We start from the raw sequence: 115,343 nt of genomic DNA on the forward strand, positions 1-115,343 counted from the left end.
ATGGTCTTCGGGAATCCGAATGCCTTTGCGCCGAGCGAGGATACGTGGATCGGGTTGCGGTCTCCGGAGATCGCCGCGTACCGGCTGATGATCCGCTGATCGACGCGCAGGGTGCGGGTCGGGGGCGGCGGAACCTCGTCGGCAGGCGGTGTTTCACGAGGTCCACCCGATAGCGAGGTCTTCTGCAGGCTCAGGAAGCTGGAGGTCTGCTTCCAGACCAGCTCGCGTCCTACCTTGACCTCGCTGATCAGATCTACCAGCAACCCCTTGCGGTGCTCGCGCAGGTTCTCCGCGTGCACTCGGATGTCCAGTGGCTCCGACGCCGAGATGCCGCGGAACTGCTCGATGACGTTCTCGGCGTGTACCGATCCGATGGCTGCGAACGGAAAGCCCTTGGAGACCATCAGTTTCATCACCGTCGGGAAGACGAGCGTGAACGGGTAGGTCACCGGCAGCTGATCGCCGAAGCGCAGCCCGGTCGCGCGGCAGTACCCGGCGAGGTTGTCGGGGTCCACTCGCAGACCCTTGAGTTCGTACACCGTGCTGGGCACCGAAGATGATCTGGATCCGAAGAACGGCAGTGCTCCGAGCGCAGCCGAGGTGTAGATGTCGGATGTCTTCGGCTGCGCGGTGAGCGTGACGGTGCTCATGCGCCGAGCAGGCTCTGGCCGCACACGCGTACGACCTGGCCGGTGACGGCGTTGGATGCGGGAGATGCGAAGTACGAGACCAACTCTGCGACGTCGACGGTCTCGCCGCCCTGCAGCAGCGAGCTCATGCGTCGTCCGGCCTCGCGGGTGGCGAACGGGATCGCCGCGGTCATCGCGGTCTCGATGAAGCCGGGCGCAACGGCGTTGATCGTGATGTTCTTCTTCGCCAGCACCGGTGCCGAGGCGTGCACCAGGCCGATGACGCCGGCCTTGGAGGTGCCGTAGTTGGTCTGGCCACGGTTGCCCGCAATGCCGGCGATCGAGGAGACGTCGACGACGCGGCCGCCGTCCTTGAGTGCGCCGGATGCGACAAGCTCGTCGGTGATGCGCTGCGGCGCAGCAAGGTTGACGCCGATGACCGAGTTCCAGCGGGCGTCGTCCATGTTGGCGAGAGTCTTGTCGCGGGTGATGCCGGCGTTGTGCACGATGATGTCGGCACCGCCGTGACGCTCGAGCAGGTGCTTCGAGAGGACCTCGCCGGCGTCGGGGGAGGTGACGTCGAGTGCGAGCGAGGTACCGCCGACCTTGTTGGCCGTCTGCGAGAGTGCTTCTCCGGCAGCGGGAATGTCGGCTGCGATGACGGTGGCTCCGTCGCGGGCGAGGACCTCGGCGATGGTGGCACCGATGCCGCGGGCAGCGCCGGTGACGACGGCTACCTTGCCGGCGAGCGGCTTGTCCCACGAGGCCGGTGCCTGCGAGTCGGCGTCACCGACGGCGATCACCTGGCCGTCGACGAATGCGGACTTGGCCGAGAGCAGGAAGCGGAGGGTCGACTCCAGGCCGGAGAGGCCCGTCGACGCGTTGGGGGAGATGTAGACGAGCTGCGCCGTGGCGCCGCGCTTGACCTCTTTGCCGACGCTGCGCGTGAAGCCTTCGAGGGCGCGCTGAGCGATGTGCTCGTCGACGCTCGAGGTCTCCTCGGGGGTGGTGCCGATGACGACGACGCGAGCCGACGGTGCCAGGTTGCGGATGACCGGCTGGAAGAATTTGAAGAGCTGCTCGAGCTCGGCAACGTTGCCGATGCCGGTGGCGTCGAACACGAGTCCGCCGTGCTTGTCGTCGTGCGGCTGCGACTGCGGGTAGTCCGAGAGCAGCTCACGCAGGGGTTCGACGAGGCGGCCGCTGCCACCGATCAGGACCGGGCCGGCCAGTGCGGGCTCGCCTGCCTTGTAGCGACGCAGCTTCTCGGGCTGCGGCAGGCCTGCCTGCTTGGCGATGAAGGCTCCCGGCGCGGACGCGAGGAACGTTGAGTAGAGATCTGGGGCTCCCTTGGAGGCTGCCACTGTCGTACCTTTCATTCAGCGCTGCTCGCTCGAGGAGCGAGGCGCACGACCGGGTGTCGACAACCAACTTACTCGCCAGTAAGATGAAACTCCACCAGGGCCATTTCCCACAATGTTGGGGACCACGATGTTTGGAGACGTCAGTGACAAGCAAGCAGCTACGACCGGTCGCAATCGTCGGTGGCAACCGCATTCCGTTCGCGCGTTCGGACAAGAAGTACGCGCTGGCGTCCAACCAGGACATGCTCACTGCCACCATCGACGGTCTCGTATCGCGATTCGGTCTGCAGGGCGAGCGCCTCGGTCTCGTCGCCGCCGGTGCCGTGCTCAAGCATTCGCGCGATTTCAACCTCACCCGCGAGGTCGTTCTCGGTAGCGCGCTGAGCCCGTACACCCCGGCCTTCGACATCCAGCAGGCCTGTGGCACCGGCCTGCAGTCGATCATCGCCGTGGGCGACGCCATCGCGTCGGGCCGTATCGATGCCGGAATCGGTGGCGGCGTCGACACCACCTCCGACGCCCCGATCGGCGTCAACGACGAACTGCGTGAGTTTCTGCTCTCCCTGAACCGGGCCAAGAGCACCGGCGATCGCATCAAGCTCCTCGGCAACGTCCGTCCCGGCATGCTCGGCATCGAGATCCCGCGCAACGGCGAGCCACGCACCGGCTTGTCGATGGGCGACCACGCTGCCATCACCGCCAAGGAATTCGGCGTCCGCCGCGAGGACCAGGACGAACTGGCCGCAGCGAGCCACAAGAACATGGCAGCCGCCTACGACCGCGGTTTCTTCGACGATCTGGTGACGCCGTTCCTCGGCCTCACGCGCGACGACAACCTGCGTCCGGGATCGACCGTCGAGAAGCTGGCCACGCTCAAGCCGGTCTTCGGAACCAAGCTGGGCGACGCCACCATGACGGCCGGTAACTCGACGCCTCTCACCGACGGCGCGTCGGCTGCACTGCTGTCGAGCGACGAGTGGGCTGCCGAGCGCAACCTCCCGGTGCTCGCGCACCTGGTCGATTCCGAGACTGCAGCGGTCGATTACGTCCACGGCAACAGCTCGTTCAAGGACGGCCTGCTGATGGCTCCGACGTACGCGATTCCGCGTCTGCTCGCCCGTAACGGCCTCACGCTGCAGGACTTCGACTACTACGAGATCCACGAGGCGTTCGCCTCGGTGGTGCTCGCAACGCTGCAGGCGTTCGAGAGCGATGCGTACTGCAAGGAGCGTCTGGGACTGGACGGCGCGCTCGGTTCCATCGATCGCAGCAAGCTCAATGTCAACGGATCCTCGCTCGCCGCGGGCCACCCGTTCGCCGCGACCGGCGGCCGCATTGTCGCGTCGTTGGCGAAGATGCTGGCCGAGAAGGGCTCGGGCCGTGGCCTGATCTCGATCTGCGCGGCCGGTGGCCAGGGCGTCACGGCCATCATCGAACGCTGATCACTGCAGCTTCGGCTGCTCACGATTCGGGGGACACAGGGTCGGCGGATCCGGCAATCGAGGGGTTTTCGGATCTGCCGACCACAACGGAAAAAAGGGGCACGCCACCGCGTGCCCCTTTTTCGTGTCCGATCAGCCGGGGATGCCACTCTCCGGCGGGGTCGATTCCTCACCGGTGTATTCCTCGACGGCCGAATCGCCGATGTCCGTCTGCAGCACCGGAGTCAGGTACTCGGGAACTCCGCCGCGGATCTGGAAGACACTGGCACCGGAGATTCCGAGGTGACTTTCTTCCGAGTACCGGAACGGGGCGAGTTGCGGGCCCTCGAAGTCCTGTCCGCCGTCCTGAATGGCGGCGACGATGCCCTCGCGAGTGGGATTCTCGCCGGCTGCCTCCAGCGCCTGCACGAATGCGTATGCCTGGCTCAGACCGTAGATGCGGTAGTTGGTCAGTGGATCGCCGGTTACGTTCTCGGCCCAGACCTTCTGCCAGAGTTGGGTCCACGGATTCTCCGGGGAGTCGATGCCGGGGATGTACTCCAGCGAGATCATGCCTTCGAGCGACTGCGCACCGTCGGTGACGGCACCCTGGGAGAAGCGTCCGAGCAGGGAGCCGACGAGGTCCACGTCGGAACCGATCGAGCTGTAGAACCACTCGGGGTCGTAGTTGAGGCGCATGGCGGTCAGCTGACTGAGCGCGGTGTACGAGGGCACGTTGAAGCCGAGAATCAGATCGGCTCCGGCACCCTGCAGCGCTGCGATCTGAGGTGCGACGTCGGTATTGCCCGAGGTGTAGCGCACGACCTCGACGATTTGATCGTCGAGATACTGGCGCACCGCCTCCTCGCTGTCTCTGCCGAGGTCGTCGTCCTGGAGGAACAGGCCGACCTTGGCGTCGGGCCGGTTCTTCGTCACCCAGTCACCGATGATCTTGCCCTCGACCTGGTAATCGGGCTGCCAGCCGAAGGTATTCGGGTACTTCTCCGGATCGTTGCCCCACATGATCGCGCCGGAGGAGACGAACAGATCCGGCACACCCTCCTCGTTCAGAAAGTCGATCACTGCGCTGTGGGTTGCCGTGCCGAGTCCGCCCACGACGGCGAACACCTCGTCCTGCAAGACGAGTTCGTTGACGACCTGCGTGGTGGTGGTCGGATCGTACGAGTCGTCTCGAACCACGTACTCGATCTGCCTACCGTTGATGCCGCCCGCGGCGTTGACGTAGTCGAAGTACGCCTGCGCGCCCGTGGGGATTTCGCTGTAGCCGGGTGCTGCGACCCCGGTCAACGGAAAGTGGGCACCGATCTTCACCGAGGTGTCGGTGATACCTACCGTCGAGCCTTCCGAGGATTCCGTCGCCTCGTCTCTACCGCCTGCGCCGCACGCTGCGGCCAACGAGACGACGGCGACGAGTGCGGTCGTTCTGACCGCCACCGATCCGAACTTCTTCATTTCATCTCTTTTCTGGTTGAACGCAACCTTCGATACGTGCCCACCAGACCCAGTGGGGCGAACAGGATGACCAGGACGGTGAAGATTCCGGTCACCAGTGGTGCGAGTTCGGCGGATTGCAGACTGCTCAGCCCCAGATCGAGACCGAGGTTGGTGACCACCGGCGGGATGTAGGTCAGCAGTATTGCTCCGATCAGGGCCCCGGACAGAGTTCCGAGCCCACCGATGACGACGGCCGAGAGCAGCGTCAGTGAGAGGGTCAGCGTGAATCCGCTCGGTGCCGCGATGCGTGCCGACATCGCCAGAACAGCGCCACCCGCGCCCGCGCAGGCCGCGCTGACGACGAACGCCAGAATGCGTGCGCGACCGAGGTCGATGCCGGCCAGTTCCGCGGCGACCTCGTCGTCCCGGACGGCCCGCCAGCGGCGGCCGATCCGACTCGCGGAGACGTTCGCCAACAGGAAGAACACGATGACGAGCAGTATCCAACTGACATAGGCGACGAATTTCGTTCCGCTGAGCTCGTTTCCGGTGACGAAGAACATCGCGTCATCGATCAGGTCCGGCACTTTCGGAGCCGGGACGACCAGGCCCTGTTCGCCGCCGAGGTAGTCCGAGAAGTACAGGGCCAGACCCGGGACGGCGACGGCGAGTGCCAGCGTGGCACCGGCCAGGTACGGCCCGTGCAACCGGGCGGCGGCCACTCCCACCACTACACCGACCACGGCCGAGATCACGGTGGCGGCGAGCAGTACCAGGGGTACCGACCATCCTGAATCGTTGGCGCGCAGCATCAGTGCCGCGGTGTAGGCGCCGACGGCCATGAACGCGCCGTGTCCGAGGGAAAGCTGGCCGCTCAATCCGGTCAGCACGGTCAGGCCACCGGCCGCGATCGCCAGGTAGGCGACCGAGGTGAGCTGGCTCTGGCGGAAGGTGCTCAGTGATTCGAGTGCGAGCACGATGACGACGAGTCCGATGACAGCACAGAGGAAGTGGCGTCGAACAGGCGTTGCCGTGAGGCGGGTGATAGTCGCGTTCATGTCAGACCCTCCTGGCGGCTGCGCTGGCGAACAATCCGCTCGGGCGGACCAGAAGTACGACGATCAGGATCACCAATGCCGCGCTGGACACGAGATCCTGGCCGAGGTAGCCGCTGACGAAGCTGAGTCCGATGCCCATCAGCAAGCCGCCGACCACCGCTCCCGCCGGGCTGTCCAGGCCACCGAGAACTGCTGCGACGAAACCGAATACGACGATCGAGTCCATGTAGCCCGGATGCACCAGCGAGCCTCCTGCGATGAGCAGACCCGCCAGTGATCCGACGACTGCCGCCAGCGCCCAACCGAGGGTGAGCATGCGGCTCACGCGTACTCCCAGGAGCTTGGCAACCTCCTGCTCGAAGGCGCTCGCCCGCATCTTCAGCCCCAGATCGGTGAAGCGGAACAGCAGGATGAGCAGCGCCAGTACCACCAGGACGGCGATGATCTTGAAGATGTCGTAGCCGGTCAGCGCCACGTTGATCTCCCCGATCCGCTGGCCTGTGAGGCCGAACGGAGCTGGGAAGGAACGGAATTGGTTGCCGAAGATGATGGCTGCCACCGCGTGGATGATGATGAACAGTCCCAGCGTCAGGATCACCGGGTTGATGTGCGATGAGCTGTCGACGAACCGGATGACGAGTCGTTCGATCAACGCCCCCAGCAGTAGCCCGCTGAGGAGTGCGACTCCGAATCCGATCCAGTACGAGTACCCGGCGTCGATAACGACGAGTGCGACGTAGGTGGTGATCATGGCCATCGGAGCCTGGGCGAAGTTGACGATGCGTGTCGATCGCCAGATGAGTACCAGAGCGAGCGCGAAGGCGGCATAGATCATGCCGGTCGTCACGCCGTTGATGAGGATGGTGAGCAGTTGTTGCACTGTGGCAGGAGTCCTTTCGGCTCTAGAACCCGAGATAGGCGTGTCGGAGGGCGTCGTCCCCGGCCAGGGTGTCGGCGGGGCCTTCCATCGCGACCTTGCCCAGATCCAGGACTACGGCGTGTTCGGCAATCGACAGTGCGCTGCGTGCGTTCTGTTCGACGAGCACGACGGTCATCGATTCGGAATCGACGAGTGCCCGGAGCGTCTCGAAGATCTGGGCGACGACTTTCGGTGCGAGCCCCAGAGACGGTTCGTCGAGCAGCAGGACCGACGGTGTCGCCATCAGCGCTCGGCCGATCACCAGCATCTGCCGTTCTCCGCCGGAGAGGGTGTGCGCGGACGAGGTTCGTCGGCCGGTCAGGGGAGGAAACATCTCGTAGATTCGGTCGAGGGTGACGGCGTCGTGACTTCTGTTGCGTCCCAACGCTCCGAGTCGGAGATTTTCGTCGACGGTGAGTTCCGCGATCACTCCACGACCCTCGGGGACGTGCGCGAGCCCTTTGCGGGACATGCGATCCGGTGCCACGCCGACAACATCGACACCGGCGAGCTCGATGCGTCCCGATACCGGCCGGATGAGGCCGGACACAGTGCGAAGCAACGTCGTCTTTCCTGCTCCGTTGGCACCGAGCACGGCGGTGATCGCCCCGGCTGCGACGGTCATCGACACCGAATCGAGGGCGGTGACCGGCCCGTAACGCACAGTGAGGTCGGTGATCTTCAGGTGTGCCGCGTCAGTCGTCATGTGCCACTTCGTTTCCGAGGTATGCAGCGAGCACGGCGGGGTCCTCGCGGATCTGATCGGGCGTCCCCTGAGCGATGACCTTGCCGAAATCGAGTACGTAGATCCGGTCGCACACACTCATAACGAGGTCCATGTGATGCTCGACGAGCATGACCGACGTTGCCGGTCTTTCCGGTTCGGAATCTTTGGGTACTGCTGCAAGAGAACGGATCTCCTTACCGAGCTCGCTCATTTCGTCGCTGGACAGGCCCGAGGCGGGTTCGTCGAGCAGCAGCAGTGTCGGTTCGCTGACGAGAGCACGCGCGAGTGCGACTCTCTTGCGCACCGCGTAAGGCAGGCTCGGCGGCAATCGGTGAGCGTGGTCGTCGATTCGCAATCGCTGCAGCATGGCCATTGCGACCGAGCGGACCGCGGCGTCGTCGGAGGAGCTCGACGGCAGCCCGAGGAGTCCCGCCAGGACTCCGGTTCGAGCCGTTCGGTCGGCACCGATCATGACGTTGTCCAGTACGGTCATTCGATCGAACAATCCGAGTCCCTGCAGGGTTCTGCTCATGCCGAGTCGGGGAAGGTCGTGCGGTCGGAGTCTGGGCAACGTCTTGCCGTGTCGGCCGAGTGTTCCCGATTGCGGGCGTACGAGTCCGCACGCAACGTTGAACAAGGTCGTCTTGCCGGCCCCGTTGGGTCCGATGACGCCGAGGACTTCGCCGGGGCGGACGTCGAGGCTGACTCCGGAGAGCGCGACGATTCCGCCGAACGACACTTCGACGTCCTTCAGGGTGAGAACCGGGTCCATCGTGTCGAGAGAGTTCAAGTGACGCACCTCACAATCTGTTGCGTTCACTATGGGGCGTCGCGCACAACGGGCGATATGGACGCTGCGCACAGAATTTTTGGGTCGCTGGGCACCAGTACCGGTCAAATCGCCCTGTGATGTGGGCTCAGTGCGCAAAACTGTCAGGGTGGTTGCTCCTGGTGCTCGACGCGTATCGACGCGATCCGCTGCCCGCGGGGCGGTGACGGCCTCCGATCAGGAGAAGATTCGCAGCGCGTGGGCGGCGTTGACGCCGCGAGCCGACACGATCGCGGATTCCATCACGTTGGCACTCATCGAGCAGGAACCCGCCTACCTGGCGAGCTCCGCTCCGGACATCGCGGGCGAGATCAGGCGCAGTACCCGTGAGCACATCGGCCAGGGTCTTCGCACGCTGTCCGGCCTGCCTGCCGCGAACGACAACACCCGCGAGGTGTGGCGTCGCACGGGGAGGGAGCGCGCTCGCCAAGGTATTCCCATGGAGTTGGTACTGAAGGCGTACACGCTCGGGAGCCGAACGCTCTGGGAAGAGTTGATGCTCGAGCGAGAACAATGCCGATCCAGCATCGACGAGCATCTGCTGCTGGTGGCGGGTCAGCAGTTGTGGCGTGCGCTGGACAGTCAGTACGAAACTCTCGTCGAGGCGTACCGGCAGGAGAGTGCCCGAATGCAGCAGCGGGACATCGCCAACGTCCTGGAGATTCTCGACGGACTTCGATCGGGCCGTGGCGGCGATCCTGCATTCGTCATCGAAACTCGTGCCACACTGGGTCTTTCGGCTTCACAGCAAATTGCGTGCGTCGTCGGCCCACTCGACGATCAGGGATCTCCGCCGTTGCCCGCACCCGAGGACGCGTTAGATCAGATCGGCGCGGTATCGCATTGGAACACCAGGGACGGCCATCAATTCGCGCTCGTCGCGCTCGCCACCGGGTCGTGGAATTCTGTCGTCGATTCCCTCGCAGCGCAGGCTGTGGGGCCGGTCGGGGTCGCGCATTCACCCGAGGGTGTGTCGTCGTTCGCGGCGGCGTACCGGTTGGCGGCGCTGACGGCCGAGACCATCACCGAGGGCAGCGGCGTGGCGCTGGCGACCGAGCGTCTGCCTCGGGTGATCATGGCTGCCGATCATCAATCGTCGGAGTTGCTCGTGCGGCACGCTCTCGGCAGCTTGTGGACGCATCCGGAGCCACACCGCGGAACGCTGCTCGACACCTTGGCGCACATGCTTGCCTCCGACGGTTCGCCGACCAATGCCGCGAAGGCGCTCTACTGCCACCGAAACACGGTGATCTATCGGGTTCGACGGATCGAGGAGTTGACCGGGCACGATCTGACCGATCCCCGAGATCGGCTTCTGCTTACTCTCGCCCTGGTCAGGACGGGGCACTGGACCCGTGCCGTCGGTCAAGGGGACAGTTCGACGCCCCGCGGATCATTCAATCGAATGAATTGACGAGACATTTTTTTACTCGGTGTAACGAGCAGTCGAAGAGTGCATATATTCCAGGTGGCTCCGTGCTGCTGCCTGACCCCCGACCCGGCAGCAGTGCGGAGCCTTTTCCGTCCGGATACCGAATATCGCCGAGTGAGCGTCGCCGTTCGGTTTGCGTAAGCTCGTGCGCGGGGTACTCGGTGCCCACAAGTAGAACTTTCATCGAACGGTGGTCCTGGAAGGGTCGAACGTGAGCGAGGGCAAGAGTAGGTCGGGCGACGCGCCGAAGGGCGACGAGCTCCCCGATGTACCGCCGTACGACGCTCCCACCGAGACATTCGGAGTGGTTGGGAACGGGGCCGAACCATCGAAGCCCAGCTCCGAAGCCGATCGGGGCGAGCAGACTGCTTCCGAGCCCGGTTCCGATGTCGAAGTTACCGACACCTCTTCTGGCGACGACGCCTCGACCGCTGAATCCGCCACCACGGAGGCAGTCGAATCTGCCGGTCCGACGGACGCAGTCGAGTCCGATTCGTCGGCCTCGACCACGCAACAGACGCCGGTCGCGGACGAATCTCCTACCGTGGCACAGCCCGTCGTTACCGATCGGCCGGTGGCCGCCGAGCAGTCCGATGCTCCTGCAGAACCGCCCTCGGGTCCTGTCAGCGACGTTGGTACGCAGGCAGATAGTGATGCGCCGACCGATGTGCCCGGCGCTACGCCGCCGTGGCGGAAGATTGCCATCGGCACCGGTGCGGTATTCGCTGTTCTCACACTGCTGTATGCAGCGGATTGGTTCAGTTCGAGTGACCGTGTGCCTCGCGGTGTCACCGTTGCCGGCATCGACGTCGGCGGCAAGGCTCATTCCGACGCCGAAGCGACACTGCGCGCCGAACTCGGACCCCGCGCCGAGCAACCCGTTCAGGTCGACGTCGGTGATCGGCAGGTCGACGTCATTCCCGTCGCTGCCGGTCTCGGGGTGGATTGGAACGCGACGCTGGACCGCGCGGGATCCCAGCCCATCAATCCGATCACTCGGTTGACGTCGTTCTTCGGTAGCCGCGAGATCGGCGTCGTGTCGACCACGGACGAGCAGGCATTGGCCGTCGCCATCGACGGACTCCGAGCCGAGACCGATCGCGCTCCCGTCGAGGGCGATGTCGTGTTCGAGGGTGTCACTCCTGTTGCTGTTGCACCACTGGAGGGTCGGGTGTTGGATGCCGACGGGACACGTCGAAACTTGCAGACCGAATGGGCTTCGGGGACAACGGAAGTGGCCTACGAATCCACCCCCGTCTCGGTTACGCAGGACGCGGTCGACCGAGCCCTCGCCGACGTTGCCGTTCCCGCGACGTCGGCTCCGGTGATCGTCGCGGGCAGGCAGAACGTCGACGCGACGCTGCCGACCGACCGCGTCGGCGAGGTTCTGCGCTTCGATCCGGACGGGCAGGGCGGGCTGACTCCGATCTACGACACCGATGCCGCCGCCGGCATTCTCGCTCCGCAACTCGTACGCACCGAGGTACCGCCGAAGGACGCGTCGTTCACGTTCTCCGGAGGTGCGCCGACCGTCGTACCCGGCGTGATGGGTGAGCTGGTCGAGTGGCGAAAGACCCTCGAGCAACTGCCCGCACTGCTGTCTGCGGACGGTCCTCGCACCACCGAGGCGATCTACGAACCGGCACCGCCCGCACTCACCACCGAGGATGCGCAGAATCTCGGTGTGCGAGAGGTGATCGCGGAGTACACCACCGGCGGATTCGAGTACGCGTCGGGCGTCAACATCGGGCTCACTGCAGACATCGTCAACGGTGCGCTCGTGAAGCCGAAAGAGACGTTCTCGTTGAACGGATATACCGGTCCACGGGGAACTGCGCAAGGTTTCGTCGAGTCGGGGATCATCGACAACGGTCGACCGGATCGCGCAGTGGGCGGTGGCATCAGCCAGTTCGCGACGACGCTGTACAACGCGTCCTACTTCGCGGGCATGGAAGACACCGATCACACCGAGCACAGTTACTACATCAGCCGATACCCGGAGGCCCGCGAAGCAACGGTCTTCGAGGGTGCGATCGACCTGAAGTTCACCAATCCCAACGACACCGGCGTGGTCATCGAATCGTTCGCCGATTCGTCCAGCGTCACCGTCCGGCTGTGGGGAACGAAGACCGTCGACGTCGAATCGATCACCGGGCCGCGCACTCGGCCCACCTCGCCGGATACCGTGACCCTGCCTGCCGGTGCCGGCTGCGTCGCGTCCAGTGGAGGACCGGGCTTCACCGCGAGTGATACACGGATCATCAGCGACGCCGCATCCGGCCGGGAGATTTCGCGCAACACCAGAACGGTGAAGTACGACCCGATTCCGATCGTGAAGTGCGTCCAGCCCGATCGGCCGGATCCTTCGCCGGCACCTCGACCCGACCCCGCGCCGGAGCCGGATGAGTGACGCCCGAGCTGATTCGAATCACCTCGAGTCGGACTGTGGCGTCGACGCCCGATCGGGTGTTTGCTGGTAGCAGGGACCTGCTGGAAATGATTGTGTCCGTGCGGGGGTTGCACTGCACAGGTGCTTCGCTGCACTCGACCACCGAAAGGGAGCATCGCTCATGACGCTCACACGTACCGTCCTCGATCAGCAAACTCTGCGTGAGGCGTACGCGCAATTCCCCAGTGGCGTAGTGGCAATCGCCGCGAAGATCGACGGCGTGCTGGTGGGGTTGGCGGCGAGTAGCTTCGTCTCGGTATCCATCGATCCGCCCCTGGTGGCCGTGTGCATGCAGAACACGTCGACGACGTGGCCCAAACTCGAAGCGGCGCCCAACATCGGCGTCAGCGTTCTCGGTGAGGCGCACAACGATGCTGTTCGTACGCTTGCGGCCAAAACCGGCGACCGATTCGCCGGCCTCGATCTCACCGTCACCGACGGGGGTGCCGCCTTCATCGTGGGTGCAACGGCGTGGCTCGACACCACCATCGACCAGCAGATCCCCGCGGGCGACCACACAATCGTATTGCTGCGCATTCATTCCCTGGACGTGCAGAGTGAAGTGAACCCAATCGTGTTCCATGGCAGCAAGTTCCGCAAACTTCAGCAGTAGTTGCTGCCGCTCCACCTGCCTCCCGCGGTGCGCTAAGTGTCCACAATTCGCTTCGCGAGGCGGGATCCCGTCGTCGACGGCAAATAGTGGACAGTCACCGCACTTCGCCCGAACCACCACCCAGCGCACACACGACAACGGCCGCACCCGTGAACAGGTGCGGCCGTTGCAATGTCAGTGGATCAGAACGCTGCTTCGTCCAGTTCCATGATGTCGTTGTCGATGTTGGTCAGGATTGCACGCGTCGAGGTGAGCTGCGGCAGGATGTTCTTGGCGAAGAACGAGGCCACTGCGATCTTGCCCTCGTAGAACGCCTTGTCCTTGCCCTCTGCACCGTTGTCGAGTGCGGTGATGGCAATTTCGGACTGACGCAGCAGCAGCCAGCCGATGAGCAGGTCGCCGAAGCCCATCAGGAAACGCACCGATGCCAGGCCGACCTTGTACAGCTCGGTGGGCTGGTCCTGTGCGCCCATGAGGTGCTGGGTCATCGAGGTGACGATGGCCTGCACGTCTTCGAGCGCGGTGGCGAGCAGTGCGCGCTCGGCCTTGAGTCGGCCGTTACCGGCTTCGCTGTCGATGAACGACTTGATCTGTCCGGCAACGTGAGCCAGCGCAACGCCGCGGTCGCGGGCGATCTTGCGGAAGAAGAAGTCCTGCGCCTGGATGGCGGTGGTTCCCTCGTACAGCGAGTCGATCTTGGCGTCGCGGATGTACTGCTCGAGCGGGTAGTCCTGGAGGAAGCCGGAGCCTCCGAGGGTCTGCAGCGATTCGGCCAGCACCTGGTAGGCGATTTCCGAGCCGACGCCCTTGACGATGGGCAGCAGGAGGTCGTTGACGCGGTACGCGATGTCGGCGTCGGCGTCCGAGACCTGCTTGGCGGTGATCGGATCCTGGTGTGCGGCGGTGTACAGGTACACCGCGCGCAGGCCCTCGGAGTACGCCTTCTGCATCATGAGGCTGCGACGCACGTCGGGGTGGTGCGTGATGGTGACGCGCGGTGCGGTCTTGTCGGTCATCTGCGTCAGGTCGGCTCCCTGGACGCGTTCCTTGGCGTACTCGAGTGCATTGAGGTAGCCGGTGGAGAGGGTGCCGATTGCCTTGGTGCCGACCATCATTCGTGCGTGCTCGATGACGTCGAACATCTGCGCGATGCCCTTGTGGACCTCGCCGACGAGCCAGCCCTTGGCGGGAACGCCGTGGCCACCGAAGGTGAGCTCACAGGTGGCGGAGGCCTTGAGGCCCATCTTGTGCTCGACGCCGGTGACGAATGCGCCGTTGCGCTCGCCCAATTCGCCCTTCTCGAAGTCGAAGAGGACGGACGGTACGAAGAACAGGCTCAGACCCTTGGTGCCCGGTCCGGCACCTTCGGGGCGGGCGAGCACGAGGTGGAAGATGTTCTCGAACAGGTCGTCGGAGACGGCCGAGGTGATGAAGCGCTTGACGCCCTCGATGTGCCAGGAACCGTCGTCCTGCTTGATCGCCTTGGTGCGTCCGGCACCGACGTCGGATCCGGCGTCGGGCTCGGTGAGGACCATCGTGGCACCCCACTGGCGCTCGACGGCGACCTTGGCCCATTCCTTCTGCTCGTCGGTTCCGTTGTGGAACAGGATGTTCGCGAAGCCGGGGCCTGCGGAGTACATGAAGGCTGCGGGCTGCGAGCCGAGGAGCATCTCGTTGATGCCCCACAGGAGGTTGCGCGGGGCAGGCATGCCGCCGATCTCCTCGTCGAGGCCGACGCGCCACCACTCACCGTCGGCGAGGGCCTTGTAGGACTTCTTGAAGGATTCGGGAAGCTTGAGGCTGTGGGTGTCCGGGTCGAAGACCGGGGGGTTGCGGTCGGCGTCCGCGAAGGACTCGGCCAGCGGGCCCTCGGCCAGGCGTACTACCTCGCGCAGCATGTCACGGGCTACTTCACCGTCCATGTCGCCGAAGTTGTCGCCTTCGAGTGTCTCGTCGAGTCCGAACATCTCGAAGAGATTGAATTCGAGGTCCCGGAGGTTGCTCTTGTAATGGCCCATTGCTCGTTCGCTCTCCAGTCGGTGGTGCGGTCTCGTGAGTACCGCCCAAGTTAGCTACTCGTCGGTAACTTAAGGGATGCTACCCCCGATCCGCGTCGCTGCCAAGGGCAGACCTACTCGCCAGTAGTAGTGCATCGATCGCAGTGCCGTCGCTCACGTCTCGATACCGATTCTCGGCCGTCACGATGGTCAGGCGGGAGTCGATGTCGGACACCAAATCCTCTGGTGTGTAGAGGATTTCGGGTTCCTGTGGGCCCCCGACGCCGTGCTCGATGTTCGCAGAGTGGTGTCCCAGAATCATGAGGATTCCATCAGGTTTCAGCGCTGAAACTGCGGTCGACACGGCTCGGCGTCGCTCCTCCGGCGGCAGATGAAGGTAAAACATGAGAACCAGGTCATAGTTCGGCGAGGGTGACAAATGCGTCACATCGGCACGTACCCAGGTCAGGCGTTTGCGCACCGACTTGGGTGCAGAGGCTGCCACATCATTGGCCCGTGTCAAGGCCACAGAAGAGAAGTCGACGGCATCGACGGTCCAGCCGCGGGTTGCCAACCAGATGGCGTTTCGACCCTGGCCCGACGCGAGATCCAGTGCGCGACCACGTTTCAGCGTGGTCGCGAGCTCGACCAACGTTGCATTCGGTGCCTCGCCGTACACGAGTTCTCGGCGGTCGTACTTGCGATCCCACTCTGCGGCGTCCACCTGCGGCAGCCTAGTGGGGGTAACTACAACGTGGCGCGCAGCAGCAGAACGTTGTAGTTCTGGTAGACGGTCGCCAGGAAGTACAGGTCTCGTCCCGTCGAGAACGGGTGGATGTACGGCGCGTAGATCGAGCTGACCTCGCGAGTGTCGACCAGAACCTCCGGTGGGCTCCACGGACCGACCGGCGACGGTGAGCGACGCAGCACGATCGAGTTGGCATTGTCGGTCGTCATCATCAGGTACTGCCCGAGAGTGGCGTTGTACGCGACGGAGAGTTCTCCCACCCCGCCGACGATGGGTGCCGCCGCGGCCGGGTCGCCCTTCTTCCAGTCCTGGCCGGTCCAGTACTCGTATTCGCCCAGCTTCGCGATGTCCTGCTCTTTGACCCGGGCAACGTGACCGAGGTTGAACCGGCCGGGCGGGGTGCCGTATTGGTAGAGGTAACCGCCGTCCTTCAGGTACGCGCTCTGCTGGAAGTTGCGGTCGCCGCCGACGCTGGGACGCTGGGTCTCCGGCAGCGGTGCCCAGTTCTCCCCGTTGTCGTTCGAGACTGCCAGTCCGGAGAAGTTGGTCTCCCAGGTTCCGGCCGGACCCCAGTTCTTCACCGACATCAGGTTCAGATACTGAGTGTCGCCGACGGCCACGCCTGCCGTCGGGATTCGACTGATCTCGACGAACGGGATCTTGGGGCTGGGTACGACCTCTTTCGTCTGACCCAGAGGATCGCGCACGATGCTGTCGAAGTTCATGCCGTCGGCGAGGTTGCGGTCGGCGCTACGAATGATGGCATTGCTACGCCACGACCACAGGCTGCCCTGCAACAGGTTGGGTATGCCGAGTCCGGCGGTGTCGCCGAATGCCGTCAGCACCTCACCGCGGCCGTTGTCCCACATGATGCCGAGATCGGTGCCGATCATGTTGACGTTCTGGGTGTTGTTGGGGCTCGACATGCCGGTCACCTGGGCGACGGCCTGGGCTCGGCCGTGCAGCTGCGGCAGCCCGAATGTGCCGTTGAGCCCCGCTATGGGATTGACCGCATTGGGATTCGCAAGGGCATTGGGGCCGGTGACCAGCAGCGAAGCCGCCATGGTCAGTGTAGCGACGGTCAATGCTCTGGAACCTACGCGACTCAAGACGTTCCCCCGATTTCGATTCCACACCCCGATAACGTCAGGAACCATATCAGCGGTTTGTTCGTGGGGGTAATACATCGACTGATCCGCTGTTTCGGGGTATTCGGGCGATTAGACCTCGATGTCGTAATCTGGACATCGTGAGTGATCTACCCGATTCCGGGCTGGCCAGGGATTTGTCCGTCAGTGCGATGCGGCTGAATCGGAGGCTGCGTCTACGCCATTCCAGCGACAGATTGCCCGTCGCTCAGCTGTCGATTCTGACGACTCTGCTGCGCGAGGGGCCGATGACGACGGGTGAATTGGCGGCGCGGGAGCGAATCAAGCCACCGTCGGTGTCGAGGTCCTCGCATACCTTGGTGGAGTCGGGTCTGATTTCTCGGGCACCGCACCCGACGGACGGTAGGCAAGTTGTTCTGCAGCTGACCGAGACCGGGACCGCTGCCGCGCGCGAAGAGGTTGCGTCTCGGGAAATCGCACTGGCCGAGCAGTTGGAGAACCTGACGGCTCAGGAGCGGGAGACGTTGGCCGCCGCGGCCGGCATTCTCACCGAGATCGTCGAACAGGTCGACTGAAATCTGTCAGTTGTCGTTGCGGACTTGGTGATCGAGGGTGTCGATGTCCCATTCGAGAGTTGAGCCCAATTCTTCGGAATCGCCCCGGCGTGCGACGCGACCGAGGACGGTGGCGACAACTACCGCGCACACCATCCATACGGTGACGACTATCCACAACCCGGTCATGACACACTTTCTAGCACCCGTGTCTGTGAAATCGCGGAGAAACGGTGATTCGGCTTTGTTGCGATTCGATATTGGTCGTCGCCGGTTCGACAATCAGGACATATCGAACGCGCTGCTCCACAACAGATGTGGAGATTCCCGAGTGTCATTCGATTCGAGCGAAACAAACCCAACGTAACGTACTAGATATCCCGTTTCGATCGAATTCGGTCGACGGCAATGCGGAATCGACTAACCGGTCCGCACCTGCGCGATACCGGGTCCAGATCGGACTCGAAATCGACGTCCCGTAATTCCTCGAGCATTGTCAGCGATGCCCCCGCGGCCGACAATGCCGCGTGTGTATCGACGCCCGTCGACGGTGCCGACATGGGCACGTCGAGCAGGGCTCGTGCCATGGCGGGGTCACGCAGGCCCAGCACCCACCAGCCGCCGTCCTCGGCGGTGCCGAGCACGTCGCCATCGACGAGCCGCGCGGCTGCGTCGGACAGTATCTGTGCGGTCACCTGGGGTGTGTCCATACCGATCTGCAGTACGGCTCCGTCGGTGGCCGCGTCGGCGTGTGCATTCGCCAGCCGTTCCCCCAGTAAATCGCCGCGTTGCGTGATGACCGTGAACGACGCCAGAGCACGAATCAGTTCGTCCGCGCGAGCCGCGTCGGCAAGGGTGCCGGTGAGAGCTACGACGCGGTGGTCGACGTCGGACGCGGCGACGGCATCGAGGGTGTCCAGTAGCGAGGCTGCGGCCAGCTCGGCCGCAGCAGCATCCCCGATCGTGGCGGCAAGGCGCGTCTTGGCCAGGCCGGGTACGGGAGCTTTGGCAACAACGAGAGCGGTGACGATCACGAAAGGACCTTCCAGAAATCTCGTACGGCGACGATCGTTCCCTTGACGGAGCCCGAAACCTTGGATGTACCGGCGGTTCTCGGGCGGTAGTCCACGTCGTGTTCGGCAACGGTCCACCCGGCCTGGGCCGCCAACACGAGCAGTTGCAGCGGGTAGCCGGAGCGGCGGTCGGTGACGTCGAGGTCGAGCAGGGCCTGGCGGCGGACCGCGCGGATGGCACCGAGATCGTGGACCGGAAGCTTGTACTTGGTCCGGAGTCGAAGGGACAGAACGGCATTGCCGATTCTGGCGTGCAGCGGTGAGCTTCCCTTGGCCGGTCGTCGACGGCCGACGGCGAGATCGGCGTGATCCAATGCGGCCACGAGGGTCGGCAGATCACCCGGGTCCATCGAACCGTCTCCGTCGAGGACGCAGACGATCTCGGTGTCGGCGGCGAGGACGCCGGCGTGCACGGCTGCACCGTATCCGGGCACGGACTCCGACACCACGGTGGCTCCGTGGGCCGCAGCGACGGCGGCGGTGTTGTCGGTGGAGTTGTTGTCCACCACTATCGTCCGATACCCCGCCGGCATCGAATCCAGCACTGCAGGAAGCGATTCGGCCTCGTTCATGCAGGGAACGACGACGGTGACCGAGCCCGGGTCAGACACGAGGTGGCCCCGTACCCTCGGCGTCGCGCAACGGTGCGTCGGCGAATGCGGTGAGGCCCTCGCGGGGCATGACCTTCGCGCGGAATCCCAGAGTCCGTTCGGCGAGTTCGGAACTGGCGACGATGTGCCGAACGTCGCCGGCTCGGTACTGTCCGGTGATTTCGGGTGTCGGACCGCCACGTGCGTCGGCGAGAATACCGGCGACCTCACCGATGGTGATCGGTTGTCCCGAACACACGTTGAGCGCGGTGAAGCCGTCCAGCGCGGCGGAGATCGACGCGATGTTGGCCGCCGCTACGTCGTGCACGTGGACGAAATCACGGGCCTGCTTGCCGTCCTCGTAGACCGTCGGAGCCTGCCCTCGTTCGAGCGACGATCGAAACATCGCTGCCACACCGGAATACGGCGTGTTACGCGGCATGTGCGGGCCGTACACGTTGTGGTAGCGCAGCGCTACCACCGATCCGCCGGTGGCGATTGCCCAGGCGGAGGCGTAGTTCTCCTGAGCAAGCTTGCTGGCGGCGTAGGTGCTCCTGGGTTCGAGCCTCGAATCCTCCTCGACCAGAAGCCAATCGAGTGGCTCACCGGACTGTGGATCGCGGTTGTCGAACAGGCCTGCGTCGAGGTCGGCTCGGGTGCGGGGAGGCGGAACGACGGTTTCGCCCGACGAATTGAGGTAGCGTCCCTCGCCGTAGACGACCATCGACGAGGCGAGAACCAGTCGGGTGCACCCCGCCTCGTACATGGCCGCGAGCAGGACGGCCGTCCCGTAGTCGTTGTGGCTCGCGTAGGCCGGGGCATCTGCGGCGTCGACGCCCGCTCCGACGACGGCTGCCTGATGGCACACCACGTCCACCCCGCGGAGGGTCTCGACGAGTGCGTCCTTGTCTCGTACGTCGAGGTCGGCGATCCCGTCGGCACGCGCGCCGGGGCCGTGAGCCGATGCGAGCATCGCGTCGACGGCCACCACGTCCAGGTCAGCGACACGGGCGGCGTCGAGGATGTGGCCGCCGATGAAACCGGCTGCGCCGGTAAGGAGTACGCGTGTCATGGCAGCTCGATCGGCAGGGTTACTCCGGCGTGGACTCGGCAATCGGAGCACTCGCCCGTGGGTGCGTCCCGTACCGCGGAGCGGACCAGCGTCTTGAGCGGCTCGATGTTCTTCTGGAATTCTGCGAACACGTCCACCGCCTTGACTCCCTGACCGGATTCGATGCCGGCATCGAGGTCGGTCACCAATGCTATCGGTGCATAACAGAGTTCGAGCTCACGCGCGAGAACGGCCTCGGGATGACCGGTCATGTTCACCAGTGTCCAACCCTGACGGGCGAACCACTGACTCTCCGCGCGAGTGGAGAAGCGCGGACCCTCGACCACCACCATGACTCCGCCGTCGATCGCGGTGTCCTGGACGGCCGCCCTGCGTAACTCCCCGCAATAGGGGTCCGCGAACTCGACGTGGATTCCGCCCTCGTCGAAATAGGTCTGCGTACGCCCGGACGTTCGATCGACGAGCTGATCGGGGATCACCACGGTGCCGGGACCGTACTCGGCCACCAACGATCCGACGGCGCACGGCGCGAACACTCGTCTCACCCCGAGCATCCGGAGCGCCCACATGTTCGCGCGGTACGGCAACGTGTGCGGGGAGTATTCGTGCTTCCTGCCGTGCCGGGGTAGGAATGCGACCTGCCGACCCTCCACCTCGCCCAACGTGATCGGAGCGCTCGGCGGTCCGTAGGGCGTATCGAGCACGATCTCCTCGGCGTCGTCGGCGAAGAACGAGTAGAAGCCGCTACCGCCGATGACGGCGATCTCGGCCCGTCCCTGCCCGTCCTTGTTCATCTGTTCATCCTCCATCACGATCGGTCGATATGCTGTTCGGAAGTCGTGTTCGTCTCGAGGTCCGCAGGGAGAAAACACTATCCGTTACTGGAGAGAAGCCGTCGCCGGTGTGCTCGCCGTCGCGCTCGTCGTGGTCGCGTTCATCGTGCCGTATCTGGGAAACGAACTCGTCACTCCGATCATCAACCGAACGCCGCAGCAGGTGCGCGATTTCGCGGACGCGGCACCGCTGTTCGGGTTCCGTGAGATTCACGTCGGCTGGGGAACCCCGTTCGCCGTACTCATCGCCGTGGCCACCGTGCTGTGGGGCCCTACGGTGGCCCGCCGGTTGTCCTGGACGCGCTTGTTGTTCGTCGTATGGAGCGCGTCGGCAGCGTGGACGATGTCGTTGGCAATGGTCGACGGGTGGAAGCGCGGCTTCGTCGACCGACTGGCGTCGACGGACGAGTACCTGCACGAGGTACCGGGGATCACCGACATTCCCGAGACTCTGCGCGGATTCTCCGAGAGAATCCTGGACTACCAGGCGGATTCGTGGACGACGCACGTCTCGGGGCACCCGCCGGGGGCGTTGTTGACGTTCGTGTGGCTCGATCGCCTCGGCCTCGGCGGTGGGGCGTGGGCGGCCACGCTGTGTGTGCTGGTCGGAACCAGCGCTGCGGTCGCGGTGGTAGTCACGATCAAAATGCTGGGCGACGAGAACATGGCAAGGCGCGCTGCACCGTTCGTGGCCATCGCCCCGGCGGCAATCTGGATCGCCGTGTCGGCGGACGCATTCTATGCCGGTGTCGCGGCGTGGGGTATTGCGCTGCTGGCGATCTCCACGAAGCGGTACCTGTGGCCCGCGTCGATCGGTGCGGGAGTGCTGCTCGGTTTCGGTATCTACCTGAACTACGGGCTGGTGCTGATGGGCTTGCCCGCGGTGGCCGTACTGATTGCCGGTCGAAAGATACTGCCGTTCGTGGGCGCGCTGGTCGGAGCGTTGATCGTCGCGGGCATCTTCACGGCGTACGGATTCTGGTGGTACGACGGTTACGAGCTGGTGCAGGAGCGTTACTACCAGGGCATCGCCAAGGATCGTCCGTTCGAGTACTGGGGTTGGGCGAACTTCGCGGCGCTGTTCTGCGCGCTGGGTGTGGCTGTGCCAGCAGCGTTTCCGCGGATACTCACGCGAGTGCAGCCGATCAACCTGCTGGTGATCGGTGGCGTGGCGGCGGTGGTGATGGCAGATCTGAGTCAGTTGAGCAAGGCCGAGACCGAGCGAATCTGGTTGCCGTTCGCAATGTGGATGCTCATTGCGCCGGCGGTGTTGCCGATCCGTTCGCATCGGTTCTGGTTGGCACTGCAGGTGATCGGCGCGTTGGCGATCAATCATCTGCTGTTCACCAATTGGTGAGCGGCGCAGGCGTCATCTGGGCGAACCAGCGCCCGTCGATCGGTGCCACGTCGATAACCTGAAGGCCTGCTGCACGCGCGAGATCGGCGGTGGCGTCGGCGCTGACACTGGACCACGCGAACCAGTCTCCCACCATCGTGTCGGTTTCCCAGCGCACGGTGCGGTGCCGAATTCCATAGTCGCTGGGTGCATCCACCTCGGCGATCACGGCTCCGTGCGGTGCCAGCAGATCGGCAGCGCGGCGCAGCAGTCGAACAGGGTCGCCGCCGATGCCGATGTTTCCGTCCGCGAGCAGTACACAGGACCACTGGCCGGTGTCGGGCAGTGGCTCGAAGATGTCTTTCAGAACGGCGTTGCCGCCACGACCGATGGTCAGGTCGACGGCTGCTCTGGAGGTGTCGACGCCGAGGGCCGACACTCCTCGACGGGCCAGTGCCTCGGTGAGGCGACCGGGTCCGCAGCCGAGGTCGAGGGTGGGTCCGGTACATCGGCTGATCATTGCGTGATCGGCGCGACGATCCTCCGCGGACGAGGCATCCCCGCCCATCCAGCGGGCAGTGGGCAGCCGCTCCCGGGAGCCGTCGGAATCGCCTATCCAACAGGGCAATCCGGCTGCTGCGCGGTGAAAGAGTGTATCTGCGGTGACGCTCATGCTCGGCTCCGTACGAGGATCAATCGAATGAAGTAAGCGGCTGCGCTCACGGTGAACAACGCGGTGGTGAGTACGAGCCAACGTCCGAGAAAGGGCTCCTGCGTCAAACCGGTTGCGGCGCGATACGACTCCGCACCCTGCGTGAGTATCCCGGGAAAGAACAAGAGAAACGTCAGCCCGGCTCCGAGTGCGGGAATGCGAACGTAATTGACGGGAGACAGCGTCCAGTGGCGGCGCGTCGATCCGGTCAGAAGTCGGTCGGCCAGCGAGTAGAGGGGATAGAGCACGGCGTCGTGCAGTAGTACCGAACCGAAGAACCACACGACGATCGACTTCCACCACACGTCGCTGTTCCACAGCGTCTGCGGACCTGCGATCGCAACGACGTAGCCGACGAGTACGAACGACAGCAACAGGCCGACTGCGTGCAGTGGATGTCCACCGTAGATTTTCGTGAACGCTCTCATCCGAGGCTCCTGACCGTGCGATACAAACACCCGTGCGCGGGAGCCACCGGTGTTGCTCGGTAGCTCCCGCGCACGGGGTCAGAAAACTGTTACGAGGCGGTGTTGATGGTGATGGTTGCAACGCCCACGAGCAGTCCGGCGGTGACAGCATCGGTGTTGAAGGTGCTGTTCAGCAGTCCGGCAGCGGTCTCCGAGATCTTCACCTGGGTGCCCTGCAGGATTGCGGTGTTGTTGGGTCCGGTTGCCAGCGGCTGCAGGGTGCGTCCGTCGAGGTCGAACAGGACCGCGTCTGCGGCAGCTTCTTCGCCGTTGACCATGACGTCACCGGTGAGAAGCGAGGTGCCGGGATCGATGTCGAAGTTGACGAGCTCGACAACGGTGTCACCGGCGGTCAGCGAGAGGCCGCTGCCGTCGTGATTGATCTCGCCCTGGACGTAGGGGTCGACCGTGCCGGGCTCCCAGTACTTGACGTCTCCGCCGGTGATCGGGAAGCGGATGGAACCGTCTGCGAGAGTGGCGGTTCCGACAACTCCGGGCGTGAGGCCCAGGGTGGTCAGTGCGCCGGTGAAGCCGGGATCGAGAGCGACTGCGGTGTCGACACCGGTGAGGTTGTCGACTGCGGCGGCAGGCTCGGGGGTGCTCTCGGTGGTCTCCATGGCGGACGCTGCGGACGACGTGGCTTCGTCGACGGCGCTGGAGGCGTCGTCACTGGAGCATGCGGCAAGCGGGACAATTGTCATTGCACCGATTGCGGTGGCGGCCAAAGCTTTACGAACAGTGAACATGTCGGTCAACCTTCCGTGCTCGTCTCTCGAGCGTTGTGGGTCATTCGGCGCTGCTTGCCGAGCGGATGGGTTCCATCTCGATCCCTGGTGGGAGCGTGACAACCTGTTACCCGACAAACCGGACTGCCAAACGGAAAGCATCCTGAGAGTCACCTGAGGGTCAACGAAGAATCAAATCCGCAGCCCGTTCTCCGATCACCACCGACGGTGCATGGGTGTGTCCGCGGATGATGCTCGGCATGATCGATGCATCGGCCACGCGAAGGCGGTCTACTCCCCGCACTCGGAGCTCGGAATCGACGACGCTGCCCGCGTCGTTGCCCATCCGGGCGGTGCCCACGGGGTGGTACAGAGTGTGCGCATTCTGCTCGAGCGCCTCGGTGAGCAGATCCGCCGGGGAGATGTTCGACGCCACCCTGGGGCGGATGATGTCACCGAGTTCGCCCTTCATCGAGGGGGTTTCGGCGATCGAGACGCAGGCCCGTAGCCCTTCGATCATGGCGCGGCGGTCGAGTCCGCCGGGGTCGCTGAGATAGCGCGGCTCCACGATGGGCTTGGCCAAGGGGTCGGCGGAGCGGAGGGTGATCTCGCCGTGGCTCTCGGGCTTGACGAGTACCGCGCCGATGACGGCGGCGTGTGAATCCTGGCCGACGAGTCCCTCGTCGAAGAACGGTGCCGGTCCGAAGATGAGTTCGACGTCGGGCAGGGCGAGGTCTTCTCGGCTCTTGATGAATCCGTACGCCTCGGCGACGTTGGAGGTGAGCATGCCGCGTCGCCGCGTGAGGTAGTTGACCAGCTCGGGAATCTTCTCGGCGTGGAAGAGGGAGTCTCGTTCGGTTTTCCATCCGATGAGTGCGGCCAGGTGGTCGAGGAGGTTTTGTCCGACGCCCGGTGAGTGGTGCTGAACGGTGATGCCGTGCGATTTCAGTTGTTCCTGGTCGCCGATGCCCGAGAGCATGAGCAGCTGTGGGGTGTTGATCGCTCCACCGGAGAGGATCACTTCCTTGTGTGCGCGCACGGTGTGTGTCTCGCCGCCGGAGATGTATTCGACGCCCACGGCCGCGGTGCCCTCGAAGAGGACGCGAGTGGCGTGTGCTTCGGTGAGGATGGTGAAGTTCTTGCGCTTCTTCGCCGGTCGCAGGTATCCATCCGCGGTGCTCCACCGTGCTCCGCGCTTCTGGTTGACCATCGTGCGGGTGAAGCCCTTGGGCTCGGGCAGGTTGGCGGTTTCCAGCGGATAGCCCGCTTCTTCGACGCCGTCGAGGAACGACGACGTCAGGTCGCGGGGGCTGCGCTGGTGCGAGACGATGAGTGGGCCGTCGGTGCCCGCGTCGAGTGCTGTTGTGCCCTCGATGTTCTCGATCTTGCGGAAGTATCCGACCAGGTTGCGAAACGACCACGAGTCGTCGGACACCGCCGCCCAATCGTCGTAGTCGGCGGCGAATCCGCGCACCCACATCATGGCGTTCATCGACGACGATCCGCCGAGCATCTTGCCGCGCGGCCAGTAGATGCTGCGATCTCGGAGCTCCGGCTGCGGTTCGGTCAGGTAATCCCAATCGACCTCGCTACGAAAGAGTTTGGAGAACGCAGCCGGGATGTGGGCGAACTTGTTCTTGTCCTCGGGGCCTGCTTCGAGCAGGATCACCTCGTTGCGTGGGTCAGCGCTGAGGCGATTGGCCACCACTGCGCCGGCGGAACCTGCGCCCACCACGATGTAGTCGGCAGTCTTGTGCTGTGAGCTCATCTTTGTCCTTGAAGTCGGTGCGGGCGCAGGGGTGTCAGCCGCGCAGGGCGGAGGCGAATATCGCAGGCAGTTTGGACCAGGACGGCGCACCTGCGAATGCGGTGAGCAACTTGCCGGTCGATGCTGCGGTCTTGTTGGTGACGAACCATGGTGGCTTCGGGGAGATGGAGAGTTCGCCGTTGATCAGCGAACGCGACAGGGGACGGAACGGGCCGCGCACCACTGTTCGCTCGGCACCGTCGATCAGCAATGCGTTGTGCACGATGCCGATTCCGCTCTGCACGTCGTCGACGGTGTGCCCGGGGTACGCACCCCAGGTGGCCGACGCAGTGAGGAATCCGAGCGCTGTCCAGGCGTTCACGGCGATGGTGCCGTAGCGCAGTTCGGCGAGCATGGTGTCGAACTTCTCGCCGAGTCCCTTGATCGTGGCGGGGGAGCCGATGATGTTGATGCCGAGAGTGCCGGTGAATTCCTCGTTCGCGGCCTGGACGGCTTTGGCGGCGAATGCGGCACCGCTGTAGGGCAATTCGATGACACCCATGACCGGAGCGAAGTACTCGGTTTGCAGCAGGGGTGCGTATTCGCCGGGGTTCAGGTCGGTGATGAGCACGCGGCCACCACCGTCGCCCAGTCGTTCGGCGGCCGGGTAGGTTGCGGTGGCGTCGGCCACCCTCCTGTCGCTGCCGGGGTAGTAGGGAGTTCGTGCCGGTGCACGGTCGAGTGCGGTGCGCAGTGCGGCGATGAATTCGTCGCGCTGCTTCCATTCGGAGGAGAGCACGACGACCTGTGATGCGACACAGTTGTAGCCACTGTTGTGCAGGCGTTGGGTGGCAACGTGTTCGGCCTGGAACAAGATGTCGGCGCGGCTCCACTCGCCCGGCAGCACGATGGTGGGCGAGACGCCGCCGAGTTCGCTGGAGATCTCCTTGGTGAGAATCGGGTCGTTCGCGGCTTTGCGGGCGGCTCCGTCGTTGCCCGTGCCGAACACGATCGCGTCGTGTGTGAGGGAACTTCCGGTCATGTGCACGTGGTCGACGGACAAGTGCCGGACCAGGTATGTGCCCACATCGGCTCCGCCGGTGAGCAGGCGCAGCGCGCCGATGTCGACGAGGGGTGCCAGCACCTTCTGGAACACCGGCAGCAGCGGATCCATGATGGGGTTCAGCTTGAGTGCGACCACCCGATTGAACGCCAGCAATTCGTAGAGAGCGTCGAGCGGCGCGATCGAGGTGATGTTGCCTGCGCCGAGTACCACTCCGATGCCCGCGGTGTGGGCGGGATCGAGTTGGGCGAGCCCCGCGGTGCGCTGTGCGGTGGCACGATCGATTCCGGGCTTGAGCCACACCTCGCCGGTGAACCCGTTGAGCAGCAGGCGGTCGAAGATGTTGAGCGGCAGCACCGACACCGTCGTCCGACCGCCGGGTGCCGTCCCGAACTTCACCTCGGCCAGCGGGCTGGTGCCGGCTTCCAGAGCGGTGAGTGTGTGGGTGAGCGCGCCGAGCGCACCGAGGAACGAGTAGGGGCCGGACAGCCATTCCTCGCCGACGAGGCTGGACGAGCTGTCGAGACCCTTGATCGACGAGGCTGCTGTCACCCATTCCTGGGCGTGTGTGGACGTCAGCGCATGCATGCGTTCGAGCAGTGCCCGCCGATCGGCGAGGGTGAGCTGTCCCCAGTTCTTCTCACCCTCGGACAGATCGGCGAGGGCGGCATCGACGGCCGGCTGGGAGTCGGAGCCGGTGGTCGGGACGGGATGCAGGTGCGGGGCGGCTTCGCTGGTCAACTTCTCGGCTCCAGTCGTTGTTCGGATACACGGCTTCGAGTGTGATTGTCGTCGCATTCCTGGCGTCGACGCTATGGGCCAGCGCTCTCAATCGAGTCCCTCTGTTTGTGCAGCTGCACAGTCGAGGTGTGGCGTGGCTTACAGCGGTGCGGCTAGAGTTCTGTCATGACCGCGACCGAGGCCGAGCTGCATCCGTCAGCAACCGTGCATCCGTCACCGACCGATCTGGCTGCGACGATGCTCGACGGCGTCGACGATCTGGCGAGCGAACTGGTGCGTCGGATCCTGGGGGCCGAGCACGCTTATCTCGAATCGACGCTGCTCACCCCCGAGCAGCTGCACGAGGCGGCGCGCAGCAATCTGGCGTCGATGCTGGGCAAGCTGTCCGGTCGTGCGCCCATGCGACTCGAGTCGGCACAGGCTGCAGGCCGGCTCAAGGCCGAGCAGGGCGTACCGCTGGCAGCATTGCTGCACGCTTTCCGGCTCGGTGGCAGGTTGGTCTGGGACGAATTGATGCGTCGATCGGACGGCCGAGCGAGTCACGCCCTTCTGGACATGGCCGCACAGGTGTGGGCTCTGGTCGACGTGTATTCCGACGAGGCTGCCGAGGCCTATCGGGAGAGCGCAGACATGCGTGCCCGCGAGAGTGCCGAGGCCCGTGGCCGACTCATTCGGGTGCTCTTCGCCGATCACACGGCGAACCCGTCCGCGGCTGCCGATGCGCTGCGAGCATTTCGCATTCCCGACCACGGTTACTTCGCGGTGGTCTCGCAGGAGCCGTTGACCACGGCGGTGGGAGTGGACGGGTTGATCGCGCGACTTCGGGCGGCGGGCACCGAGTCCGTGTGGGATGCGGAGGTGGACGGTAGCGTCGGGTTGATCTGCGCCGCAACCGAATCGGAGATCGATTCGGCACTGGTCACGCTCGGTGAACTGTGTGCGGGGCGGGTGGGGGTGAGTTCGGTCTTTCGGTCCCCTTCGGGTATCGGGGACGCCGTGGGCCAGGCGCGGTTGGCGAGGTCGTGCAGCGCTGCCGAGTCGACGCCGGTGCGATACGACTCGGTGCCGGTTCCGCTGTTGTTGGTCCGCGATCCGAAGTCGGGTCGCATCGCCTCGCGTCAGATCCTCGGCGATCTCCTGGCGTTACCACGCGCCGAGCGGCAGAGCCTGCTGGCCACACTCGACGCGTGGTTCTCGTGCGGCGGATCGACCAAGGATGCTGCCGAATCTCTGCACTACCACCGCAATACGGTGCTGTATCGGCTACGCCGTATCGCCGAGCTGACCGGGCGCGATTTTCGTGACCCCGCGCAGGCTGCCGAACTGTACGTCGGGCTCAGAGCGCATCAACTGCTCACCTGAGACATCAATTGCTGGCGAGAACGACGTCGAGGATTCCGGATCCCAGGGCTACCGGGACGCATGTCGGGGGTCGTGCGTTCGCCGGATCCAGGGCGTTGAGTGCCAAGCGCAGTGCGGTGGGATCGTAGGTGAAGGTGAAGTGCGCCACCTCGGTGTCGGGACATACGTCCTGCACCACGATGTTCCGGGCTCCTGGATCCCGAAGTAGCGCATTGGTATACGGCTGAATCACTTCGTCGACCCTGGTGGCGATGGAGGTGTACTCGACGCCGGGCACGGTGTCGCCGCCTGCGTTGAGGCGATCGAGAAAGTCGGATCCAGCCATCAGCTGAGTCAACCCGGGTCCGAATTCGCCTGCCACCAGAGTGGTTGCACCGGGCACGGCCTGCACGACGGGGGTCGCTCCGTACATGGTGCCGCCGTAGGTCGGCGATGCGATTCCCACCCAGCGACGGACCATGGCATCGCCGCCGAGTCGATTGACGAAGTATCGTGCGACCGCAGCACCCTGGGAGTAGCCGACCACATCGACCGCCGCGGCTCCGGTCGCGTCCAGGATGGATTGTGTCATCGATTTCAGTTGTGCCGCACTGTCTTCGATGGCACCGTAACCGTTGCTGGTGCCGTCGGGAGAGGCACCGTAGTTGATGGCGAACACGCAGAATCCGGCTGCTCGGAGTACGGGGGAGAAGCCGGCCCAATCGGAGTACGCAGTGGAGTCGGTGCCGTGCACCAGGACGACGGGGTCGGGGTGCTCTGCGGTGGGTGTGCAGGTCATGTCGTTGGATCCGGGCGGGGCAGCGTTGCGGTTGGTCGCCGCGTAGCGGATGGCCTCGGCATGATCGGGTTGTTCGGGCGCAGCCGCAATGGGCATGAGAGGGGCCGCCTGTGCGGTCGGTATGACGACGGCGACCGCGGCAGCGGCGATGACGAGGGCGATCAGGCTCCGGCGTGGTCCGCGCATGCACAGACGGTATTCCCGAAATTGTGAGATGTCCCTACGAGTGACCCATCCGGCGCGTAAAAGTCATAAGTATTGTTCTGCTACAAAAACTGAGCAAAAAGCGCAGAAACGATGGACACACGACGAGGGGCCCGGCCGATGCGGCCGGGCCCCTCGATCGATCGGGATTACCTGCAGGTCAGAGGCGACTCACGCGAAGCCAGTCGACGCTCATGGTCTGTGGGTACGGCGTGCTGGTGGGTGTCTTGCCGACCCAGTTGTTGCCCACTGCCACGTTCAACAGGATGTAATGCGGCCAGGCACCCGAGAATGCCTTCCAGTTGCCGCCTTTCGCCTCGTACTGCGTTTTGGTCAGGGAGTATCGCGAAATTCCGTCGACGAACCACGTGATGCTGGTCGGTAGCCAGTCGATGCGGTAGGTGTGAAACCCGTTTCCGACGGGACCCATGCCTCCGCCGGCTTTCACGTCCTGGCCCGAATTCCATTTCGACGGTCCGTGCAAATTGAAGGAAGGCCCGTTCAAACCGGGAATTTCGACTGCATCTATTTCGCCTTGACTGGGCCACGAATACTCACCGCCGGGCTGCAGGCCCAGCGTCCAGAATGCGGGCAACAAGCCCTGCGCGCTCGGCATCTTGATCGACGCCTCGATGCGTACCGGCGGGCTCGCCGACTTCTTGCCCATACTGACCACGCGAGCGCTGGTGAAGTTGTTCGGGGCCCCCTTGCCGTCCGGCGGGTTCTCGCGTCGCGCGGTGATGTTCAGGGTTCCGTTGAACTGGTTCGCGTTGTTCCAGGAGTTCGTATAGTACTGCTGCTCACCGGAACTCGCTCCCCATCGACCGGTCTGGAACCCCCATTTGGAGGGGTCGGGTCCGCCGTATCCGTTGAATTGATCTTCCCAGAGAAGGGTTCCTGCTCCGCCTTGAGTTCGCGGGGGCGCGGTGAGGGCCGGGGCTGCGGTGGCCGACGAGACGGCAACGGCCATCGTCGTCAAGGTGACCGCAGCAATGGTCAGGAGTGAACGCATGAGGGGATTCCTGTCAGGTCATATGTCGTTGAAAGAAAGTCGACATTCGATTTCTAGCACGCCGAAGAAGGCGGAAGAAGACTCTTTTGAAATGCAGGAATTCTTGCGAATACAATGAATGAATTCGCATATGCTATCGGTCTTTTGCAAGGGTACAGACCGATCGACCCGTTGGTCGGTTTGTTTCAGGAGTGAATGTAGTGACTCAGGATGGTCGCTCGGTTCGGAGGCGTTGTCGAGGTGAGGGCGAGGCCGGAGGATCGGTCCGTGGAGCCGGTGACGGGAATCGAACCCGCCTCTCAACCTTGGGAAGGTCGCGTTCTACCAATGAACTACACCGGCGTGGTGCTGCGGTGTTCAGGTTAGCAGGGCGCTCAGACGTCGATTCGCACACCGTGCAGCAGGATCAGAGCGTCTTCGGCGGCTACCGGTCTGGAGAACAGGTATCCCTGCGCGCGAGTGCAGCCCAGTTCTATGAGGGTGTTTCTGGCGCTCTGCGTTTCGACGCCTTCGGCGATGATGCTGAGCCCGAACGCGTCGGCGAGTCCGATGATGGACTGAACGATGGCGAGGTCGCCGGTGGTTCCGTTGCCGAGTTCGGAGACGAAGGCGCGATCGATCTTGAGCGCGTCGACGGGCAGTTCCTTCAGATGCGACAGTGAGCTGTAGCCGGTGCCGAAATCGTCGATCGCTACTTGCACGCCCAGTTCGCGAAGTTCGCGAAGCGTCACGCGAGTACGTGAAAGGTCCTGTACCACCGCTACTTCGGTGATTTCCAGGCAGAGTTTGGGGCCTGCTATCGAGAACGCTTCCAGCGCTCTGGCGACCGCACCCACAAAACCGTTGGTGACGAGTTGGACCGGCGATATGTTGACGCGCATCGAGATGTCGAGTTCGGGAATGTCCCGCTGCCACTCGCTCAGCGTGCGGCAGGCGTGCTCGAGAACCCAGCGACCGAGCTCGCCGGCGAGGTTCGTTTCCTCTGCGACCGGGATGAACGCGGACGGGGGTAGCAGTCCACGGGTTGGATGCTGCCATCGAACCAGAGCTTCGACTGCGGTGATCCGTCCCGAGACGAGGTCCACCTCGGGCTGAAAATGCAGGATCAGCGAGTCGCCTGCGATGGCGTTGCGCAGGTGGATCTCGACGTCGTTGCGCAGTTCGGAATCGGCATGCATTTCGTCGGTGAACAGAGCGATGTCGTGACCACCTGCACGTTTGGCGACCAATGCTGCTCTATCTGCCTGTCGCAGCAGTGATTCCGCGGTGTGCCGGCCGGGTTGGCCGAAGGCGATGCCCACGCTCGCGCTGCGGCTGATCCGTTCGACACCGAGGGTGACGGGTGCATTCACGGCGTCGGCGATGACTTCGGCGTGGTGTCTCGCCACGCGGGCCGAGCACGGTCCGGCGAGTACGACGACGAATTCGTCGCCCCCCAGACGCGCGACGATGCCGGCCGACTCACCGACGAAGCTCTGCAATCGGTCGGCGATGGTTTCGAGGAAGTGGTCTCCGGCGAGATGCCCGAGAAAGTCGTTCAGTGCTTTGAGTCGATCGAGGTCGATGTGCAGCACTGCCACGGGGCCAGGCATGGATGGGTCGAGTCGTTCGCGGAGGTGCTGCGCCAGGGCCGTGCGGTTCGGCAGTGAGGTCAACGGGTCGTGTAGTGCCGCGAATCGCAGTTGTTCCTCGGCGACCACTCGTGCTTGGAGTTGGGAGAGCAGCGCCGCAATTGCTGTGAGAGCGTTGAGCTCTATCTCGGACCAGGGTCGGTCGCCGATCTTGATCAAGCCCAGGATGCCGATGGTTCGTCCTGTGTGCAGCAGCGGCACCACGGCCATCGACGTCTCCGAAAAGCCTGATCCCTGCTCGACGCGTCGGCGATAGCTCTCCTGCTGCGGGTCCGGCCGAAACACTGCCGGTTCGGTCAGTGTTTCGGCCAGTGCGAACACCGAATCGGCGTCTTCGAATTTCACGACGGCCAGCGGATCCGGATCGGGCTTGCTCAGTCGCGGGGGCCATTCCGCGGTCAGCACGGTGGCTCTGGCCTCGACATCGTTGTGTCTGAGAAAGCTGAAGTCGATACCGAGGTGGTCCACCAGTTGACGCAGCACGGATTCGTACGCCTCGTGCACCGTCGCCGCATCGACTCCCATGAGTGCGGTTGCGACGCCGGTGACGAGAACCTCGAGCGTCCGTGTGTGCGCCAGTGCCCCGCTCCCGCCTCTTCTCAGACGCAGTGCAGGACTGTTCCCCCTGGTCTTTGCCGGACTCTACCCCGATCCGAGAGCCGAAACAGGCACTCTGCGACTGTATATCCCGGTTTTCGGGGCGCAACCGATCCGCAACACCAGCGCCACCGATTCGATATCGGTGATGTCGAGGAGCGCGCGGAACCTCGAGTTCAACTCCTGCAACGCTTCTCCGCGGTGCATCGACAGCTCTCGATGTTCTTCCGGAGTGCGTGCATACAGGAACGCGGGAGAAACCGGCTGTACGGCCAGGCCGCGCAAATGCGCAGTTACCCAGACGTTCTCCGTTGCAAATCCTCCTCGGATGTAATGGTGTGCAGTCGATCCGGGTACGACGATCACCGCCAATGCCGAACTCGACAGCACCCGATCACGCATATCGGACCCCAACGCCGCGCCGGCGTCCCAGGCATCGACGAGCGCCATGACGTCCGGCCGCTTGACTATCTCGAGCTTGGACAGATCCGCATCGTCGATCCCGAGGCTCGATACGTCGATGCCTCGATTCGGGTCCGAATCTCCCGGCCACCTCAGCTCGGAGAACATATCTTCGTGCAAATGCGTTGTGAGATAACGAATTCGGTCCGCATCGGCGAGGACGTCCGCAGCCGCAGAAATGGAATCGCGTGCCGTCAGCAACACGGCTCGCCCACCTTCCGCCGCGGCCGCAGCAACGAGGTCTGCTGCGACACCTGCGTCGAGAGGCTCGGCGGTGCCCAACTCCCGATTGGTGCAGCGCCCGACAACGCCGTCGAGGAGGCGTCGGTCGGTGATCGGTTCGGGGGCATGGTCACCCAACGAGATCTCGACTCCGTGGTCGGTGATGCGCTCGCCGAGAAATCTGCCCTGGGCGGCGGCGGCCACGCGAGCATTGAACGCCGCGGCACCCACTGCCACGTAGCTGCCGCGGAAAGCGATGTCGAGTGTCGAGGTGCGGGAACGGTCGACGGCTATGGCCACCGTGCGTCCGTCGGTCGACAGCGTCCACGGCTGACTGTTGCCGCCGGACGGTGCGCGTCGGGCAGCGTCGAGAACGGCCTCGTCGGGATCGGAGACAGTGGGATCGAAGACAGTGGGATCGGAGACAGTGGGATCGGAGACGGTGGTATCGAAGGAACTGGGCAGCGAACCGCCTGCATCATCGGCCGAGGAGATGTCGTCCGCCCGAGTCGGACGCGGAGACTCGAGCGCATCCAGATGGGTGTCGAGGTCGATTCGGATTCGCCCGGACGGCAGGTGGCCTCCGGTGCCGAAGCGTCGAACAGCGGCCGCGACGGTGGCGCCACCGAGCTGGACGTCGCCGCCCAGCTGCGGCCACGTCTCGATCGTCTCGCTCACCTCCACCATCGAGGCGGCCATGCGCGGCGAGAGCAAAGCGGCGTCCAACTGGTCGAGCACTATCGGAATCTTGTCGCGCGTGCCCAGGCCTCGGAGGCTCGTCGAGTCGATCTGTCCGAGTACGCCGTGGAACACCGGGCGCTCGGGTTCGAGGTCGAAGCGTTCGACGTCGAGCAACCCACGGTCGGACGTCTCCATCAACACCGGGATACCTCGTGATCTGGCTGCTTCGCGAGCGAGGACCTTGACATCGAGGGAGTCGCATTCCTCGACGAGCAGGTCCAGTCCGTCGAAGAACCCGTCGATCGTGTTCTCCGTGATTCCGTCCTCGACTATTTCGATGCGCAGATACGGATCGATTTCTGCAATGCGTCTCGCGGCGACGACCGCTTTGTTGACACCGAGATCGAGGATGGATGCCGGAATTCTGTTGAGATTGGAGAGCTCGATGTCGTCGAAATCTGCGAGGCGCAGGGTTCCGCAGATTCCTTCGAGCGCCAACGTGTGGGCAATCGCATGACCGACGCTGAGGCCGATGATTCCGATGGTGAGATCTCCCAATGAATCCTGTTCGGAACGGGTTATCTTGTTCCTGTTTCGGTCGAGTCTGAGGTGTCGAAATGCTGTGGGTCCGAGGACAGCGACCACCGTTTTCCTCCACGGGTAGTACACCCACCGATCGTTCTCGTCGAGAATGCTCTGCTCAGGCCTGGGAAGGAGGGTGCGCAAGCCGTTTCTCTGCGTCTCGCGCTCGTCGAGAAATGTCAGGCTCGTATTCCGTTCGAGTTCGGTCAGGGCGGCGCGCTGCGCGGCGTCCGTCTTGTCGAATATCACAGGCTGCCATACGTCGTTCATGATGCCACTGCTTCCGGGAGTTCGATGGACGGTCGACGGTGTGCGAGCAACGTGACGGTGTTGCGACGCATCCGTCGCCAGGTGGACAGTTCGGCGTCGTACGCGAGAGTTTGCCTGTCCCACCAGAACACCTCTGTTCGGTATCTCTCGTCGGGATAGGGGATCGGTTCGATCTGGGTGGCGATGATCGCGCCGGTGTCGAGCCATGCTTTGCGGACGTGGGAGGCCGCGGTGGCCAGTGCGTACCGCGCGCCGAGCAGCGCGGTGCTGTACGCGGGGGATTCCGCGATCATTGCCGTGACGGCGCGGCCGTGGGGTGCGTCCCGCGCGACCCATGCCGATTTGAGTTCGACCACCCCCTGTGTGAGGCGCTCGTCGAGCATGGCGTGAACGCGGCGGCGGCCGGTCGGATACCCGTCGAATTCGACGAGGGCGTGTGATTGATCCACGGAGGAATACGGACCTTGCACCCGCACTCCTCCGACCATCGTTTCGGTGGTATCGAGTGCCGCGAAGAACATCGTGGTGGTGTTGCCGTCTCGAATGGTCGACATTTCGAGCGCCGAAGCAACACCGTGTCTCGTATAGCTTTCCTCTGCGCCGTCGAGGAATTGTTCCCACAACGCCGGATTCTCTCCGGGTGTCGCGGCAACGATGCGGCACAGAGATCGATCGTCTTGATACGACGGAACGTCGAATGGAATTGTCATGTCTGTCTTTCCGATAGGAGTTGGCCGAATGCGAGTGGTGGTGCCGCTCGATTGTCCGGTCTTTCTTTTGCAGAGCTACGTGTCAGAATCGGGGCTCGGGTGTGTCGCGAGAGGCCGTCGTGGACCAGTAGCCTGCAGAGGTGCTGCTCTCCGACCGTGACATCCGTGCCGAAGTGACCCTGGGCAACCTGGCGATCGAACCGTTCGACCCGTCGATGGTTCAGCCGTCGAGCGTCGATGTACGGCTCGACAAGCTGTTTCGTGTGTTCAACAACACTCGGTACACGCACATCGATCCGGCGTTGCAGCAGGACGAATTGACGACTCTGGTCGAGCCCGCGGCCGGCGAACCCTTCGTTCTGCATCCGGGCGAATTCGTTCTCGGCTCCACTCTGGAACTGACGACGCTGCCGGACTATCTGGCCGGTCGACTCGAAGGCAAGAGCTCACTCGGACGGCTCGGTCTGCTCACCCACTCGACGGCGGGGTTCATCGATCCGGGCTTCAGCGGCCACATCACGTTGGAGTTGTCCAACGTCGCAAACCTCCCGATCACGCTGTGGCCGGGAATGAAGATCGGGCAGTTGTGCCTCTTCCGGTTGTCGTCGCCGGCCGAGAACCCCTATGGAAGCGACGCCGTCGGGTCGAAGTACCAGGGCCAGCGCGGCCCCACCCCGTCCAAGGCGTACCTCAACTTCAATCAGTCGCGCATCGACTAACCACCAGGTTTGTTTCGCGGCCACGAAACATGACGAATGGCCGGTTGTAGCGGTACTCTGGTGACCGAACGTGGGTTGGGGCCTACCAGAGCGAGGTTTCTTGTGTCCGCGGTTGACGGTGCGTCTGTACTCGGTGCATCACTTGGTTCGAGCGGTGTTCGTAGCGTGATCAGCAACAACGCTCGCCCTGGTTCCGTTCTGGAAGTACACGAGCCGGTGGCGTCACAGCCTGCACCCAACGGTCTTGCGCCCGATCCCTGGGACGCCGTCGTCGCCTCGGTGCACAATCTGGCCTCCGAGCATGCGTCCACAGACTTCTATCCGGTGCTCGCGCTTCGTGAGAGCGATCCCAGAACGGCCTTCGACCAGGATTTCTCCGACGGCGTGGTGCTCGTCTCGGAGCTCGGTGCCCAGCTGGGTGCACTCCGCGAGACGGGTGTGCTGGCCGGGGAACGCTGCGTCGCGTTGTTCGACGTCGGTGCGTCCGGCACGTCGGTGTCCGTGGTGGATGTCCACAGCGGCCGGGTACTCGCCGCATCTCGCACCGATGAACTCGGTGGTGATGCCTGCGACCGCGTCCTGTGCGATCACCTCATCGCCACCTTCGGAGCAGCCGAGGCGCTGACCGTCGAGGCCCGTCGACGGCTCGTCCACGACGTTCGAGTCGGCAAACACGAACTGTCGCTGTTGCGCAGCGTCTCGGTTCTCGGACCCTTCGTCGGCGGTCGCGCGACGCTGTGGCGTGGCACTCTCGACGAGCTCATCGGCGACTCGGTGCACCGAGCCGTGTCGATGGCAGTCGATGTACTCGACGCCGTCGGTGCGCGGGGCATCCGCGTCGACGCCGTTGTCGCCGTGGGTGGTGGTGCCAACATGCAGATCGTTCGGCAGGTCCTGTTCGACGCGGTGTCGATACCGGTATTCGTACCCGAAGAGCCCGAACTGTTGGCGGCCCGCGGTGCCGCCGGAATTGCTCGGACAGTGGGCCTGCGGCCCGCGCCGAGGACGGACGAGCCACGCACCGATCGGGAGATGACTGCCGTTGCCCCTGTGGGTGCGGTGGTCTCCAAACGCCCGCGTCACAGCGATACCTCCTCCAAGCGGATGACCAGAGCCAACAAGTCTCGGCATCTCGGACGCGCGGTCGCCGCGCTCGTAGCGGTGTGCGCGGCCGGTACCGTCGTTTCCGCTGCAGCGCGCACCGGCACCGAGGATCCGGCTCCGGCCGTCGGCAGCTCGCAGGATTCCTCGCAGACCGCCCGCTCCCGGTCGGTGGTGCCTGCATCGGCCGGTTCGCCTGCAGATCAGTCGTCTGTGCCGCTCGCGACCACGACGGCGGAGATCGCTCCGTCCACGGACGGCTCGTCCCCGGTGTCCACTGCCACGACGTCGGTTCCGGCCGCAACCACGACGCCCGATGCGGCCGCGACGCCCGATCCGGCTCGTGCAACCGCGCCGCGGCGGACATCGGCCCCGACCGATGCGTCCTCCGACAACGACGAGTCGACGGCTCCCAGGCCCACTTCGGAGCAGCCCACGCAGGCTCCGACTACGACGGTTGCACCGCCCACCACGACACGGCCCCCGGCCACCACCACGACGCCGCGCCCGACGACGACAACCCAACCGCCGACGACCACCCGCACGACCAGGACGTTCGGTCTTCCGTTCCCGACGCTGGATATGCCGCGAGGCTGATGGGTCTGCGACTTCCGCCGCCGTCGCCCCATGTGCTCGAGGCAGGATGGTCGTATGGAGTCGATTCAGATCGAGCGCGAAGACAAATTCGACGTCGATGCACACTTCGAAATGCCCAGTCTCGCTTCGCTGGTGCCCACCGGCGGGGTGTTGGCGTCGAGCGAGACCGATCTGATCAGCGAGTACTTCGATACCGTCGGGCACGATCTGTTGCGGCGGGGAATCACGTTGCGGCGGCGTACCGGCGATTCCGACAACGGCTGGCATGCGAAGGTGCCGGCCGAGAAGGCGCGAACGGAAATTCGCCTTCCTCTCGGCAGCGGTGCCGACGACGCGGTTCCGGACGAGCTGGCCGACGTTCTGCGCGGTGCCGTGATGGGTGGGAAGTTGTCCGCGGTCGCGACCCTGACGACGCGCCGAACCGTGCATTCGGTGTCCGACGCCGACGGGGCTGTGATTGCGGAGGTCGCCGACGACGAGGTGTCGGTGGTCTTGATCGGCGGTGCGACGGGGCCGCGGTGGCGGGAGGTCGAGGTCGAACTCGGCCCCGCCGGCTCCGAGTCGTTTCTGAAGAAGGCCGGAAAGCTGTTGCGCGGTGCCGGCGCTCGCCCGTCGGCGCACCCGTCGAAGTTGGATCGGGCGCTCTCCGTGGTGCGCGAGGTGCCGGCCGATGCCGGAGTTCGGTTGTTGACGGAGTACCTCGACGAGCAGGTGCAGGCAATTGTCGCGGGCGATGTGTATCTACGCCGGGGGTTGGATCCGATTCATTCCACCCGGGTGGCCATCAGGCGGTACCGCAGCACTCTTCGAGTGTTCGCGAGCGTGTTCGAGGATGAGCCCGCGGCTCGACTCGAGACCGAACTATCCTGGTACGCAAGCCTTTTGGGTGAGGTTCGAGACCGTCAGGTGCAGCGCGCGCGGTTCTCGGCTGCGCTGCGAGAACTGCCGTCCGAGTGGGTGCTGGGGCCGGTGGCCTCGCGTATCGAGAACGATCTGCTGGCCGAGCAGATTCGGCACCGCGACATCGCGATGACCGAGCTCGACGGCGACCGCTACCGCGCGCTGCTGACGCAGTTGTCGGCATGGTCGAGGGGGCTGCCGATCGACGGAGAGGTCAACGATCGCCTGCTGGTCAAGCTTGCACGCAAGGCTGGGAAGAAGGCGATCGATCGAACGCAGAGTGCGGTGCGCGGCACCGACGACGAGGCGTTGCATCGCGCTCGCAAGGCGTCGAAGCGTGCCCGGTACGCCGCCGAGCTGGTCGCACCGGTGGTGGACAAGAAGGTCTCGAAGGCAAACATCAAGCGCTTCAAAACGATTCAGGAAGTGCTCGGCGAGCATCAGGATGCGGTGATCGCGGCGGGCATTCTGCGGACGCTGGGTGCGCGAGCGGGAACGACGGCAGGGGAGAACGGTTTCACGTTCGGTCTGCTCTTCGAGCGCGAGCGCCACGCGGCAGAATCGGCCCGAGAGGAAGCCGGCAAGCTGGAGTTCTGATCGCCTGCCCTCGATCACCGAAAACAAGTTTTTTCCCCGTTTTCCGTTCCGAGGGGGTACTCTCTGTCGGAATTGAGTTCAGGGGAGTCTCCACTATGTCCATAGCGCTAGGCATACACGTCGGTGTCGAAGAAGTGTCGGCTGTGTTGGTCGAGGCCGATCTGCCCGAGCTCGGGCCGGTGTCCACCCGCGTCGTCTCGGTTGCATCGGCTCCCGGCGGTGTCGGTGACGCCGTCACCACCATGCTCGGAATCATGAGGGTGCAGGCGGCTCAGAACGATCTGCACATCGTGGGTTCGGCAGTGGTCTGCGACAGCATCGCCCTCTGCGGAATCGTTCGCGACGCCTTGGCTTCACACCGCGTTCGCGACGTCGTTGTGGTGGATGCCGGAGATCCTCGGTTGGACGCCGAGGCTCCGATGGGGATCGCCGCAGCACTGTTCGGTGCCGCGACTGTCCCCGCAGCCCGGAGTGGCGAGGCGTCGGCCGACGGGCATGTGAGTGACGACGACGGCTGGAATTTCTCGGGTGGCGATCGGTCGGACACCCCGCGCGGTGCTCGCCTGACGATGATCGGTCTGGGTGTCGCAGTTCTCGCGGCCCTCAGCGGTGCGACGGTCTGGGCTATGACCGCGAACGGACCGGAGCAGAGCCCGGCGGTGAGCACCGCCGACGCCGTCGTCGACCTGCCATCGTCGGTCACTGTGGTGGCCGATCCCACGGGTGCACCAACGAGTGCGCCGAGTGCTCCAACCGCTGATACGAAGACCCTCGAGGCCTCCCAGTTCGGGCCGCTGGCGGTCGGGGAATGGAGCGAGCAACCATCGGCGAGTTTCGTTCCGACTCCGGTAGCCGAGGAGGCGTCGAGCACCGGTGGTTCGGGCGGCGGGGGAAGGCCCGATCGAGTAGTCGTCGGTGGCGGCGACAACTCGGCCGATGTCCCCGACGGTGCACAGACGGGTGGCGGCCGAACTCCGACCGACAATCCGAAATCACAGCCCGAACCGCAGCCGCAGCCCGAACCGGAGCCGCAGCCGGAACCCGAGCCCGAACCCGAGTTGCCGGACACGGACTCGCCCACCGAGGAAGTCCCGACGCAGACCGAGCCCACGTCCATCCCGGAGGAGCCTGCCGCAGACTCGACGGTGGCGTCGATCGAGTGATCCGACGGCGCGGTTCCATTGCGAGCGAGCGGGTTTGATTCTCGGACAAGTCGGCTTCATGACGGGTGTGTGAATTCCTTTTGGACACCTGAACTTCTGCTCGAGCGTCGCTACCATCGGGTGATCGACCAGTAGACGGTGAGTATCCGATGACCGACAATCCCGCATCAGACGTGGTGACCCGCACGACGATCGACAGGGCAGTGGGTGTTCTCATCGCACTGCGTGGCTGTAGTCCCGACGATGCGTTCGCGGAGTTGGTGGCGCACAGCTTCCGTTTCGATGTGTCTCTGGTGCAGTCGGCCCGTTCCATCGTTGCCGCCGCTCGCGGGATGGACTCGGCCAACGGAGTCGCCGGCGCGGCCATGATGTCGGCTCGAGAAGACTGGGGACCTCTGCTGGCCGACCGGCGCGATCCCTTCGATCATGTCGCCTGACGCCTGTCGGCGAACCACCGGATCGCAGAAAACAAACTCGAAGTTCACATAGTTCGCCGTTTTACTGTCCAGACGGCGGTTCGAGGGCTACTATCAGCAGGTCGGAGTAGCTATTCGAGTCGAGGGAACATGAGAACAGTCCTTGGTGTCTCGGTGGGTTCTGCCACTGCCCGAGGGGTCGCAGTCGATGCGATCGACGAGTCGGTGCGGTCGGCCCACATCGTGCACTCGTTCGACCCCGGAGACCATCTACAGGTCGCCCTCGATCTGCTCGACTCGATGTCGCGCGATCAGATGGTCGAGCGAACAGACATCGTCCTGGCCGTTCCCGACGATCCCGGGGCCCGAGGCCGGACGTCGGCGTACTCCACGTACGAGGCAGATCGCCTGCTCGTCGCGTCGGAGCTCGGAGCTCAGTTGCGGTATCTACGCGGTACGGGTCAGCTCGAGGGCGCGCGTACCGTCGCGATCTGCGACATCGGGGCGTCCGGCACCACGATGTCGATCGCAGACCCGGCCACCGGCACGGTATTCAGCTCGGTGCGCACCACGCTCTTCGGCGGCATCGGTTGCGACGAGCAGATTTCGCGATACCTGCTCTCCACGTTCGGAGCCCACGAGTTGACGTCCGATCGCGCACGGGCGGATCTGCTGGTCGCCATTCGCACGGCTCGGGAACAACTGTCCAGGTTGCGGGTGGCCGAGGTTGCCGGACCGTTCGTCGGTGGACCAGTTCGGTTGTGGCGCAACACCTTCGACGATGTACTCGAGCGAAGCATCGGTTCGTTGGAGGATTGGGTGGCCAGCGTCATCGTCGATGCTCCCTGTGCCGTGAACGCGTTGGTGATGGTCGGCGGCTGCGCCAACCTCCCCTCACTTCGTCGGCTGTTTCGTCGCGACCTGATGTTGCCGGTCATCGCGCCCGCGAATCCGGAGTCACTCACCGCTCACGGCGCTGCGCTGATGGCCGTCGATGCTGTTGCGTCGCGCCGGCACCACCCGCGTGGGGTGATGAACCGAGCCGGTGGGCTGTCGGCGCTGGACGGGATGGTGGGCGTAGTGGGGTACAACGACGCCGCGCGACACCGTTCTGCTTGAACGCCCCAGCCTGGCCAACCAGCGCCGTTGTTGGGTAGGTTGCTCGGGTAATGATGAACAGCAGGGGACGAGACGGTGGGTCAACAGTGGCAGAGCAGGTAGCGGAGTCGGGCGCGGTAGCGAGCGACGAACAGGCATTCGACCCGGCGGAGCACGCGCGGAGCATGGTCGGTTATCACTACCGCACCGAGGACTACTACGAGGTGGGTCGCGAGAAGATTCGTGAGTACGCCCGCGCGGTCCAGGACTTCCACCCCGCACACTGGGACGGCGATGCTGCAGCTGCGCTGGGACACAGTGCTCTGGTTGCACCTTTGACATTCATGTCCTTGGTCGGCACCCTCGCACAGAAGAAGCTTCTCGAGTCCATTGCCGAAGGCTACGACCTGAGCCAGATTCTGCAGACCGACCAGGTATTGGTGTTCCAGAAGCCCATCTTGGCCGGCGATCAGCTGACGTGCGACGTCTCGCTCGACTCCTTCAAGACGGTCATGGGCAGAGACATGATGGTCACCAAGAACGTCGTGTCCAACCAGAAGAACGAACTGGTGCAGACCACCTACACCACCCTGCTCGTCGGACGGTCCGGTGAAATCGATCCGGCCATCGCCGACGCCGCCCGCAACCTGGTGATGTTCGGCGCGTCGATGGACGCAGCAGTCGCAGCCGCGAGCGAGCACGACACCCTCTCGACCCCGCAGCAGCACGAGCCGCTCATCGTCGAGGAGTACCGGGGACAGCCGACGCAGAAGTTCGACGAGGTGAACGTCGGCGACGAGTTGCCCCCGCGCACCGTTCGTCTGACTCGCGGCGATCTCGTCAACTACGCAGGCGTCGCCGGTGATGCGAACCCGATTCACTGGGACGAGAAGTTCGCCAAGATGATCGACCTCGAGAACGTGTTGGCGCACGGCATGCTCACGATGGGCGTCGGCGGCGGATACATCAGCGAGTGGCTCGGCGATCCGGGTGCCGTCAAGGACTACACCGTCCGCTTCACCACCCCGATCCCGGTGGACACGCACAAGCCGGCCGAGATCGTCTTCAGCGGCAAGATCAAGTCGAAGGACGACGCGACTCGCACCGCTGTGGTGTCCATCGGTGCGACATTCGAGGGCAAGCGAATCTTCGGTCACCGCGCGACGGCAACGGTGCAATTGGGCTGAGCCTGTTGCGGTGGATCAGCTCCTCGGTTCTGAATTTCTGACTCCGATCGGCGTCGGGTTTCCGAATGCGGGGAGCTGATCTGTTCGGGTGTCGGGATCTACGCCCCCTGTCGGAATCCGCACCGCGTTCAGGGGGTGCGGATTCCGATGAGGGGCGTGGATGTGTCGCGACGGGAGTGTTGTCGGCGGATTGGCTCCTCGGTTTTGGATTTCTGACTCCGATCGGCGTCGGGTTTCCCAGTGTGGGGAGCTGATGTGTTCGGGTGTCGGGGATCTACGCCCCGGTTGGGTATTCGCACCGCATGCAGGGGGTGTGAATTCCGATGAGGGGCGTGGATGTGTCGCGGCCGAGTCCCCGAATGTAGTCGGCCGCAATTACCCTCCGGCAAATATGCACAAAGGGTGACCGGCCGGGTCTGCGTAGATTCGTATCAGCTCTTCCGGTCGTCGTGTAGACCTCGCAGCAGTCGTGCGCCCAATTCCATTGCTCGCGAGTGCTCTTCGTCGAGTTCGGCCACGGTGGTCAAGCTACCCGGTGTCGTGCGGTGCAGCCGCACTCATTCCCAGCTGGAGACGACCTTGCGGGTCGGGCGCTCGTTGCTGTTGGAGAACAGATGTGGACTCTTGCTCTTGATGTATTCCACATCGGCGAACACGGCCCGCAGATGCGCACGCATCGACCGGGCGGCGGCCTCGAAGTCTTGGGCTTCGAGGCCATCGACTATTGCGGTGTGTTGTTCGATCAGGTCGGGAATGGGCCGAGTGTCACGCAACCCGAGTCGACGTGCTCGGTCCAGATGAGCCTTCGCGGATTCGACGGATCGCCACGCGGCAGAGTGTCCTCCCGCTGCGAGGAGCAGTTGATGGAATTGCTCGTCCAACTCGAAGAATTGATCCATGTCGATCCCGGGCTCGGCCTGCGCTGCCAGATTGGCGCGCAAGGCAGCGAGGTCCTGGTCCGAGCGAGACGTGACTGCATCTTTCAAAGACGCGGTTTCTATTGCCTCCCGGACGAATTGCGCATCGGCAACACGTTCGGTGTCGACGCGTGAGACAAATGTGCCGAGTTGCGGAAAGACCTGAACAAGGCCCTCTTCGGCCAACAGGATCAAGCTCTCGCGGACGGGCGTGCGGCTCACAGACATCTGCTCGGCGAGGTCGTTCTCCGACAGCGGGCTACCCGGGGGGAGCGTCAAGGACACGATGCGCAGGCGAAGCTCTCTGTACGCCCGCTCTCGTGCGGTGACTTTCCTGCTGCTCTGTGTGCTCACCGGACAAGACTAACGCGAGGTGCCGAGTGACCCGCAGCGCCGAACCCTTGACGAAGTGCTGTCCGTCACTAGTATGGTAGTACTGATATTCAAGGAACGACGGCGGAGGCTCCACAGCATGGCAGTGATCAGCGGCAACGACGAGGCGGCCGTTCTCCACGGTCCACGTGACCTGCGGATCGAGAAGATCGATCGTATGCAGGTCGGCGACGGCCAGGTCAGGGTGGAGGTACACGGCGTGAGCCTGTGTGGCTCGGACCTGCATTACTACGCCGACGGCCGCAACGGTTCCAACTCACTGACACAGCCCACCGTGTTGGGGCACGAGGGATTCGGAGTGATCACCGAGGTCGGTGCGGGAGTGTCCCAGGACCGGGTCGGCCAGCGTGTGGCCATCGAGCCCGCGGTTCCGAACGGCACGTCACCACTGAGCCTGAGCGGTCACTACAACGTCTGTCCCAGCGTCGTCTGCTTCGGTTCCCCACCGAATCACGGACTGCTGCGGCAATCGGTTGTCCTGACCGCCGAATTCGCGCACGCGCTCCCGGATTCGATCGACGACGGCGTCGCTGCGCTGATCGAACCCCTGGCCGTCGCAGCGTGGGCCGCCGCCCGGGTCGGCTCGGTTTTGGGCAAGCGCATCGCGATCACCGGTGCCGGTCCTATCGGCCTGCTGGTTCTGCAGACGGTCATCGCCCTGGGCGCGTCGGAGACGACCATCACCGACGTCGCACCCGCACGGCTCGAGGTCGCGGCAGCGCTGGGTGCCACGACGACATTGCTGTCGGGCGAAAACGCACTGCCCGAGGGGGCTTTCGATATCGCCTTCGACTGCTCGGGCAATCCTGGAGCCATCGCCGACGCGGCACTCTCACTCGGCCCGGCGGGCATCCTGGCGCTCGTCGGCGTGCCGGGACGCGCAGTCGCCGAATTCCCGATCGGAGCAGTGCAACGCTGGGAGCTCGACATCCGCGGGTGCTTCCGTTACGGCCCTTCGGCATTCGCCGATGCGATCGCGCTCGCCGGATCGGCGCGAGTGGACCTCGCCGCACTGGTCACGTCGACGTATCCCTTGGCCGAATCTGCCGCAGCGCTCGAGGCCGCGCTCACCGACCCCACCCAGCTCAAGATCGTCATCGACACCACTTCGCGAGGATCGCAATGAAAATCATCGACGCGACCGTCATCGTGACGGCTCCCGGCCGCAACTACGTCACGCTCAAGATCACCACCGACGAGGGCATCGTAGGGTGGGGTGACGCGACGCTGAACGGACGCGAGCTCGCAGTCGAGTCGTACCTGAAGGACCACATTGCGCCGCTCCTGATCGGACGCGATCCTCATAGGATCGAGGACATCTGGCAGTACCTGTACAAGGGCGCATACTGGCGGCGTGGTCCGGTGACGATGACGGCCATCGCAGCGGTCGACGTCGCACTGTGGGACATCAAGGGCAAGGCCGCCGATATGCCGGTCTACCAGCTCCTCGGTGGTGCTGCACGAGACGGGATCATGGTCTACGGTCACGCCAGCGGCGGCAGCATCGACGAGATGCTCGACGACGTCCAAGCGCATCTCGACCAGGGCTACAAAGCAATTCGTGCCCAGTCGGCCGTTCCCGGCTTGAAGAAGACCTACGGAATTCCGGTCGACGGCTTCTACGAACCCGCATCCGGCTCTGCGCCGCAGGAGGATTCGTGGGACACCGCCCCGTACATGCGGTTCGCGCCCCAGATGCTCGGTGCCGTCCGAGAACGTCACGGGTTCGACTTCCATCTCTTGCACGACGTGCATCATCGCCTGAGTCCGATCGAAGCGGGACGACTCGGGAGAGACCTCGAAGAGATGCGCATGTTCTGGATCGAAGATCCCACCCCCGCCGAGGATCAGAGCGCCTTCGCCGTCATTCGTCAGCACACCACCACCCCGATTGCCGTCGGAGAGATCTTCAACTCGATCTGGGACTGCCAGGATCTCATCACCAACCGGTGGATCGACTACATCCGTGCGTCGGTCTCGCATGCCGGTGGCATCACCCATCTGCGCAGAATCTTCTCGCTGGCCGATCTGTACGGAATTCGATCGGGATCGCATGGTGCGGGTGATCTTTCGCCGGTCTCCCTCGCTGCCGCGCTACACGTTGATCTGTCGATTCCCAACTTCGGAGTGCAGGAGTACATGGGGCACGTCGACCCGACGGGCGATGTGTTTCAGACGAGCTACACCTTCACCGACGGGTTCATGCATCCGGGAAACCAGCCGGGCATCGGCGTCGAGGTGAACGAAGAGGCTGCCGCGAAGTACCCGTACAACCCCAAGTACCTGCCCGTCAACCGCCGTCTCGACGGCAGTATGCACGATTGGTGAAGCGCCACATGACCACAACGCAGTTCGACGTAGTCCTGCTCGGTGAACCGCTCGTCGAGATCTCGACCACCGAGGCCTTTCGGCACGGAGCAGACGGGGTGCTCGGTGTATCGGGCGATGTCGTCAACGCCGGTGCCGCGGCCGCTGCTGCGGGTGCCTCGGTAGCGCTGATCGCACGGGTTTCCGACGACGAGCTCGGCGATGCTGTCTGTCGGCGAATTCGTGAGCTCGGCATCGACGACACCTACATTCGTCGGGTCCGCGGCCAGCAGGGTGTCTACTTCCTGCACATCGATCCTGAGGGCAATCGCCAGTTCTCCTATGCCCGAGCCGGTTCGGTGGGCAGCCAGCTCGACGTGGCGGACCTGCCCGAGGGCGTGATCGAGCATGCGGGTGCTGTCTTGGGCGGCGGAATCGCTGCGGCACTGTCGCCGACCCTCGCCCGCACGATGCTGCACGTGGCGCAGCATTCGGGCAGATTCGTCTACGACCCCAACTTCCGCCCCAGGTTGACGACGGCCGATCAGGCGCGTGACTTCCTGCAGGAGATCGCCCCCTACTGCGAGGTGATGGTGCCGTCGGCACCGAATGAGATCGAATTGCTCCTCGGCACAGCCGATCCCGCGGGTGCTGCGGTGGCCCTGATGGGCTGGGGTGCGCACTCCGTTGTGGTCACGCAGGGTTCCGAAGGCTCAAGCATCTTCACCGAGCAGGGACGATCCCATCAGCCGGTGATTCCCGCCCTCCAGGTGATCGATCAGACCGGTGCCGGTGACGTGTTCGCCGGCACCCTGACGGCGCGTCTCGCTCTCGGCGACGATCTTCGCGAGGCGGCGGCCATGGCTGCGGCAGCGGCATCGCTGAGCGTCGGCGGACGCGGCGGCACCGGTCTCATTGCACCGCTCGACGAGATCCGCCGCCACAGTGAGCGATACCTCAGCGAGCGAGTAGCGACATGACGGCGTCCACACGGTTGTCCGACGCGACGGCCACGGTCACCCGTCCCACCTCCAGTGGAATCGTGCATCTCGGCGTCGGCGCGTTCCACCGGGCGCATCAGGCAGCGTTCACCTACGAGGCCGCACTGTTGACCGGGGAAACCAACTGGGGCATAACAGGTTTCACTCAGCGAAGCAATACCGTGGTGGAGCAGCTCGCCCCGCAGGACGGGTTGTTCACCCTGGTGCAGAAGGGGATCGAGCTGACCACGGACACCGTCATCGGCTCGATGCTCGACGTACGGAACGCGGCCGCAAACCCCGACGCGGTTGTCGAGGCCATCGCCGATCCGGCAACGCACATCGTCACGCTGACGGTCACCGAGAAGGGCTATCGGTTCGACCCTGCCGCCGGCAGTCTGCGTCTGAACGATCCGGAGATCGCGGCTGATCTGAGAGGTAGGCCGCCGCGTACGGTGGTCGGGCAGTTGGTAGCGGGGTTGGCTCGTCGCATGGCAAGCGATTCGCCTGTCACGGTGCTGTGCTGCGACAACCTGCCGTCGAACGGTCGGATTCTGTCCGAGCTGGTGCACACTTTCGTCGATGCCCGTGGCCGCGCCGACGGCCTGGCCGAGTGGGTCACGCGTCGAGTCACGTTCCCCAGCAGCATGGTCGATCGAATCGTGCCGGCTACCACTGACGACGACAGGGCGGACAACGAGCGAAGAACAGGCCTGCGCGACGACGCGCTGGTGGTATGCGAACCGTTTCGACAGTGGGTGATCGAGGACGATTTCGCAGGTCCTCGCCCAGCGTGGGAACGGGTGGGTGTGCAGTTCGTCGACGACGTGGAGCCCTGGGAGACGATGAAGCTACGCGTCCTCAATGCCACTCACTCGGTGCTGGCATACCTGGGAATTCTGCACGGGCACAGCACGATCGCCGAGGCGGTCGGGGATCCGGTGCTCGACGAGATATGTCGAACGATGGTCCTTCGAGATGTCGCGCCGACGACGACAGGCGGAATGGACGCAGTCGGGTACGGCAACGAGGTTCGCGCACGATTCGCCAACCCGGCGCTGAAACACACCACCCGACAGGTGGCAATGGACGGATCGCAGAAGCTCGGACCGCGACTACTGGGAACCGTGCGTGACGCCACGGCCGCCGGTGGTTCGACGGACATGCTCGCGCTGGCCGTCGCGGCCTGGTGCGCCTACGTGCTGGCCGAGACGGAAGCCGGACGTGCACTGGACGATCCGTTGTCGGCGGAGTTGGCTCGGGCCGGCTCGGCGTCGGACCTGCTCGCGGTCGAGTCCATCTTCGGGCCCGATCTCGGACCCACTTCACCGTTCGGCACGCAGGTCGTTGCGTGGACCGACTTCCTATTGACCGACTCGCTCAGCGAGTGGAAACGAGTGCTGGTATGACCGTCGAACACGATGCATCGATCGAAATCCTCAGCGCCCTCGATGTACTGCGCGTGAGTCCGGTGATTCCTGTCGTCGTCATCGATAGGGTCGAGGATGCAGTTCCGCTGGCGCGGGCTCTGTATGCCGGCGGTATCGGCATCATCGAGATGACGCTGCGTTCGGAGGCCGCCCTCGGTGCCATCGCAGCAATTGCAGCGAACGTGCCGGAAGTAGTCATCGGGGCGGGAACGGTACTGACTCGCGAGGACGCACTGAGATCGATGGATGCCGGCTCGCGATTTCTTGTCTCGCCCGGATCCCCGAGTGGCCTGCTCGACGCGGCCCGCGCGCTGCCGGTTCCGCTGCTGGCGGGAGTGTCGACTGCGACCGAAGCGATGACGCTTGCCGAGGGCGGATCGACCGAGATGAAGTTCTTCCCGGCTGAATCGTCGGGAGGTGCATCGGCGCTGGGTGCTCTGGCGGGTCCGTTGCCGCACTTGACGTTCTGCCCTACCGGCGGGATCACTCCGCAGAACGCCGTCGACTACCTGGCGTTGCCGAACGTGGTGTGCGTCGGCGGTAGCTGGCTCACGCCGCGCTCGCTGGTGCGGGCGGGCGAGTGGGCCGCGATCGAGGAACTGGCCCGTTCGGCGAGTGCACTCGCCACCGCGTAGTTCGATTCGCGAAAGGGGCATTGACCTATTGGTATAACAGTGCTTGTATATCAGTGTGGCGAGCGCCACCAACCTCCCTCGATGAGGTGCCGGTCTCACCGAGGCCGCGGCGAACTCGCATCATGAACTCATCGATCATCACCAGCAATGGAGCTTCGGATGTCACAGGACACCAACGAATCGACGGACGATCGCGGTAACACCGCTGTCCCGACTCGCAGCACGAAAGATCTCACCAAGGCGGCGATGTCCGGTTGGCTGGGTACGGCAATGGAGTTCATGGACTTCCAGCTGTATTCGCTTGCCGCTGCGATCGTCTTCAATCGCATCTTCTTCCCCGACGTCAGTCCGGCAATCGGCTTGATCGCCGCCATGGCCACGTACGGCGTCGGCTACGTCGCGCGCCTGGTCGGTGCCATCTACTTCGGGCGCATGGGCGATCGCATCGGTCGAAAGAAGGTCCTGTTCATCACCATCGCGATGATGGGTGCCTCCACTACCCTCATCGGTGCGCTCCCGACGTACGACGCGATCGGCATCATGGCCCCGATCCTGCTCGTCGCCCTCCGCCTCATCCAGGGATTCGGAGCCGGAGCCGAGATCGCCGGTGCCACGGTCATGTTGGTCGAGTACGCACCGGACAAGCGTCGAGGCCTCATCGCGTCGCTCGTCTCCCTGGGCACCAACTCGGGAACCCTTGCTGCGTCCGCCATCTGGGCCTTGCTGCTTGCTGTGCTGTCCGAGGATCAGTTGCTCAGCTGGGGCTGGCGCGTACCGTTCCTCGCGAGCTTCTTCCTGATGATCTTCGCGGTGTGGTTGCGCTCCAACCTGAGGGAGAGTCCGGTCTTCGAGGAGCGCGCCGATGTGGTCGACGGTGTGGCGCTCTCGCGCGACGAGATCGAGAAGACCGACGAGGAAGTGAAGGTCAGTGTTCTCGAGTCCGGCCTCAAGCAGAAGAAGGGGCGTGCGTTCTTCATCGCGCTGGGTCTGCGCTTCGGTCAGGCCGGCAACTCCGGACTCATCCAGACGTTCCTGGTGGGCTACATCGCGTCGACCCTGCTGATCGATCGTTCCATTGCCACCAGTGCAATCGTGTACGGCTCGCTCATCGGATTCGCCACCATTCCGATCATCGGCATCCTGGGCGACAAGTTCGGCCGTCGGCCGATGTACATGGCGCTCAGTGCGCTCACCATGATTCTGGCGTTCCCGTTGATGCTGATGGTCACCAGCGGCAACACCGTAGCCCTCGTCGTCGCGATGGTGCTGGCCCTCAATCTCGGTGTGCTCGGCCTGTTCTCGCTCGAAAGCGTGACGATGGCCGAGCTGTTCGGTGCACGCACTCGCTTCACCCAGCTTGCCTTGTCGAAGGAGATCGGTGGCATCCTGGCGACCGCAATCGGACCGTTGCTCGCGGCCAGCCTCACCGCATGGACCGGTAGCTGGTGGCCCATCGCGGCGATGCTCGTGATCTACTCCGCGATCACCCTTGTGTCGTCGTACCTGGCCCCGGAAACCAAGGGCCGCGATCTCGTCAGACTCGCCGACGCAGCCTGAGTGCCGCACGTCGAACTCGCAGTTATGTAGTCGAATTGGCCAGAATCGCTACATAACTGCGAGTTCGGCGTTGGTGAGGATCGCAGCTGCAGCAACTCGCGACGCATGCGTCGGAATCCAATGCGAGATGCCGGGCAGCACTGTCAGCGTGTAGGCCGCATCGATGTACCTCTGGGTCGTGTCGACGGCAGCACGGCCGATGAAGGTGTCGCCGTCACTCCACACCATCGCGGTCGGCACGGTGATGCGCATGAGGCCGATGCTCGGGCTCGAGAAGGGTATTCCGCGATACCAGGCGACGGCGAACGGCAGTGCGCCGTAGTCGACGATCTCCTCCTTCGTACGCTCGAGTTCCTCATCGGTCATCCCGCTTGCTCTGTACCACTTTTCGGCTCTTTCGCCGGGTCGCGTCATCCACTTCTCGGGCAGTATCGGCAGTTGGAAGAACGCGAAGTACCAGGAGTGCAGGATCTGCATCGAGTTGAAGAAGCCGTTCATGAATGCACCGGGGTGGGGGACCGAGAAAGCCGTCAGCGACGACACCAGGTCGGGGCGTCGGCCTGCGGTGACCCACGCGATCATCGCTCCCCAGTCGTGTCCGACCAGATGGACGGGGCGGCCGAGGGCATCGATCAGGGCGACGATATCGCCCATCAGTAGTCCGACTCGATAGTCGCGACGCCGCGTCGGCCGGGCGCGAGGTGAGTACCCACGCTGATCCGGTGCAACGGTGCGGAATCCGGCGTCGTTCAGAATTGCCATCACTGCAGACCACGACGACGCACGCTCGGGAAAGCCGTGCAGCAGCAACACGACTGGGCCGTCGAGAGGTCCCTGATCGAGGACGTCGAACACCAGGCCGTCGTGGGTGTACTCGGTGATTCGCTCCCCCGTGGAGCCATTGGTCAGCATGTGCTGGGCACCGTCTGGCCTGCGAACACGGCGGCCAGGAATTGCATGGCTGCTTCGTCGCTGACGTCGTGGCCTTGTTCGGGCTGTGCTTGCGCTACGACCGAATCACCCAGGGCGCAGGCCCTTTCGACACCGTCGGCGGTCCATTGCGGCAACACGATGTCGTCCTTCGCACCATAGGCCACGAACATCGGCGCCTCGGTCTTCACTTGCGGCAATGTGTAGCGTCCGATGACGTCGAGGAGCGTGCGCTCCGATTCTGCCGAGTCGGCGGCGAACTCATCGGGTGCCATCGCCTGCACGGCCCGAGCCTTGCCGTCCGTGTCCCCGCCTTGGCAGGTGAGCAACAGTTCGCTGTTGGCCTCTGCGACGCTGCCGCTGTAACTCTTCGGATCGATTGCGGGGTTCACTTGCTGTGCGCCGTAGAGCAAGTACGGCAACAGCTCCTTCTGCGGTGTGGTGAGAGTTCCGTCCATACCGGATCGAACCAGGGGCGTCAGGTCGGTCGGCGGGGAGAGCGACACCGAGGCCACCAGATCCATGCCCTGACCGTAGGATGCCGCGAGTTCGTTTGCAGCCCAAGCTGCTTGGCCGCCCTGCGACAAGCCGACCGCGGCCCAACGAGTGGACACGTCGGGCAGTGCGGTGTGAGCTGCGCGGGCGGCGTCGATCATGTTGTTGCCGGAGGTTCGCGGTTCCAGGTACGGATGCGTTCCACCACCGGTGCCCAGACCTTGGTAGTCGGGCAGCACCGTCACGTAGCCGAGTGCGGTGAAGTCCTGCACCGCAAATTGGTAACCGAGCAGGTCCGGATACAGGGTGGGTCCGCAGTCGGACTGCACGCCGGTGGTGCCGTGCCCGTAGACGACGATCGGCCAGCCGCCCGCGGGTGCGGTGCCTGCCGGAACGGCAGCCACACCGGAGACGGCAGTCGGTGCACCGTCGACACCCGACGTCGACTCGTAGACGAAGCGGTACAGCGTGGCACCGGTTGCGGACAGCTCGGTCGACCGCTCGCCGAAGTCCTCGGACTCGAGCACGGTGCCGGGTACACCCGTCATGTTGTATCGAGGAACGGATGTAGTCGTCGATGCGGCGGGTGTGGCCTCGGACTCGGATGCGGAACTGCACCCCAGCGTCACGGTCATCGCGAGGCAGCAGACTGCAGCGGAGGTCAAGGGGGCGGGTCTGTGCACTCCGTGTGTCTACCAGAATCGGGAGGCAAGCGGTTTGCGCCTGACCCTATTCGGGGATCTGTCCAGCTATGAAGATCGTTGTTGTAGTCAGTGCGGTCGTTGCGGTGGTTGTGTCGTTTCTCGGCTCGGGTGCGTGGATCGGGACGCCCATCGCCGAGGCGGCGGGCGGGGCACTCAGTGCAACCTCGACGCTGGTGGCCCCGGCCGGCCCCGCGTTCTCGATCTGGTCGGTCATCTACACCGGCCTCATCGCCTATGCCGTCTGGCAGTTCCTGCCCGGTCGAACTGCACGTCACGACGCCTTACGAGTTCCGATTGTGGCGTCGATGCTGCTCAATCCGGCCTGGATCCTGACGATCCAGCTGGGTCAGGTGTGGCTGAGCGTGGTGGTGATCGTTGCGCTGCTGGCAGTGCTCGTTCGCATCTTCGTACTGACGCAACAGCACCGACCCGAAAGCGTCGCCGACGCGGTGATCACTGACGGGACCTTCGGCCTCTATCTCGGGTGGGTGTGTGTGGCCACCATCGCCAACATCTCGGCATGGCTGGTGAGCCTCGGGATCACCGCCGGTGCGACGACGTGGGCGGTCGTCGTGCTCGCCGTCGCAGCACTCGTCGGGGTGACGCTGGCGCGTTACTCGAACGGCGCGATCGCTCCGATGCTCGCCATCGTGTGGGGTCTGGGCTGGCTGGCACAGGGCCGCCTCGGGGGCGAGCTGACCAACCCGACAGTTGGGTGGACAGCAGTGGTCGCGGCGGTCATCGTGGCCGTCGCTACGGTGGGAATCAGACTGCGATCGCGGCAAGCGACCGGACCTCAGACCGTCTCGGCGTAGTAGCTTTCCCACTGCGTGCGGAGGAACGTCGACAGCGAGGTCTGCGCTTCCAGAGTCGAATCGGCCGCGCGCCAGGCAACATGGCCGTCGGGTCGGACGAGAATCGCGCCGGTCTCGCCTACCTCGTACAGCGACATCAGCTCGGAGCGATCGACGCCGACGGGTGCGTCCATCACGACGAGTGCGATACCGGGCCGGACGCCGCCGAGTGTCGGTACCCATTCCGAGCCCGCGAAGGTGAACAGCGATAACATGTTCGGATCCAACACATCGTGCGGAGACACGAGTCGACCGTCGACGCACAGAGGGGCGTGCGGCATCCGCGCACCGGGGTACGTGGTGGGAACGTAGTCGACCACGTCCTCTACGGGTTTCGCCGACGCGTCCCGGGCAATCAGCGGACTGTCGTAGAGGTAGCCGAATTGCAGACCGGTGGAGACGAAATGCTCCAGCTGCAGTGGGATTGCCGCCGCGATTTCGGCACGCAATTCCGTCGACCCTGCGACGTCCGGGCGCAGGCTCCGCGATCGCCGCATCTGCTTGCGTGTTGCCGCGGCCGCGAGGGGCGCGATCAGTCGACCCGGAATCTTGTTCAGTGGTGCCCGCCCCATGGCCTGAGTTGCCCTGGCCAGCATGGCGTTGGTGATTCCCACCCGCTTGCCGATGTCGTCCATGCGGAAGTGGTTGGCGACGCTCTGCTCGGCGAACTTCTCCACCACCGGCCGACGTTCGGTGTCGTAGGTGTCGAGCAGCGCCGAATCTGCCGCACCCGACAGCACGGCGTCGAGCTTCCACGCCAAGTTGTGGGCATCCTGAACCCCGGAATTGAGCCCGAAGCCGCCGGTGTGCGGAAAGCGGTGGGCGGCATCGCCCAGCAACAGCAGACGATCGCGTCGGAAACTGTCGGCAGTCTGTGAAGTCATCACCCACGTGCCCGTCGATTCGAGCTCGAAGTCGTTCGTTCCCAACACCTTCGGCAGTGTCTTCTCCCAGTAGCGTCTACCGTTCCTGGCGATCTCCTGCGCGGGGTGCAGATACGCGGTCATCAGGATGTAGCGGTGGTCGGCATGCGAGATGAGCACCCCGCACAGGTCCGGCGTGTAGATCCAACTCAGCAGCGGACGCGCGTCATCGGGAAACAGCGTGGTCGAGGTGAAGAACGCACTGCCCATATTGGCGAGCACCGGCCCGGTCAACGAGATGCCGGCCGCGTCCCGGGTGGCGCTGTTGGCACCGTCGCAGGCGAGGACGTAGGGCGCGCGTACTTCGGAGACGTCATCGGTTACGGTTCGGAAGGCGACACGCGCGTCACTGGAACTGGATTCGACCGATTCGACGGTGACTCCGCGGCGAAATTCGATCAACGGTTCGGCGTCGACCGCGTTCCACAGCGCGGGCATCAGGATGTGCTGCCCGATGTGCGAGACCATGTACGGACTCTGACTTTCCACCACGGCCTTGCGCTCGGGGTCGGACAGCAGGTCGATCGACCCGATGGCGTCCCCGGCCAGGTCGCCGTACCAGCTGATGAGGTTCACCTGGTCGTGCGGAGGCGACATCGCCGCTATGGACTCGGCCAAGTGGGGGCTGTATTCGTTCCAGATCTCCAGCGTTCGAGCATTGATGACGTGGGCCGCCGGATGGAACAGCGGGGCCCTCCGACGTTCGAGCAGTACGGTGCGAATCCCTCTGCGCGCCAGCAGAAGTGCCGCCGTGGTTCCCGCAGGGCCGGCACCGATGATGACGATCGGGCTACTCATCGGACGATGGTCTCCTGGGTACCCAGATCGATCGATCCGTCCGGGGTGCGGATGGTGGCAGTGACGACGTCGTCGACCGAGAGGTACTTGGGGTTCTTGGCCTGGCGCGCGAAGAAGAACTTCCACTTCAGCGCCGGCGGAATGAGTTCGCCGATCTTCTGAATCGCTTTGGGTGGGGCGGAGATTGCCGTGCCGATCGGCGTGCCGGTCAGGAGGACGTCGCCTGCGGTCATGTTCTGGAAGCGGGCGAGCCTGGTGAAGGCCTCGGCGGGCGGCGTGATGAGGTCGTCTCCGATGGTCTGATCCTGGCGAGTCTCGCCGTTGACCGCCAGCGTCATGCGTAGCTCCGGCAGTCGACGCAGCTCCTCGTTGTCGAGCAGCACCAACCTTGGGCCGAGCGGAGTGAAGGTGGGATACGACTTGCTCTCGTACACCTGCACTTTCGTCAGCTGAATCTCCCGTGCGGACACGTCGTTGGCCACAACGAAACCCGCCACGTACGACGCAAGGTTGTCGTCGGTGACGGTTGTCCCGATGGGAATATCGGCACCGACCACCACACCCAGTTCGATCTCGTAGTCGAGCAGCGCTACCTCCGGTGGCTGCCGAATGAGATCGTTCGGGCCACTGATCGACGCGGAGGACTTCCGGAAGAACGTCGGCTGCAACGTCTTCGGGTCCGAGCCGGCGTCGATCGCGTGCGAACGGTAGTTGAGCAACTGCGCCACCACCCGGCACGGGGCGGTGATGGGTGAGATCGGTTCGAGCTCGGAGACGTCGGTCCCGGTACCCGACGCGGCATCGATCGCCCCCCGATCGGCCAGTAGTTCACCGGTGGTCCGGGCAGTGGTGTCGATCCGAACGGCCTGGTCGCCGTCGAGACGCCACCAGCCGTCCGCAGTTCGAATGATGTTGACAGACATGCTTTTCGCTCCCCCTACAGAGTCTTCGGTGTGATGGTCTTCTTGTTGGCGACCACCGGCCGGCCCGGCCTGGTTCCTGCTTCGCGCGGCCGCAGTTCCTCGTGGGTCGCCCCATTGCGGAGCCGGCTGAGGAGGTAATCGGGGTCGATGTTCACGCCGATGGGATTGCGGGCGAATTCCTCGGTGAAGAAGAAGGCCGCCGTGTTGTCGGGGTCGAAGTTCTCCACCTGGAACTCGAGCCGAATACCGTCGGGATCCTCGTAGTACAGCGAGATCGTGGGGCCGTGGTTGATGGACCACACCGGAAGGATGCCCTGGCGCTTGAGTCGCACGTAGTTCTCCAGCAGTCGTTCCAGCGACCGGAAGGTCAGCGCGATGTGGTCGATGCCGTAGGCCTTGCGCCGCAGTTTGGCGAAGGGGAACAGGAACTTCACCGGCTTGGGTACCGCGATGATCGCGAGCCGATGCGACTCGTCGTCCCAGGTCAAGAACGTGATCTCGCTGTCCTGATAGGCGATCTCGGCACCGAACACCGTGCCGTACCAGCGCACCATCTCCTCGGTTCGCGCGGATTTGACGACCCAGTGCGCGATGTAGTCGGGCGCAACCCGTTGCGTCTGGATCGTCGTTGCATCGTCCGGTGCGCTCATGAATCGACCTTTCGTCGTGATCGCGGATTGTGGTCCAGATTAAGCACAGTTTGACTGCCAGTCAATAATTTGACTGACAGTCAGTGGAAGTAGCCCAGCGTCAGGCCCCAGGTGGGTTCAGGCGGGGTGGGATCAGGCAGGTGGGATGAGCAGGTGCACCCTGCCGACGAGTTCCACGGCGGTGTCGGTATCTGCCCCGTCGAATACTGCGGTGTGGATGCCGCGCATGGCCCCGGTGAGTAGTCGGGCTGCGGCGGACACGTCGGTGGTGCTGTCGATTTGTCCGGCTTCGGCCGCGGAGCGAAGCAATTCGGCGATGGCGGCGACGAAGCTGTCGTGCCAATGCTCGGCCGTGCCTTCGGATTTCGGGACGCCGAGATTGCGGAACAGCACGTGTGTGCGCGGTGTCTCGTAGATGCTCTCGGCGGCGATTCGGAGGAACGTCTGCAGCTGCTGCAGTGGGGTTTCCGGCCAGATGGCGTCGGTCGATCGCTCGTTGATGCGTTCGATCAACACGGTGGCGGCGTCGTCCACCGCGGCCTGGAAGAGTTCACGCTTGGTCGGGAAATGGTGGAATGCCGTTCGCGGTGCGAGACCGCATCGGGCAGCGACACTTTCGATCGTGATGTCCGCGTAGTCGGCGTGCCGAAGCAGTTCCTGGGTGGCCTCGACGAGTCGTGTCGGGGCGGGTCCGGGTTCGTCCGTGGCCGACGAGCCGGCCCAGCGGTACAGCGTGGTGGTGTGGATGCCCAGCGATTCCGCGACGGCCGCTGGGCTTTCCGAGCCCTCGAACGCCCGCGCCACCGCCTCGCGGCGATCGGCGAGTGTGAATCTGGAGACCCTGGCCATGATCGTGCCAGTCTAGTGCAGCATTCGGGCGAGGGCCGGTAGGAGGACTCGTGCGGGGACGATGCCTACCATCGCCGCTTGCAGTGCATTGCGACGACCCGAAATGATCTGCGGCCGCGAGCGTTTGGCGTCGAGTGCCGTCATGGCGGTGGTCACGACCTCGGCTGGTGTCTGGTAGGTGCCGGTGGCTGTGGCCGAGTCGCCGATGACGTCGAAGAATTCGGTGTGGGTGGGGCCGGGATTGAGAGCGAACACTCGGACTCCGTGTCGGGCCGATTCGTACCACAGCGACTGGCTGAAGCTCAGCACGAATGCCTTGGCAGCCGCGTACACCGCCAGGGTCGGAACAGGTTGGAACGCCGTCGTGCTGGCGACGTTGACCACGGTGCCGGATCTGCGGGTGATCATGTCGGGCATGAACGCCGAGCAGATATCCACCACGGCCCGGATGTCGACGGCGACGAGGCGCTCGAAGTCGTCGGCGTCGCCGTCGGCGAAAGGCCCTTGGACGGCGAATCCCGCGTTGTTCACCACCAGATCTATGTGTTCGGGGACGATGGAGCGCAGCCGTCGCCCGCTCGCCTCCTCGGACAGGTCCCAGGGCACTGTTCTACAGCGAACGCCGTACGTCGATTCGAGTTCGTCGGCCAGTTCTTTCAGACGATCTTCCCGGCGTGCGACGAGGACCAGATCGGACCCACGGGCGGCCAGCGCTCGTGCGAACTCGGCACCGATTCCGGAACTGGCACCGGTGACCAACGAGCGGCCCGGACAGTATCGAGAACCTTTGCGGCTCATCGGTCGATGCGCCCGAACTCGGCGACGGAGCGGCGCGCGAACTCCTCGTACGAGGAGGGTGCGTGTCCGAGCAGTGCAGGCAGGACGGTCAGGTCTCCTGCCGGCAGGCCGTGCCCGTCGTAGTGGGTCATCATCGTGCGATAGGCCTCCCGTGCATCGGCCGGCCAATTCTTCATGTCGCGGGGGTTGGACGCGGCCTGCGCACCGCGTACGAGGTGCCCGACCGAGTTCAGTTTCGTCGATCGCACTGCATGTCCGACGACCGAGGCGAGCGCAGGCAGCACGTTCAGCGAGTTCGTCAGCGACGACGGTGGGATGCGGATGGCGGTCACCGGATGGCCCAACACGCGTGACCAGATCTGTGCCATCTCGTGACGGGTGAGTTCGACCGTCGACAGGTCGTAGGTGCGTCCGGTGTGCGAGGACGGGTTGATCAACACTTGTGCGGCAGCCTCGGCGACGTCGGCGAGATCGACGACACCCATGACGCTGTCCGGCGAGACCGGGTACGGCATGACTCCCGCTTGCAGAAATTCCCACACTTCGAGGTAGTTCTGCATGTAGTGCGACGGCCGCAGCACCGTGGTGGGAATTCCGCTGTCGCGCAGCAGTCCCTCGGCGATGTCTTTCTGATGATGGTGCGTCAGCTGATGCAGGTCCGGATGGATGACGGAATGGAAGACGATGTGCTGCAGTCCCTTTGCCGGTGCCGTTGCGATCAGATGTTCGATGATCGGTCGCTCGTCGATGATCTGCGTCGGCGCGGCGTGGTACAGCACATCTGCACCCGTGAGTGCGCTGTCGAGGGTGGAGGTCGACCGTAGATCGCCGACGACGACCTCGGTTGCTCCGTCCCGACGGGTGGTCGCGGCCTGGCTCTCGTTCTTCACGACCGCGCGAATGGGCACCTTCCGATCGGCCAGTCGTCGGACGAGCAGTCGTCCGACTCCGCCGGCAGCGCTGGTGACTGTGATCATCGGACCTCCTTGGCGAGTGAGCACGGCGAACCCGGCTCGTTTGCGAATATTGCATATTGACTGCATATAACGCAAGAGGTCGACGCAAGACGGGACTGGATCTGCATTACTCTCGGACGGTGCCCTCGAACGACGTCGACGATGCTGAGCAGTCACGGCGCGCCCGTCCGCGCCGTGATCGACGCCAGGCGCTGATCGACGCCGCGATCGAGCTGATCTCCGAGGGTGCCAGTGCAGACATCAGTGCGGCGGCGATCTCGCGCAGAGCCGGTGTGGCACACGGGTTGTTGTTCTACTACTTCACCGACAAGCAGGGGCTGGTGGACGCCGCCCTCGCCGATGTGCTGGGCAGGTTGTCCGACGCTCAAGGCCCGCAGCCCGAGGAGCAGACGGTCCGGCGGCGGCTCGAGGGTTTCGTCCGGCGACACATCGAATTCTTGAGGGATCACCGCGCGCTCTACCTGCGGGTGGTGCGTGAGGAGGAATTCGGCGAGGCCGGTGTCGAGAGTGCACTCCGACAGGCTCGCGCCGAGGGGGAGCGGCAGGTGGCGGCCCTGGCCGAACTCCAGGATCCGTTGCCACCGCTGGTCGGTGCTGCGATCTCCGGGTGGACCGGATTTCTCGACCGAACAGCCGACACGTTCTTCGACAAACCGGACATCGACCTCGACGAGTTGGTTGCGCTGATCGTCGATGCGTTCGAGGCGGTCACCGATTCTGCAACGCGCCGAAGCAACCCCACCTAGATGATCAGAATTCTCGGCTGCCGGACCATGAAACTGCGCAGAATGCCCAGATCCGCCGACCTCTATTGCGCAGTCGGCCAGCCTCTGGTCGACTGAGGCCGGTTGCATCACAGACGCGACTGACTCGGCGCTTCGCAATCCGAACGCTTGCCTCATGGAGTGACGGGGCCCTATCAGGTCCCGCCACTTCCACTCGACGCAACCTTTCGTCGCCTACCTCAGGAGTGTCCGCCATGACCAGCCTCAGTCCGTCCACCGGCAATTCGACCGACGGTGATTCGGTCACCGGCGGGCGCGAGACTCTGCACGACATCTCCGAGCGGGTGCTGTGGTTGTCGACATCGATGATTCACCACGCCAACCGAATCCGGCCCAATCCGACGGGTCTCAAAGTCGGCGGCCACCAAGCTTCGTGCGCGTCGATGGTCACCATCATGACCTCGCTGTGGTTCGAACAGCTCGAGTCCGGCGACCGAGTGTCGGTCAAACCGCACGCGTCGCCGGTGCTGCACGCCATCAACTACCTACTCGGTGAGCTGGACGAGAAATACCTGACGACCCTACGTTCGTACGGCGGTCTGCAGTCCTACCCCTCGCGCGCCAAGGATCCCGATACCGTCGACTACTCGACGGGTTCGGTGGGTATCGGTGCAACAGCTCCTATTTGGGGCGCGATGTCGCGTCGGTTCGTCGACTCCGCATTTTCCGGAGACGCCCCGAGTGGGTTTCGCGGACGGCAGTACTCCCTCGTCGGAGACGCCGAGCTCGACGAAGGCGCTGTATGGGAAGCTGTCATCGATCCCGGCATCGGTGAGTTGGGCGAGATCGTCTGGATCGTCGACCTCAATCGCCAGTCGCTCGACCGAGTGGTGCCGAACATCGCCGCGGGTCGCCTCGAGAAGATGTTCGACGCCGCCGGGTGGCAGGTCATCACCGTCAGGTTCGGGCGGTTGCTCGAGAACCTGTTCGCCCGCACAGGCGGTGACGCGCTGCGTCGACGTATCCTCGACATGCCCAATCCCGAGTATCAGCGGTTGTTGCGCTGCTCGGCGTCCGAGCTACGAGATCGGCTGCCCGGCAGCGGGTCCGATGCCTCAGCGATCAGCGAGCTCATCGGTGACCTCGACGACGTGATGCTCACCGAGTCCATTCGCAATCTCGGTGGCCACGATCTCGACGCTCTGCGCGACGCCTACGCACATATCGACGACACCCGTCCCACGGTGATCATCGCCTACACCGTCAAGGGCTTCGGTCTCCCCACTCAGGGGCACCCACAGAACCATTCCTCTCTGTTGACGGTCGAGGAATACGCCTCTCTTGCAGACACTCTCGGTACGGACGCGGGATCGCCCTGGGGCCGCTTCGACGACGCCAGTGCGGCCGGCCGATTGTGCACCGAGGTTGCCGAACGTCTTCGCCGCGAGCCGGTCTCCATCAGTCGGCCGCCCGCAGTTCCCACCGACATCGGCCGCACCCCGAAGGGCACGGCCACGACGCAGGCGGCGCTGGGCCGTACCCTGATCGACCTGACGCGTGAGGCTCCCGAGGCGGCGCGTCGTGTCGTCACGGTCAGCCCCGACGTCAGCTCCACGACCAACCTCGGTGGTTGGGTCAACAAGGTCGGTGTCTGGTCCTCGGCCGAACGCCACGATTGGTTCGGCGACGACGCCGAGACCATCATGCATTGGCGCGAAGGACCCACCGGTCAACACATGGAACTCGGTATTGCAGAGACCAATCTGGTCGGTCTGATGGGCGAACTCGGAGCGACCTGGAGTCGTTGGGGTGAGCCGCTGTTCCCGATCGGGGTGATGTACGACCCGTTCGTCGAACGCGCCCTCGAACCGTGGTCGTACGGCATCTATGCCGGCGGACAATCCATCCTCGTCGGCACACCGTCCGGGGTGACGCTGGCAGCGGAAGGTGGTGCGCACCAGTCGATCAAGACTCCATCGATCGGTCTGGAGCAGCCGGGGTGCATCTCGTACGAACCCGCTTTCGCCATCGACGTGGAGTGGACGTTGCTCGCCAGTATCGCCAAGCTGGGCCGCCCCGACGGCACCTCGGCGTACCTACGGCTCTCGACCCGTCCGGTGGATCAGACGTTGGCCGACGTGCCGAGCGATCCGGCGGCCCGTGAGCGCAGGCGTAAACAGGTGGTGGCCGGTGGCTACCCTCTCGTGCGACGTGACGGTGCCACCGTCACGATCGCGGCAATGGGTGCGCTGATGTCCGAAGCCCTGGATGCGGCAACACGTTTGGAGCAGATCGGTATTGTCGCGGACGTCCTGTGCATCACCAGTCCCGGCCAGCTCTACCGCGCGGTTCAGGCGCGGCAGGGGCACGGCGACGCGGAATCGTGGATTCTCGATCAGCTGCTGCCGGCCGATCGAGCGACACCGATGGTGACGGTGCTCGACGGCCATCCGCACACCCTGGCGTTCCTGGCCACTGTGAACCGCGTGGCATCGACGTCGTTGGGCGTCAGCAATTTCGGTCAGGTGGGATCGCTGGACGAGGTGTACAAGCACCATCACATCGACACCGATTCGATCGTCGGCGCTGCGTTGGACGTCACCGGTCATTGACTTGGAGGATCGACCTGCTGGGTGAGAGGCTGGGATGTGGGGTCGAGCGCTGCGTGTACTCCGCCGCTGTAAGACGTCGGAAGTGCTCGGCTGCACAGCGTTTCGGCTTCAGCGGCGGAGATTCCGAGTGCGCGGAGGACGCGCCTCGTCGTGTCGTCCACGGTGGCGGTCTCGTCCCGTTCGGGTTGGGCGAGCAGTAGGCGCCCGAGTGACAGCAGGGAACCGGCCACGATGGCGAGGGCGACATCGGCGTCGTCCACATCGAATCGTCCTTCTGCAGCTGCGGACTCGATATCGCGGCGTGATCGCGGTGCCAAGCCCCCCGCGGCCGCGAAGGCCGCAGCCTCGGAGTTCAGCAGGACGCGGCTCAGTTGCGGTTCGAGTCGGAAGAGGCGTCCGGACAACCGAAACGACTGAGTGAATTTTTCGACCGGATCGTCCAGGCCGACGGTGAGCGAGTCGAGGTAGTCGCCTGCAGATTCGAGGGCCGAGTCGATGGCCGCCTGCCACAGTTCTTCCTTGGTCTCGAAGTAGTTGTAGAAGGAGCCGTTACTGACGTCGGCGGCTTGCGTGATCTCGAGGACCGGCGCGTTCGTGTTACCGCGCGCCAGGAACCCCTGCGCGGCCGTGATGAGGGCGGCTCTGGTGCGCGCTTTTCGGCGCTCTACACGGTTGCCTTCGGCCACGGTCTGCTCCTGCTCGACGGGTTCGTGAGGTCAGCCTATCTCGAACCGATGATGACGAATTCGTCAAAAAGCTTGACTGTCGATGCTCTCATGGGTGACGATATCGTCATTAACCGAGTGGGCGAGCGCTGACGGACCCCTCCACGGCGGCACCGAAGGACCTCATGACAACGAACGCGACCATCCCGCAGTACCGCACCGACATCTATTCCACCGATGCGATCCTCGACCCGTATCCGCACTACGCGACGCTGCGCGAGCTCGGCCCGGTGGTGTGGCTCCCGCGGCAGCAAGTGTTCGCGATCTCGCGTTACGCGGACTGCAAGGCTGTACTGCTCGATGACGAGACCTTCATCTCGGGTGACGGTGTTGCGCTCAACCCTGTTGCCAATCGGTTGGGCCGCGGGACGACGCTCAACACCGACGGCGACGAGCATGCAACCAAGCGTTCGGTGCTGGCGCATCGGCTCACCCCCAAGGCCGTGCGAAAGATGAAGGCCGCCGTGGAAGAGAAGGCCGAAAGCATCGTCGACGCGGCCCTGCGCCAGAAGTCGATCGACGGTGTGGACGATCTCGCGACAGCCCTCCCGATGTCGATCGTTCCGGATCTCGTCGGCTGGCCGGAGGATGGCCGCGAGGATCTCCTTCGTTGGGCAGGAGCAACATTCGACTCTCTCGGTCCCGTCAATCGGCATTCGGCCAAGGCTGCGAAGGGTGCCGCCGAAATGTTCGCTTTCTCCAGGAAGGTAGTGCGAGAACGATCGGTGCTACCCGGGAGCATGGGCGACGACGTTCTGAAAGCCGCGGACGACAACAAGATTCAGCAGTCTGCTTGCCCTGCTCTGATGATCGATTATCTCGGACCATCGCTGGATACCACCATCGGAGCGATCTCCGGTGCCCTCGATTTGTTCGCGCGGCATCCCGATCAATGGCAGGCAATTCGGGAGGATCCGGACTTGATTCCCAATGCAATCAACGAGGTGGTTCGCTACGAGTCACCGATCCGGGCGTTCTCGCGTCGAGCAGTACGTGATGTCGAGATCGATGGCTCGAGGGTCCCGAGAGGCGCGCGCGTGTTGGTGGTCTACGCGTCGGCCAATCGCGATGAGCGCGAATGGGATCGGCCCGACGAGTTCGACATCACCCGCGATGCTGCCCGTCAGCTCGGATTCGGTTCGGGCGTACACGGCTGCGCCGGGCAGGGGCTCGCGCGTTTGGAAGCCCAGACCATGCTGCGAGTACTCGCGCGGCGAGTCGAACGAATCGTTGCCACGGGAGTGCCGAAACGGGCCGTCAACAACGTCATTCACCGATACGAACGGCTGCCGCTGGAATTGGTGGCAGCAGAAGGGACACAGCAATGAGAATCGACGTCGACTGGGATCGGTGCGAGGGCCACGGTATCTGCGCCGAGCAGGCACCGAAGGTGTTCAGCCTCGATGACGAAGGCGAACTGCATTATGCGTTCGACGACAACGACATTCCTGACGACCTGGCGGCCTCGGCTCGATCGGCAATCGGCGTGTGCCCGGTCGCGGCGCTGCGAGAACAGGCGTGAGCTCTCTCGACAGCAGGATCGTCGTCGTCGGAGACTCGATCGCCGGCTGCACAGCCGTTCGTGAACTGCGGGCCCGCGGACACGAAGGTTCGATCGTCATGATCGGTGCGGACGATGACGGATGCTATGCGAAACCACCGTTGTCGAAGCACGTGCTCAAAGGTGAGGCCGCCGCGGCCGAAACCTGGGACCTGTCGGATCTGGACATCACGGCGATCGTCGATCCCGCGGCGTCGTTGAACACCGCACGTCGAATAGTCACTACGACAGCCGGAATCGACGTTCCCTACGACGCGCTCATCGTGGCCACCGGAGCCGTGGCCCGCCGCATCGCCGGTCCGGGGCAGGCAGGCGAGACGGTGCTGCGGACCTTCGCCGACGTCCATGCACTCCGTCCGAAGCTGGACGCCGCCCGTACCGCCATCGTGGTCGGTGCAGGGTTCCTCGGCATGGAGGTCGCCAGTGCCTGTGCTGCACGCGGTATCGCAGTGACCGTCGTCGATGTGGATCCTCCGCTGCAACGGCTCCTGGGTTCTTTCCTGTCCGACGCGATAGTGGCGCGAGCCGAGGCCGCATCGGTGCAGTTCGTTCGGACGGACGCTCCCGTCGCGTTGGTCGGTGAGCCCGTCACAGGTATCGAGTTCGCAGACACACAGCTGACTGCCGATGTCGTCGTCACCTGCGCCGGTGATGTGCCGCAGACGGAGTGGCTGGACGGTGCCGGTATCGCGGACGGTATCGGGGTCGGAATCGACTATCTCTGCGCTACAGCGGTTCCCGGAGTATTTGCTGCCGGGGACGTCGCCTACGCGCGCGCCGCGTCACGTCGAGCGCCGTTCTGGTCCAATGCCGTCGCACAGGGCAAGGTTGCGGCCGCTTCTGCTCTCGGCCTCGAACCCACGTGCGCCCCTGCCGACGACTACTTCTGGACCGAGGTTCTGGGACTGTCCATCAAAGTCGTCGGTCCACTCCCATTGCACGGCGAACCGATCGTCCTCGAAGGTTCGATGGAGGACGGATCGGCGCTGTTGCAGTGGAACCACGATGACGGCCGCACCACCTTCGTCGCCTACGGCATCAAGAAGGCCGTCGGTCTGCTCCGACGGCTCGCCCGCGACTCCGCTGTTCCCACTACCTGAGGAATCGATTCATGGCTACTGTCTCCACACTCGTTCGACGTCTCCCCGAGGCGGTCGGTCTCGCCCGCGCGGCGATCGGCGTCGCCCACATGGTGGCACCCACCCGAGCGAACGAACTCCTCGCCGGGCCCGACGCCGCGGTGGCGACCACGCGAGCTGCGGCCCGCACCTTCGGCATTCGTGAGATCTACATCGGCGGCGGACTCTACGCCGCAACTCGATATGCCCCGAGGGCAGTACGCACGCTGCTGCGCGCGGGTGTGGCGGTCGACGTCTGGGATACGGCGGCGTTCGCGCTCACTGCTCACCTGCCACAACGAACGAGAACAGCGGGCTGCGCAATCGCCGGAGGCTTCGTGATCGCCGGCGCGCTGGCCGATCTGCAACTGGATCGGTAGTCGACGATGGACAACATCGCGCGTACCTTGCGAGCGGCGAGCATCAATGCCGTGCGCTTTTACAACAGGCTGGAAATAACGGTGGCGCAACCGGTTCCGGACACTCCGGTGTTGTTCGTTGCCAACCACGGGTTCGGCGGAATCATCGATCTCAACGTGTTCGCGTTCGCGGCCGCTTACGACGAACTGGGTGTCGACCGTGAATTGATCACACTGACGCATCAGATTGCCTGGACGCTGCATGCCGAGAAATTGATCGAGCCGTTCGGTGCCAGGCCCGCAAGCAAGCAGACGGCCCTCGATGCGTTCGAGGAGGGCAACAACGTCCTGGTGTTTCCCGGTGGCGATGTCGATGCGCTCAAGGCCTGGAAGCATCGCAACGAGATCCTCTTCGACAGGCGCACCGGGTACGCCCGGTTGGCGATGGAGGCGGGGGTGCCGATTGTCCCCGTGGTCACTGCCGGTGCCGGTGAGTCGTTGCTGGTACTCGGGAGCGGTAAGCGGCTGGCGAAGGCGCTGAGGTTGGACAAGGCTCTCAGGCTGAAGACTCTGCCACTGTCGGTGTCCATTCCCTGGGGAGTGAATCTCGGTTTGGTCGGCTTGCTTCCGTATCTGCCGCTGCCCACCAAGCTACAGACGTCGGTGCTCGCTCCCATGCGGCCGACCTATGACGAGACGGCAGAGGAGTTCGCGGGGCGGGTTCATGCGGCGATGCAAGCCGAGCTCGACGATCTGACGAAGGACCGGCGGCCCATCATCGGATGAGGAGCTGAAACAGCCGTCGGTCAGAACACCATCGAACGCCCGGGCAGCCCGGCCACTCCTTCTCTGGCGAACGCAGCCCATGTCTGCCGCACCTTGGCGGCCAACGCCTCCGGCGGAGTAGTGCCGGCCAACATCGGCGCGTCCCACCATGCGTCTCCGAACAGCAACGGTAGTTCGATGCTGTGGCACGCCCCCAACGGTGCGCCTTTCGGTGCCCAATCGATTCGGTACGACGCGACCTGACCGCCGGCGCGGTGCCACATCTTCACCATGCCGTCGACGCCGAACAACAGGTTGGTTACGATACGGACGACCGGTGCGGTCAGCACCGAACTGACGATGCCGAACCGATTCAGCCACAACATGTTCGATACGACATTCACGAACGGTGAAGCATCGTCTCTCGTGTGACCGATCAGAAGTTCGACGCGAGGTGCAGTTCTGCGCAGGGCGGCATCGGGGTCACCGGACAGGGGGTCGAGGTGAGCGACCGGCCCGAACGGCATTCCGCCTGCAGCACCGAACCTGCGCACGGCCTGCGTCACGGCACGCTCTGCACCGAGCACATCCGCCGCGGGTGCAGTGGCCGGGTCCGTACGAAAGTGCGCTGCGAAGGCCTTTCGGGCTGTCTCGTACAGAGCCGATCGGCCCGAACGCAACCCGAGAGGCGCGCTCTGCACGATTGCCCTCGAGAACAACCCTACGGCCGACTCGCACGCCATCAGCGCGAGGACGGCATCGCCGCCCGCAGACTGCCCGAACAACGTCACGTTGTGCGGGTCACCGCCGAATCGAGCGATGTTGGTCGACACCCAGCGTAGTGCCGCGATCTGATCCTGCACACCGATATTGCTGTCTCCGTGGCCTTTCGGGGTCAGGTAACCGAACCCGCCGAGTCTGAAGGTGACGCTGACGACCACGACGCCCTCGCGGACCAGTAGGTCGGCGTCGAATCTCTCGGCTTCCCCGCCGCCCGAGACGTAGCCACCGCCGTGCAGCCACACCATCACCGGAAGTCCTTCTGCCTCGGTGGGAGCGGTCACCGACAACACGAGGCAGTCCTCGCTCTGTTCGAGCCCGTCGACCATCGGGCCCGTGACATTGTCGAGCCGGGAGGGCAGCTGGATGCACACGGGGCCGCGTCGGGTTGCGTCTCGCGTCGCACCCGGGGTGTCGACCGGTTCGGGTCTACGAAATCGCGCGGCAGTGGCGTAGGGAATTCCCCGAGCGTGGATGAGCCCATCGGCGTCGACTGCTTCGAGGTCTCCGCTGGTGGTACCGGTGATCGTCCGCAGGGTCGCCCCGGGTGTCGTCTCGTCGTTCACGTGTGAACCCCCATTCGATGAACAGGTGCGAGCTTATCGTCTACGGCCCGTCATCGGATGAGGCCGTAGCGCCGGAATGCCGTCATACTCGGACCATGCGGTCGAAGCAGAAAATCCTCGACGCCACGCTCGGGCTCATTGCCGAGGGTGGTTTCGAGGACGTCACCATCGCAGCGGTCGCGCGCGCGTCGGGCGTCACCCGTCAGACGGTGTATTCGATTTTCACCACGCGCGAAGACATGATCTCCGAGGCGATGGTGGGACTTGTCGTCGACGTCATCGGCGGAATTCGGGCTCGAGCCGATCAGGCGGAAACGCCGGCGGAGTTCGTAGTCGAGACAATTGTGGCTGCGCGCAACCTCATTCGCCGGGAGCCGGTGCTCAATTCGTTGCTGCGCTCGGGCCACGCGAACCCGTTGTTCGATCCGGACATGATGGATCGAGCAGAGCCCGTCGTGCGTCAATTTCTCGACGGCTACAGCGAACGACATCCCGAATTCGATTCGACGCGGTTCGACGGCATCGACGCTGTGCTCGTACGCAACGGGCTGTCGGTCATTTTGTTCGACGACGAGGCGATTCGCGACGACGACGGCTTGCGGGCGTACCTCCGGCGCTGGTTGGTTCCGCTTCTACCCCTGGGCTGATGGCCTAAAACTTGACACTACGAACCCCTTCTGTCTAGTTTTGCATCGCACGCCCACGTGACACAGGTCTCGTGGGCGCTGCAGCACCTTTGGGGGGGTACGTGTCGAACTTGAATCGCCGATCGTTTCTCGGTGCCAGCGCTGTTGCAGGCTTGGCCGCACTGTCGGGCACCGGGGTGGCGCGAGCGGCCGGTGGGCGCCGCGTCCAGACTCCGCTGACCCGCGAAGATCATCGCGTGGTGGTCATCGGATCGGGGTTCGGCGGCGGTGTGGCGGCCTTGCGCCTCGCCGAGGCAGGCATTCCAGTCCTGGTACTCGAGCGCGGAAGACGTTGGAACACAGGGCCGAATGCCACGACGTTCCCCAACGCCACGTCGCCGGACAAGCGCATGCTCTGGCACGGCTCCAGTCCCAATCTGTTCGGTAGGCCGGTTCCGTTCGATCCGTACGTCGGCCTGCTCGAGGCGGTGTCCGGGGACAACATGACGGCGCTGTGCGCAGCCGGAGTCGGCGGCGGATCCCTCATCTATCAGGGGATGAGCCTGCAGCCGTCGCAGTCGGTCTTCGAGGAGTACTTTCCGGTCGGCCTCGACTGGACAACGTTGAACAGCGTGCACTACCCGCGAGTGGCGCGAATGTTGCAGCTCGCGCAGGCTCCCGACGAGTTGATCGATACACCCAATTATCAAGCGGCTCGGGTGTTTGCGGCCAATGCGCGGCGAGCGGGCCTGCCGGTGTCGAAGATCCCGATGCCGATCGACTGGAACTTCGCCCTCGACGAGACGCGCGGAGTGATGACGCCGTCGTACACCGACGGTTCCGGGGCGTTCGGAGTCAACAACGGCGGCAAGCATTCCGTGGACGTCACCTACATCGCAGCCGCCGAGGCGACGGGTCTGGCGACGGTGGCGACGCAGCACAATGTCACCCACGTCGAACGTTCCGCCGACGGCCGGTGGACGGTATACGTCGATCGAATCGATTCCGATGGAACGGTTCTGGAGAACAAGATCCTCACCACCGGTGCGCTCATCATGGCCGCCGGAAGTCTGAACACCACCAGGCTGCTCGTTCGCGCCGGAGCGACCGGTGCCATTACCGATCTACCGGACGAACTCGGGCAGGGCTGGGGTACCAATGCCGATCGCATCTACGTGTGGTCGAGCATCGAGCAGCAATTCGGTACACCCCAGGGAGGTCCGGTGGTGTTCGGCAGCCTTAATTGGGATGACCCGAACACCGCGCACACCGTCATCCAGGCATCGATACCGCCGTTGTCCTTCGACGCCCACAGCACCATGCTGGTGGGGTACGGAGTCAGTCGTGGACGCGGTTTCTTCGGCTACGACTCCGCATCGGACCAGGCCAAATTGCATTGGCCGGCCAATGGCGACAGCGTCATTCAGGACGGCTCCATCGATCCGACGGTGCGTCGCATCGCCGGTGCGGGCAGCATTCTCACCGATACCAACGCGGTGTTTCCGTCCACCTGGCATGCGTTGGGTGGGGCGAACATGGGCGCGGTGTGTGATCTCGACGGTCGCGTGTACGGCCAGCGCGGTTTGTACGTCCTCGACGGGGCGCTCATGCCGGGCACCACCGCAGCGTGCAATCCGTCCATGACCATCGCCGCACTGGCCGAACGTGCGCTGGACACTATCGTCGCCGACGATATCGGCTCCATCATCTGACCACCGGAAAGAGACCGATGCATCTGTATCGCACCATGATCGGCGTTGCCGTGACCGCCGTGCTTGTGTCCTCGGCGACTGTGTTCGGAGCTTCGGCTGCGCACGCCGATGCCGTGGACGACTTCTACCTCCCACCGGCCCAGGTCGCCGACGAACCCGGTGCAGTGTTGCGGACGCAGCCGATGTCGCTGTTCGCGGCGCTGCCCGGGGCGGATGGTGTCTATCCCGTTCAAGCGAAGCGGGTGCTGTACACGTCACGGACGCAGGACGATACGCCGATGGGTGTATCGGGCACGTTCATTCAGACGGAGGTGCCGTGGCGTGGGGCCGGTCCTCGGCCGACCGTCGTCGTCGCGCCGGGCACGGTGGGCCAAGCAGATCAGTGCGCTCCTTCCCGCGCGTTCCCGACGTCGATCAACGCTGTGACGCAACCGCTGTCGATTTCGTTCAATCAGGAGTTGTTGTCGTCCACACTGTGGGGGTCGATGGGTGCGAACGTCTTCGTCACCGACTACATCGGTTTGGGAACTCCCGGCGTGCATACCTATGTCAATCGGGTCGAGCAGGCTCATGCTGTTCTCGACGGTGCCCGCGCCGCAAACGAACTGCTCGGTGACTCAGACGCGCCGATCGGTATCTGGGGCTACTCCCAGGGTGGTGGAGCGGCGGCCGCGGCAGCCGAACTCGCCGCGGAATACGCACCGGGGCTGAACGTGAAAGGTACCTGGGCAGGAGCGCCCACCGCTGATCTGCTCGAGGTGCTGAAGACCGTCGACGGAACGCTGATCGGCGGCGTGATCGGCTATGCGCTCAACGGTTTCGTCGAGCGCGACCCGAGCTTGCTGCCACTTGTCGACGAACGGCTCACCGATCACGGCAAGGCGGTGCTCAGTGATCTGTCGACGCAGTGCATCGGAGACACCATCCTGAAGTACCCGTTCCTACGCACCGAATCGCTGACCGTGGACGGCAAGTCGATGCTCGAGAATCTGGGGACCATTCCGCAGGCGGGCCGCATTCTCGAGGCTCAGCGGATCGGTCGCAGTACCCCGAACGCGCCGGTGATGATCACCAGCGGGATCAACGACGACACCGTGCCGTACGGTCAGGCCCGGCAGCTGGCCCAGGATTGGTGTGAGCGAGGTGCCTCGGTGGAGTTCCGAAGCAATCCGTTGCCGCCGATTCTGACGGGTGCGGTGTTGCCCAACCACTTCGGACCGCAGCTGATCGACGGGTACGGCGGCGGCGCCGCAGCGTTCCTGATGGATCGGTTCGCCGACGTGCCCATGCCGACGTGCTCGCTCGATTGAGTGGCGACCGCAGAGAGGGCCGCCTCGACTCCGCTGCACTCGACGCTGCTGCGGTCGCGGCGTCGGGTGGAGGCGGTGATCGCCGGCGGTGGACCGGATATCGTCTTTCAACCGATCGTCCGGGCACGCGATGGTGTGATCGAGGGATACGAGGCCCTGTCACGTTTCCCAGCGGGTGGCGGTGACACCGAGGCGTGGTTCGCCGATGCAGCGCAGTGTGGTCTCGGCCCTGCTCTGGACAGGTCCGCCGCCGTGAAGGCCCTGGCCGAATCGGATCGTCTGCCGGGAGGCTGCTTCGTAGCGGTCAACCTCAGTGCTGCAACGCTACTGGTGGATTCTGCTCTGGTGGACGTACTGCTCGATCACGGCCGGCGTCGGCCACTTGTTGTGGAGATCACCGAGCATGCCGCCCTCGACGACGAGGGAGCGGTGGTGGCTGTTCTGGCGAAACTGCGTTGCGGCGGGGTAGCGGTCGCGGTCGACGATGTGGGATCCGGTTATGCCGGTATGCGGCAGCTCGTCGTGCTCGAGCCACAGATCATCAAGCTCGACGCGTTCGTCGTGCACGGTATGAAAGGTAATCGAGCGAAGTCGGCCCTGGCCGAGCTGGTACTCGAGTTCGCGCGAAAGACCGAGGCCAGGTGCGTGTTCGAGGGTATCGAGACCGATGACGACCTCGATGCGGCCACCCTGATCGGGGCCGACTTGCTGCAGGGCTACCGAGTCGGTCGCCCTGCAGCGGTGGATCAGTTTGTCTGAGAGCCTGTTCAGTGGCTGCGGGACGAGAAGCTCTCGCGCTTCGAGGCCTCGCGTGCCACCACGTCCTCGGCAGCGACGATGACGTCGTCCACATCGGAGCTCTTGACGACGACCACCCCGTCTGCGTCGGCGACGATGACGTCACCGGGTGATACGACGACGCCTCCCAGTGCCACCGGCTCGTTCAGCCGTCCTGGCCCGTTCTTGTACGGTCCTGCCGGTGTGACACTTCGCGCGAAGACAGGCAGGCCCAACTCGGCCAATGCGTCGGCGTCACGAACGGCACCGTCGATGACGAAACCGGCGATGCCCAGTGACTTCGCCCGAATCCCGATGAGATCGCCGATCAGGGCACGGGTGTCGTCGCCCGAGCCGTTGACAACGATGACGTCGCCGGGGCGGGCGTCATCGAGAGCCTTGTGGATGTAGAGGTTGTCGCCCGATCGAGTCCAGACGGTGTAGGCCCGGCCGGTAACTGCTGCTCCGGCCCAGATGGGGCGCAGTCCGGCGATGATGCCGAAACGTTCCTGGGCGTCGCCTACGTTGGCTGCGGGTACCCGAGAGAATCGGTCGATGATGTCGTCGGATACGGCAGTGGCGGAATAAGTTTCGGTACTCATGAGATCAATGCCTTTCGGGTGGCTTATTGCTGGTCGGCGAGCAGTTCGGCGATGATCGGTTCGATCTGGGTTTCGCGCTGTTCCCACAAGGTCGCGACGTCGGCCCCGGTGACCCAATCGGGCTGTGTCGCTGCGCCGGTCAGCTTCTCGGCGACTGCGGGGTCGGCGAGTGCAGTCTCGAGGGCATTCTGCAGCGTGGTCATCGTTGCGTCCGGGGTGCCGGCGGGGGCGCTGATGGCGAAGTTGTTGGTCATGAACGGGGCGTCGTATCCCTCGCTCACCAGAGTCGGTACGTCGGGGATGAGCTTGTTTCGCTCCTCGGTGAGTACCGAGAGGATGTTCACCTCACCCGAGGCGAACTGGCCGTAGAAGCTGGACACTCCGCCGAGGGCGAAGTCGGTTTCACCGGAGACCAGGGCCGAGATCTTGTCTGCACCACTGTTGTAGTGAACGATGTTGAAGTCCAGGCCCAGGGTGTCTTCGAGGGTACGCAGGTTGACGTGGTCGTCTCCTGCGCGGGAGTCGGTGCCGACGGTGATGGTGCCGGGGTTGGCCTTCACCGCATCGAACAATTCGCCGATGTTCGCGTAGGGGCTGGACTTGTTGACCCCGATCACGATGTCGTTGGATGCGAACGAGCCGATGGGTGAGAAGCTTTCGCGATCGAACCCGGCCTTCTTGCTCGGGTCCAGGTATCGGCCGAGGATCGACGGGATGTTGGTGAAGCCGATGGTCTCGCCGTCCGGCTTGGCGTTGGCCAGGTAGTTCAGTCCGACGACCTGGCTGCCACCCTCCTTGTTGACGACCTTGACCGGCACACCCAGTTCGGTCTCCATGGCGGGGGCCATGATTCGGGCCAGGATGTCGTTGCCTGCACCCGCGGCGGACGGCACGACCCATTCGACGGTGGCACCGCTGCGTGGGAACGGTGCTCCCGAATCGGTTGTGCCGCCGCTGCATCCGGCAATCAGGGCGGCGGCGGAGATGGCCGCGATCAGGGTGGGCAGTGTTCTCATGAGACGGGCTCCTTGATGGGCTGGGTTCGAGTGGCGCGGCGGGAGAGGATCCGAGCGAGGACGGGGCGCAGCATTCCGAACAGAACGGCTGCGATGAAGACGAGCAGGAGAACCTTGTTGATGGGGCCTTCGACGAAGACGCCGTAGTCCCCGCGAGAGAGCGAGAGTGAACGCTGGAAGTTCTCCTCGAGCAACGGCCCGAGGATCAGAGCCAGCACGAGAGGAGTCAGCGGAATCTTGGTGAGGTGGAACAGATATCCGATGACGCCCGCGCCGAGCATGATGAAGATGTCGAACACGCTGCCGTTGATGCTGTAGACGCCCAGGAACATGAAGGCCAGGATCATCGCCATCAGGTAGTGGAACGGGATCTTGAGTACAGCAATCCACAGACGAACCAGTGGCACGTTGAGAATCAGCAGGATGATGTTGCCGACGAGGAAGCTGGCGATGATGGTCCAGGCCACTTCGGGGTTGTCGCGGAACAACAGTGGGCCGGGGATGAGACCGTTGATGGTGAAGGCGCTGGCCATGATGGCAACCGTGGCGGAGGTGGGGATGCCGAGGGTGAACAGTGGAATCATCGACGACAGTGCGAGCGCGTTGTTGGCCGATTCCGGTCCGGCGACGCCCTCGACGGCACCCTTGCCGAATTGCCCGGGACGCTTGGTGAGCTTCTTCTCCATCGCATAGGACGCCAATGAGGTTGCAGCCCCCGGAGATCCGGGAAGCAGGCCCATGAAGAAGCCGATGACCGAGCCGCGCATCGTGGGGCCTGCAGACCTGGTGAGGTCCGTTTTGGTGGGCAACAGCTTTCCGACGGCCAGTGGTCGGCGGCCGGCACCGCCCGCCGAGCGGGCTTGGATGAGGATCTCGGTGAGGCCGAAGCAGCCCATCACGACGGCTACGAGTGCGACGCCGTCGAACAATTCCGGCATTCCGAACGTGAATCGCTGGATGCCCTGGCCGGAGTCGATCCCCACCGATGCGATCGTCAAGCCCAGCCCCACGCTGATCAGTGCTTTCGCGGGATTGTTGCCCGAGAAGCTGGTGATCAGGGCCATGCCGAGCAGGGCGACGAGAAACAGTTCGGGAGCACCGAATTCGAGTGCGAATCGGCTGAACGGTGCGACGACGACGAACCCGACGACGCCGACCAGTCCGCCGACGAACGACGCGAGTGCGGCGACAACGAGAGCCGGTCCGCCGCGTCCGCTCTTGGCCATCTCGTAACCGTCGAGTGTGGTGGCGATGGACGACGCCTCACCCGGAATGCGCAGCAGCACAGCGGTGACGGTGCCGCCGAATGCTGCGCCGTAGAGGATGGCGGCGAGCATGATCAGCGCTGTGGTGGCGTCGAGCCCGAACGTGATCGGGATCAGCAGCGACACCGCAGCGGCCGGGCCGAACCCGGGGAGGACGCCGACGAGCATGCCGAGTACGCAGCCGAGGAGTGCGAACAACAGATGCGTCGGAGTGAGGACGTTGACGAAGCCCGCCATCAGATCGGGAAACCCCATGGCTCACAACCCCCAATCGGCGAGGAACGGAATGGACGACGCAGGTAGGGCGGTGCCGAGCCAGACGTCGAACACCAGTCGGGTCGCCAAGGTGGTGGCCACTGCGACTCCGACGGCGACCAATGGGGTGCGCTTGCCGACGAAGGTCAGGACGACGGCGAGCATCAGCGCCATGGACAGGGTGTAGCCGAGTGTAGGGAGAACCAGTGCCGCTCCGGCGATCGCGGCAACGACCACTCCGATTCGGATCCACCCGGCGCGATCGGGCAGTTCGGCCTCGTCGGCGTCTTCCTCGTTGTCACTGGAGAGGAACGCGACGGCTGCGGAGGTAGCGGGTTCGAGTTCGGGATCCGGTTCGGGCGCGCTCGTCCGCGGTGCTCGAACGAGCTGAATTGCCCACATCGCCCCGCCGAGGATCATGCCGAGGCCGCCCACCAAAGGCAGGAAACCCGCGCCGACGCCGGGGTCGGCCGTGACGCCGTACCCGGTTGCCAGGGTGACCGTCGCCAGGCCTACGACGAGGGTCGCGCCGAGCACGATCCATTCGATCGTGTGTTGTGTGCCGAGCAGTACCTTCACGGCCTGCCGCCTTTCTGACATATGTTCGGATGCGGCCTGAGAGGTCGGCCGGATTGCTGTGCTGTGGATCACTTGCAATCTTGCACAGGTTTACAGGATTGTGGTTGAGTGTGTCAACAGACACAGTGGAAAGTGGAGGGTATGAGCTTCCGAACAGTGGTGGCGAGCAGCGGAAAGTCGTTGAGCGCGTCCGAAAAGCGGGTCATTGCGGTGCTTCTCGGCGAGCCCGCGCCGTCGAGTTTGCGCGCGGCTCCAGTTGCGGCCCGCGCGCAAACCCATGAGTCGACCGTCGTGCGGTTGGCGCAGAAGCTCGGATACAGCGGATTCCCGGACTTGCGCGCAGATCTCGAACGCGACAACCCCGAACCCGTGACCGCATCGGCTCTGATGCGCAGCGAGACCGGTCACGAACTGGCTGTCTTCGCACGCGACGAGGCGCGTGCACTGGAGCGGTTGTCGAGCTTCATCCCGCAGGAGCAGCTGGTGGACGTGGCGACCTCCATTCATCGGTCGCGGGTGGTCTACCTGTTCTCCAAGGCCGACGAACGACCGGCCCTGGATATGCTGGCCCGCCGTCTTCGCAGACTCGGGCTCGTAGTCGTCGAGCTCGGCCTCGGGGGAAAGGACCTCGCCGAGCGGTTCGTCAGCTTCACCGAGGACTCCATCCTTATTGCGTTCGCACTGCGCGAGGCACCGTCTCAGCTGCCCGCGTTGGTCCGTGAAGCGGAACGACGCGGTGGCACGTCGATCCTGATCAGCGACGCGCCGGGATATCACTTCAGGCCCGCGCCGACGCATCTCCTCGTCGCGCAACGGGGAGACGATTCCGAGTACAACACTCTCATCATTCCCATCGCCATTGCGTACGCACTGCAGTTGGCGATCTTCCACCTCGATCCCGGTCGGTACGGGGCGGTGCGCGACGACATCAACGACGTGTCGAGGTTGGTCGGAGGAACCGACGAAATTCCCCTGCGCTGATGGCTTCTCGTGATTCGATTGCTCTGACCGTTCAGGCGACGACTGCGCAGGCCGGGTGGGTCGGGGTGCGGTTGATGATCGGCTATCGGGCGATCGCCGAGGGTGCCGACACTCGAACGCTTGCGGTGATCGCGGCACTGTTCGCTGCGCCCGCAGTATTGGCGGCCCTGCCGATCGGGCGCATCGCCGACAGATTCGGCGGGCCGGTGGTCATCGTGTCGGGAATCGTTCTGTGCTCGATCGCAACCGGTGTACTCGTTGCATTTTCGGCAATGTGGGCGTTGCTCGTATGTACGGCCGCGTTCGGTCTGGGCAATCTGCTCATCATGATCGGGCAGCAGGCGTTCGTCGCCCACGTCCACGTCGACGGCAAGAACGAGAGCGCTTTTGGTGCACTGACTGCCGCCGCGTCGATGGGTCAGTTGGTCGGGCCGCTCGCGGTGACGGCCGTCGCGTCGAGATTCGGCGGCGCGAGCGTCGAGAGTCCGAACACGACGGCAGGCATCCTCACTGCTGGGGCCTTCACCGCGGTAGCGCTGCCCACCGCACTGTTCTTGATGCTCGGCCGCAAACACATTCGTGCGCAGAAACCTGCCGAGGACGAGGCGTCGGGGCTGAAACTGCTCAAGCTGCCGGGTATGTGGCAATCGTTGACGGTCAGCGGCGCGGTGCTGGTAACGGTCGATCTGCTCTATGCCTTCGTCCCGGCGTGGGCCGTCGAGCGTGGGGTGTCGGTGACGACGGTGGGGTGGCTGTTGGCGTTGCGTGCCGGGGTGTCGGTGGTCAGCCGAGTGGGGCTCGGCAGGCTCGACGAGAAGTTCGGTCGCACTGTGCTGCTGAATGTTTCGCTGGCGGCGGGTGCGATCGCTCTCGCTGTGCTGCCATTCGTGCAGGCTGTGGGTGCCATCGGAGTCATGATCGCACTCGGTATCGCGCTGGGAATTCCGCAGCCACTGACCATGTCGTGGGTGGTTTCGATCGTCCCGAAATCCACGCAGGGGGAGGCGTTGGGGTTGCGCATGTCGGCCAACAGGTCTGCGCAGATTCTCATCCCATTGACGGTCGGCGCGATCGCCGGCCCGTTCGGGGTGACGGGCATTCTGCTCGGTAATGCACTGGTGCTCGGGGGATCGATCGTCGCTGCCTCGCATCCGCGGAGTCGGCCGTAACTCAACCGGCGCGGGTGAGCATCTTCTCCACACGACGGCCCGGCCACGGTAAACCCCGGATCTGCTCCGCGGAGTGGAGCAACTGTCGATCGAACGCCGAGATCTGTAGCGGGAAAGGGAAATCACTGCCCCGGGTTGTGTTCCTCCCTCAGTCGGCGACCCTGTTCCACGGCCTGCGCATCCTTCTCGTCGTTCTTGTCGGAGACGCGGGTGTCGCGCGGTGGCAATTGCAGTCGCTTCTCGGCAACGATTCCGGCCTGCAGTTGACGACCACGTTCGAGTTCGGAGTCCAGCTCGGCTCCGAACAACAAGGCCAAGTTGGTGATCCACAGCCATAGCAAGAACACGATGGCTCCGGCCAGTGATCCGTAGGTCTTGTTGTAGCTGGAGAAGTTCGCGACGTAGAAACCGAACGCGACGGTTGCGAGAATCCACACGATGATGCCGACCGCTGCCCCGGAACTGATCCATTTGAACTTGGGCTGCTGCACATTCGGAGTCGCGTAGTACAGAATGGCGACGGCTAGCACCACAACGATCAGGACGAGTGGCCAGCGGGCGATGTTCCAGATCGTCAGTGCGGTGTCGCCGAGTCCGACGGCGTCGCCCACAGCCTTGGCGACGGGGCCGCTGATCGCCAGCATGACGGCCGCGAGTGCGATGAGTACGAGAGCGACGAGCGTGACCAAAAGCATCACGGGGCGCAATTTCCAGATTGGCCGACCCTCGTCCACCTCGTACATGCGGTTCATCGCGCGGCCGAATGCGCCGACGTAGCCGGACGCAGACCACAGCGCACCGGCGATACCGATGATTAACGCGAAGCCCGCGGTGGGTGCCTGGACGAGCTGCTCGATGGTTGGACGTAGCGTGTCGACCGCCGATTGCGGTCCGAGATCGCCGACGATCTGCAGTACGCCGTCGACCGTGGCCTGTCCCTGGCCGAACACGCCGAGCAACGACACGATGGCGAGGATCGCGGGGAAGAGCGAAAGCACGGCGTAGTAGGTCAGCGCGGCTGCGAGGTCGGTGCATTGATCTCGGGAGAACTCACGTGCGGTCTTCTTCAGTACGTAGATCCACGACGGCTTGGTCAGATCCGCAGGTGAATCCGCCTTACGTGGATCGTCGGGATCTGCTTCGGTGGGCGCGGGATCGGTAGCGTGATCTGCCATCAAGGGCGCATACCCGGGCACTACCGATGAAAACAACGGTGTCTGAGGTGGATCGGCTTTGGGCACGGTTCGACGGGTGTAGTTTGGCGCGCATGGCATGTCGAATCAGTGAACTCGTACTCGATTGTCGGGATACCGAGGCCTTGGCGACGTTCTGGTGTGAGGTCTTGGACTTCGTCATATTGGACAGGGAGGACGACGGTTCGGTGGAGATCGGTGCGCGCGACGGCTTCGGCGGCGCACAGCCGACCATCATCCTCAGTCGCAGCGAGAATCCCGAGAAGGCGAAACCGCGACTGCACATCGACGTGAGTGCGACCGATCGGGATCAGGACGCCGAACTCGAACGACTTATCACCCTCGGTGCTCGACGAGTGGAGATCGGTCAGACCGGCCAGGAGTCATGGCATGTGCTGGCGGATCCCGAAGGTAACGAATTCTGTTTGCTGCGAGCAAGACTCAACCCGGTGTGACTGCGTTGTCCTGTTTGCTATCGGCCCCGGTGGACCGTCTGGACCAGTAGCTGGCCAGTAGGGACCCGGACACGTTGTGCCACACCGAGAAGATTGCCGCGGGCAGAGCTGCTGCGGGACTGAAGTGCACCGACGCCAGTGCTGCGGCCAGGCCGGAGTTCTGCATGCCTACCTCGATGCTGATGGCACGTCGGCTGGCGACGTCGAGTCCGCAGGCTTTACCGATGCCGTAGCCGACGGCGAGTCCGAGCGAGTTGTGCAGTACGACGGCCACGACGATGAGCGCACCGATCGACAGCAATGTCGGGGCGCTGGCCGCCACTACGAGGACGACGACGGCGGTGATGCCGGCGACCGAGATCAGCGGCAGGGCGTCGAGCATACGGTCGATGATCCTCGGAAACAGCAGGCGCAGAACAACTCCCAGTACGACGGGCACCAGCACAATCTGCAGGATCGAGACGAACAGTCCGCCCGCGTCGACCGGTAGGTACTCACCGGCGAGCCAGAGCACGAGAAGCGGCGTGAGTATCGGTGCGAGCAAGGTCGACACCGAGGTCATCGCCACCGACAGTGCTGTATCACCTTTCGCGAGATAGACCATCACGTTCGACGCGGTACCGCCTGGGGCGGATCCGACCAACACCATGCCGGCAGTGAGCGCAGCGGAGAGTCCGAGCACGTTGGCAATGCCCAACCCGAGTAGCGGCATCGCGATGAATTGCGCGGCAACGCCGAGCAGCAGCGCCCACGGTCGCCGGGCCACCACCGCGAAGTCGGAAAGCCGCAACGTCATTCCCATGCCGAGCATGATGATCGACAACAACCACGGCACGGCAGGTGTGCCGCCGCTGAACGTGTCGGGGGTGATCAGGGCCAGCGCACCCGCCGCAACGACGATCAGGGCAAACCATTTGCCGGTGAATTCGCTGACGGTCTTCAGCTTGGGCATCGGGAGACTCCATAGGTGGTTGGGCACGGCGTCGCGAAGTCTAGCCCTTTAGCTGAGCTCACTGTTCGAGGTTGCGGTCCGCCTGTAATCCAGCTGTAGTCGACGAAATACGCACAAGCGTCGGCAAGGAACGAGACCGATCGGACTTGTTCTGGCAGAATCAACGGCTACGTAGGACTGTCACAAGCGAAGGACGACGAACACATGACGTCACCGTGAACAAGCTCTCGACGGTGGCGCTGCTGATCTTGTTGGGTGCAGCCGGGATGTTCAACGGCGTGTCCTTGACCTCCGACCCGACCGGTCGGTCACTCGGCCTGGATGTCGGGATGCTCCCCTCGTGGCATACCTGGGACTACCGCATTTCCGGGTTGTTCGTGCTGATCTTTCTCGGACTCGGACCGTTGATCTGTGTGGCAGCAGTACTCGTCGACGCCTCCGAAGCTCCGGTGTATGTCACGTGCGCCGGGCTGGTGACCATCGGGTGGGTGGTGTGGCAGATTCTCGTCCTCGACATCGATGCCCCCCTCGCCCAAATTCCCCTCACTCTTCTGGGGGCCGCGTTGATCCTTCTTGCAGTCGGCCAGTTCCGCGCGCGGGCCCGCGATCGCAGCAGGCAATAGAGTCCGATCGCCGGACTCTGGCGATAGTCACTGCTGCCAGGATCAAGCCCGCAACAGTGAGAAAGTCCGATTCGGTCAGACCTCTGTCCGCGTCGACCACGTACAGCACCGCACCTTCGATGGGGGTGTTGAAGAACAACCACAGAATCGACACAACACCCAGCGAGATTGCTGCAGGCCACGACGGCTTGGCCAATGACCATGCTGCTGAGGCGAACACTGCGTTCATCAGAACGAGCGAGTGGAACGGATCGGTAGTCGGCACCGTTACATCATGGCCGACCAGTGCGCCAGCGCCGCATCGGAGCGACGCCCGGAAACGATCCCCGACATGTCAGTCCGACCGCTTCTCGAATGCCCGATGGCCCCGACTCAAAATTTGTGAGACCGTGCGGTATGCGCTCGCACGAGGAGTACATGTTCATCCCGGACCTGTACGAAGGCTGGATCGGAAACGGATACGTCGCGACCATCATCTGCGAAGCGTCGACCGCTGAGGTACTGCAGGCTTTCGGTGCGGACAACACCGAACACGTGACTGCAGAGGGCATCACCGATCTGCTACCCGCAGAGGCCGATCTGGATGCAGCAGGCAAGCTCGACGGCCTCGATACTCAACTCATTGCGGTCATGGATCTCGGTGATAACAAAGCGCTCCTCGTGCAACAGAACTCGCAGTACGTGGGAGCAACGGAATCATACTTGCAGCCGTTGTTCGCAGGCCGAGACATCGTGTCACACAGCAGTCTCGGCTCGGGAGAGCGGTTCGTATGGTGGTCCGACGGAAAGGTAGTCGCCGATTTCGATCCCTACCACTACGACTCCGAGGAACGCGGTGCACCGAAATCTGTGATCGAAGCCGCCCGTGCGATCGGCGGAATCGGGATCGAAGGTCCGCCACCGCACAACGACGGATACCCGTCGGTAGCAGGCTCGTTCGCGTTGGCCGATCATCTGACCCAGTCTCACGTCAGCCCTGATGTGTTGAGCCGCGGTATCTTTGCCGTCGCAGTGGTTCGGACAGGGCCCGCGCTACCCGTCGAGCCGCCACACACTTTCGAGTCCGAATCTTCGTGGGGTGCTGTCGTGGATCGATACCAGAAATCTTCCCGGCTGTCCCGGTACGGACGGGCTATCGAGACCAGGGGAGATCGGGTAGCGGATATTCGGTTCTGGTATCGCCCATACAGGTCGTATCGGATGGCAGACCGAGACGGGGTCCGGCACATCGTCAACCGGCGCGGCGACTACTGGTCCCGAGTGGACGGCGTCCTGCAGAAAGGTGCTCCGCCGATCGGTCTGGAGGTACACCCTGACACCCTGGTCGAAGTGCAGAAGAACTGGGACGTCGAGTTCAGCACTCTGATTGCCGACAACACCGAAGGAACTGCTGTCGAGGTGGGCGGCAGGGCGGCCTGGGAGTTCGAGCTACCTCCGGGGTGGCAGGGCTTCCCGAGCGCCGTGGCATTCGATGCGGAGTCGGGCATCGCTTTGCGGCGAAACATGCCGTACATCAGCATCGAGTTCAGCGAAATCGTCGTCGGGGTGGATTTGTCCGACGATCTGTTCAACGGTGATTGACCTGAGGGGTGCACCTAACGGTCCATTGGACGCCTCTGTCAGGGGCATCCCCGTACATGGACCTCGAAGCGGAGCAGAAATTGCATTCGGCTTCACATATGGCGTTTCCGGCATAGGTGACTACTTGCAGCCCTAGTGCTCGATTGGGCGTCGGACAATGAATCTGTCACTGCGAGAGACGATCACCCGAGCCGACGGGAGTGACGCCGGAGATCAGGTCGATCAGTCCGAACGGGGATTGTTCCCCGAGGCACAGGTCGAGCGTTTCGTGCGCCTGAACGGCCACCGCTTCACTTCGCGTGAACATTGCCTTCTCGAAGACCGACACCGCTGCGTCGATGTCGCCGCGGTGATCGGAGATCGCGCGACCGAGTTCGGCACCGTCGAACATCGCCAGATTGGCACCGTCGCCGGAGGGCGGCATGAGATGTGCGGCATCACCCACGAGGGTTACTCCCCGCGTGGAATCCCAGCGGTGGTCGTTGGGGAGCGTGAAGATCTTGCGGGGTACCAGCGCGGTGGTCCCGTCGGTGATCAACGCTGTCAATTCCGATGCCCACCCATCGAATTCGGCGGCGACAGCGGCTTTGGCGGAGGTGGTGTCGGTGAAGTCGATTGCGTCGATCCAATCGGAGCTGCGGTTGAGCTGAACGTACGTGTGCAGAATGTCGCCGGCCTCGCGGTGTACGGAGATTCCCTTACCCGGAGTGAGTGCGAACATCGCACCGCCACCGACTGCGCGAGCGGTGGCGGGGTGGCGTACGTCGACGTCGTGGAGGTAGGTCTCCACGAAGACGGTACCCACGTAAGCCGGTACGGCGGCCGAGAGCAGCGATCGGACTCGTGACCACGCGCCGTCGGCACCGACGAGCAGATCGCTGATCGTGGTAGTTCCGTTCTCGAACTCGAGTGAGTGTTGCCCGTCGCCCAGTGGGCGCACGGAGGCGAGCTTGTGACCCCACTGGACGGTGTCGGCTGGCAATGAGTCGAGCAGAATTTGTCGGAGGTCGCCGCGCAGCACTTCTGGTCGACCGCCGGTGCCGTCGTCGGGTTCATCGAACAGAACCTCGCCGTCGGGGCGTAGGACGCGAGTCGCTTCGCCTCCCGCGTGGATGATGGCGCGGAACTCCTCGGTGAGCCCGGCCGCGGCGAGAGCGACCTGCCCGTCGTTCTCGTGAATGTCGAGCTGCCCGCCCTGGGTGCGCGCGTCAGCCGTGGTGTCGGCCTCGTACACCGTGGCGGCGATTCCCTGAACGTGCAGTACCCGTGCCAACACCAGGCCGCCCAGTCCTGCACCGATGATCGAAATGGTTGTACCCATGGGAAGTCTCCGCTCGTTGTTGGAACACTGTTCCAGTCAAGAATGGAACAGTGTTCCAAAACTGTCAAGCGGGGTAGGTTCCAGAGAATGGTTCAACCGCGGTCGATGCCGGCGAGGATGATGTCGACCCCGGCCTGGAATTGCTCTCTGTCGTCGTGGCCGGCGAACTGCGACGCGATCCGCGTCAGGAACGGATAGTCGCCGGTGTCGGTCACCGCCGAGCGCGTGGAGTCGAGAAATGCCGCTCGATCCGTCACCGTGGCGGCCAGTTGCCTCCCGACATCGCGCTGACTCGCAGCCCCGAGGGCGTGGTACATGAGCACGGAAGCGGCGTCGAACTGAGCATTTTCCCGAACTCCGCGTGCATCCAATTCGGTTCCGATGCGGTCGAACAGATGCATGACGGCCGGCTGCCACGGCGCACCGGCGAGTTGCGTTGCCACCCATGGTCGCGTGGTGATCATGTCGAACACCCGCATCATCAGACCGCGAACACCTGGCTCGGTCGGCTCGTTCTCGGGTGAGGATTCGAAGATCGATGCCATAACAGCTTCGGCCGCTGCTGCGACAAGACCATCCCTGTTGCCGACGTGGTGATACAGCGCACCGGGGCCCGTGGACAGGTGTGCGGCAAGGGTGCGAAACGTCAGAGCATCGGTGCCACCCTCGTCGAGCATCTCGATCGCTGCCTGCACGATCCGCTCCTTCGACAGGGCATCGGAACGTCGCGCGGGTGTCGGCTTGATGTTCGTCATGCGCAGATCTTGTCACAGCTGGAACGTTGTTCCAGGGCTGGCTGCGATTGATTCCGAGGCGAGACGGCACCGGACCTGAGGGTTCAGTATCGAGTCGAATGTCCGGGATGCCGCGTATGGAGAGCGATCGTGAACCGTGAGGTCCGTTCGCCGGGCTGAGTAACCTCACACCCCTGCTGCAGGGTGCGCGCCCCTTCTATGACCTGAACTCGGGCGCGCGGTCGGGAAAAAGGGTGTGAGGTCCCGAATCCGAACCCTCGAAGAGCCTACGAACCCCGCACCACGTCGTATGCCGGCTTGGCGCTGAAGTCCGAGCGCAGCAGTCCGTAGTTCTGCTCCGAATCCGTTCGTTGATGGGCGCGCGGGAACGAATGGGATCATCGGTGCGTGCACCCTTCACAGCGGCGACCCTCCGACGACGAGCTTCTCGATGCGGCGCGTGATGTGTTCGCGGATGTCGGTTATCGGGACGCAAGCGTCGCAGCTATTGCTCGGCGCGGCGGCACGACGAAGCCGACGCTCTACGCCCACCTGGGTAACAAAGAGTCCATGTATCAGCGGGTGGTCGGCCGCGAGATGATTCTGATGCAGACGTCACTGTTCTCGGTGTACGACACATTGGATGTCGGAGACGTCGGCTCGGCTGTTCGGGTCGCTGTGACGGCTGGGATGCAGTATGCGGCCCAGCACCCCGCGAGCTTCGCACTGTTGATGTCGGCAAACGATCCGGGAAGTCCGACAGCGGACATGATCAATGCGGTCTACCGAGAATTCGCGGTTCGCATCGCTCAGTTGATCGACCAGACGCTTGCGGCTCGGAACGACTCCGCACGTACTCCCGTCCCCGGTGCCGTGACCCGAACGGTAGCAACGATGGTCGTAGCGACCGGCCTTGAAGCCGCGCGCTACGCGCTATTGGTCGAAGGCATGGAACCCGTCGACGCCACTGACGTCGTGTCTCGATTCATCTGTGCAGGAATCGAATCCGTGACCGATCCGGATCCTCAGCTCCCCACTCGGTGAGGTGTGTCCGAAGAGATGGGAAGACAGGCAAGCAGGAAGCATCCGAAGGGGGTGCCTGCGAGAGGCGCAGCAACCTCTCCGCCCAGTTGGGAGGCGAGGTCGCCGATGCCCAGCGACCCGAGCACGATATTCGGGTCGAAGAATTCGCCGATGTTGACGTCGTTGTTGGGCGTCGGTACGTACGGGGCGACGCTGTCGACATAGGGCGGCAGCGCTTGGATCAACTGGCCGAAGAACTCGTGATACAGCTCGCTGTTCGTGCTTGCGCTGATCAGGGTGGCGAAATCGGGTGAGACGTCACCGAACACGCCGGTCCACGTCACCTGAAGGTCCAGGCTGGGAACGATGAAGTTGTTCTGTTGCAGGAAGCCGACCATCGCGTAGGCGTCATCGGGCAGCCCTGCGAGTGGCGTCACGTCCAGGGTCTTCTGAGACGGAAGTGAGGGACCCGTGCAAGGAGACCTGTTGAGCCAGAACAGGAATCCGTAGCAGGCGTTGTCCGGTGACGGTGCCCTCAGCTCGTTGATGTAGGCCGAGGAGATGATCCTCTTGCCATTCCAGGTGCCGTCGTTCAGCATCAGCATCCCCAATCGAGCGAAGTCGTGGGGAGGCATCAACAGTTTGGCGAACCCATAGGTGTGGCCGGTTCGATCTCGCGCCCAGTAGTAGTCGCGTGCGGAGATGCCCACGGGGTCGAACAACGTGCGCTGCGCGAACGCTTGCAGATCTTCGCCGACGGCTTTTTCGATCACGTAGGCCAGAAGGTCGGTCCCGCGTTGGGAGTACTGGAACTGTCCCGGTGCGACGATCGGCAGCTGCAGGGCCTCGCCAGGTGCGTCGATACCCAAGTCCAAACCGCTTGCCAGCGCCTCCGAGATGACGGCCTGGGCAAGCCCCGAACTCTGGTTCAGCAGCGCTCGGACGGTGATTGCTCGGTGCGCTTCGTCGCCTTGGCCGAGCGGGAGGTATTGCCCGATCGGAGCGTCGACATCGAGCAGACCTTCCGTCACCGCAACGCCGGCGACCATGGCCACGACGCTCTTGGTCGAGCTCCACAGGTGCCAGGGCGTGTTCTCGGTGATGTTGTTCGCGGGCCCTTCTCCGACCAGGCAGTTGTTCTTGAAGATCTGGATGTTGGTCCGCAGACGCGAAGACGCGAAGTCCACTGCTCGCTGCAGAGCCGCGCTGTCCATGCCGACTTCCGCTGCCGTCGCGCGCTCGAACCCCGAGGACGGAGTTGATGGCGCACTACATACCCGGGCCTCGGCGGCAGCAACAGGAGGAGACGCGTTTGCAGGTATCCCGCACAGCACCGTCAGGGTGACGGCGGTCAGGAACGTGGATGCAGCGCGCAACATGATGCTCGACTCTGTAGAGGTGACACGTCAGGGCCGGGCTTTACCGGCCGGTAAAGATGTATCAGATCGACGGCCGTTGCGCAGGGGTTTCGTTCAGATCTCGTGGGCGTGCGGTAGGTCCTGACAATGCGCGTGACGACCCCGGACCTGAGGGTTCAGTATCGAGTCGAATGTGCGGGATGCCGCGTATGGGGAGCGATCGTGAACCGTGAGGTCCGCTCGCCGGGCTGGGTAACCTCACACCCCTCTTACGAGGTGCGCGCCCCTTCTATGACTTGAACTCGGGCGCGCGGTCGGGAAAAAGGGTGTGAGGTCCCGAATCCGAACCTTCAGCAGAGCCTACGAACCCCGCACCACGTCGTATGCCGGCTTTGCGCTGAAGTCCGAGCGCAGCAGTCCGTAGTTCTGTTCCGAGTCGGCGGGGTCGGTTCCCGAGTCACGCAGCGAATGCACGAATACCGGGCCCACGTACGGCAGTGACGACGCCTTGGCCAGGCTCGAGCCGATGATCGCAGCCTGGGCGTCCTCGGTGACGGCCATCGGGCCGTTGCCGGTAGGAGCGCCCAGTTCGGTGATCCAGATCTTCTTGCCGCCGTCGCCATTGGCCGCCATGGTGCCGTAGGCCTGATCGACCTGTGCCCATTGACCGTTGGGATCGTTCTCGACGGTGAAGGGGAACGTATACGGATGCAGCGCAACGGCATCCATGAATCCGCCCGCTCCGGCTGCGTACATCTGCTGCAGGAAGGTCACCGGCGCAACGGTCCAGGCTCCGAAGTTCACGGTGGTGGCCAACCCGGCGCTGAGCACGGTGGCTCCGGCGTCGGCGTTGTGGATCGCGGGATACGCGGCGCGCAACAGGCCGGTGTAGCGGGCAGCGTCGACGGGCGCGAAGAAGGTGGGGATGTTGGGCTCGTTCCACACCTCGTAGCTGTCGACGCGATCGCCGAGGTGCGCCGCAGCGGCACCGGCGAATGCACCGAAGGTGTTGGGATCCAACGGAACTGCACCAGGCAGCGGGGAGGCAATGCCGCCCTGCGCCCATCCGGGGGTTCCGCCCAGCACGGCCAGTACCGAATAACCCTGTGCCGTCGCGGCATTGATCACGCGATCGGTGTTGCCCCAGTCGAACACTCCCGGTGCCGTCTCGATGGCCGCCCAGTTCACGACCACCCGCACCCACGAGGCACCGATCTCGCGTCCGGCCCCGAGCTCGTTGTTCAGCGTGGCGTCGTCGAGCGTCAGGAACGGCGCTCCGCCCGTGAAGCCGAGACCCGCCGGTGGTGCTGCATTCGCGACCGGTGACGAGAGTCCGACGGCAATTGCGGCGGCTGCGGCCACGGTGAGCAGACGTGAGCGGAGGGTCATGGCGATCATCCTAAGGTGCGTGTCAGCGGAGCACCGATCAGTGACTCCACGGTGGAGTGAGGGATGCGATCGTGCCAACGTGCGGTGTTCAGTTCGTAGATGCGTTCGCCCGCCTTGACGGCTGCGGTGCGATCGAGCAGGTAGCGACGGCATTCGGCGACGAACTGCTCCTTGTCGTCGAAGGTGGGCAGCTCGAAAATCGAGTCGAGGGATCCCACGGCCGCGGAGGTTCCGACGACGGGCAGGCCCTTGCTCGCGGCGTCGAGGATCTTGACGCGTACGCCGCCGCCGGTGGCGACGGGTGCGATGAGAGCGCGGCAGGTGCCGAGGAACTCCTGCAGATCGTCGACGAAGCCCAGGTCGCGCACTCCGGCCGGATAGACGGGATCCTTGGCGCCCGGGGCCTTCGCGCCGATGATGCACAGCTCGGCACCGTCGATGCCCGCGGAGATCTCCGGCCAGTACTCCAGCGCGATCTTGAAGGCCTCCTGGTTCGGCGGCCAGTCACGAGTGCCCATGAACACCAGCCGTTTCGCGGTCTCCGCCAGATTCAGCTGCGGCGCGGGTTCGAGGGTGAGGTCGATCCAGCGAGCGTCACGCACACCGTTGTCTCGGTACATCTGCGCCTCGTCGGCGTCGTACGTCCCGACGGCATCTGCCGCGCGCGCGACGCGAATCTCGTCACGCAGGATGCGCGGTGCCTCGATGCGGCCGATCAACCCGCGCGTCACCTTCCACACCTGCGATTCGGTGTTGACAGTGTTGATCGCAAATGGTGACCCCAGTTTGGTCGAACGTAGAAACGACTCGGCCATGTAACTGTGTTCGGCCACATACACATCCGAGGTGGAGGCGTCGATGGCATCACGGAAGGCGTCGACGTCGTAGCGCCCGTGCACGACCGAGCGGGTCGGCCGTAAAGACTTTGTCAGCAACCCCACATCGACTTTCGGCTTGGGGACGCGGACGACGTCGGGAGCTACACCGGTCTCCTTGGACAGGCAGATCGAGCGCACCTCGAATGCCTCACGGGCCAGCTGCATCATCAAACGAGATAATGCGATGTCGCCACCGTGTTCGGTGACTGGGTCTTTGGACAGCAGGAAAGTCGCGCGTCTCATTGCGATACCTCTTCTTTCACCGGACGGCGATACAGGGCGCGCATGAACCAGACGAGGAGCACGGCATCGGTGATGACCGATGCCACGGCTGCGCCGACGGCACCGAAGGGGAACAGGCACAGCACGAGCACCATCTTCAGCGGTGCGAGCGTCGCGGCAGCCAGCACCCGCGTGCGGTCGCGATGCTGGAGGTACAGCACGGTGGTGAACACGTGGTTCATCACCCGCATCACCACGAATAGGGACATCACCACCAGAGCGCCGGCAACCTGCGGGGATGCCGGAGTGAAGAACAGTACGAGCCCGGCTGCCAACAGTAGAGATCCAGCGGCAGCGCCGAGAATGGCCGTGTGCTTCAGGGCCGGACCGGCACTGACCAATCCGTCTGCTGCGCGGAGCTTCTCGTGGAAGGTGTTGCCGAAGGCCTGGCCGATGAAGGCCACGGCCCAGGCTGTCACGGCAGCGACGGAGTAGTAACCGGCGATCGTGGAGTCGGTGAGGAAGCCGAGCAGCAGTACGTCGCCCTGGATGTAGACCGCGTTGGCGAGGTTCTCCGAGAACAGCATCGACATCTCGCGACACGATCCGGGGACACGCGGTGCCGCGACCCGGGTCTGCAGCGCGGCCAGCAGCGCGATGACGAAATACGGTGCCGCGTAGAGCAAGCTGGCCGTCGTCAGCGACGGGTCGGGAACGGCGAACAGATACGCGGTCGCCAGCGCGATGGATGTCGCCTGTCGAGTGGTGTCCAGGCGCTGCGTCAGATCAGGACGGCCGTCGCGCAATGCTCTGCTCTTGTAGGCATTGAAGACCAACTCGCCGCCGCCGATGACGAGAGCGAACCAGGCGATGTAGCTCACCGGCAGCAGACAGAGCCCGCCGACGATCAGTACCGCACCGGCCAGTACCCGGGTGGTGCGCTCGCCCAGAAACTCTCGCTCGGTCACCCGGATGGAACGGACGGTGAACGGGTGATCCAGTGGCGCTGCGACTATCGCGGCGAGCGCGAAGGCCATGGCGTATTGACCGTAGTCACTGATCCCGAGCTTGGCGATCAGCGCGACGGTCCACAGCAGACCGATGCCGCGTCCGCCGTAGGTCCACAGGGCGGCGACCCCGGCCTTGATCAGATTGCCGTTCATTTCGACCACACAGACACAAAACTCTCGGCAACCAGGTGTGGAGCGTTGGCGCTGCGCAGGGTCTCCACTTCCTGGCGGAGTCGGGTCAGCTGTTCCCGATCGGTGACGAGCCGAGCGGTGGCGTCGGCGATCTCGACGGTTCCGCCGGCGACAACCAGTGCACCGCCATCGGTTTCGGAGAGCGCACCTTCTTCGAGGCACACAACCGGAGTTTGGTAGGCGATGGCACGGCTCACCGAACCGGAGGCGGGGAAGGCGTCGCCGTAGATGGATCGCTTGCCGTAGGGCACTACGAGTGCGCGGATGGAGGCGAAGAAGGCGTCCTCTTCGGGTCCGTTCACTTCGCCGAGAATCTCGACGCCGTCCACGGGGTCGAGCTGTTCGGTCCCGCGTCCGGCGATGCGAATTGCGATCTCGCTGGGCAAGCGATCGCGAAGCTGCTGGAGCTGATCGAATCCTTTACCGCGATAGACGAATCCGAACAGTCCCACGGCGAGGGGCCGATCCTCGGCCGGCGTGATGTCGGGGCGTTCGGGGACGAAGTGCATCACGGCCTCTGCCGTCACGGCGGGGTAGCTGCGTTCCAGGGAGTCGGAACCGGAGCGGGTGAGCGCGAACAGTGTTCGACGTCCGACGACGGCCCGTTCCAGTCGGCGCCACGCGGCGCGTAGTGGGTAGTGCAGGCCGTGGTTGAGCACCTTCTTGCCGGCCAGGAACTTGGTGCGGGCGGGCCACCAGACGATGCCGGGTGGGTCGTGCACGGTCGCGGTCACCAGCGGGTTGCCGGTGAGACGTGCGGTTGCCCAGAACGGCATCACCGAGCCGCCGCTGAGTTCGCAGTGCACGATGGTCCTGCCCGGGTCGGCGTCGACGAGCTCCTGTATTGCCCTGCGGTGCCGCAGAATGTCTCGTACCGAGTGTGACCCCGGTCCGTCATGGCGATACTCGATCACCTCGCCGAAGTGGGGACGCACAGCGTCGGCGAAATCGTCGGCGTAGTCGCCTACCCCGCCCACTCCGGATCGAGGGGCGAGGTAGACGAGTCGGCAGTCGCGCAGGATCACCTTCTCGAGGCTCCCTTCGGTCGTGCACGGAAGTTCGTAGTGGGCTACGAAGTTCCATGCACATGGGGGTCAGTAGAAGAGCGGCCGATACTTAGGGCGGTAGGCAAGGGCTTTGGGATCGCGCATCGCGCGCACCTTGGCCGGCACTCCGGCAACCACTTCGAGCTCGCCCACATCCCCGCGCACCATGGAGCAACCACCGACAACCGCGCCACGGCCGAGGGTCACCCCACTGAGAAGTGTGCTGCGACTGGCGATCCACACATAGTCGCCGATGACGCAGGGCTCGAGGATCGGGGTGAACTCCGGCGAATTGTGATCGTGGTAGCCGCCGATGATGTGGGTGTCACTGGCGATGACGACATTGCTGCCGATCGTGATGCCTCCGCGGGCGTCGAGCATGCAGCGGAATCCGATGGAGCATGCGTCGCCGATGGTGAGGCCCTCGGGATCGAGGATGGTGGTGCCGCGGAAGATCGAGACGTCCTTGCCGATCGTCGCTCCGAACGCGCGCAGGAAGTTCTGCCGAATCCAGTGTGACGGAATGAAAGTCACGAACATATTGAACCCGAGGGTGCCGACGCGGTTGCGCAGCTTCCGCTTGAACGTGATGTCCTGCATCTTGTAGTTGGACACGTCGTAGATCTCGCCCACAGGCCGTTCCACCGCTGTCATGCTGCCATCTCCTCGGTCATGTCGAACTCGACCATCGCCTTGACGATCTGATCGAAGTCCTTGGTCGGTGCCCAGCCCAACAGGTTCCGGGCTTTGGTGGCGTCGCCGACCATTCTTGCCGAGTCGACGGGTCTGAGCATCTCGGAGTCGCTCTGGACGTGATCACGCCAGTTGTCGATCCCCACTGCCTCGAACGCGGTGGCGACGAAATCCGCCACACTGTGCGCCTCGCCGGTGGCGACGACAAAATCGTCACCCTTGCCGTAGTCGGCCATCGCTGCAATCGCCTCGACGTAGTCCGGTGCCCAGCCCCAATCGCGTACCGAGGCGAGGTTGCCGAGTTCGAGTGTGTCGAGGGTTCCGCGGGAGATGGCCGCGGCCGCCTTGGTGATCTTGCGGGTCACGAAGGTCTCCGGTCGTCGCGGCGATTCGTGGTTGAACAGGACGGCATTGGTGGCCTCGAGGCCGCGGGATCGGTAGACCTGAACCATGTTGTGACTCAGTGCCTTCGATACTCCGTAGGGCGAGGTCGGAGCAATCGGCGTGTCTTCGTTCTGCCGCGGTACTCCGGATCCGGCGAAGATCTCGGCACTGGACGCGTTGACCACCATGATCCGCCTGCCCGACGCCTCCTGCTGGGTGAAGCAGGCGTCGAGTAGCGCAGCTGCCGAGAGTCCGTTGACCTGCGTGGTGAGGACCGGGTCGTTCCACGATCGCCACACCGACGAGATGCCGGCGAGGTGAAAGACGTAATCGGGCTCGATGTCGCGAATCAGAACTCGAGCAACTCCGGGTTTGCTGATGTCGACTCGGTGTTGCGCGACGTGCGGGTTGACTGTGCCGTCGTTACCACCTGGCTTGGCCACACCGTGGAGGACCCAACCGCGTTCGAGCAGCAGTTCGGCGAGGTAGCTACCGTCCTGGCCTGCCACTCCGGTGATCAGCGCGGTCGGGCGGTGCCCGGTGTTCACGCGATTGCGGCCGTGTCGGGCGACTGTTCGGCGAGGTCGTTGTGCACCATCATCGTAACCAGTTCGGGGAAGGCAACCTTCGGCTTCCAGCCCAGCGCGGCGTGGGCTTTGGCGGAGTCACCGACGAGCAGATCCACCTCGGCCGGACGGAAGAACTGTGGGTCGATCTTGACGTAGCGCTCCCAGTCCGTGATGTCGACGGCGGCGAAGGCATGGTCCAGAAGCTCTCGGATGGAATGAGTCTCGCCGGTGGAGATCACGTAGTCGTCGGCCTCGTCCTGCTGCAGCATCAGGTACATGGCCTCGACGTAGTCGCCGGCAAACCCCCAGTCGCGCTTGGCGTCGAGATTGCCCAGCGAGATCTCGCTCTGCAATCCGAGGGCGATCCGGGCGACGGCCTGGGACACCTTCCGCGTCACGAATTCCGGCCCTCGACGCGGAGATTCGTGGTTGAACAGAATGCCGGAGCTGGCGTGCATACCGTAGGACTCGCGGTAGTTGATTGTCATGTAGTGCCCGTAGACCTTGGCGACACCGTAGGGGGATCGAGGCCACAGCAACGTTTCCTCGCGCTGCGGTACCTGCTGGACCTTGCCGAACATCTCCGAGCTCGAGGCCTGGTAGAAGCGAACCTGCTTGCCCGATACCTGCTCGTAGAGCCGGGTGGACTCGAGCATGTTCAGCACGCCGCCGCCGGTGACGTCGGTGGTGAGGCGTGCGTTCTCCCACGAGTAGGCCACGAAGGAGACGGCTCCGAGGTTGTAGACCTCGTCGGGGTCGGCGACGGCGAACGCGCGCATCAAGGCGGAGAGATCCAGCAGATCGCCGTGCAGGATCTGGACCTGCGGTAGCTCCCGTTCGACCATGGCGGCCTTCGGATTGTTCTGTCCGCGGATCAATCCGAAGACCTTGTAGCCCTTGCTCAGTAGTAGCTCGGCGAGGTAGAGGCCATCCTGGCCGGTGATGCCGGTGATCAGTGCGCGCTTGGTCATCACGATGCCGCCCTCTCCATGTTGTGTGTGTACATCTCGGACACCGCCGCGTGCAGTTCGGCGGCGAAGCGTTCTTCGTTGAATTGCTCGACGTGAGCCTTGATCTTCAGGGGTTCCCACGAGATTCGTTCGAGCTCTGTCACCGCGTCGCGGATCGAATCCGGTTGGGGCTGATCGAAGTACACACCGGATACGCCGTCCTCGACGGTGTCGAGGAAGCCGCCCCAGCGCAACACCGCGCTGGGCTTGCCGTGGACGCCCGCTTCGATGGGGGTCAGTCCGTAATCTTCATAGCTGGCGGCGATCAAACCGTTACAACCCTGATAGAGCCAGGTCATCTGGCCCGAGGTCAGATCGCTGAGCATCAGTACGTTGTCGGACTTCAGCTTTCGCAGTCGGTCTGCCTCGGGGCCGCGGCCGACGACGATCAGCTTGCGGTCGGTGCCGGCAAATGCAGCCATGACCTTGTCCACGTTCTTGTAGGGCAGCAGTCGTGAGATGCAGAGGTAGTAGCCCGAGCCCTTCGAGAAGGCGTCCGCCTCGGGGATCGGTTCGGGCGTTGCCGTCTCGACGGTGAACGGCGCGGGCAGCACCGTCGACCTGATGCCGTATGCGTCCGTGATGCGTTGCTGCACCACGGTGGAGATGGCGAGATACCGGTCGGCCGACAGTGCCGCTCGTTTGTCCCAGGTGCGCAGCGGAGCTGAAAGTGTTTTGAGTGCAGCGCGTTTGAGCGGACTCCGCGATTCGCCCAGATACATCTGCGATTCGTACAACCAGCGCGCCGGGGAGTAGCAGTAGACGAGCTTGCGACCGGAGGTGTGGAAGCCATGGGCCCAACCGCTGGTGCTGGTGAGCACCACGTCGGCGTCGATCTCCACGGAAGAGGATGCGAACGGGAGCAGCGGCAGGGCGGCGCGGTGGTTCTTGCGAAGGAAACCCACTCGGTTCAACCGGGAAGGCCGTACATCGAGTTCGGAGAACTCGGGGAACGTCGTCGACGGCTCGAAGAGCGTGGTGTGGATGGGCGCGTCGGGGAAAGCGCGTGCCATTGCCAGCACGACCTTCTCGGCACCGCCGCGTTGGGTCAGGTAGTCGTGGGCAATCGCAACGCGGGGTCTCGTGCTTTCGGTCATGCTTCCGCCTGATGGTGCTTAGGCGAACCAAGCTGCGACACAACAATATTCGTACTCATCAGCTACCCATCGTGTCGAACCGTACTCGTATGGAGCGAGAGACATCTCGAGCACCGATCGCGTTCGAGCGTGCGGCACTGCACGACGGAACCGTGGACAAATCGGCGTCCCCCGACGAGACGTACGAACAATGGACGTAATCCTGCCACGAAACGTCATTCATTCGCTGTATATGAATATCCGTTCGCACGACAAATAGATAGGCGGAAGTGAGGTTCTTCACAACACAAATCAGTCACCGACTGAGCGTGAAACCGCACCTTCGCCCAGAGTTAACTTGGCCGCAATGAAGACACCGAGAATTGGCTGCCGAGAACGCAATAAAGGGATTCGCGGTCTGTGAATTGTTGATCGGATAGTCCCGAATTCAACGGGTGACGGTCGTCCCCACGAAAGGTGCCCAGGTGATCGCGCCGTACTGGAACGTGACGCGAACGCCGCCGCCGTATTGCGGGATTTCGTCGCTGGTTGCCGGGCCGAGGGTGGGATCCCAGGCGTTGAAGATGCCGCCACCGATGTTGTGTGTGCCGCCGATGGCGGTGGAGAACACACGAAGGCCGTAGGGGCTGTCGAAGTCCTGGTAGGTGCCGTTGAACGGAGTGGTGGGGAGGAAGCCGGTGTAGCGGATCGCTTCGGCCACAGCGCGCGGTACGCCGACGAATCCGTTGGGCATCTCGTAGACCACGGCGTCTTGGCGGTACTGGGCCCACGTGTCGCGTACGGGGAACACCGGACCGAGGGCAGCCCCGAAATTGTTGGGAGCGGCCGCGAAGCGGTTGTACTCCGCGGTCCGCGGAATATTGGTCTGCAGCAGGTTCATCAACGCCCACAGTGCGGGCTTGGCCGACCAATCGGTGCGCAGCAACCCGAATGTCATCTCCGGGTCGTTGCTGCCCGTCTGCTGGTCACGTAGCTGATACAGGAAGATGGGGCCGGTGTAGGGCAGCTCGCGCCACTTGGTGACGAAGTCGGTGATCAGTGCGCTCTGCTGATCCTCCGACGCCACGGACGTCGGCACGCCGTACTCGGTTCCCCAGATCTTCTTCGCGCTGTCACCGTTGGCCACCATCGTGGCGCGCATGTCCATGACCTGCCGGGCCGGGGAATGTTCGACGTACGGGCCCTCGGAGAACTTCAGCGAGTACTGATACGGATGATAGGAGAGCGCGTCGAAATAGCCTTTTGCGCCTGCCGCGTACATCTGATCGGTGAAGTCGACGGGGTTGACCACTCCGTATGCCTGCTCGGCTGCACCCAGTACGCCGCCGACGACGGTTGCGGCCGAGTCGGCTGCCTTGATCTTGGGATACGCGGCCTTGAGCAGGGCGGTGTACCCCGCTGCGTCGGGCTGCGGTCCGTAGAACATCGACCCGTTGGGTTCGTTCCAGACCTCGTAATCGGCCACTTTGCCCTTGTATCTGGCGGCGACTTTTCCGGCGAAATCACCGAATGCGGCCGGCGAGGCCGGACGCGTGCTGATGGGTTGATTCACCGGCGAGGTCGCCCACGCCGGGGTGTAGGCAATGATCCCCAGCATCGAGATATTGGCTGCTCGCAGTTTGTTCACCACGCGGTCGACGGGTGCCCAGTTCAGCTGGCCCTGGGTGGGTTCGACGGTCGGCCACGGAATGGCAATGCGCATCGACTTCACGCCCATGGCGGTGACGAATTGGACAGTCGTGTCCAGTTCGGCATCGGTGGACCAGAGCAGACCGCCGCCGTCCGAGATGCCGACGCCGGGTGGCGTCGGGGCTGCCTGGGCCGGTGCTTGTGCCCCGAATGAAAGGCCGACAGCGACGATCATCGCTGTTGTTGCCGACATCAATGTGCGAAAGCCACCGCGAAGAACCATCTCGAAATTCTTTCCACCAGGGGGCCTGTACGAATGTTCGACGGGCCGGTGCGGTGAATCATTGCATCAGAAACAAGGGTTTGTACAAATACCGAAATCCATTCCATTTGTTATGAAACTGCTGGTCACGCTTCCATCGGTGAAACCAAGCTTTTCGTTCTGGCAGCCGCGACGTTGTCGGTAGGTGGATCGGTTTCCGACGCCTTTTCCCATGCGAAGACGAGAAATGCGTACATCACCGAAAACGCCATGGTGGTCGCCGGAATGGTGACAACGGGGAAGTCGAGCTGCAGCGCGACGACGGCAAAACCGATCATTCCGCCGCCGTAGAACCCGTACTCCCACTGTCGGGACCGCAGGAGTTTGTACCCGACCACGGCGATGACGACGAGTATCGCGACGAAGGCGATACCGGCCACCAAACCGCCCCGATAGATGGTCAGCAGCGGGGTGTTGGCGACGTAGTTGACTTCGAAAGCGACCGTGGGGTCTTTGAATTCTGCACGGCCCCAGCCCAGTCCGAACATCCAGTGACCCTGCATGTGACCGGGGAATTCCACCAGAGCATCACCGCGCGCACTGGAGCCGGCGTCCCCGCTGCCGAACGACGAGAAGACGCGATTGCGCACGCTCGGTACCGCGAGAGCCCCGACGAATGCTGCTGCGAAGGCACCGACGATGGCGAGCCGCTCACGAGTGCGCAGCTGCTGGAACACCAACATCAGGAGTACGCCGAACACCACGGAGAACAGCGCTGCGCGAGAGAGCGTCATGACGATCGACAGGAACAGCAGTGCCGCAAGCATTGTGCGCAGGTAGCCGCGCAGAAGCAGCACACACAGCATCAGGGCCAGCACGAATCCTATACCGGCCGCGTTGGGGTCGATGTACGTTCCGGCCAGGCGAACGGTGGTGGCTCCGGTGGGGCTGTAGACGAACCTGGTGCTTTCTTCTTCGCTGCCGTAGCCGAAGACCGACAGGTATCGAATCAGTTTTCCGGCCGGATCGGCGACGAAGATCAGCAGCGCGAAAGCAGCTGCGGCCGAGGCGGCGTAGACGTATATCCGACCGAAAAGGGCGAGCTCGTCACGCTGCATGCGCAGCAGGCAGACGACGACCAAGGTGGATACGAGCCATTGCGCGAATTCCACGTAGTCGACGAGTGCGCCACTCGTCGCGAACAACGACAATGCGGAAAGAACGAGCAGTGCGATCATCGGCATTTCCGGCCATGTGATGCGGCTCACTGCTGTGCGGTGGACCACAGTGGCGATGATGACCGCGATTCCCAAGCCGAATATTAACGGTGCGTGAACTCCGGGAACATATCCGAACGGCAATGCGCCGAGCGAAAAGGCAAGAGCGCGAGTCAGATACAGCGGATGACGTAGGCCGATGTAGGCTCCGACGGTCAGCACGACAAGGGCGAAGGCACCCAGTTTTGCTGGAGTTCCGCCGACGATCATTGCGAATGTAACGAAAACGGGGATGACCACGATGGCCGCCGCACCGGCTCGTTGCGTGATGCTCATAGGCTCTGATGTTGTCACGCTTTCACCCGCTCGCAACATCTACGCTCTGCCGAATCCTTCGCTGCGCTTTATTCTTTCCCCTTGACCGACGTCATTCGATTGGAGCACTCGTGGAGATTCGAGAGTACGGGCGCATTCTTCGCGCGGGATGGTGGATCGTCGCGCTCGCGATGGTTGTCGGCATCGTCGGAGGCTGGGCCTACACGTTCGTCACGACGCCGCAGTACCAAGCGTGCGCCCGTCTGTTCGTCACCACCGAAGGTGGCAGCTCGGTCGGCGAGGCTTACCAGAACAACCTGTTCTCACAGGAACGCGTCACCTCCTATGCCGGATTGGCAACCAGCACACAGGTTGCCCAGCGCGCGATAAACCAGCTGCAGTTGGACATGTCTCCGGACGAACTGCGTTCACGCGTCACCGCGACTCCCATCGACAAGACGGTGTTGCTCGATCTCTGTGCCACCGACGCAGACCCGGCGGTCGCTCAGGTCCTGACCAACGCGGTCGCCGGTCAGCTGACCCAGTTGGTGCAGGAACTCGAAACCTCGCAGCGTGGTGGCAGTCCGGCCGCCGGTGCCACCATCGTCGATCAGGGTGATGTTCCGGCCGCACCGATCGGTATGGGACTGACCACCGTCCTCGGGCTCGGTGCCGCAATCGGCCTCGTCGTCGGTCTTGCCCTCGCGTTGCTCCGCGGATTGCTCGACCGCTCTGTTCGAGATCGTTCCCGCGCGGAGGAGATCTCGGGCCGCACCGTACTCGGCGGGCTGCCGGTCGACGCAACGCGACCGAAGGCAGCGGTGGCGTCGATGATCAAGATGGGCGAGCCACTACGCGCCCTGCGCACCAACATTCGCTTCCTCGGCGGTGGCGCGCCGCCGCGCGTCATCACCGTCACCAGCCCGTCCGCAGCCGAGGGCCGCACCAGCACCGCCATCGACCTGGCGGCAATTCTCGCCGAAGCAGGTCACCGGGTCCTGCTCGTCGGCGGCGATCTTCGCAGCGCAGCCCTGGGAACTCGTCTGGCTATGGAGCAACACAGCGGACTGTCGACCGTGCTCTCCGGCGAGCACGGCATCGAGGACGCCGTTGTGCACGATGTGTTCGACGGCGTGTCGGTACTGCCGTCGGGCCCGGTGCCGCCCAATCCGAGCGAACTGCTCGGATCGGACCGTGCTCACGACGTGCTCGAGCAACTGCGCGGCGACTACCGCTACGTCATCATCGACACCCCGCCCTTGCTCGATGTCACCGACGGCGCGATTCTCACCGCATTGGCCGACGGCACTCTGGTTCTCGCGCGTACCGGTCGCACGACACGGGAAAAGCTGCGGCGCGCGATCAAGGTGCTCGACGGTGTCAGCGGTACCGTCTTGGGCGTCGTGACCACCTTCGAGCCGTCTGCTCGACGCCTTCTCGGTGGCAACTCTTCGTCGCCGGGCGAGCCTGTAAAGCCCACTGCTGCAGAACCTTCCACCGTGACACCGACGGCACGTCCGTACTCCGCCGGATCCCGGCCCACGCCGGCGACGAGCGACACTGCGAGCTCGTCGGCGAGCAGAGGATAGCTTCGATGGCAGGTAGGTTCGCGGCCAAGGTCGGCGTTGCGCTGACCGTCGCGGCGGTGCTGGTCTCCTGTTCGCAGGAGGCACCCGTGGTCATCCCTCCCGGCGCGCCCACGGCTCCGGTCACGGCGTCCGCGACGGCGTCGGAGCCGCCACCGCCGTCGAATTTCGGTGGGACGGATCCTGGTTCGCTGGTCTCGGCCGAGCCGATCGAGGACATCGCTGCCGACATCACCGAGCTCGGAGCGTCCGCTACCCGGGTGGTGTATCGGTCCACTTCCGGTGTGACCGGTCAACCGACGGAGGTCTCGGGAACGGTCGTCGTTCCCGGCGGCACGGCTCCCGAGGGTGGCTGGCCGATCGTGTCGTTCGGGCACGGCACCACGGGTGTGCTGAACGCCTGCGGCCCCTCGCTGTACGCGAATCTGCTCGGTAACGCTCCCATCGTCGCCGCTCTCGCGTTGAACGGATTCGCGGTGGCAATGACCGACTATCAAGGTCTCGGGCTCGAAGGGTCCTACCATCCGTACCTGGACTCGAAGACGTTCGGCTACAACATGATCGATGCCGTGCGTGCAGCCAGGAACTTCATGCCCACTCTGAGTTCGCGGTGGTCGGCCTACGGGGTCTCGCTCGGCGGGATGGCGGCGTGGGCGGCCAGCGACCGCAACGCCGAATACGGCGGCGGTCTGGAGTTGGTCGGTACGGCCGCGATGGTGCCGGTCTCGGACATGGCCGGTTTGGCCGACGCGGCTGCGAACGAGTCACTCACCCGGGCGCAGTATCCCTTGCTGATGTACGCGTTGCATTCGCTGGCGATCTCGCATCCCGAAATGAATCTGGACGACTACCGGTCCGGTTTCGCGCGGGAGCGGTGGGACGATCTGCTCGAGTGCGTCCCGCCGGGGTCGTTGGACGTTCCCGAGTTGCAGACGCAGCTCGAGCCGTCCGATCTGAAGCCGGTGAGCCAGGAGGCGACGGATCGTCTACGCGGCTACCTCTCGGACATGGCTCTGCCGCAACAAGGCTCGGCAACACCGTTGCTGGTCATGTACGGCAGCGAGGACGATCTGATACTCGAACCGTGGACCGAGAAGGCGTTGCAGCGCGCGTGCGATTCCGGCGACGTCATCGAATACGAGCTGCATCAGGGCGAGGGCCACGGCAACCTGGACAGCAGTCGGTCGTTGCCGTGGGTCAAGGGCATGTTCGCCGGTCAACGGCCCACCAACACGTGTGAGCAGAAGCGATGATCGCGCCCGCCGGTGTGCCGACACTCAAGGACTACGGCCGAATTCTGTTGTCCGGCTGGGCGTCGATCCTGGCCGCGGCCGTCCTGTCGGCGGGCGTCGCGTGGTTGGCGACATCGTTCGTGGAGCCGACCTACACCGCGGCCTCGCGAGTGTTCGTCACTGCGCCCGGTCCACAGTCGCCCAAGAATTCGCTGGACGGCAACCGTGGGTCTCTGGTGCGCGTCGAGTCGTACGTTCAGCTTGCCACCGGTGAACAGGTGCTGCGACGGGTGATCGCGTCCGAGGATCTACCGATCGAACCTGCCGAGCTGAAGAAGGACATCACGGTCCTGCCCAGTCCGGGCTCCGCTCTGATCGAAATCTCGGTGGTGAACGCCGACGCCGAGCGCGCCCGTGATGTCGCTAATTCCGTTGCCGTGCAACTGGTCAAGCTGGCCGGGGAGATCGATCTGGGGGCCGACGGGCCGGTGTCCGTACTGACCGTCGTGGACGCAGCCACCACCCCGAGTTCGGCCAGCAGCCCCGTGCGCACGAGCAACGCGATGCTGGGCGGCGTCATGGGGGTCGTTCTGGGCAGTGTGCTCGTACTCGCGAGGGGGATCTCGCGGGATTCGATCGACCATCGCGATCAGGTCGAACAAGTGCTGGGGGAACGTATGGGGGAGAAGCGATGAATCACGCAGGAACAACGATGCTCCGCAGAGCAGCAACGGCCGGCGCAGCGGCGCTGCTGTTGATCTCGGCGGGGTGTTCTTCGGACTCGGCGGCGGTGGATCCACAATCTGTCGCGGTCGGGGCCACTCTGCCGGCCGATTACGGCAACGACGGTCCCGGTTCTCTGCAGAGTGCGGAGGACTTGCTCACCATCGATCGCCGGTTGAGCGGGATCTCCTCCATCGCGGCGCGGGTGGTGTACACCTCCACGTCCGGCGTGGACGGATCCGAGCAACGGGTATCGGGCACCGTCTTCGCTCCGGAAGGCACAGCGCCGGAGGGCGGTTGGCCGATCATCGCCTACGGCCACGGCACCACGGGTGTGCTCGAGGATTGCGGCCCGTCGACCGATCCGGAACTGCTCGGCAGCTCCCAGATCGTGGCGGCGCTGGTGCGCACCGGCCACGTGGTTGCGGTCTCGGACTATCAGGGCCTCGGCCTCGACGGTACCTATCACCCGTATCTCGATGCTCGTACCGTCGGGAACAACCTGATCGATTCGGTGCGTGCCGCCCGGAAGTTGGTGCCGAACACCTCGACCCGATGGGCTTCGTTCGGTGGCTCGCAAGGTGGTCAAGCCTCCTGGGCTGCAAACGAATTGGCCGGCACTTACGGTGCAGGTCTTGACATGGTCGGATCGGTCAGCCTGGTTCCTGCAGCAGACATCACCGGTCTGGCCGCGGCGGCGGCGAGCGGCACACTCACCGAGGATCAGAAGCCGCTGCTGCAGTGGGTTCTGGTGGGCCTGTCTCAGGCTCATCCCGAATTGAATCTCGACGACTACCGCAGGGGCATCGTGGCCGAGCGGTGGGACGAGTTGTCGGCGTGTGGCGGCGTCCTCGCGGCCGACCGTACGTCCCTGGCAGCTCAGATCAGCGACGACGATCTTCGCCCGGCAACTCCGGAGGCAACGGCGACGCTCGAGGGCTATCTCAGAGAGATGAGTCTGCCCAAGTCGCCCGCATCGGCACCGATGTTGGTGATCTACGGCGGCAAGGACACACTGATCTCACAACCGTGGACGGATGCGGCGATCGCCGCCGGCTGCGGCAACGGCGACAGTATTCAGTATGTACTCCAACCGAATTCCGGTCACGCAGACATCGACGGTGCTGCTGCGTTCGGATGGCTCGAGGATCGGTTCGCCGGCACCGAGGCCGTCAGCTTCTGCCCAGCCTCAGCCCCGGAATCGGCTCCCGCTCCCTGATCTTTCAGAAGGCAGTCATGACAGCAACTCCAGACAGCACCGCGGCCGCAGCCACTGCGCCCGCGCCTCCGGTGAGCAGCGAGTCCAAGAGGCCCGCTCGTATTCTCGGCCTCGACGGGCCGCGCGGCTTCGCGTGCCTGTGTGTGCTCGCCGTGCACGTCGGCGGCCACTACTCGCCGCAGACCGTGCTCACGTACAAGCTCGGCCTGCTCGGTCAGGGGCTCATCTTCTTCTTCGCCCTCTCGGGTTTCCTCATCTTCCTGCCGATGGTGCGAAAGTTGTTCGTAGGCAAACCGATGCCGAACAATGTCAGCTACGCGATGCACCGACTGCTGCGAGTGTTTCCCGCGTACCTGTTCATCTTCCTGTTCGCGAACTTCGTGATGCGTGCAGTGTTCGTGGAGAACGCGGCCGTCGCGGAGCAGCATTTCACCGACAACGGACTTGGAGTGCTCACCGATCCGCTGACGCTGCTGGCAAATCTGACTCTGGTGCACTCGTACATTCCGAGCATGCTCCAAACCGGGATCAACCCGTCGTGGTCGCTGTCGTTGGAGTTCGCGTTCTACCTTGCATTACCGCTGCTGACCGGCATCGCCTTCTATCTTCGCAAGCGGACCTCCATCTCGGCCCCGGTGCTGGCGATGATCCCGGTGGTGATCATGTTCGTCATCGGGGTGACCGGAAAGCTCTACACCGCCTCGTTGGTGGGGCCGTCGGGCATCACCGATCCGAAACTGTTGGATTGGGGACCCAACGAGATCGCGGTGCTCAGCCGTAGCTTCTGGTCGCTGGCAGACAATTTCACCTACGGGATGCTCGCCGCAGTGGTGTTCGTCGCCATCGACAACGGAATCATGAAGGGTGCCATTGCAACCAAGATGCGGTGGTGGACGGGAATCGCGATGATCCCGACGGCGGCGATCTCACTCAAGCTCATCGACGACAACTCTCGCTGGCAAAGCTCCACCGTTGCGTTCGGCTCGGCTCTGCTCATCCTGTTCATCATCGTCCCATTGGCCCGAGGGGAGAAGTCCGTGCTCGCCGAACGCGCCGACTGGGCACCGCTGAGCTACGTAGGCATGATCTCGCTCAGCGTGTACCTCTGGCACTTTCCCGTCCTGATCATGGTGGGGCGCTTCGGCTGGATGGCCGGCGACAGCCCGCTAGGCATGCTCCGCAACTTCGTTCTGGTCAGCGCCGTCAGCATCGCCTTCGGAACAGTGACCTACCGATTCATCGAGAAGCCGGCATTGACCTACGCCCGTAGATTCAAGGCCAGCAAATAGTTTCATGCGATGCACACATCGAGCGCTCGCAGCACTGCTGGTGCTGCCCGTCCTGGCCGGATGCACCGCCGTCGTGCCCGTCGGCGCGGACGTGCAGCGCGGCATCGCGGCGGCGATACGAGGTGCGGATCCCGAGCCGATGGTGATCGCGGACCCGGGGACGGGCAGCGGGTCGATCGTCAGCGCCGAGACCATGCCCAATCTGCCGCTCCAGGTACGGCTTTCAGGAGTGAACGCAGCGAAGGTGGTGTATCGCTCGGTGCAGCCGAGTGTGGGTGAGCGAGAAGTCTCGGGCACGGTGTTCACCCCGTCCGGTGATGCACCCGAGGGCGGTTGGCCGATCATCTCCTACGCGCACGGCACGACGGGCATCGAGCAGGACTGTGCGCCGTCGGAATCGAGTTCGCTGCTCGGTGCGTCGGCTCTTGTACAGGGTTACACCACAGCGGGATTCGCAGTGGCGATCACCGACTACGAGGGCCTGGGACACCCCGGTAGTCACGCCTACCTGGACAACATCACGGCCGGCTACGACGTCATCGATGCCGTTCGGGCTTTACGCACCGTCTTCCCCGACGCGGGCCCCCGGTGGGCTGCGTTCGGTGGCTCGCAGGGCGGCGGTGCTGCGTGGGCCGCGAACGAGCTCGCCGATTCCTACGCCCAGGAGCTGGATCTGGTCGGTTCGGTGGCGTTGGCACCGGGTGCGAACATGGTCGGGTTGGTGGACAAGGCCATCGCGGGGACGCTGACCTCGGATCAAGGTCCGCTGCTGCAATGGGTTCTCGAATCGTTGTCGCGGCGTGATCCTGCGTTGAATCTCGACGACTATCGCAGCGGTAACGCCGCGCAGGACTGGGTTGCGCTCACCGGGTGCACGCCGGACAAGGCCGGTGCCCGCGACGATGCGGTGAAACGGCTCGGCGACAAAGACTTTGCGCCCACGTCCGACGCGGCAGCAACGATGCTGCGTGAGGCGCTGACGGCGATGGCCGTGCCCACGGGGCCGGCGTCGGAACCGATGCTGGTGGCCTACGGCGATGCCGACACCTTCATCGACGCGGCGTGGACCGATGCGGCACTCGAGCGGGCCTGCGCGTTCGGAGACGTCATCACCATCGACAGACAGGCGGGGCGTGGGCACGGAGACGTGAACGGCGATGCCGTCAACGGGTGGATAGCTGATCGTTTCGCCGGGATACCGGCGCAGAACGATTGCAGTCGATGAGGGGGACCCAATGGGGTTGCGCACAGATCTGACAGTCAGGGCCAAAGACGTCGTCAAGAGGCGTCTGGGACGTGGCATTCCGGTGGAGAAGTTCGACGAGCCCTACCTGGTGGTCGCCGTGCTGGGGCAATCCAACGCACATGGCGCAGGCGTCGGATTGGACAGTTCGGGTCTCGACGCTCCGCATCCGCGGGTGCATCAGTGGGCAGCGTCGGGGCGATCGAAGAACACTATCGTGGCGGGCAGCAATCCGCTGTTTCACGAGGTGCCCTCCAAGGCCGTAGGGTTCGGCCCGACGTTTGCAGCGCACCTCGCCGATACGACGGGTAAGCCGGTGTTGCTCGTTCCCTACGCGCGCGGAGACTCGGGCTTTGCGCGCATCCACGGCATCTCCTGGGATCCGGCCGACACCGGTGCCCGCATCAATCTGTTCTGGGATGCGTTGCAGCGCATCCGAACCGGCCTGGCCACCACACCCGGCAACGAGTTCGCCGCGGTGTTGTGGCATCAGGGCGAGAGCGACGTGCCGTTGCTGACGGGGCCGGCGTACGCCGAGAAGCTCGACAGTCTCATTGACGCCCTGCGCGCCGAATTCGGTCATGTGCCCTTTGTTCTCGGCCAGATGGTGCCGGACGAAATCGAATCCGGCGACCCGAACTACGCCGTCATCGACGCGGTCCATGCCGATACACCGCGGCGAAGGACCAACGTTGCGTACGTGCCGGGCCCGAAGGGGCTCTACAACAGCGAGACCGAGAAGATCCACTACAGCGCTGCGGGACAACGGGAACTGGGCCACCGAATGTGGACGGCATTCGCGGGCATGTCGTCGGACACCGATTACTGAACTACTGCCACGGAATCCTGTACGGCGCATCGTCGTCGGGCTGAGGCGTACGCGATTCACCTATCTCATGAACTTCGGCGAAGACTGGCGATGATGTCGTCGATTGTGTCCCGCGAAATCGCTCGGTCGGTGTGCTGTTCGGTAAAAACCATGAAGACAGCAACGGTTGCGTTCGAATATCCCTGCATCGCAACGATATCGATCGAGGCTGCAGGTGGGTCGCAGTCGAACTTTCGCTCGAGGTTGGATGCAGTGACGGTGTACCGGACTGCGGGTACGCCCTCGATCTGGAAGTCGACGGGCTCCGAGTAGTCGATTGTGACGTCGTCGCCCGACCTGCCGCGAAAGATGATCTCGGTCTGTCGGCTCACGTTGAACGCTGCGGTCGCAACGTCGACTTCATGGCGGCCTGTGATTCCGGTCATCGCTTTGGATCCGCCGTCACGGAATTCGGGGCAGTAGTCGTAACCGAAGTCCGCAATATCTCCGAACCGCAGTGATTCTTCACCCTCGCTCCAACCCACGACGCCACCACGTCCAAACCGCCAATCGCCGGGCACCGTGTATCTGATGCCGTATTTGGTGTCGATGGGAATGGGGTCGCCCTCTGGAACGTCGATCTCCGGTGGAGCGAACTCCATCGAGGGAAATCCGGGAGGCGGTTTGGAGGCTGTGGTGGTCTGGGCCGACGACGTCATGGGAGGGGGAAGCTGAGAGATCGTCGCAGACGCGGTCGGCGCAGTGTCGATGCCTACGTAGCCGGTAGGCGCTTGCGGCCCGAGCTTGGGTAGCACGAGCCCGACGAACACAAGCAGTCCCAGCAACGCGGCGACGCGCAGTAGACGCATTTTCAGACTCACAACGCTCCCCCCGAAGTCGCCACACGTTAGCACCTCGGCGGCAGTCCCCCGTTCGACCGACACTGCTTGACATCGAGTGACGATGTGTTGCTTAGTGGTACTCGGGGAGTGGGGCGGAATGGGGAATTCAGCTCTGCCAGAAACACTCTGGACGTCTCTGGTTAATACACTCGAAACATGTAACGACCTGCGGCTTTTCGTCGATCACACTATTGTTACCAGCGGTACCGGAAGAACGACCGAGACAGAGAAGCACGACGGTGGCACGGAGCGGTGTCGATCGCGTAGGGGTTCGACAACGTGAACGTATCGAGGGGAAATTCAGTGTCGGTCAGCGATCTGGAAACGCAGCGTTCGGGTGTCTCGCGACGGGACGCGAGGCGCCTACGAAGAGTGACGTCGCGTCGTGAATGGGAGACGCACTACACCGAAGGTCTTCGGGTCACCGACACTCTTGTTGTTCTCGGTGCCGTTACGGTCGCTCAGATCATCCGGTTCGGCGATATCGACTTTCGCGAGCCGTGGGCCATCGTGAGCTATTTCGGTGTCTCGGCTGTACTCGCCGTCCTGTGGTTGGCGTTCCTTGCGATCTTCCGCACTCGTTCTCCGCGGGTGATCGGCAACGGGTCGGAGGAGTACCGCCGCATCGTGTCGGCCTCGTTCCGCTTGTTCGGCACCATTGCCATTCTCTCGCTGCTACTCCGGTTCGACATCGCTCGGCTGTACCTCGCCATCGCGCTGCCTGTCGGAATGATCGGCTTGCTACTGAGTCGGTGGGCATGGCGCAAGGTCGTCGCGCGTAAGCGTGCAGGCGGCGAGTATCAGACGTCGGTGCTCATCGTCGGCAGCCGTAGTTCGGCGCTGTCGATGGCCAGGTCGTTCGAGCGTTCCCCCGAGGCCGGCTACAGCGTGGTCGGAATCTGCCTGCCCAACTACGAGCCCGGCAACGATACGTCCTTCACCATCGACGGTGTCGAGATCCCCGTGTTGGGGGATGAGCACAGTGTTGTCGAGGCCATCGAGACCTCCGGAGCAGACACCGTAGCGGTGACGGCCACCGAGCACATCGGTCACCGTGGCCTGCGAAAGATGGTGTGGGACTTGGAGAAGAAAAAAGTTGACCTCGTCGTGTCGCCCGGCGTGATGGACGTGGCGGGCCCGCGACTGGTGATGCGGCCGGTGGCGAACTTCCCGCTGATCCATGTGGAGAAGCCTCAGTACAACGGCGCGAAGCGGTTCAGCAAGACGGCCTTCGACTTCCTGTTCGCCGCAGCGGTGCTCCTGGTGATCTCGCCGATCCTGATTGCGCTCGCGGTGATCATCAAGCTCACCAGCAAGGGGTCGATTTTCTATCATTCCGAGCGAATGGGCATCGACGGCAAGCCTTTCCAGATGATCAAGTTCCGCAGCATGGTGCAGGACGCAGACAAGCGTGTCCAGGAGTTGGCCGCACTCAACGAGGGTGCAGGCGGAGTGTTGTTCAAGATGCGCGACGATCCACGGGTCACCCGCGTCGGCAAGGTGATGCGCAAGTTCAGCCTCGACGAGCTGCCCCAGTTCGTCAACGTGCTCAAGCGCGAGATGAGTGTGGTCGGTCCGCGACCGCCACTGCGCAGCGAAGTGGAAACCTACGACGGCGAGGTGCGACGCCGTCTGCTCGTCAAGCCGGGCATCACCGGCTTGTGGCAGGTGAGTGGCCGATCCGACTTGTCGTGGGAGGAAAGCGTTCGCCTCGATCTCTCGTACGTCGAGAACTGGTCCATGACGGGGGATCTGCTCATCATCGGCAAGACGGCCGTGGCCGTCTTCAAGAGTGAAGGCGCGTACTGACGCCAGTCTCTTTCGATCTCGTTCACCGTGCAGTCGGTCGGTTTTGTTCGTATCATATTGAGATGTCGACTATTTCGGAGAATGGATCCGGTACTACCATGGCGCAGAGCTCTTTTCACGATTTCTTGTCCGATCGAGTAGACCAGATTGCACGCGTGCATCTGAATCGGTCGACTTCACTGCACGCGGTGATCTCGGACAGCGTGGACGCCTACACGTCGGCATTCGCGGAATATCACGGAACCGAGGCCCCGTTGGATCTGCTCGCTCCCGAGGTTCGTACCGAGCTGAGCGATTTCATCCACCGCTGCGCCGAGGCCGTCGAGGAGCCCGAGAACCCGCAGTTCCCCGTTCGCCGCTGAGGTTCCTTCCGTTTGACTGTCTGCTAGAGGGGTAACTCCCTGATGCTCATGAGCAATTCACATCGCCTTACCCGGTCGTTTGCTTTGAGCACTCAGTGTCGTACCGGTACTGCGGCTCCGTCGTGGTTGCGGTCGAGATCAAGGAGATTGCCGAAGTATGCGCATTACAGTGTTCGGAACCGGCTATCTCGGTGCTACTCATGCTGCTTGCATGGCCGAGCTGGGGCATGACGTAATCGGCGTCGACGTAGACGAGGCGAAACTGCGCAAGCTCGAGGCCGGCCAAGTTCCCTTCTGGGAACCGGGACTCGCAGAGGTGCTACAGCGGAACATCGCGGCCGGCCGACTTCGCTTCACGTCTTCTTACCAGGAGGCGGCGGATTTCGCCGAGGTCCATTTCCTGGGTGTAGGTACTCCTCAGAAGAGGGGCGAGTACGCGGCGGACATGAAGTATGTCGACTCGGTCATCGAGACACTGGCTCCGCTGCTGACCAGGCCAGCAGTCATCTTCGGCAAGTCGACGGTGCCGGTGGGCACCGCCGAACGGCTCGGCCGGATGGCGCGCGAGCTCGCTCCTACAGGCGTCGATGTCGAAGTGGCTTGGAACCCTGAGTTCCTCCGCGAGGGCTATGCCGTCAAGGACACCTTGCGGCCCGATCGGCTCGTACTCGGCGTGGACCGTGCCCGTCCGGGCCGCGCCGAGGAACTGGCCCGCGAGGTCTACGCGCCGCTTCTCGACGAGAAGATCCCATTCCTGGTCACCGACCTGGCGACCGCCGAGCTGGTCAAGGCGTCGGCCAATGCGTTCCTGGCCACCAAGATTTCGTTCATCAACGCCATTGCCGAGGTGTGTGAGGCTGCCGGTGCCGATGTCACGGTGTTGGCTGATGCCATCGGCCACGACGAGCGCATCGGCCGCAAGTTCCTCAATGCCGGCATCGGCTTCGGTGGCGGCTGCCTGCCCAAGGACATCCGGGCGTTCATGGCGAGGGCGGGTGAACTCGGGGCCGACCAGGCCCTGACGTTCTTGCGCGAGGTCGACAACATCAACATGCGACGCCGCACCCGCATGGTCGAGCTGGCCCGCGAGGCCTGCGGATCACTGCTCGGCGCTCGAGTCGCCGTGCTCGGTGCAGCCTTCAAGCCGGATTCCGACGACGTGCGTGATTCACCGGCCCTGAACGTGGCCGGTCAGATCCAGCTGCAGGGCGCCGCGGTCAACGTGTACGACCCGAAGGCGATGGAGAACTCGCGAGCATTGTTCCCCACTCTGACCTACAGCAACTCCGCGCTGGAAGCGTGCGAGGGCGCTGATGTGGTGTTGGTACTGACGGAATGGAAAGAGTTCAAAGCGCTCGCTCCGGAGGACTTGGAGGGCGCTGTCCGCAGCAAGACCCTGATCGACGGACGCAACTGCCTGGACCCGGAGCAGTGGCGGGCGGCGGGGTGGAACTACCGCGGGCTGGGCCGTCCGTAATCCGGACTAACAAGCCGAGCGAATAATTCATTCGTTGGAATGAATTAGTTGCGCAGACTTCCTTTAGCTATCAATTCTCACCGATTCGATTTCTTGCGCTCGCTGATGTAGGTGAAATCCTTGTTTTTCGCAGTTCAGGCTGCTGAAGGGTTTCTTCGGCACCACTCCGGTAGGCGCAAGCCTGTCGATCGCACAATAACCAGCGCTGCAACCTGTGAAGCGTCACATTACCGCGCCGATTGTATTCAGTTGTAACGTTTTTGGGCCCTGGTGCGGTTACATCCGGTGGGCTTCGGTCACTCATATCGCCTAGTCAGCGATGGTGTGGTAAACCGATTACCTGCTGTTATTCGTTTGTGATCTGCGCCGCTCGCGTGGTGCATCGGAAAGCAGCGTGGGACTATTTCAATTCGGCACCAGTCGCGATCCGGATTGGTTCGAACCGAACTCGCGTTCACCTCCCGGTGTGCGCAGTAGTGCAGAGGAGGGGAGCACGTGGCATCTGTCGGGGCTGCACAGCGCTCTCTGTGGGGACCTCCGCGTCGGTCCGGCGCGGAGGTGGCTCGACGGCTCACGTCGCGACACGTGTGGGAGGACCAATACGTTCGGCGGCTTCGGGTGACCGACGTTGTTGCTGTCGCTCTGTCCGTAGGCCTGGCCCAGATCGTGCGCTTCGGTGGTGTCGAGTCCACCGGTCTGATGTCGGCGCTCACCTACACGGGAGTGTCCGTCGTCATGGCGGCTGTGTGGATCGCCTTCCTCGCCATCTTCCGCACGCGATCACCACGAGTCATCGGTAACGGTGCTGAAGAGTACCGACGCATCGTCTCGGCCACCTTCCGCTTGTTCGGTGTCATCGCAATCGTGTCGCTTTTGTTCCGCGTCGATATCGCGCGGCTCTACTTGGCGATTGCTCTGCCGGTCGGACTGATCGCGCTACTGCTGAGTCGATGGATGTGGCGCAA

At 63.9% G+C, this 115,343-nt stretch carries 105 protein-coding genes and 1 tRNA gene (2 of these 106 cut by a window edge); 49 read left to right on the forward strand and 57 right to left on the reverse strand.

The features are described from left to right. Together ASG84_RS24925 and ASG84_RS24930 are read right to left on the reverse strand one after the other, a co-directional pair. Positions 1-650: the 5' portion of a MaoC/PaaZ C-terminal domain-containing protein gene (locus ASG84_RS24925; protein ID WP_032405280.1), read on the reverse strand. It extends 208 nt beyond the left edge of the window; the window shows 650 of its 858 coding nt (coding positions 1-650); it begins with the start codon at positions 648-650; the stop codon falls past the left edge of the window. Further along, positions 647-1,993 carry a 3-oxoacyl-ACP reductase gene (locus ASG84_RS24930; RefSeq protein ID WP_057479733.1) on the reverse strand — a complete coding sequence of 449 codons (1,347 nt, stop codon included), beginning with the start codon at positions 1,991-1,993 and terminating at the stop codon, positions 647-649. Before ASG84_RS24930 ends, ASG84_RS24925 begins: the two co-directional genes overlap by 4 nt. Before the next feature lie 143 nt (positions 1,994-2,136). Between ASG84_RS24930 and ASG84_RS24935 the strand changes: the two genes are divergently transcribed. Further along, complete coding sequence (locus tag ASG84_RS24935) at positions 2,137-3,435, forward strand: acetyl-CoA C-acetyltransferase (RefSeq protein WP_057479642.1); 1,299 nt, start codon at positions 2,137-2,139, stop codon at positions 3,433-3,435. Positions 3,436-3,567: 132 nt separating this feature from the next. On the opposite strand, the gene ASG84_RS24940 is transcribed toward ASG84_RS24935, so the two are convergent. The 5 genes from ASG84_RS24940 to ASG84_RS24960 are packed head-to-tail and all read right to left on the reverse strand — an operon-like array spanning position 3,568 to position 8,363. Further along, entirely contained in the window at positions 3,568-4,887 is a 1,320-nt protein-coding gene (locus ASG84_RS24940) for an ABC transporter substrate-binding protein (RefSeq protein WP_057479643.1), read from the reverse strand. Beyond that, a complete protein-coding gene (locus ASG84_RS24945) occupies positions 4,884-5,927 on the reverse strand; it encodes a branched-chain amino acid ABC transporter permease (protein ID WP_057479644.1) in 1,044 nt (347 codons plus the stop codon). Before ASG84_RS24945 ends, ASG84_RS24940 begins: the two co-directional genes overlap by 4 nt. 1 nt (position 5,928) lies before the next feature. Continuing rightward, positions 5,929-6,807: a branched-chain amino acid ABC transporter permease gene (locus ASG84_RS24950; RefSeq protein ID WP_032405283.1), complete on the reverse strand. Its 879-nt coding sequence runs from the start codon at positions 6,805-6,807 to the stop codon at positions 5,929-5,931. 22 nt (positions 6,808-6,829) lie between these two features. Further along, positions 6,830-7,552 carry an ABC transporter ATP-binding protein gene (locus ASG84_RS24955; protein ID WP_057479645.1) on the reverse strand — a complete coding sequence of 241 codons (723 nt, stop codon included), beginning with the start codon at positions 7,550-7,552 and terminating at the stop codon, positions 6,830-6,832. Continuing rightward, positions 7,542-8,363, reverse strand: coding sequence for an ABC transporter ATP-binding protein (locus ASG84_RS24960; protein ID WP_235581836.1), 822 nt, complete (start codon positions 8,361-8,363; stop codon positions 7,542-7,544). The genes ASG84_RS24955 and ASG84_RS24960 overlap by 11 nt, the downstream gene beginning before the upstream one ends. Positions 8,364-8,511: 148 nt before the next feature. Here ASG84_RS24960 and ASG84_RS24965 point away from each other — a divergent pair, with 148 nt between their 5' ends. The 3 genes from ASG84_RS24965 to ASG84_RS24975 all read left to right on the forward strand — a co-directional run bounded on the left by ASG84_RS24965 (position 8,512) and on the right by ASG84_RS24975 (position 12,896). Then, on the forward strand, positions 8,512-9,816 hold the full coding sequence (locus ASG84_RS24965) for a PucR family transcriptional regulator (RefSeq protein ID WP_235581837.1): 1,305 nt from the start codon (positions 8,512-8,514) through the stop codon (positions 9,814-9,816). A 229-nt stretch (positions 9,817-10,045) separates the two neighbouring features. Continuing rightward, a complete protein-coding gene (locus tag ASG84_RS24970) occupies positions 10,046-12,244 on the forward strand; it encodes a VanW family protein (protein WP_057479735.1) in 2,199 nt (732 codons plus the stop codon). A 160-nt stretch (positions 12,245-12,404) separates the two neighbouring features. Further along, a complete protein-coding gene (locus tag ASG84_RS24975; protein WP_057479647.1) occupies positions 12,405-12,896 on the forward strand; it encodes a flavin reductase family protein in 492 nt (163 codons plus the stop codon). A gap of 182 nt (positions 12,897-13,078) precedes the next feature. Here the strand turns inward: ASG84_RS24975 and ASG84_RS24980 are convergent, their stop codons facing one another. From ASG84_RS24980 to ASG84_RS24990, 3 genes are all read right to left on the reverse strand, one after another. Then, positions 13,079-14,914: an acyl-CoA dehydrogenase gene (locus tag ASG84_RS24980; protein ID WP_057479648.1), complete on the reverse strand. Its 1,836-nt coding sequence runs from the start codon at positions 14,912-14,914 to the stop codon at positions 13,079-13,081. A 79-nt stretch (positions 14,915-14,993) separates the two neighbouring features. Then, a complete protein-coding gene (locus tag ASG84_RS24985; RefSeq protein WP_057479649.1) occupies positions 14,994-15,617 on the reverse strand; it encodes a class I SAM-dependent methyltransferase in 624 nt (207 codons plus the stop codon). 23 nt (positions 15,618-15,640) lie between these two features. Then, positions 15,641-16,705, reverse strand: a complete 1,065-nt coding sequence (locus ASG84_RS24990; protein ID WP_235581838.1) for a DUF4185 domain-containing protein — start codon at positions 16,703-16,705, stop codon at positions 15,641-15,643. Positions 16,706-16,890: 185 nt separating this feature from the next. Here ASG84_RS24990 and ASG84_RS24995 point away from each other — a divergent pair, with 185 nt between their 5' ends. Then, a complete protein-coding gene (locus ASG84_RS24995) occupies positions 16,891-17,325 on the forward strand; it encodes a MarR family winged helix-turn-helix transcriptional regulator (RefSeq protein WP_057479651.1) in 435 nt (144 codons plus the stop codon). 6 nt (positions 17,326-17,331) lie between these two features. On the opposite strand, the gene ASG84_RS28030 is transcribed toward ASG84_RS24995, so the two are convergent. The 5 genes from ASG84_RS28030 to ASG84_RS25015 all read right to left on the reverse strand — a co-directional run bounded on the left by ASG84_RS28030 (position 17,332) and on the right by ASG84_RS25015 (position 20,833). After that, a complete protein-coding gene (locus tag ASG84_RS28030; protein ID WP_200936680.1) occupies positions 17,332-17,493 on the reverse strand; it encodes a hypothetical protein in 162 nt (53 codons plus the stop codon). Between the two features lie 182 nt (positions 17,494-17,675). Then, positions 17,676-18,338, reverse strand: coding sequence for a TIGR04282 family arsenosugar biosynthesis glycosyltransferase (locus ASG84_RS25000; RefSeq protein ID WP_057479652.1), 663 nt, complete (start codon positions 18,336-18,338; stop codon positions 17,676-17,678). Then, on the reverse strand, positions 18,335-18,988 hold the full coding sequence (locus ASG84_RS25005) for a glycosyltransferase family 2 protein (RefSeq protein WP_082521206.1): 654 nt from the start codon (positions 18,986-18,988) through the stop codon (positions 18,335-18,337). The genes ASG84_RS25000 and ASG84_RS25005 overlap by 4 nt, the downstream gene beginning before the upstream one ends. After that, positions 18,981-20,039, reverse strand: coding sequence for an NAD-dependent epimerase/dehydratase family protein (locus ASG84_RS25010; RefSeq protein WP_057479653.1), 1,059 nt, complete (start codon positions 20,037-20,039; stop codon positions 18,981-18,983). The genes ASG84_RS25005 and ASG84_RS25010 overlap by 8 nt, the downstream gene beginning before the upstream one ends. Continuing rightward, positions 20,036-20,833 (reverse strand): S-methyl-5'-thioadenosine phosphorylase, encoded by a 798-nt coding sequence (locus ASG84_RS25015; RefSeq protein ID WP_057479654.1) that lies wholly within the window; start codon positions 20,831-20,833, stop codon positions 20,036-20,038. The genes ASG84_RS25010 and ASG84_RS25015 overlap by 4 nt, the downstream gene beginning before the upstream one ends. Here ASG84_RS25015 and ASG84_RS25020 point away from each other — a divergent pair. Next, on the forward strand, positions 20,793-22,229 hold the full coding sequence (locus tag ASG84_RS25020) for a hypothetical protein (RefSeq protein ID WP_442971037.1): 1,437 nt from the start codon (positions 20,793-20,795) through the stop codon (positions 22,227-22,229). The two genes, ASG84_RS25015 and ASG84_RS25020, sit on opposite strands and share 41 nt — an antisense overlap. On the opposite strand, the gene ASG84_RS25025 is transcribed toward ASG84_RS25020, so the two are convergent. The 5 genes from ASG84_RS25025 to ASG84_RS25045 all read right to left on the reverse strand — a co-directional run bounded on the left by ASG84_RS25025 (position 22,216) and on the right by ASG84_RS25045 (position 27,639). Continuing rightward, a complete protein-coding gene (locus ASG84_RS25025; protein WP_057479655.1) occupies positions 22,216-22,881 on the reverse strand; it encodes a methyltransferase domain-containing protein in 666 nt (221 codons plus the stop codon). The two genes, ASG84_RS25020 and ASG84_RS25025, sit on opposite strands and share 14 nt — an antisense overlap. Next, positions 22,878-23,348, reverse strand: coding sequence for a hypothetical protein (locus ASG84_RS25030; RefSeq protein ID WP_057479656.1), 471 nt, complete (start codon positions 23,346-23,348; stop codon positions 22,878-22,880). Before ASG84_RS25030 ends, ASG84_RS25025 begins: the two co-directional genes overlap by 4 nt. A gap of 89 nt (positions 23,349-23,437) precedes the next feature. After that, positions 23,438-24,133 carry a hypothetical protein gene (locus tag ASG84_RS25035; RefSeq protein WP_057479738.1) on the reverse strand — a complete coding sequence of 232 codons (696 nt, stop codon included), beginning with the start codon at positions 24,131-24,133 and terminating at the stop codon, positions 23,438-23,440. Between the two features lie 160 nt (positions 24,134-24,293). Further along, the gene (locus ASG84_RS25040; RefSeq protein WP_057479657.1) at positions 24,294-25,880 is read right to left on the reverse strand and encodes a GMC family oxidoreductase; all 1,587 of its coding nucleotides are present in this window, start codon (positions 25,878-25,880) and stop codon (positions 24,294-24,296) included. A 34-nt stretch (positions 25,881-25,914) separates the two neighbouring features. Next, positions 25,915-27,639, reverse strand: coding sequence for an aldehyde dehydrogenase family protein (locus ASG84_RS25045; protein ID WP_057479739.1), 1,725 nt, complete (start codon positions 27,637-27,639; stop codon positions 25,915-25,917). Positions 27,640-27,849: 210 nt separating this feature from the next. On the opposite strand from ASG84_RS25045, the gene ASG84_RS25050 reads away from it, so the two are divergent. Then, positions 27,850-29,025: a PucR family transcriptional regulator gene (locus tag ASG84_RS25050; protein WP_156399709.1), complete on the forward strand. Its 1,176-nt coding sequence runs from the start codon at positions 27,850-27,852 to the stop codon at positions 29,023-29,025. Between the two features lie 4 nt (positions 29,026-29,029). Here ASG84_RS25050 and ASG84_RS25055 read toward each other — a convergent pair whose 3' ends face one another. From ASG84_RS25055 to ASG84_RS25080, 6 genes are all read right to left on the reverse strand, one after another. After that, positions 29,030-29,989: an esterase/lipase family protein gene (locus tag ASG84_RS25055; RefSeq protein ID WP_057479659.1), complete on the reverse strand. Its 960-nt coding sequence runs from the start codon at positions 29,987-29,989 to the stop codon at positions 29,030-29,032. A 178-nt stretch (positions 29,990-30,167) separates the two neighbouring features. Further along, positions 30,168-31,019, reverse strand: a complete 852-nt coding sequence (locus tag ASG84_RS25060) for a glycoside hydrolase family 16 protein (protein ID WP_057479660.1) — start codon at positions 31,017-31,019, stop codon at positions 30,168-30,170. 268 nt (positions 31,020-31,287) lie between these two features. Beyond that, a tRNA-Gly gene (locus ASG84_RS25065) sits at positions 31,288-31,361 on the reverse strand. Positions 31,362-31,393: 32 nt separating this feature from the next. Then, the gene (locus tag ASG84_RS25070) at positions 31,394-33,175 is read right to left on the reverse strand and encodes a putative bifunctional diguanylate cyclase/phosphodiesterase (RefSeq protein WP_057479661.1); all 1,782 of its coding nucleotides are present in this window, start codon (positions 33,173-33,175) and stop codon (positions 31,394-31,396) included. A gap of 117 nt (positions 33,176-33,292) precedes the next feature. Further along, the gene (locus ASG84_RS25075; RefSeq protein ID WP_057479662.1) at positions 33,293-35,464 is read right to left on the reverse strand and encodes an Rv1355c family protein; all 2,172 of its coding nucleotides are present in this window, start codon (positions 35,462-35,464) and stop codon (positions 33,293-33,295) included. After that, positions 35,461-36,174 carry a hypothetical protein gene (locus ASG84_RS25080; RefSeq protein ID WP_057479663.1) on the reverse strand — a complete coding sequence of 238 codons (714 nt, stop codon included), beginning with the start codon at positions 36,172-36,174 and terminating at the stop codon, positions 35,461-35,463. The genes ASG84_RS25075 and ASG84_RS25080 overlap by 4 nt, the downstream gene beginning before the upstream one ends. 140 nt (positions 36,175-36,314) lie before the next feature. Here ASG84_RS25080 and dcd point away from each other — a divergent pair, with 140 nt between their 5' ends. From dcd to ASG84_RS25115, 7 genes are all read left to right on the forward strand, one after another. Next, positions 36,315-36,893, forward strand: coding sequence for a dCTP deaminase (gene dcd / locus ASG84_RS25085; protein WP_057479664.1), 579 nt, complete (start codon positions 36,315-36,317; stop codon positions 36,891-36,893). Positions 36,894-37,058: 165 nt separating this feature from the next. After that, complete coding sequence (locus ASG84_RS25090; protein WP_162248371.1) at positions 37,059-38,591, forward strand: Hsp70 family protein; 1,533 nt, start codon at positions 37,059-37,061, stop codon at positions 38,589-38,591. A 54-nt stretch (positions 38,592-38,645) separates the two neighbouring features. After that, complete coding sequence (locus ASG84_RS25095; RefSeq protein ID WP_057479666.1) at positions 38,646-40,088, forward strand: CYTH and CHAD domain-containing protein; 1,443 nt, start codon at positions 38,646-38,648, stop codon at positions 40,086-40,088. Positions 40,089-40,183: 95 nt separating this feature from the next. Beyond that, positions 40,184-41,251 (forward strand): hypothetical protein, encoded by a 1,068-nt coding sequence (locus ASG84_RS28035; RefSeq protein WP_200936682.1) that lies wholly within the window; start codon positions 40,184-40,186, stop codon positions 41,249-41,251. 149 nt (positions 41,252-41,400) lie between these two features. Next, on the forward strand, positions 41,401-41,688 hold the full coding sequence (locus tag ASG84_RS25105; protein ID WP_057479668.1) for an ANTAR domain-containing protein: 288 nt from the start codon (positions 41,401-41,403) through the stop codon (positions 41,686-41,688). Positions 41,689-41,817: 129 nt separating this feature from the next. Further along, positions 41,818-42,786, forward strand: coding sequence for an Hsp70 family protein (locus tag ASG84_RS25110; RefSeq protein ID WP_235581840.1), 969 nt, complete (start codon positions 41,818-41,820; stop codon positions 42,784-42,786). A 50-nt stretch (positions 42,787-42,836) separates the two neighbouring features. Beyond that, positions 42,837-43,952: a fused (3R)-hydroxyacyl-ACP dehydratase subunits HadA/HadB gene (locus ASG84_RS25115; protein WP_082521208.1), complete on the forward strand. Its 1,116-nt coding sequence runs from the start codon at positions 42,837-42,839 to the stop codon at positions 43,950-43,952. Between the two features lie 557 nt (positions 43,953-44,509). Here ASG84_RS25115 and ASG84_RS25120 read toward each other — a convergent pair. Further along, the gene (locus ASG84_RS25120) at positions 44,510-45,223 is read right to left on the reverse strand and encodes a GntR family transcriptional regulator (RefSeq protein ID WP_057479670.1); all 714 of its coding nucleotides are present in this window, start codon (positions 45,221-45,223) and stop codon (positions 44,510-44,512) included. A 118-nt stretch (positions 45,224-45,341) separates the two neighbouring features. On the opposite strand from ASG84_RS25120, the gene ASG84_RS25125 reads away from it, so the two are divergent. The 6 genes from ASG84_RS25125 to ASG84_RS25150 all read left to right on the forward strand — a co-directional run bounded on the left by ASG84_RS25125 (position 45,342) and on the right by ASG84_RS25150 (position 52,171). Further along, positions 45,342-46,388, forward strand: coding sequence for an alcohol dehydrogenase catalytic domain-containing protein (locus ASG84_RS25125; protein WP_057479671.1), 1,047 nt, complete (start codon positions 45,342-45,344; stop codon positions 46,386-46,388). Next, a complete protein-coding gene (gene manD, locus ASG84_RS25130) occupies positions 46,385-47,590 on the forward strand; it encodes a D-mannonate dehydratase ManD (protein WP_057479672.1) in 1,206 nt (401 codons plus the stop codon). Before ASG84_RS25125 ends, manD begins: the two co-directional genes overlap by 4 nt. A gap of 8 nt (positions 47,591-47,598) precedes the next feature. Then, a complete protein-coding gene (locus tag ASG84_RS25135) occupies positions 47,599-48,549 on the forward strand; it encodes a sugar kinase (protein ID WP_057479741.1) in 951 nt (316 codons plus the stop codon). Then, positions 48,546-49,958: a mannitol dehydrogenase family protein gene (locus tag ASG84_RS25140; RefSeq protein ID WP_057479673.1), complete on the forward strand. Its 1,413-nt coding sequence runs from the start codon at positions 48,546-48,548 to the stop codon at positions 49,956-49,958. The genes ASG84_RS25135 and ASG84_RS25140 overlap by 4 nt, the downstream gene beginning before the upstream one ends. Continuing rightward, a complete protein-coding gene (gene eda, locus ASG84_RS25145; RefSeq protein ID WP_057479674.1) occupies positions 49,955-50,614 on the forward strand; it encodes a bifunctional 4-hydroxy-2-oxoglutarate aldolase/2-dehydro-3-deoxy-phosphogluconate aldolase in 660 nt (219 codons plus the stop codon). Before ASG84_RS25140 ends, eda begins: the two co-directional genes overlap by 4 nt. A gap of 159 nt (positions 50,615-50,773) precedes the next feature. Next, entirely contained in the window at positions 50,774-52,171 is a 1,398-nt protein-coding gene (locus tag ASG84_RS25150) for an MFS transporter (RefSeq protein WP_057479742.1), read from the forward strand. Positions 52,172-52,219: 48 nt separating this feature from the next. Here ASG84_RS25150 and ASG84_RS25155 read toward each other — a convergent pair whose 3' ends face one another. Both ASG84_RS25155 and ASG84_RS25160 read right to left on the reverse strand, forming a co-directional pair. Next, positions 52,220-53,083 carry an alpha/beta fold hydrolase gene (locus ASG84_RS25155; RefSeq protein WP_057479675.1) on the reverse strand — a complete coding sequence of 288 codons (864 nt, stop codon included), beginning with the start codon at positions 53,081-53,083 and terminating at the stop codon, positions 52,220-52,222. Continuing rightward, positions 53,077-54,279, reverse strand: a complete 1,203-nt coding sequence (locus ASG84_RS25160; RefSeq protein ID WP_156399701.1) for an alpha/beta hydrolase family protein — start codon at positions 54,277-54,279, stop codon at positions 53,077-53,079. The genes ASG84_RS25155 and ASG84_RS25160 overlap by 7 nt, the downstream gene beginning before the upstream one ends. A gap of 68 nt (positions 54,280-54,347) precedes the next feature. Between ASG84_RS25160 and ASG84_RS25165 the strand changes: the two genes are divergently transcribed. Next, the gene (locus ASG84_RS25165) at positions 54,348-55,115 is read left to right on the forward strand and encodes a tryptophan-rich sensory protein (RefSeq protein ID WP_057479677.1); all 768 of its coding nucleotides are present in this window, start codon (positions 54,348-54,350) and stop codon (positions 55,113-55,115) included. On the opposite strand, the gene ASG84_RS25170 is transcribed toward ASG84_RS25165, so the two are convergent. From ASG84_RS25170 to ASG84_RS25195, 6 genes are all read right to left on the reverse strand, one after another. Further along, positions 55,097-56,875: an FAD-dependent monooxygenase gene (locus tag ASG84_RS25170; RefSeq protein ID WP_057479678.1), complete on the reverse strand. Its 1,779-nt coding sequence runs from the start codon at positions 56,873-56,875 to the stop codon at positions 55,097-55,099. The genes ASG84_RS25165 and ASG84_RS25170 overlap by 19 nt on opposite strands. Further along, positions 56,872-57,798 (reverse strand): fumarylacetoacetate hydrolase family protein, encoded by a 927-nt coding sequence (locus ASG84_RS25175; RefSeq protein WP_057479679.1) that lies wholly within the window; start codon positions 57,796-57,798, stop codon positions 56,872-56,874. Before ASG84_RS25175 ends, ASG84_RS25170 begins: the two co-directional genes overlap by 4 nt. A gap of 14 nt (positions 57,799-57,812) precedes the next feature. Beyond that, positions 57,813-58,448 (reverse strand): VOC family protein, encoded by a 636-nt coding sequence (locus ASG84_RS25180; RefSeq protein WP_057479680.1) that lies wholly within the window; start codon positions 58,446-58,448, stop codon positions 57,813-57,815. A gap of 132 nt (positions 58,449-58,580) precedes the next feature. Further along, complete coding sequence (locus ASG84_RS25185) at positions 58,581-59,297, reverse strand: TetR family transcriptional regulator (RefSeq protein WP_057479681.1); 717 nt, start codon at positions 59,295-59,297, stop codon at positions 58,581-58,583. A gap of 12 nt (positions 59,298-59,309) precedes the next feature. Then, positions 59,310-60,095 carry an SDR family NAD(P)-dependent oxidoreductase gene (locus ASG84_RS25190; protein ID WP_057479682.1) on the reverse strand — a complete coding sequence of 262 codons (786 nt, stop codon included), beginning with the start codon at positions 60,093-60,095 and terminating at the stop codon, positions 59,310-59,312. Continuing rightward, on the reverse strand, positions 60,092-61,072 hold the full coding sequence (locus ASG84_RS25195; RefSeq protein WP_057479743.1) for an SDR family oxidoreductase: 981 nt from the start codon (positions 61,070-61,072) through the stop codon (positions 60,092-60,094). Before ASG84_RS25195 ends, ASG84_RS25190 begins: the two co-directional genes overlap by 4 nt. A gap of 119 nt (positions 61,073-61,191) precedes the next feature. Here ASG84_RS25195 and ASG84_RS25200 point away from each other — a divergent pair, with 119 nt between their 5' ends. Both ASG84_RS25200 and ASG84_RS25205 read left to right on the forward strand, forming a co-directional pair. Beyond that, positions 61,192-61,818, forward strand: coding sequence for a TetR/AcrR family transcriptional regulator (locus ASG84_RS25200; RefSeq protein ID WP_057479683.1), 627 nt, complete (start codon positions 61,192-61,194; stop codon positions 61,816-61,818). A gap of 233 nt (positions 61,819-62,051) precedes the next feature. Then, positions 62,052-64,409, forward strand: a complete 2,358-nt coding sequence (locus tag ASG84_RS25205) for a transketolase-like TK C-terminal-containing protein (RefSeq protein WP_057479744.1) — start codon at positions 62,052-62,054, stop codon at positions 64,407-64,409. Here the strand turns inward: ASG84_RS25205 and ASG84_RS25210 are convergent. After that, complete coding sequence (locus tag ASG84_RS25210) at positions 64,403-65,095, reverse strand: TetR/AcrR family transcriptional regulator (protein ID WP_057479684.1); 693 nt, start codon at positions 65,093-65,095, stop codon at positions 64,403-64,405. The genes ASG84_RS25205 and ASG84_RS25210 overlap by 7 nt on opposite strands. Before the next feature lie 164 nt (positions 65,096-65,259). On the opposite strand from ASG84_RS25210, the gene ASG84_RS25215 reads away from it, so the two are divergent. From ASG84_RS25215 to ASG84_RS25235, 5 genes are read left to right on the forward strand one after another with little or no spacing between them, the layout of a single operon-like run. Further along, entirely contained in the window at positions 65,260-66,462 is a 1,203-nt protein-coding gene (locus ASG84_RS25215; protein WP_057479685.1) for a cytochrome P450, read from the forward strand. After that, complete coding sequence (locus ASG84_RS25220) at positions 66,459-66,656, forward strand: ferredoxin (protein WP_057479686.1); 198 nt, start codon at positions 66,459-66,461, stop codon at positions 66,654-66,656. Before ASG84_RS25215 ends, ASG84_RS25220 begins: the two co-directional genes overlap by 4 nt. Next, a complete protein-coding gene (locus ASG84_RS25225) occupies positions 66,653-67,795 on the forward strand; it encodes an NAD(P)/FAD-dependent oxidoreductase (RefSeq protein ID WP_057479687.1) in 1,143 nt (380 codons plus the stop codon). The genes ASG84_RS25220 and ASG84_RS25225 overlap by 4 nt, the downstream gene beginning before the upstream one ends. An 11-nt stretch (positions 67,796-67,806) precedes the next feature. Continuing rightward, on the forward strand, positions 67,807-68,193 hold the full coding sequence (locus ASG84_RS25230) for a hypothetical protein (protein WP_057479688.1): 387 nt from the start codon (positions 67,807-67,809) through the stop codon (positions 68,191-68,193). Between the two features lie 6 nt (positions 68,194-68,199). Beyond that, on the forward strand, positions 68,200-68,958 hold the full coding sequence (locus ASG84_RS25235) for a lysophospholipid acyltransferase family protein (RefSeq protein WP_057479689.1): 759 nt from the start codon (positions 68,200-68,202) through the stop codon (positions 68,956-68,958). 20 nt (positions 68,959-68,978) lie between these two features. On the opposite strand, the gene ASG84_RS25240 is transcribed toward ASG84_RS25235, so the two are convergent. After that, positions 68,979-70,283 (reverse strand): carboxylesterase family protein, encoded by a 1,305-nt coding sequence (locus tag ASG84_RS25240; protein WP_235581841.1) that lies wholly within the window; start codon positions 70,281-70,283, stop codon positions 68,979-68,981. Between the two features lie 95 nt (positions 70,284-70,378). Between ASG84_RS25240 and ASG84_RS25245 the strand changes: the two genes are divergently transcribed. From ASG84_RS25245 to ASG84_RS25260, 4 genes are all read left to right on the forward strand, one after another. Then, positions 70,379-70,930, forward strand: a complete 552-nt coding sequence (locus ASG84_RS25245; RefSeq protein WP_057479690.1) for a TetR/AcrR family transcriptional regulator — start codon at positions 70,379-70,381, stop codon at positions 70,928-70,930. A gap of 101 nt (positions 70,931-71,031) precedes the next feature. After that, positions 71,032-72,621 carry a GMC oxidoreductase gene (locus ASG84_RS25250; RefSeq protein WP_057479691.1) on the forward strand — a complete coding sequence of 530 codons (1,590 nt, stop codon included), beginning with the start codon at positions 71,032-71,034 and terminating at the stop codon, positions 72,619-72,621. 17 nt (positions 72,622-72,638) lie between these two features. Then, entirely contained in the window at positions 72,639-73,931 is a 1,293-nt protein-coding gene (locus ASG84_RS25255) for a lipase family protein (RefSeq protein WP_235581842.1), read from the forward strand. Then, complete coding sequence (locus ASG84_RS25260) at positions 73,932-74,690, forward strand: EAL domain-containing protein (protein ID WP_057479692.1); 759 nt, start codon at positions 73,932-73,934, stop codon at positions 74,688-74,690. It abuts the gene before it with no gap. An 8-nt stretch (positions 74,691-74,698) separates the two neighbouring features. On the opposite strand, the gene ASG84_RS25265 is transcribed toward ASG84_RS25260, so the two are convergent. From ASG84_RS25265 to ASG84_RS25280, 4 genes are read right to left on the reverse strand one after another with little or no spacing between them, the layout of a single operon-like run. Beyond that, positions 74,699-75,310 carry a methyltransferase gene (locus tag ASG84_RS25265; RefSeq protein ID WP_057479693.1) on the reverse strand — a complete coding sequence of 204 codons (612 nt, stop codon included), beginning with the start codon at positions 75,308-75,310 and terminating at the stop codon, positions 74,699-74,701. A 23-nt stretch (positions 75,311-75,333) separates the two neighbouring features. Further along, positions 75,334-76,326 carry a Bug family tripartite tricarboxylate transporter substrate binding protein gene (locus ASG84_RS25270; protein WP_057479694.1) on the reverse strand — a complete coding sequence of 331 codons (993 nt, stop codon included), beginning with the start codon at positions 76,324-76,326 and terminating at the stop codon, positions 75,334-75,336. Continuing rightward, positions 76,323-77,846, reverse strand: a complete 1,524-nt coding sequence (locus tag ASG84_RS25275; RefSeq protein ID WP_082521211.1) for a tripartite tricarboxylate transporter permease — start codon at positions 77,844-77,846, stop codon at positions 76,323-76,325. The genes ASG84_RS25270 and ASG84_RS25275 overlap by 4 nt, the downstream gene beginning before the upstream one ends. Positions 77,847-77,849: 3 nt before the next feature. Next, complete coding sequence (locus ASG84_RS25280) at positions 77,850-78,425, reverse strand: tripartite tricarboxylate transporter TctB family protein (RefSeq protein WP_057479695.1); 576 nt, start codon at positions 78,423-78,425, stop codon at positions 77,850-77,852. Between the two features lie 141 nt (positions 78,426-78,566). Here ASG84_RS25280 and ASG84_RS25285 point away from each other — a divergent pair, with 141 nt between their 5' ends. Together ASG84_RS25285 and ASG84_RS25290 are read left to right on the forward strand one after the other, a co-directional pair. Continuing rightward, positions 78,567-79,406, forward strand: a complete 840-nt coding sequence (locus ASG84_RS25285; protein WP_082521213.1) for a MurR/RpiR family transcriptional regulator — start codon at positions 78,567-78,569, stop codon at positions 79,404-79,406. Then, positions 79,406-80,575 carry an MFS transporter gene (locus tag ASG84_RS25290; RefSeq protein ID WP_057479697.1) on the forward strand — a complete coding sequence of 390 codons (1,170 nt, stop codon included), beginning with the start codon at positions 79,406-79,408 and terminating at the stop codon, positions 80,573-80,575. Before ASG84_RS25285 ends, ASG84_RS25290 begins: the two co-directional genes overlap by 1 nt. Before the next feature lie 122 nt (positions 80,576-80,697). On the opposite strand, the gene ASG84_RS25295 is transcribed toward ASG84_RS25290, so the two are convergent. Next, positions 80,698-81,750 (reverse strand): YihY/virulence factor BrkB family protein, encoded by a 1,053-nt coding sequence (locus tag ASG84_RS25295; protein WP_057479698.1) that lies wholly within the window; start codon positions 81,748-81,750, stop codon positions 80,698-80,700. Between the two features lie 92 nt (positions 81,751-81,842). On the opposite strand from ASG84_RS25295, the gene ASG84_RS25300 reads away from it, so the two are divergent. Continuing rightward, positions 81,843-82,223, forward strand: coding sequence for a VOC family protein (locus tag ASG84_RS25300; RefSeq protein ID WP_057479699.1), 381 nt, complete (start codon positions 81,843-81,845; stop codon positions 82,221-82,223). Here ASG84_RS25300 and ASG84_RS25305 read toward each other — a convergent pair. After that, a complete protein-coding gene (locus tag ASG84_RS25305) occupies positions 82,210-83,175 on the reverse strand; it encodes a bile acid:sodium symporter family protein (protein WP_057479700.1) in 966 nt (321 codons plus the stop codon). The two genes, ASG84_RS25300 and ASG84_RS25305, sit on opposite strands and share 14 nt — an antisense overlap. A 215-nt stretch (positions 83,176-83,390) precedes the next feature. Here ASG84_RS25305 and ASG84_RS25310 point away from each other — a divergent pair, with 215 nt between their 5' ends. Both ASG84_RS25310 and ASG84_RS25315 read left to right on the forward strand, forming a co-directional pair. Further along, complete coding sequence (locus tag ASG84_RS25310) at positions 83,391-83,798, forward strand: hypothetical protein (RefSeq protein ID WP_057479701.1); 408 nt, start codon at positions 83,391-83,393, stop codon at positions 83,796-83,798. A 417-nt stretch (positions 83,799-84,215) separates the two neighbouring features. Further along, the gene (locus tag ASG84_RS25315; protein ID WP_156399702.1) at positions 84,216-85,379 is read left to right on the forward strand and encodes a DUF6461 domain-containing protein; all 1,164 of its coding nucleotides are present in this window, start codon (positions 84,216-84,218) and stop codon (positions 85,377-85,379) included. Between the two features lie 166 nt (positions 85,380-85,545). Here ASG84_RS25315 and ASG84_RS25320 read toward each other — a convergent pair whose 3' ends face one another. Continuing rightward, positions 85,546-86,700 carry an FAD-dependent oxidoreductase gene (locus ASG84_RS25320; protein ID WP_057479703.1) on the reverse strand — a complete coding sequence of 385 codons (1,155 nt, stop codon included), beginning with the start codon at positions 86,698-86,700 and terminating at the stop codon, positions 85,546-85,548. 92 nt (positions 86,701-86,792) lie between these two features. Beyond that, positions 86,793-87,455: a TetR/AcrR family transcriptional regulator gene (locus tag ASG84_RS25325; RefSeq protein ID WP_057479704.1), complete on the reverse strand. Its 663-nt coding sequence runs from the start codon at positions 87,453-87,455 to the stop codon at positions 86,793-86,795. A 387-nt stretch (positions 87,456-87,842) separates the two neighbouring features. Here ASG84_RS25325 and ASG84_RS25330 point away from each other — a divergent pair, with 387 nt between their 5' ends. Then, the gene (locus ASG84_RS25330) at positions 87,843-88,478 is read left to right on the forward strand and encodes a TetR/AcrR family transcriptional regulator (RefSeq protein WP_082521214.1); all 636 of its coding nucleotides are present in this window, start codon (positions 87,843-87,845) and stop codon (positions 88,476-88,478) included. Here ASG84_RS25330 and ASG84_RS25335 read toward each other — a convergent pair. The 11 genes from ASG84_RS25335 to ASG84_RS25385 form a co-directional block, all read right to left on the reverse strand. Continuing rightward, complete coding sequence (locus ASG84_RS25335; RefSeq protein WP_057479706.1) at positions 88,460-89,836, reverse strand: serine hydrolase domain-containing protein; 1,377 nt, start codon at positions 89,834-89,836, stop codon at positions 88,460-88,462. The two genes, ASG84_RS25330 and ASG84_RS25335, sit on opposite strands and share 19 nt — an antisense overlap. A 339-nt stretch (positions 89,837-90,175) precedes the next feature. After that, entirely contained in the window at positions 90,176-91,204 is a 1,029-nt protein-coding gene (locus ASG84_RS25340; protein WP_057479747.1) for a hypothetical protein, read from the reverse strand. A gap of 5 nt (positions 91,205-91,209) precedes the next feature. After that, entirely contained in the window at positions 91,210-92,325 is a 1,116-nt protein-coding gene (locus ASG84_RS25345) for a glycosyltransferase (protein WP_057479707.1), read from the reverse strand. Continuing rightward, positions 92,322-93,467, reverse strand: a complete 1,146-nt coding sequence (locus ASG84_RS25350) for a lipopolysaccharide biosynthesis protein (protein WP_057479708.1) — start codon at positions 93,465-93,467, stop codon at positions 92,322-92,324. Before ASG84_RS25350 ends, ASG84_RS25345 begins: the two co-directional genes overlap by 4 nt. Continuing rightward, on the reverse strand, positions 93,464-94,531 hold the full coding sequence (locus ASG84_RS25355) for a glycosyltransferase (protein WP_235581843.1): 1,068 nt from the start codon (positions 94,529-94,531) through the stop codon (positions 93,464-93,466). Before ASG84_RS25355 ends, ASG84_RS25350 begins: the two co-directional genes overlap by 4 nt. Positions 94,532-94,600: 69 nt before the next feature. After that, positions 94,601-95,206: an acyltransferase gene (locus ASG84_RS25360; protein WP_057479709.1), complete on the reverse strand. Its 606-nt coding sequence runs from the start codon at positions 95,204-95,206 to the stop codon at positions 94,601-94,603. Beyond that, positions 95,203-96,177 carry a GDP-mannose 4,6-dehydratase gene (locus tag ASG84_RS25365; protein ID WP_057479710.1) on the reverse strand — a complete coding sequence of 325 codons (975 nt, stop codon included), beginning with the start codon at positions 96,175-96,177 and terminating at the stop codon, positions 95,203-95,205. The genes ASG84_RS25360 and ASG84_RS25365 overlap by 4 nt, the downstream gene beginning before the upstream one ends. Continuing rightward, positions 96,174-97,169, reverse strand: a complete 996-nt coding sequence (locus tag ASG84_RS25370; protein ID WP_032405368.1) for a GDP-mannose 4,6-dehydratase — start codon at positions 97,167-97,169, stop codon at positions 96,174-96,176. The genes ASG84_RS25365 and ASG84_RS25370 overlap by 4 nt, the downstream gene beginning before the upstream one ends. Further along, positions 97,169-98,305, reverse strand: a complete 1,137-nt coding sequence (locus ASG84_RS25375; protein WP_057479711.1) for a glycosyltransferase — start codon at positions 98,303-98,305, stop codon at positions 97,169-97,171. Before ASG84_RS25375 ends, ASG84_RS25370 begins: the two co-directional genes overlap by 1 nt. Before the next feature lie 427 nt (positions 98,306-98,732). Then, entirely contained in the window at positions 98,733-100,217 is a 1,485-nt protein-coding gene (locus ASG84_RS25380; RefSeq protein ID WP_057479712.1) for a cellulase family glycosylhydrolase, read from the reverse strand. Between the two features lie 125 nt (positions 100,218-100,342). Next, positions 100,343-101,749, reverse strand: coding sequence for an O-antigen ligase domain-containing protein (locus ASG84_RS25385; protein ID WP_235581844.1), 1,407 nt, complete (start codon positions 101,747-101,749; stop codon positions 100,343-100,345). A gap of 110 nt (positions 101,750-101,859) precedes the next feature. On the opposite strand from ASG84_RS25385, the gene ASG84_RS25390 reads away from it, so the two are divergent. The 7 genes from ASG84_RS25390 to ASG84_RS25420 are packed head-to-tail and all read left to right on the forward strand — an operon-like array spanning position 101,860 to position 109,849. Beyond that, complete coding sequence (locus tag ASG84_RS25390) at positions 101,860-103,317, forward strand: polysaccharide biosynthesis tyrosine autokinase (protein WP_082521216.1); 1,458 nt, start codon at positions 101,860-101,862, stop codon at positions 103,315-103,317. 5 nt (positions 103,318-103,322) lie between these two features. Beyond that, complete coding sequence (locus ASG84_RS25395) at positions 103,323-104,567, forward strand: lipase family protein (RefSeq protein WP_057479713.1); 1,245 nt, start codon at positions 103,323-103,325, stop codon at positions 104,565-104,567. Beyond that, positions 104,564-105,241, forward strand: a complete 678-nt coding sequence (locus ASG84_RS25400) for a YveK family protein (protein ID WP_057479714.1) — start codon at positions 104,564-104,566, stop codon at positions 105,239-105,241. The genes ASG84_RS25395 and ASG84_RS25400 overlap by 4 nt, the downstream gene beginning before the upstream one ends. Next, positions 105,238-106,488, forward strand: a complete 1,251-nt coding sequence (locus ASG84_RS25405; protein WP_235581845.1) for a lipase family protein — start codon at positions 105,238-105,240, stop codon at positions 106,486-106,488. The genes ASG84_RS25400 and ASG84_RS25405 overlap by 4 nt, the downstream gene beginning before the upstream one ends. A gap of 17 nt (positions 106,489-106,505) precedes the next feature. Then, positions 106,506-107,777 (forward strand): acyltransferase family protein, encoded by a 1,272-nt coding sequence (locus ASG84_RS25410; RefSeq protein WP_057479750.1) that lies wholly within the window; start codon positions 106,506-106,508, stop codon positions 107,775-107,777. 4 nt (positions 107,778-107,781) lie between these two features. Further along, complete coding sequence (locus ASG84_RS25415) at positions 107,782-109,002, forward strand: lipase family protein (protein WP_082521217.1); 1,221 nt, start codon at positions 107,782-107,784, stop codon at positions 109,000-109,002. A 10-nt stretch (positions 109,003-109,012) separates the two neighbouring features. Next, positions 109,013-109,849 carry a sialate O-acetylesterase gene (locus tag ASG84_RS25420; protein WP_057479716.1) on the forward strand — a complete coding sequence of 279 codons (837 nt, stop codon included), beginning with the start codon at positions 109,013-109,015 and terminating at the stop codon, positions 109,847-109,849. A gap of 65 nt (positions 109,850-109,914) precedes the next feature. On the opposite strand, the gene ASG84_RS28455 is transcribed toward ASG84_RS25420, so the two are convergent. After that, positions 109,915-110,709 (reverse strand): hypothetical protein, encoded by a 795-nt coding sequence (locus tag ASG84_RS28455; RefSeq protein ID WP_235581846.1) that lies wholly within the window; start codon positions 110,707-110,709, stop codon positions 109,915-109,917. A 339-nt stretch (positions 110,710-111,048) separates the two neighbouring features. Between ASG84_RS28455 and ASG84_RS25430 the strand changes: the two genes are divergently transcribed. The 4 genes from ASG84_RS25430 to ASG84_RS25445 all read left to right on the forward strand — a co-directional run. Next, positions 111,049-112,539: a sugar transferase gene (locus tag ASG84_RS25430; RefSeq protein WP_082521229.1), complete on the forward strand. Its 1,491-nt coding sequence runs from the start codon at positions 111,049-111,051 to the stop codon at positions 112,537-112,539. Between the two features lie 98 nt (positions 112,540-112,637). Further along, positions 112,638-112,901 (forward strand): hypothetical protein, encoded by a 264-nt coding sequence (locus ASG84_RS25435; RefSeq protein WP_032405376.1) that lies wholly within the window; start codon positions 112,638-112,640, stop codon positions 112,899-112,901. A gap of 157 nt (positions 112,902-113,058) precedes the next feature. Then, entirely contained in the window at positions 113,059-114,378 is a 1,320-nt protein-coding gene (locus ASG84_RS25440) for a UDP-glucose dehydrogenase family protein (protein WP_057479718.1), read from the forward strand. Between the two features lie 525 nt (positions 114,379-114,903). Further along, positions 114,904-115,343 carry the start of a sugar transferase gene (locus ASG84_RS25445; RefSeq protein ID WP_082521230.1) on the forward strand. 1,042 nt of this gene lie beyond the right edge of the window, so 440 of the gene's 1,482 nt are visible here — the first part of the coding sequence; the start codon lies at positions 114,904-114,906; the stop codon falls past the right edge of the window.

Source organism: Rhodococcus sp. Leaf278, from assembly GCF_001426085.1.
Taxonomy (GTDB): domain Bacteria; phylum Actinomycetota; class Actinomycetes; order Mycobacteriales; family Mycobacteriaceae; genus Rhodococcoides.

What these genes read in the sequence shown, in the direction of transcription:
- ASG84_RS24940 (WP_057479643.1), bottom strand. Translation starts at nt 4,887, where the DNA reads ATGAAGAAGTTCGGATCGGTGGCGGTCAGAACGACCGCACTCGTCGCC.
- ASG84_RS24945 (WP_057479644.1), bottom strand. Translation starts at nt 5,927, where the DNA reads ATGAACGCGACTATCACCCGCCTCACGGCAACGCCTGTTCGACGCCAC.
- ASG84_RS24955 (WP_057479645.1), bottom strand. Translation starts at nt 7,552, where the DNA reads ATGACGACTGACGCGGCACACCTGAAGATCACCGACCTCACTGTGCGT.
- ASG84_RS24975 (WP_057479647.1), top strand. Translation starts at nt 12,405, where the DNA reads ATGACGCTCACACGTACCGTCCTCGATCAGCAAACTCTGCGTGAGGCG.
- ASG84_RS24980 (WP_057479648.1), bottom strand. Translation starts at nt 14,914, where the DNA reads ATGGGCCATTACAAGAGCAACCTCCGGGACCTCGAATTCAATCTCTTC.
- ASG84_RS24990 (WP_235581838.1), bottom strand. Translation starts at nt 16,705, where the DNA reads ATGGCGGCTTCGCTGCTGGTCACCGGCCCCAATGCCCTTGCGAATCCC.
- ASG84_RS28030 (WP_200936680.1), bottom strand. Translation starts at nt 17,493, where the DNA reads ATGACCGGGTTGTGGATAGTCGTCACCGTATGGATGGTGTGCGCGGTA.
- ASG84_RS25010 (WP_057479653.1), bottom strand. Translation starts at nt 20,039, where the DNA reads ATGACACGCGTACTCCTTACCGGCGCAGCCGGTTTCATCGGCGGCCAC.
- ASG84_RS25020 (WP_442971037.1), top strand. Translation starts at nt 20,793, where the DNA reads ATGACGGCGATCTCGGCCCGTCCCTGCCCGTCCTTGTTCATCTGTTCA.
- ASG84_RS25015 (WP_057479654.1), bottom strand. Translation starts at nt 20,833, where the DNA reads ATGAACAAGGACGGGCAGGGACGGGCCGAGATCGCCGTCATCGGCGGT.
- ASG84_RS25025 (WP_057479655.1), bottom strand. Translation starts at nt 22,881, where the DNA reads ATGAGCGTCACCGCAGATACACTCTTTCACCGCGCAGCAGCCGGATTG.
- ASG84_RS25030 (WP_057479656.1), bottom strand. Translation starts at nt 23,348, where the DNA reads ATGAGAGCGTTCACGAAAATCTACGGTGGACATCCACTGCACGCAGTC.
- ASG84_RS25035 (WP_057479738.1), bottom strand. Translation starts at nt 24,133, where the DNA reads ATGTTCACTGTTCGTAAAGCTTTGGCCGCCACCGCAATCGGTGCAATG.
- ASG84_RS25040 (WP_057479657.1), bottom strand. Translation starts at nt 25,880, where the DNA reads ATGAGCTCACAGCACAAGACTGCCGACTACATCGTGGTGGGCGCAGGT.
- ASG84_RS25055 (WP_057479659.1), bottom strand. Translation starts at nt 29,989, where the DNA reads ATGCGCGGACCACGCCGGAGCCTGATCGCCCTCGTCATCGCCGCTGCC.
- ASG84_RS25060 (WP_057479660.1), bottom strand. Translation starts at nt 31,019, where the DNA reads ATGCGTTCACTCCTGACCATTGCTGCGGTCACCTTGACGACGATGGCC.
- ASG84_RS25070 (WP_057479661.1), bottom strand. Translation starts at nt 33,175, where the DNA reads ATGGGAGTCGATGCGGCGACGGTGCACGAGGCGTACGAATCCGTGCTG.
- ASG84_RS25075 (WP_057479662.1), bottom strand. Translation starts at nt 35,464, where the DNA reads ATGAACGACGTATGGCAGCCTGTGATATTCGACAAGACGGACGCCGCG.
- ASG84_RS25080 (WP_057479663.1), bottom strand. Translation starts at nt 36,174, where the DNA reads ATGACAATTCCATTCGACGTTCCGTCGTATCAAGACGATCGATCTCTG.
- ASG84_RS25095 (WP_057479666.1), top strand. Translation starts at nt 38,646, where the DNA reads ATGGAGTCGATTCAGATCGAGCGCGAAGACAAATTCGACGTCGATGCA.
- ASG84_RS28035 (WP_200936682.1), top strand. Translation starts at nt 40,184, where the DNA reads ATGTCCATAGCGCTAGGCATACACGTCGGTGTCGAAGAAGTGTCGGCT.
- ASG84_RS25105 (WP_057479668.1), top strand. Translation starts at nt 41,401, where the DNA reads ATGACCGACAATCCCGCATCAGACGTGGTGACCCGCACGACGATCGAC.
- ASG84_RS25110 (WP_235581840.1), top strand. Translation starts at nt 41,818, where the DNA reads ATGAGAACAGTCCTTGGTGTCTCGGTGGGTTCTGCCACTGCCCGAGGG.
- ASG84_RS25115 (WP_082521208.1), top strand. Translation starts at nt 42,837, where the DNA reads ATGATGAACAGCAGGGGACGAGACGGTGGGTCAACAGTGGCAGAGCAG.
- ASG84_RS25125 (WP_057479671.1), top strand. Translation starts at nt 45,342, where the DNA reads ATGGCAGTGATCAGCGGCAACGACGAGGCGGCCGTTCTCCACGGTCCA.
- manD (WP_057479672.1), top strand. Translation starts at nt 46,385, where the DNA reads ATGAAAATCATCGACGCGACCGTCATCGTGACGGCTCCCGGCCGCAAC.
- ASG84_RS25135 (WP_057479741.1), top strand. Translation starts at nt 47,599, where the DNA reads ATGACCACAACGCAGTTCGACGTAGTCCTGCTCGGTGAACCGCTCGTC.
- ASG84_RS25140 (WP_057479673.1), top strand. Translation starts at nt 48,546, where the DNA reads ATGACGGCGTCCACACGGTTGTCCGACGCGACGGCCACGGTCACCCGT.
- eda (WP_057479674.1), top strand. Translation starts at nt 49,955, where the DNA reads ATGACCGTCGAACACGATGCATCGATCGAAATCCTCAGCGCCCTCGAT.
- ASG84_RS25150 (WP_057479742.1), top strand. Translation starts at nt 50,774, where the DNA reads ATGTCACAGGACACCAACGAATCGACGGACGATCGCGGTAACACCGCT.
- ASG84_RS25155 (WP_057479675.1), bottom strand. Translation starts at nt 53,083, where the DNA reads ATGCTGACCAATGGCTCCACGGGGGAGCGAATCACCGAGTACACCCAC.
- ASG84_RS25165 (WP_057479677.1), top strand. Translation starts at nt 54,348, where the DNA reads ATGAAGATCGTTGTTGTAGTCAGTGCGGTCGTTGCGGTGGTTGTGTCG.
- ASG84_RS25170 (WP_057479678.1), bottom strand. Translation starts at nt 56,875, where the DNA reads ATGAGTAGCCCGATCGTCATCATCGGTGCCGGCCCTGCGGGAACCACG.
- ASG84_RS25175 (WP_057479679.1), bottom strand. Translation starts at nt 57,798, where the DNA reads ATGTCTGTCAACATCATTCGAACTGCGGACGGCTGGTGGCGTCTCGAC.
- ASG84_RS25180 (WP_057479680.1), bottom strand. Translation starts at nt 58,448, where the DNA reads ATGAGCGCACCGGACGATGCAACGACGATCCAGACGCAACGGGTTGCG.
- ASG84_RS25185 (WP_057479681.1), bottom strand. Translation starts at nt 59,297, where the DNA reads ATGGCCAGGGTCTCCAGATTCACACTCGCCGATCGCCGCGAGGCGGTG.
- ASG84_RS25190 (WP_057479682.1), bottom strand. Translation starts at nt 60,095, where the DNA reads ATGAGCCGCAAAGGTTCTCGATACTGTCCGGGCCGCTCGTTGGTCACC.
- ASG84_RS25195 (WP_057479743.1), bottom strand. Translation starts at nt 61,072, where the DNA reads ATGATCACAGTCACCAGCGCTGCCGGCGGAGTCGGACGACTGCTCGTC.
- ASG84_RS25205 (WP_057479744.1), top strand. Translation starts at nt 62,052, where the DNA reads ATGACCAGCCTCAGTCCGTCCACCGGCAATTCGACCGACGGTGATTCG.
- ASG84_RS25215 (WP_057479685.1), top strand. Translation starts at nt 65,260, where the DNA reads ATGACAACGAACGCGACCATCCCGCAGTACCGCACCGACATCTATTCC.
- ASG84_RS25220 (WP_057479686.1), top strand. Translation starts at nt 66,459, where the DNA reads ATGAGAATCGACGTCGACTGGGATCGGTGCGAGGGCCACGGTATCTGC.
- ASG84_RS25230 (WP_057479688.1), top strand. Translation starts at nt 67,807, where the DNA reads ATGGCTACTGTCTCCACACTCGTTCGACGTCTCCCCGAGGCGGTCGGT.
- ASG84_RS25235 (WP_057479689.1), top strand. Translation starts at nt 68,200, where the DNA reads ATGGACAACATCGCGCGTACCTTGCGAGCGGCGAGCATCAATGCCGTG.
- ASG84_RS25245 (WP_057479690.1), top strand. Translation starts at nt 70,379, where the DNA reads ATGCGGTCGAAGCAGAAAATCCTCGACGCCACGCTCGGGCTCATTGCC.
- ASG84_RS25255 (WP_235581842.1), top strand. Translation starts at nt 72,639, where the DNA reads ATGCATCTGTATCGCACCATGATCGGCGTTGCCGTGACCGCCGTGCTT.
- ASG84_RS25265 (WP_057479693.1), bottom strand. Translation starts at nt 75,310, where the DNA reads ATGAGTACCGAAACTTATTCCGCCACTGCCGTATCCGACGACATCATC.
- ASG84_RS25270 (WP_057479694.1), bottom strand. Translation starts at nt 76,326, where the DNA reads ATGAGAACACTGCCCACCCTGATCGCGGCCATCTCCGCCGCCGCCCTG.
- ASG84_RS25275 (WP_082521211.1), bottom strand. Translation starts at nt 77,846, where the DNA reads ATGGGGTTTCCCGATCTGATGGCGGGCTTCGTCAACGTCCTCACTCCG.
- ASG84_RS25285 (WP_082521213.1), top strand. Translation starts at nt 78,567, where the DNA reads ATGAGCTTCCGAACAGTGGTGGCGAGCAGCGGAAAGTCGTTGAGCGCG.
- ASG84_RS25290 (WP_057479697.1), top strand. Translation starts at nt 79,406, where the DNA reads ATGGCTTCTCGTGATTCGATTGCTCTGACCGTTCAGGCGACGACTGCG.
- ASG84_RS25295 (WP_057479698.1), bottom strand. Translation starts at nt 81,750, where the DNA reads ATGGCAGATCACGCTACCGATCCCGCGCCCACCGAAGCAGATCCCGAC.
- ASG84_RS25300 (WP_057479699.1), top strand. Translation starts at nt 81,843, where the DNA reads ATGGCATGTCGAATCAGTGAACTCGTACTCGATTGTCGGGATACCGAG.
- ASG84_RS25305 (WP_057479700.1), bottom strand. Translation starts at nt 83,175, where the DNA reads ATGCCCAAGCTGAAGACCGTCAGCGAATTCACCGGCAAATGGTTTGCC.
- ASG84_RS25315 (WP_156399702.1), top strand. Translation starts at nt 84,216, where the DNA reads ATGTTCATCCCGGACCTGTACGAAGGCTGGATCGGAAACGGATACGTC.
- ASG84_RS25320 (WP_057479703.1), bottom strand. Translation starts at nt 86,700, where the DNA reads ATGGGTACAACCATTTCGATCATCGGTGCAGGACTGGGCGGCCTGGTG.
- ASG84_RS25325 (WP_057479704.1), bottom strand. Translation starts at nt 87,455, where the DNA reads ATGACGAACATCAAGCCGACACCCGCGCGACGTTCCGATGCCCTGTCG.
- ASG84_RS25335 (WP_057479706.1), bottom strand. Translation starts at nt 89,836, where the DNA reads ATGTTGCGCGCTGCATCCACGTTCCTGACCGCCGTCACCCTGACGGTG.
- ASG84_RS25340 (WP_057479747.1), bottom strand. Translation starts at nt 91,204, where the DNA reads ATGACCCTCCGCTCACGTCTGCTCACCGTGGCCGCAGCCGCCGCAATT.
- ASG84_RS25345 (WP_057479707.1), bottom strand. Translation starts at nt 92,325, where the DNA reads ATGAGACGCGCGACTTTCCTGCTGTCCAAAGACCCAGTCACCGAACAC.
- ASG84_RS25350 (WP_057479708.1), bottom strand. Translation starts at nt 93,467, where the DNA reads ATGAACGGCAATCTGATCAAGGCCGGGGTCGCCGCCCTGTGGACCTAC.
- ASG84_RS25360 (WP_057479709.1), bottom strand. Translation starts at nt 95,206, where the DNA reads ATGACAGCGGTGGAACGGCCTGTGGGCGAGATCTACGACGTGTCCAAC.
- ASG84_RS25370 (WP_032405368.1), bottom strand. Translation starts at nt 97,169, where the DNA reads ATGACCAAGCGCGCACTGATCACCGGCATCACCGGCCAGGATGGCCTC.
- ASG84_RS25375 (WP_057479711.1), bottom strand. Translation starts at nt 98,305, where the DNA reads ATGACCGAAAGCACGAGACCCCGCGTTGCGATTGCCCACGACTACCTG.
- ASG84_RS25380 (WP_057479712.1), bottom strand. Translation starts at nt 100,217, where the DNA reads ATGGTTCTTCGCGGTGGCTTTCGCACATTGATGTCGGCAACAACAGCG.
- ASG84_RS25385 (WP_235581844.1), bottom strand. Translation starts at nt 101,749, where the DNA reads ATGAGCATCACGCAACGAGCCGGTGCGGCGGCCATCGTGGTCATCCCC.
- ASG84_RS25395 (WP_057479713.1), top strand. Translation starts at nt 103,323, where the DNA reads ATGGCAGGTAGGTTCGCGGCCAAGGTCGGCGTTGCGCTGACCGTCGCG.
- ASG84_RS25400 (WP_057479714.1), top strand. Translation starts at nt 104,564, where the DNA reads ATGATCGCGCCCGCCGGTGTGCCGACACTCAAGGACTACGGCCGAATT.
- ASG84_RS25405 (WP_235581845.1), top strand. Translation starts at nt 105,238, where the DNA reads ATGAATCACGCAGGAACAACGATGCTCCGCAGAGCAGCAACGGCCGGC.
- ASG84_RS25410 (WP_057479750.1), top strand. Translation starts at nt 106,506, where the DNA reads ATGACAGCAACTCCAGACAGCACCGCGGCCGCAGCCACTGCGCCCGCG.
- ASG84_RS25415 (WP_082521217.1), top strand. Translation starts at nt 107,782, where the DNA reads ATGCGATGCACACATCGAGCGCTCGCAGCACTGCTGGTGCTGCCCGTC.
- ASG84_RS25420 (WP_057479716.1), top strand. Translation starts at nt 109,013, where the DNA reads ATGGGGTTGCGCACAGATCTGACAGTCAGGGCCAAAGACGTCGTCAAG.
- ASG84_RS25435 (WP_032405376.1), top strand. Translation starts at nt 112,638, where the DNA reads ATGGCGCAGAGCTCTTTTCACGATTTCTTGTCCGATCGAGTAGACCAG.
- ASG84_RS25440 (WP_057479718.1), top strand. Translation starts at nt 113,059, where the DNA reads ATGCGCATTACAGTGTTCGGAACCGGCTATCTCGGTGCTACTCATGCT.